This window comes from Spiroplasma endosymbiont of Polydrusus cervinus, from assembly GCF_964019755.1.
Taxonomy (GTDB): domain Bacteria; phylum Bacillota_I; class Bacilli_A; order Mycoplasmatales; family Mycoplasmataceae; genus Spiroplasma.
Window position 1 is genome coordinate 749730 of record NZ_OZ026469.1, and the last position, 115343, is coordinate 865072.

Sequence of the window (115343 nt, forward strand, 5' to 3'; positions counted from 1 at the left end):
AAACTAAATCATAAAAAGTTAATAAAATTATAACAAATTAAAAATAAAAAAACAATAATCACAAAAAATATTAAATTAAAAATATTGTTTTTAATATTTATTTTTAAAATTGTATCATGTACGATGAAGCGGAAAAAAACAACTCTTGTTAAATAAAAGGGTTGTTTTTTTATTTATAAAACAATAATTGCTAATTAATTTATTGATTCAGAGAAAGGACAGCATCTTAAATTCTTAAAATAGAAATTTTTTTACAACTTTTTGATACCCTCTTTAAGTTGTATTACACATTTATTAAATATCTTATAAATCTTTACAAAGTGTACCTTTTTTTCTCCAATTTTAAGATGCTGTCCTTTCTCTGCTTTAGTTAATTAATTTGCTAATAAATAAAAAACTTAATATTAAAGGAAGGAGTAAGTAATGGAAAATAATACGCAACAAACAATATGTGATGTTGATAATTGCTATAAATCAATATCATTCATTACCGAAGAATTTGTATCAAATAGAGTTTTATGAACTTGTGAAAAACATAAAGATTTATTAAATCGAACAAAAGATAAAAAACAAAAGCGATTTTATCAAAAACTAGAAAATTCAAAAATTATCTTTGATGATAAAACTGGTTCTTTTAAACTTTGATTTTATAAAACAACTTAATACATAGTGGGACGGTTATTTTAAATAACTAAGTGCTTCCATAAGAACATGAGTTTAAGCTCATTCCCACAGCCAGCCGAAGCAAGTACTGAAATAGTGTATGAGGAAACATGTAAATCGGCGCTGGTTATATTTAAACTACGCGATAGTCGTGATAAGTGCAAGGTCAACATCAAACGACAATAAATATAGAGATGGTCACTTTATAAATAAATTTGCGATAGATATTGTGTCCCATCGAGGATGACAGCGGTTTAAAAACCACAAAGTCAGCACTAGGCTCTTCAAGGTGCTAGTGAATTTATTTTAAAAACTGAACGTTTTGACCTGAAATGGTGCGGATGAAGAGAGAATTCTCTGGCGTAAACAATAAAAAACAACTGTCTATTATCTAATAATAAATAAATATTAAATATATTATCGCCACCGCTCAACCGCTCACCCTCAGTGAAGCGGATGGCGTAGTAAATAAATAGATAAATACTTATATAACTAATTCTCGCTTTGGTACTTTCACTTGGGAGTGGGTGCCAGCGAATTAAAAATAGGAGGAAAAACAATGGAATATAAAAGTTTGTATATTAATAAAACTTGAAATGAAATAACAATATTATTTGATTGAGTGAATTGTCAACCTGTTAATTGTCGTATTTCTCATCATAAAAATCATTATGATTTACAGTGTTTAGAATGAGCAAAAATGTACTTAAATTTATTTGAAGATAAATGAGATGTTATTGCTTCTTATATGCAACATTACAAAATTAACGATATTTTAGATTTAGCATCAGATGGTTGAAAAATATTACAAATTGAGAAAAAAATAAAACAAATAAATTAATGGAGGTAATTATAAAAAAGTTAAATAAAAAAATAACAACAAAATTAAATGAATTAATTTTAAGATTATATCCAGTTTCAACGGATGATATTACTGATGAATATTGAGCATTAAACAATAAAAAGAATTAGGAGGAATAAGAAAATGTCATATTGTATTAGTGATTACTTAAATGAAAAATGAATTAATAATAAAGCATTAAAAATTAGTAATAAAGATATTATTTATGCACAAATTGATAGTGATTATGATATGAGTTGAGAATTAAATTTATATCTTAAATTTGGTAATGAAGAAAGGCATGTAGGTAATGTTTTATTGTCAACGGATTTTGACTTAAATTTAAAATGATATGAAATTGATGAAGTTAAAGGTTTAATAACTGATTATTTAGAAGATGAAGAAGCAGATTACGAGGTGATAAATTATGAATAATATGTGAAAATATAAAGATGGCAAAGCTTATACCGAAGAAGATTTATTTAATATAGCATTAGAAGAATGTTATTCAGAAGAAAGTGCTTATGAATATATTGATAATTTAATTATGGATATGAATTTGGAGGAAATTTAATAATGGCAGATTTAACATTAAATAATCAAATTAAAAATATTACTTATCCATTTTATTTAAAAGGAAATGATTTTAAAGAATTAAGTTTAAAAGCATTACCAATTAAAGAATGATTTGATAATAACGGTCAAGATTTAGCAGAATTTATTCTTCGCCATCGAAATCATTGAGTAGCCACGAATTATGAAGATGTACGCTTAAAAGATATACCAAGTGTTATTAGTAAAATTGATTTTGTTTTTAGAGAACCATTGGAATTAATAAAAGCTTTCAAAGATGATTTAAATCGAATTCGTACTAATATTATTAATTTTGAAAAATCAATTGAAAATCATAAAATTGAAATTAAAAATAACATTAATCAAGTGCGAATACAAAAACAAAATGAATTATTTAAAGAACAAGAACTAAAAAAACAAGAACTAATAGAACAAGCAAATAATTTAAGTGAAGATATGGGTCTGGATATTGATCAAATTGAAGATGAGCAAGTTCGTGTAATGAAAGAAATTGAACAAATTGATAAATCACTTGACCCAAAACAATTAAAAAAAGTTGGAATTAATTTTATTAAAGAAAAATTATTAATTAAAGATATTGAAATATTAGGTATTAATGATGATTTTTTACAAAATTCCGATAAATTAGAACTTATTAATCTTATTAAAAAATATTTAATTGTTGATGAACAAGTTGTTAAAAATGAAATCAAAGAACAATGAGATAGCAATAAAGATATTAATACTATTGGTGTTAATGGAATTAAATTCAAAATAAATAAAGGAGAGAAATAATTATGAATAATCAAATGGGAATAAAAGAATTAGTAGCGACAGCAATTAAAGCATATGAATTAAATATTAATGCTAAATATTTACAAGATAATTTAATTGCTTTACAAGAACTAAAATTAAAAAATAATCAAAGTTATATTAATTTGATTGGTACTGCTGATAATGGAAAAATTACAGCCTTAGGAATTATTAATTTAAGTAATAAAGGTTTAATTTTTGGAAAAGATTTTAATATTATTCCATTCAAAAATAAATTAACAACCATTATTGATAGTAGTGTGTTTCAAAAAAGAATGGAACAAGAAAATTGAATGTTAAAAAGAGGAATTATTTATAAAAGTGAAAAATTTGTATGAGATACCGATTTACAAAAACCAAAATTACACGAAATAGATTTTATGACAAATACAAGTCAATATGAAAATATTATTGGCGCTTATGCTTTTGGAATTAATCGTTTAACTGGCGAAACAAAAGGTATTTTATTAAGAAAAGCAGACATTGACCGTTTAAAAAATAGTAGTCCAAGTGGAAATAGTGAATATTCGCCTTGAAATAAATGACCAAAAGAAATGGTTGAAGCAAAATTATATCGTAAATTAGCACAAGAATTAGGTATAGATATTACTGACATTGATTTAGATGAAAAAGAAATTAAAGAAGATGGTAATTTTGATTATATACCCTTTAATGATATTACTGTCGCCAAAAATCAGGGTCAGATAAGTGACGAACCCTTATCAAATAATATAAATACCCCATTTTATAGAGAAATAGCAGACACAAACAATAATATAGTTAAAGAAGATGATATTTCTAATGTAGTACCAGTAGTTAACAATGATGAGCAATGAACCACTTGATAAAAATAGGTATTGACCCATCAGGAACCGGTACCAGTGCTATTATTGTTTATGAAGACAATAAATTAATAGATAAAATGGAATATATACATTATGATTGAATTAAACAAACTGATAATATTTTATATAAATTAATACAAGATGCAATTATTAATATTGAGGATTGTTTATATACATCTGCTAATCCAAGTAAAGATAGGGATGATTTATTAAAAGTAATTGGAACAGTTAAATACAATACAGAAAAAGTACGCAACATTATTAATTGAGCATCACCAAAACATACTAAATCAATTGTTAAAAATATGGAAAATTTAAGTAAATATAATGACAGTTGTATATGAAAATTTGATAAAGATAATAATTTAACTTATCAATATGGTAAAGGTTGATTTTATAATAATGAGAAAATATCTCATCATTTAAGAGATGCAATTATTATTGCTAATTATAAAGGTTAATATTATGAAAGAATCATATAATCAAAAAACAGGAAAATATTATTCTTGTAAAATTCGAAATGTTAATATTTACTTAAATAAAAATGAAGAAAAAGTTTGAAATCAATTATCTAACTTTGATACCTATTCTCAACGAATAGAATATCTTATTAATTTTTATATAAGTCACAACAAAGAAAAATAAAAAATAACCTTAATTGGTTATTTTTTTTAAATACTATCTGTTAATTTTCTAATAGAATCTTTTTGTGCTTGTTTTTTGTCGTTTACTTTAACTTGTTTTTTAACGTTTTTAATTTGACCTGTTTTAAGGGCTAATTCTGTTGCATAATCGGGCCCTCGTAAATGTTTTTCGTGGGCAATAACAGCAGTTCTTAATTCTCTAATTTCTGCTTTATATTTTTTAACTTTTTTAGCAGATAAGCCTAGAATCCCAAGACTACCCATTCCACCAGCACCAGCTAATACAAGTAAAGTAATTACTAATTCATTACTAATTTCCATTTTTATATTTCCTTTCTTATTCTTACTCAAACAGTGGCCATCTATTCTTTCGGAACAAAATAATTTATAAATTAAGCTATATATAACCACCCAAAAATATCTACCACCCCTATATATAGTCTATTTTAATAAAATTTAATTATTGGTTTCATAATTATTATTTATATTTAATTTTTTATTATTTTCTTGCTTTTGTTTTTTAATATTTTCATCTTGTATATTTTTAAATATTTCTTCTGTTATACCATCTAAATTATTTCACTGTTTTGCTATTCGTGGTTGAATAACACGCGGATTAATCCGACAATCTAAACAATATCTTAAATGGTCTTTTTTTCATTTTGATTTATCAATTCAAATAATAATTAAAGAAATTATTAAAGTAATTAAAGGTAAAATTGTAAATACTAATCCCATTTTAGATATTTTTAATCGTGGAATATCAATTTTCATATCTACTTTTGGTTTACTACTAGCAACAAATATTCCTTGAATTCCATGGGTAAATAAAGGTGTTAATAAAATAGCGATTCCATTACCTCAATATTGACCATAATTATATCAATAAATTTTACCTTTAATTGCATCAATCATTCCATATTCTAATCAACAATTTAATGCTAAAAATATTAAAGTATAAAAACTAACTACTCAGCTACGAATTTTATATTTTCTTTCTCATTCTCTAATATCTTTATGAGTTCAATTATAAGTTGGAATAGGGTCTTTTTTAAATCAATTTCAAGGTAATGCACCCTTTAATCAAGTTGTTTTATCTTGTTTCATTAATTAAAATCCTTTCTAATTTATTTTTTTTCTTTTAATTGTTAAATCTTTAATAACAATATTATTTGTGTCATTTGAAATTGAACCATTTTGGTTAATTGTTATTCTTTTATAAGAATTATCTGCTAAAAATGTAAATATTGATTTTTGTGATATTGTTTCAAAATAATATGTTACAAATTTATTAGCAGATGCATAATCTGTTATTGAAATTGATATTTTATAATAATATTTTGTTAAATAATAATCTGGAATTTTAAATGTTAATTTTTCGTTTGCTTTTGTATAATTAATTAATTCTCAATCATTACCATTAATAGAAATATCACCACTATCTAGTAGTGAATTACCATTAATAGTTTTAATATTTGCTCCGCTTATTAATTTATCTTGTTTAAAATCTGAAACTACAATTTCATCATTATCATTTTTAATGATAGTTTTATTATCAATCTTAATATCAGAACTTTTTTGGGATTTTCAAACCCCGTTATCATAATAAATAGTATCTTTATCAAACGGAACAATAAGATTAATATATTCGTTATAATCAATTTTGCTATAATCAATAATTTCTGGATGAGTAATATTAATAGTATTATCGGTTTGTACTCGTTCTTTTAAATAAAATAATAAAGTTTCATAAAATGTTTTTTTCGTAATATATTTATATTCTTCTTCTCAAGGATGAGCATAATTCCCTAAATGATAATTATATGGTCTATCAACCGTTTTACTAGATATAATATCAATTATTTCACCAGCTAATTTTAAAGCATTTTTAACATCTCTAGTAATATTTTCATTTGCTTCGGGGTCATTATTTTGTGAATAAGCAACTCCACCTTGCGAAAATGAAGCACTACCCGTTAAATCATTAACTCCTTTTGGTAAATATCAATTCATAACTGCTAATAAACAAGCAGATTGAATATAGCTTAATCATTTATCATATTCAATTAAACCAGTATTATCTTTTTTCACTCAGGGAAATAAATCTTTTTTATTAATCTTATCTGAAATTGTGCCACCTGATAATCTATCCATTCATAAACTAGTTTTTAAAATAGCATTATAAATTAAATTATCATTATAAGCAGATTGCTTACGATCATTAATAGGTTGTCAAAGTTTACTTGCTTTAACACCTTCAACTGTTATAAATAACAAATTACTTAAATTATTTTCCATATAAAACACCCCTTAATTGATTTCGATATTTATTTCTTAAATTAGATAGTTTATAACTATTAACTTTTCTTTGTACTTTTTTAATTTTTTTAATAGTTTGATTAGTTTTATAAAACATACTTTTAACTGGTGTTTTATATAAATTCTTAATATTTTTAACATCGCTTTTTCGCTCTCGATACCATTTTTTATTATTAATTTCACCAGCAAAATTGAAATTAAAGTGTCCAATCTTTAAATTATTAATAAACCTTTTAATTTGTTGTAATTTTTGAATATGTGGTAATGTTAATTTGATATTTTCTTTTGGATATTTTTCTTTTAATTCTTGTGGTAATCGTTTTTTAATATAATCTCTTAAATGACTAGGTAATCATTTTCTTAATCAATAACGCCAAAATAAAGTTCCAGCATTAGATGCTGCATTACTTAATAATTTTCAAATTTCAACTGGAACACTAGGATAAACATATGGACCATAAAAATTCGGGTATTTTGCTGTTTTTGTATATATTAAAATAGTTAAATTGCCTGTTAAAGTTAACTTATTTGTTATATTAAACATACCACTATTAAGCCAACTACTATTTAAAGGTTGTCAATTAGTGTTTAGATAATTTTCTTTTTTAAATTGTTCTCTATTTTTAATATTGTTATCTTTTTCTAATTTACTTAATATTTGTTGAATTTCTTTTTTATGACCTTTTTTAATTAAATTTAAATAAGTAAACGGATTTAATCATTGATAAATATCTTCAACTTTATTTGTAATCTTTTGAAAAGAATTAGCATAATATGAAGCAAACTTATTAACCTTATTAATTAAATTAACAAACTTATTTATTAAATATTTATTTCCTAAATTTTCTGCTAATAAAGTTAAAACTCGTAATATTAATAAATTCATAATTACATATTACTTATTTTGAATAAGTTAAATTAACGGTTTCACTATATTTATTAGGGTTAGCGGTTGCTAATGCACCAGTAGCTGTTATATTAGTAAATGTTGCATCACCATTTTGATAATTAGTGTTTTTTGCTTTAATTGCTGTTTCTAATTCAGAAACATTAGGAGTTTCTCCTGACATTATAATTTTTCCTAAATTAGGTTGTGTAATTATTGTTCTAATATAATCAATAGGAACACGATAAGTTTTATTTAAGTTATTAATTGCTTGATTAATTTCTTCTTGTGTAGGTGTTTTTTCTAAAATAATTTTACATGTTTTTGGATATAAAATAGTTGGTGTTGCATATTGTACTTTACCAATTCATTTAGGGTTAGCAGTATCATTATCTAAAACTTGTTGAATAGTATCCATATTAATTGGATATGCTCATACTTGTTTATTAATAAGTAAACCATTTATATTAGTAAAATTATAACCTTTATCTCGGTTAACTTGTCCTTTTGTATATTTTTTTTCTAAATGAAAATTTTTTGATACCGGAATACCCATTGCGGTATTTTCATATAATTCACCATTAACCATTGCTTTTAATTGAGCTTGTGAACCAATTACTTTTAAATAAGCCGGTGTTAATCCTAAATAGGCTCTTCGTCCTAAAACCATAAACATTTTATCGGTTGGCAAACCAAAATATAGATTACTAATTTGATTAGTTAATTCAATTAAAGTTTCATTTAATGTAAAGAATGCTTTATTTGCGTCATCTGCTTTTTCTGCTGTATAACTACGAAATGGAATTACTTCATATTGATCATCTGCTAAACAATAATCATAAATAGCCTGAATTAATTCATATTCTAAATTAACAAATTTATTCTGGACAACACTAGAAATAGCGTTAGCAATAACACCATTTTTAATATTTTGTTCTATTAATGCTAAATCAAAAGCCTCATTCATTAATTTTAAATTAAATCTTTTATCAATCGGAACTGGAATTCTTGTTAATCCCATAGTTTGAGTTGCTCCACCATTTGGTAATGCATAATCATCTTGTCATACCACACGATGAGTTAAATTATATAATGCTTGTCCTGCATTAGGCAGTCAAGCAACTTGTTCGGCTGTTGCTGTTGCATATTGCATAATGCTTGCATATTCATTATATAAAGGTCCGCGCAATAAAGCATTAACCATATCAACATACGCTTTTTGGCCTGTTGTATTACCTTGTAATGTAAAAGGTACTTGTGGCAAATTAATTGTTGCCATAATATTCACTCCTTATTATCTAAGGTTTTTAAGTGTATAATCAGTTAATTTTTTAATTTCTTCCGGAGTATATGCTCCTTTTTCTTTAATAGTTTCAATTTCATCATTCTTATTTTCAACCGAATTTTCAATCATTTCTTTAATAAAATTAGTTGGTGAAACTGATGGTTGTTCTTGCACAAACAAATCAGGTTTTAATTCTTTTAAAGTTTGCATTTTTTCAGATAAAGAATTACCACTAACTTTATCTAAATTAGTTTTAATATCTTCAATTTTAGTAGATGGAACATCTTTAAAAGCCTTTAATTCATCTAATTCATTAGATAATTTAATAAAGTCTTCTTTTGAAATAACATCTTCGCGTTTTTGCACACTTTCTCTAATTTGCTTTGCTTCATTATTAAACTGATTTAAGATATTTTCTGCAATCTCTTCACTTAAACCTTGTTCGATTAATTGTTCTTTTGTAAGTGCCATTTTTATAAACTCCTCTTTTTTTATCCTTGTCAGATTAACAATTCAGCGTAACTCTTTTTTACGGAAAAAGATTAAACCTATAAATTAATTATATATCAATAGTTTATAAATACAATACTTTTTATAAACTAATACTAAACTTAATATATTTTATTATTAATTTAGCGGTTAAAAAACGTAATAGGAATTATTTGGAAAGATAAATTTATTAAAATAAGTGATAATTTTGCTTGTATATATATATATATATATAATGAAATTAAATCTTGATAAAAAGTTTAGAGATTAAGAAACGGAGAAAAACAAGTATGAAAAAATTACTTAGTTTATTAAGTGTATTAACTATTAGTGGACCTGCTGTACCAACAATAATTGCTGCTAGTCCTTATCAAAAAGAAGAAAAAATTAATCTAGAAAATAGTAAAATTAATTCTTTACAAAAAAATAATTTAGGAAATTTAAAAAGAAGCAAAAAAAGTATTGACGATGATTTTTATATTGAAAAAATAGAAAAATTATTGGGTTATAATATTTATTTTGTATGTTTTAATGAAAAAAATTATGATGAACTTTATTTAGGAACTGTAAATGCCGGGGCATTTGTTTATAATTTAAAAGAAAATAATATAACAAAAATTGATGGAATACCAAATACAAATGTTTGGTCAATTACTTTTAATAAAATTAATAATGATATGTATTTTGCTACAGATAAAGGATTTTATTTATTAAAATCAAATGAACAAAATGCAACAAAAATTGATGGAACAGAAGGAAGTGTTCGTTGAATTGTTACAGATATCAACAACGTTTGTTATTTTTCTATTTATTCAAGAGGGTTATTTAAATGGGAAAATAATGTATTAACAAGATATAATAATGTTAATATTGATATTGTTGCCCTAGCAATTGATAGAGATGATAATTTGTATTTAGGTTTTTTAAGTGCTAATAAAGTGTTTATTATTAAAAAGGGTGAAACAATTGCTCTGTCGCTTGATATTCCTGCGCAAGGTGTATGATTTATATGATTTAATAATAAAGATAATTCTGTTTATATCGGTGGAACCAATAATATTTATATATTAAAAGATTTAAAAATTATTAAACATATTAGTTGTAATGGAAGTGTTATTTCAATTTCAGTTAATTCAAATAATAAAATTTATTTTTCAGTTTGAGGAGAAAATAACGATAATAAAGCAGGTGGTTTTATATTTAATCAAGAAAAAAATAATATAACAAAAATAACTAAAATACCTGTGTCAAGATCAATAACTGTAGATGATAATGATAATGTGTATTTTGGAACAAGTCTTGTAAGTTCAGGAGTTTATATATATAAAGATTTAAGATCTATAATAAATAAAAATAAAATTCAAATTAATAAACTTAAGACAGCACTAGAGATTTGTAGAAAGGAATTTAAAAAAATTCCTGTTAAATATGTTTCATTAGACCAAGATCAATTTTTAAAAAGTATAAATAAAACAATAGAAAATACTGAAAAAAAACAAAATTCATATGAAACACAAATTAATATTGATATTAGAAATAATTAATTTAATAGTAATAAGTAAATTAAAACAATTATTAAACATAAATAAATGAAAATAAGCAAATTTTATTTTCATTTTTAATTAAATTATCAAACACAACTATATAAAAAAGAAAGGATAAATATGAAAAAAATATTAAGTATTTTAGCAGCAATCACTTTAATTGGAACAAGCACAACAAGTTTAGTTTCTTGTGATAAAGTTACTAACGGAGAAAATAAAAAAGATAGCAAAAAAGAACCTAATTTTAAACCAGAACTACCACCAGAGAATGGTAATTGAAAATTAATTGATAAAAATAATTCAATTAATAATGATAAATTTGATAATGAATTTAGTGAAGAAAATGATAAATGATATCTATTTAATAATAAAAATGATTTATATCTTAATTATTTAGTAAAAAATAACGGTAATATAAAAAGGTTCAAAAATAATATTTGAACTCTTAATACATATAATAATGATTATGCATATTTTAACACAGCAAATATAAAATCAATTTATCGATGAGATAGTAACGGTAAGCCTGAAAAACCAACAATAAACAAAGATACTGGTGAAGTTATTGATTGAAAATAAACAAAAAAAATAATTTTCTTATTACTAAAATTTATAATATAATTCAATAAAATCAATTAATAATTTTTTTATATTCTATTTTTGTATTATACAAGAATATTTTTAATTTTTAAATTATTAATTAATAATTATACTATTTTAAATTAGAAAATTAATTTATATAAGATTATTTTAATTTTGTATAAAATATTTGCTGACATTAAAAATCTAATAAAATCAATTTTTTTATAAAAATTATAAATAAAAATAAATAAATAAATTAAAAAAAATTATTAAAAAACCTAATTAATTAGATTTTTTTTGCGTTATTAAGTAAAGTAAAAGAAACCAAATTGGTTTCTTTTGTTTATTTTCAATCAATAACTTCACCAGCATCTTTGTTTATTGTTGGTTTTTCAGGCTTACCGTTACTATCTCATCGATAAATTGATTTTATATTTGCTGTGTTAAAATATGCATAATCATTATTATATGTATTAAGAGTTCAAATATTATTTTTGAACCTTTTTATATTACCGTTATTTTTTACTAAATAATTAAGATATAAATCATTTTTATTATTAAATAGATATCATTTATCATTTTCTTCACTAAATTCATTATCAAATTTATCATTATTAATTGAATTATTTTTATCAATTAATTTTCAATTACTTTGATTTGATGGTTTTGGTGGCAAAACATATTGTGGATAATTAAAGGTTGGTATTTCATAATCATGTGGTAATAAGAAACTAGTTTTATAATTAGTTGTCATATCGCGTAAATAATTATTTAAGGTACTTTTTGTTTTACCTCTGAAACTCCATACTGATAATCGTAAATAATCTTCTTCATTATTTGTATATGGGTTATCAGCATAAAAGATAATTTCAAAATTTCCTTTATATAATGCTTGTATTGAAAACATATCAATAATATAACTACAATTTGTTCCATCAGGTGTTTGTAAGAATTCACAATCATTATCTTCTTCACTACCACTAACTGGTGTTTGAGCATCTACTGCTCTTGTACATTCATTAATTAAATAAACTCGATTAGTTTTTTGATTTAATTGTTTTAAATTATATGTTGAATATACTAATTAACTTGTTGGTGAACCATCTTTAGTTAAAATAGTACCTTGTATTTTATCTGTTAATAAAGTATTAAAACCAAAACTAGTAGCATTTGCACCAAAAATAGCACCAGCTTTATCATTCCCTTGTTCTCTAAATATTTTAAATGGTAAATAACCATTACCTTTTGCCTCACCACTTCAAAAAGCATCATTATAAAAACTATAAACATTAGCACTCATAAAACCATTAAGTCATTGAAAATTAGGTCATGATTTTTCATTTTGATTAATTACTCAACCCCAGGGAATACCAAAAGAAATAAAGTTTAAAAATTTACCAATCCCACCAAGTATCGTAAAAGGATTAAAAACTAATTTTTGTGTATAGTTTAAAGGTAATATTGTAAATTTGACGATTAATAAAATTATTCATATTTAAAATATCTCAAACATTACATGCACCCATTTTATTATATTCAATTTGAACACTACCAACAGTATTACCAAATTCATCTTTTCTTCTAAAATATGATGATGCTTGGGTACTAATTATATTATCAACTGTACCACCGTTTGTTTTTATTTTGTTTGGTGGTGTTATTTTTCAATATTTAGACCAGTAAAATTCAGAATTATTATATTCTTCATTAACATATCTACCAACAGTAGGATTAGTTACTGATGTAGTAGCGGGGTCTGTTATAACAATACCCTCACTATTTTTTTGTTTTCAAAAGTCATACCTACTTTCCATATCTTTTTTTCAACTTTCATAACCAGTTATCATTGTTGGTTGAATACTTTGAATGTTATATCAACTTACTTCTGGTGAAGCATAAGTGTTTATTTTATCGGGTGGACAAGGATACATGTTATACATTAATAAATCGCGTGAATTCATTACTTTTTGATTAAATTGACTAACAGATAAACCACTATTACTAATTTTGTCATTAATACTTGAAAATGTAATTTCTTGTCATAAAAAACTACCATCATAAGGCGAATAATAATTAATAACATTTGAGGGATATAATCACTGTCTATCTTGAGGTGCAGAATTAATATTACCACCACCAATATTTAATCCACGGTCATTAAATACAGTATAAAAATTATAATAATCATTAATATTTAATTTATTTACATCTTCATCTAAAATTAATAAAGTATATTGTCTTTCAGTTGATTGTTGAGTAAATACTTGTTCAAACTTTGCTTCACCAAATTGAATTGAACTTCTATCATCAATCATATAAGCATCTCAATATTTACCAACTTTAACCTCTTTTGTATAAAAGTTATCGGCTTTATTATCATTATTAATAAAATAACTTAATTTATATTGCTTTAAGTATTCTAACATTCTATTAATATCATAAATGTTTTCACCATCAATTAATTTTCAATAAACATTGCTATTTTCATCTTTTAATTTTATTGCAAAAGGTGTTTCGTTATTGGCTCATATTGTTGAATTAATTGGTTGTTTACTAAAATCATCAATCGTTAAGATATTAATTTCTTCACCTTTATCTTTTTGAACTATTTTTAAACTATCTTGTCATTGAGCAATAGTGCTTTCCATATTATCAAATATTCTTGAATAACTACCATAATCACTTGGCTTTTCATTATTAGGTTTTCAACCTGTTTCAGTATCAGGTATATATGAACTATAAACATTAAATGGAAATACCATTCAATGTCTGTTATCTTTTATGTTTTCTCTGATATCTATTAAAGTATCGTGGGCTTGTCTTCTTAATTCTTCTATAATCCCTGGGTTAATTCTACTCATTTGTTAATTCTCCTTTATTTCTGTTCTACCTTGTAAGGCATTTTGATTATTACCAGTTTCATCATATTCCATTAATTTATTATTATGTTCGATTTCTTTTGTGTCTATTTTTTCTCAGTATTTTTCAATTTTTTCATAATATTTAGTTGCTTCTAATTCATCAACATTATCATATTCAGTTATTGCTCTTATTGGCTCCATTGTGCGATTATCTAATCTAGTAGTAATTAATTCATTTTGTCGCATTTGGTCTACTAAACTAGCACTAACAAAATCAAACCCATAAGGGCGTTCACCATTCCCATCTCATAAACCGTAATATTTTAAAACAACATCAAACATTTTTGTATAATATTGTTTACGATATGCCTGTAAATATGCTTGTTTTTCTAAATCTTTTGTTTTAGTTAATAATGATTGTGTTTTATTTTGGTCATTATCTGATTTATCCCCAAATGGACTAGAAAAATGACAGGCTAAATATACTTGTTCAATAATTGATTTTTGGTCTTCTGTATATGTTTCTAAGGTTGGTGTCCCTTGTACTACTTGTAAAGATTGTGATAATTGACCATCTACTGTTGATGAACTTGATTGAACAAAAATATCATCAAATACATCTTGTAATGCTTTTTTATTACCGTTGTTATAGGCATTCATTAAACTTTCATCTAATTGACCATATCAATGGGTACGATTTGCTCATCTTTCTTTTGATTTAATATTAAAACTATCTTCTAAATAAAATTGTAATTTATAACAATTTGTCATAGTAGGTCAAGGATTTAAAGTAGTTGATGTTGATAAGAATAATGGATTGGGCTCATTAATCATTTCTCAAAAAGGTACAATACCTAATTTGTTTTTAAATTCTTGTATTAATACAGGTCTAACATTATCTTCAATTTGTGTTTTGCTTTGTCCAACAACTATTTCGTTATTTTTTGGCCAACCTTTAATAACTATTTTATCTTTGGTACAAATTAAATTTAAAATAAATTCACTGTCTGATTGGTGATAATTTAATCAAATATCAGCACCTTGTTCAATTTCGTTTATTTTACTTACACGAGATGTAAAGTTAAAAGGGTTAATTCATAAATCAATATTTCCATCACTAGTTTCTAATAAACCAAAAATAGTTTTACCCATTAAACTTGCTGTTAATTCATTTTTATCTAATTTTTCTTTTATTTTATAAGTTTCATATCATCAGTTTAATTTTTCTAAAATGTCTTTACGATGCGATTTAAATAAAATATCTTTACCATTTATTAATCGCATTTGATGGCGAGCAATAATATTTGCTAAATTAATTGTTCAATCATAGTTATAAAATTTTAAAACACTATTAATATCATTTAAGTTTGGTAAACTGGGGAAAGTATTATTCATGATTATTTTGCTCCTTTAATTTTAAGATAAGTGCATAATTAATAATATTTACTGTTAATAAATTTGGCTCATTTGCTAAAACTTGTACACATACTTTAATTTTTTGATATTTTTTAATATATTCGTTATATAAACTTAATTTACATATTGCGATATTATCTTTTTTTAATTCTTGACAAAGTCTTTTTTTAACTTGTCCACAAACAGACATATAAGGTCTTTTTGCATTTAATACACGCTCATCATGTATTACATAAATATCTTTTTTCATTAAGTCATTCACTCCCTTTGTTGTCATAATTTATAATCTGCTGAACTATTATGTTTAACCATTGGTATTAATTCAAAGTGTAAAGCATAAAAATCACTATCAAATGTATCATCATATAAATCTAACATTCTTTCTTCTCTGGCATCTGACTTATCTTCTCATTGAATTAATTCATATTGTGTTTTACTTACAGGACATTTTTCTCATAATCATTTTAATTGGTTTGTATTTATTAACATTGTAAATGCCTCAATACGATGTCGTATTTTAAATTTTTTTGTGCTGCTTTAAATGTCATATATTGACCAAAAGAATAATTATATTTTTCTCGATTTAAACTTTATAATGTTGAATAAGCACTATCATCAACATTTATTGATATACCTTGTTGTATTAAATTAAAATATTGATTTAATTGATTATTATAAAACTCTAAAATATCTTTTACCTGTTCTAATTCAGTTTTAAATTGCTGTGTAGCATTTGAATGAGTATATTCTGTGACTTTATATGCTTTTTTATCAAATGAATTATATAGTCAAAAAATAGCGGCAGTAGTGTGTCCTTTTAGACTAGTAGCATTAGCAATATCAACACCACCTAATAATTTCGTTGGTTGAATAATATCTGTTGCTTGCATAATATCAATATATCTTGCAAAAATTGAACCACTAGTATTACCGGGCAATCCTCAACTCCATACTCTTGCTCTTTCAATATCTAATTGTTCTAATCTTAATTGTTCATTAACTTTATCTTGTGGTAATTTATAATTAAGTCTTCAACTAGAATAATGAATAATAATTTTCATACTTCATTTTTCAATATATTTAATTTGTTCATATTTACTACGCATTATTTCTTCATTAAAAGCTAATAATTCATTACAATAGCCAACAATATATCTTTTTAAACTTTCAGGATTACACGTATTAATTGTTATTTTATTTTTATAACCACGAATAGCAAATTCTAAATCACTTAAATCTTTTTGTTGAAATTGGTCACATTCTTCTCTTCAATCAATTACTAATTTATACTTATCCAAATCAGCAAATGCTTTTAATTTTTCTTTCCGGCTTGGCGAATGTAAACCTTTGCAATATATTTTGCTACCATTTGATAAAGTAAAAGTAAAATTTGATAAATTAATAGTATAAGGTATATTATTTTTATCTAACATATTTCATATATTTTGAAAGACACTATCTTTTAAATCTTTACTCCAATACATACTAGCAATTATACAAATTGGTTCTCTAATTAATAAACTAATTTTTAATAATTCACCAAACATTTTAATATTTGATATAGTCTTACCACTATATCGTGTCCCAATTTGATTAATTTCATTTACTAATTCAAACTTTTTAGCAAAGGGATATTTATTACCAATACTACTATTTTGTAATAATCAATAAGACGTTTCTAATAAATAAGTAAAATGATTAAGCATTATTATCACTTTCTTTTTTAATATCTCTAATATCCGTTTGTAAATTAACAATTATTGGTTGTTGATTATTTAAGTTTAATTCTTTTTCAAGTTCTTTTTCTTGTAAGGAATATTTATAATTAAATGCTCGTTGTCAATATGTTTTTACCCCATCAGGCGTTTTAACCATTTGTTTAATAAGTTCACTTTCAATTTTATCAACTTGTCGTTCAATCAAAGGAACTATCTTGTTGCTCGCATAAGTATCATATCTTCACTTGCGAGAAAGGTTGAATTCATTGAATAAATCATTTAAAGTATATGGTTTATTAGGTTATTTATTTTCTCAAAATTGCTCTATTTTACGATAAAAAGTTGCCAAACTTGCTGTTTTTGGATTAAATTCTTTCATTTTTTACTCCTTTTTGCATATTAAAATTGCTATTATTTAATGAATATGATTAAATAAAAGAGTAAATAGAAATGTATAAAAGAACCGAGTTGGTTCTTTTTTATTATTTATATTTTATATCAAAATAAAAAAAAGTAAACTTAATTACTTTATTTTTTATAAACAGCTTTAAGAGACAGAATTTACTTACTGTTTATTGTTTAGATTATATACCTATAAAAATATTTGTCAATATAATAATTTCATTTTTTTAATTTAATGTTATAAATAAATTAAAAGATTGGAGACAGAAAAATGCAATACTATACACATGTAAAATTTGATGAGCAATATTTGTTTAAAGATTTATTTTTATCTGATACTTGTAAAAAGAAAAATGGAACACTTAATTTATCTGAAATATCAAGACAAGCGGGTCGTGCAGTTAATACTGTTAAAAGAGAAATTAATAGATTTAAAAATATAGAAGATTATAATCCATATGAAGCGCAAAAAGATTATAAACAAAAGCGTAAAAAATCTATTAAAAAACTACCTACATTTACAGAAAAACAACAAGAATTTTTAAATTTACGATTTAATATTTTTTGTGATTCACCAGCAGAAATTATTCAGCGATTTTTAATAAAGTTTAGTGTCAAATTTCCTTCCTGCCTTAAAACATTTTATAAATGAATTTATTTAGGTCTTTTGGGTTTGTTAAAGAAAAATTTATTAAATGGTGGCAGAAGAAATAGAACAAAGAAAAGACCTGATAATCGTGGTAAATTAAATGAAAGATTTAGGTCAATATGAGATATTGAAAATAAAGAGACTGATGTTGGTTGATTTGAAATGGATACGGTAGTTGGTAAAGACCATCAATCTAGTTGTTTAGTATTAGTTGAACAAAATAGTAAAAATTATTTTGCAATGAAATTAGAAGAAAATACTGCTAATGAAGTTTTAGAAAAACTTGAAGAATTAGTTAGAATTAATGGTTTAGTTGGAAAAATTAAAGGAATTATAACTGATAGAGGAAAAGAATTTAATAAGTTTGAAGAAATGGAAAAGATTACTGGTTCTAATGTTTATTATTGTGACCCAGGTTCACCAAAACAAAAACCCTTAATTGAAAGAATGAACCGTGAATTTAGGAAACGATACCTTAAGGGAACGGATTTTAATAATGTTACTCAACAAGAAATAGATTGAGTAATTAATGTTATAAATGAAAAATTAAGGCCTTGTTTAAATTGAAGAACATCTAAAGAAGTATTTTTAAATAATTTTAGATAATTTTATTTTAAAAATTTAATAAATTATTTTTCAGTGTGCTTAAATATGCTTAAAATAGACTAAATTTACAAATATTTTAATTTTTTTAAAAAATAGTTGCATTTATTTTAAATGATGTTATTATCATACTAACAAGAGACAGAATTTGCTGCTTGAATTTACATAATACAAATTATAAAATTAAACACAACAAAAAATAAATTTTACTATTCTTAACAAACACTAATTTAATTTAAAAAAATTTTTTTAAAATATTTTCTTGATGTAAAATTTTCCAAGCAAGGTCTAATTGTGGTATTTAATATATCTAAAATAGATTTTAATCTACTACGAATATTAATTAATGGCTCATTTTAACCCAAATAATCAACGCCTTATATCTCTATTTATTCTTTCTACTAATGCTTTCTGACGAGATTTACCAGAATCACAAAAATAAACTCTTATTTTAAAGTGTTTTTCTATTGTTTTTCATCTATAAAATTCTTTTCCTCTATCGGTTAAAATACAACTAAATTTACTAATACCAATTTGTTTAATCATTTTCATTAAAATTGTTAATACAATACTTGCCTTTTTACTAAATAAAATATGATAAAAAAGTATTTTTGATTTACGATTTACTAAAACTAACAAATAAAAATTACCACAATCAAGAGTATCCATTTCTCAAATTCCACTAAAAATTAAATTATTTCCATAATCATTTAAAAATTGCTTATAATCTCTAATATTAAGTAATTTTCCACGATTATCATTTTGTTCCCCATTTTTTGTTTTTCTTTTTTTATTTTTAAAATATAGCATTTCTTTTTTTAAATTAAAATAACCTAATTTAATATATTTATACATTTTTTTAAAATATACACCAAATTTTACATTATATTGTAATTCATACGAAGTAATAATATTTTGTGGCGAACGACCAAAATTATTATATTCATTAGAAAAATGGCTTAATTCTTGTGAATTTAACATTGAATATTTACGACATTATTTTTTATTTTTATCATTTATTTTTTGTGCTTTTGCAGCATTATAATCATTAATATTATCAAACATATTTAACTCTCTTGCCAAATAGTTCTATAATCTCTATTCATTTGCTTAGCAATTTTTCGAATATTAATTGTTCCATTTTTCTTTTTAAATAATTCATTATCTTTCAATTTTTCCAAATTTACTCTTTCATTAAAATCTAATCTTTCATATTTTTTCACACTTTACCTCCTAAAATATTTAAAATGTTATAATTTATGTGCAATAATTATAACATTTTAAATATTTTAGGAGGTATCGGATTAACAGCAACAAATACAACATCATTAATTAGTTGCGAAAAACCAAATAATAGTGAAAACGGCGAGTAATAAACCAGAACCCAAACCAGAAAAACCACCAGAAAATAGTAATTGAAAGTTAATTGAAGATTGTAAATTACGCGGGATAATTTATTCTTTACTTTTTAATTTCAATATCATTTGTAATCTTATTGACAGTATTAATAACAATATCTTTACCATACTTTTTCACTAAGACCGCAAAATTAAATATTGCTTTATTTGCATAATTTCAACCTTCTATAATTAACTTAAAAATTAACTTAAAAAAGTTAACTAAATTAATAGTTAACTTTTTATGATTTGGTATTTACAATTTACATATCAAATAAAAAAATAAAAACTGCCGGTTGTTACCATTAGTTTTTGGGTTAGACTAATTCAATAATCACCATTGGAGCATTATCTCCTTTGCGATTATCTAATTTTAAAATGCGGGTATAACCACCATTCCGTGTTTTATATTTTTTGGCAATGCCATTAAATAATTTTTGTAAAGCAGTTTCTTTTTCATTCGCATCAATATCACGTAAAAAACTAGCAGCACGACGACGAGCATGTAAATCTTGTCGTTTCCCTAAGGTTACTAATTTATCAACATGTCGACGTAACTCTTTAGCTCGTGTTTCTGTTACTTCTAAGCGTTCATTAATAATTAGCTCGGTTACTAAATTACGCATTAAGCCATTTCTTCACGCCGTATTTTTTCCTCTTTTTTGTTGGTATGACATCCTCTTTCACCTCTCTTAATCACGTCGAAAGTGTAACCCTAATTGAGCCACTTTTTCTTTAATTTCTGTTAATGATTTTTTCCCTAAATTTTTAATATCTTGAATTTCATCTTCTGATTTGGAAACTAAATCCCGTAAGGTGTCAATTTTTTCTCTTTTTAAGCAATTTTGTGAACGTTGCGTAAACTCTAACTCATCAATACTACGATCTAATTCATCTTCTTCCACCTCTGCTTCAGATGAAATAATTTGTGTTACTTTAATTGCTTCGTTTAAGTTAACAAAGAATTCTAAATGCTCAGTAATAACTTTTGCGGCCATTGCCACGGCATTAACCGGCGTAATTGAACTATCTGTTTGAATTTCTAATTCTAATTTTTCTAAATCAGCGTTTTTTCCAACTTTAGTTGGTTCAACATTATATGCAGCACGTTGAATTGGACAATAATTTGAATCAATCACAATTAAGTCCGCATATTTTTTCTCTTTTTTATTATCCGTAAATGATTTATAACCGCGGGAATTACGTGCATGCAGTTCTAATTCTAATTCCCCACCCTTAGCAATAGTTGCTAATAATAAATCACCGTTAATAACTTCTACCCCTGTTGGCACAACTAAATCTTTAGCGTAAATTTCGCCTTCTTTAGTCGAAACAACTTTTAAAATTACTGATTCACCATCAGGAATAATATCTTGATTAATTTTTAATACTAAGTTTTTAATATTTAAAATTATTTTTGTAACATGCTCAATAACACCGGGAATAGCAGTAAATTCATGCGAGGCACCTTTAATTCGAATAGCAAAAACAGCGGCTCCTGGTGTTGCTGATAACAATGTGCGTCGTAACGCATTTCCTAACGTCACACCAAATCCTCGTTCTAACGGTTCAACTAAAAATTTTCCGTAATTATTTGCTTTATCTTCTGCCTGTAATTTAAATTCTGGTCTAATAAATTGTTTCATCGCCTAATCTTTCTCCTATCCTCTTGGTCTTTTTGGCGAACGCGCCCCATTATGAGGAATTGGTGTTACATCTTTAATTGAAGTTATTTCTAATCCAATTGCTTGAATACTACGCACGGCAGCATCACGGCCTGGTCCTGGTCCTTTTACTTCAACTTGAACACTACTCATGCCATGTTCTTGACTTGCTTTACCGGCTGCTTCAGCAACCATTTGGGCAGCATAAGGAGTTGATTTCTTGCTCCCTTTAAAGCCCATTGCCCCAGCTGATGATCAAGAAATAACATTTCCTGCTTCATCAGATAAGGTAACAATGGTATTATTAAAAGTTGAATGAATATGTGCAATCCCTTTTAGGACATTCTTTTTAACTTTTTTCTTATTCGTTTTTTTTCTAACAACCATAATTCTTCTCCTTATCTACTATTTTTTCTTATTAGCAACTGTTTTTCGTGGTCCCTTAACTGTTCGCGCATTTTGCTTTGACGATTGTCCGCGTGCTGGTAAACTTTTACGATGACGTATCCCACGATAACTACCAATTTCCATTAATCGTTTAATATTTAAGGCAACTTCACGTCGTAAGTCTCCTTCGGTTTTTAATTTGGCAATTTCATTCCTAATAGTTGTTAATTCATCTTCTGATAAATCTTTAACACGAATATCTTCTGATATTTTTGCTTCTTTTAAAATTCGTTGTGATTGTGGCTTTCCAATTCCATAAATATATGTCAACGCAATTACCACGCGCTTATCATTTGGAATATCTACTCCGCCAATACGTGCCATGTTCTGTTTCTCCCTTTCTTAACCTTGTCGTTGTTTATGTTTTGGCTGTAGACAAATTATCAATACACGCCCTTTTCTTCTAATTACACGACATTTGTCGCAGTTTTTTTTAACTGATGATCTTACTTTCATCGTGTATTCTCCTTTACCAACATTTTTTGTTATTTTATTTCTTAATTAATAGATTGTTTTTATTTATGTCTAAAAATAATCCGCCCACGTTCTAAATCATAAGGTGACATTTCAACAACTATTGTGTCTCCGGGTAAAATGCGAATGTAATTCATCCGGATTTTACCCGAAACGTGCGCTAAAATAGTTACACCATTTTCTAATTGCACCTTAAACTTCGTATTTGGTAATACTTCTAAAATTACTCCTTGTACTTCAATTAAATCAGTTTTGGCCATTTTATCTATTACCTCCAATCTCCGTTATTTTAAAACTTCCATAATCTGGTCTCAAACAGCAGGTCCCTCCATATCAGCATCAATAACAGTTAATACTTGTTGATGTAAATAGTATTCAATTAACGGTGCTGTATCAGCATGATAGGCCGCTAATCGAATTTTAATTTTCTCTTCGCTATCATCTTTGCGTTGAACTAATGGGGTTTGATCATCATCACAAACGCCAGCTACTTTTGGTGGCACCGCCGTTTTATGATATGTTTGTCCACAAGTCGGACAAGTTAAACGGCCCGTAATTCGCGCCACTAATTTTGTCTCATCAATTTCAAAATATAAAGTATGATCAACCTTACTATTTAACTTGTGTAATAATTGATCTAATTTTTCCGCCTGGACAATTGTCCGCGGAAAACCATCTCAAATTAAATCCCCAGTTACTGTTTGTAAATGATTTTTAACCATTTGAATCATAATGTCATCAGGAACTAATTTCCCTTGTTCCGAATATTGCTGACACAAAATTCCCAAGGGGGTTTTCTGCAGAATATTATCCCGAATAATATCTCCTGTTGAAATGTGGGTAAAACCAAACGCTTTAACCAAATGATCTGATTGGGTTCCTTTCCCACTCCCAGGAGCTCCTAACAAAATAAAATTTCGCATCAATTTTCCTCTGGCTTTCTATCATAAATATGAATTATTCGTATCATCTGATAATTGTTGCAATTTTTTATCAATAAATGCTTGTTGCGTAATTCGTCCTTTAACTTGACACATTGTCTCTAAAGCTACTGACACCATAATAATTAACCCTGTTCCGCCAATTGCTAGCGCACTTGGTAAGGCCGTTAATTTACTAATAACATATGGTAAAATCGCGATTGCTGCTAAGAAGATTGACCCTAAAATACTTAAACGGTTAATTGTCCCCTTAATGTATTTTTCGGTTTCTTTCCCGGGTCGAACCCTTGGAATAAAGGTTCCAGATTTTTGGAAATTCTCAGCAATTTTTTCTGGATTCATTTGAACTTGTGAATACAAGAATGTAAATAAAATTGTTAAAATAGCATAAATAATAATTCCTGGTCATGTCCCAAATGATAAATAATTATTTGTAAACTGGACAAAACCATTGTTTGGATTACTTACTCCAATAATCTGCGCCACTGTAATTGGCGCTGAAATTAACGCCGAGGCAAAAATTACCGGAATAACTCCAGCGGAATTAATTTTTAATGGTAAGAACGGACGACTCTCTTCATCCCCAGATGCTAAACCACTTCCTGTTTGCTGAATTGGTAATTTACGTTCTGATTCATTTAACATTACTACAAATAAGACAACTAATAAGAACATAACCACATAAACTAAGAATTTTAAAATTCCATCAAATAATAAGTTAATATCTTCTTGTCCTGAAATTCAGAATTTAAAAGTTGTTTGTAAATTATTTGGTAATTGCGCTACGATTCCAGCAAAAATAATTAATGAAACCCCATTGCCAATTCCTCTAATTGTCATTTGATCAGCTAATCAAAGCATTAACATTGTTCCAGCAATTAATGCTGTTGGAATTAAAATGTAATAAAAAATGGAGCTTCCTGTTCCAAAGTCCAATGAATCTCATTTTGGTGAAATAATTCCTTGGTTTGCCATTGTAAAAATTGTGGCAATACCTTGCATAATTGCAAACGGAATTGTTAATCATTTTGTTAAACGATCTAATTTTTTGCGCCCACGTTCACCACTTTTGGTTCAACGTGATAAGGGCGGAAGTACATCGGTTGATAATAACTGTACAATAATTGAAGCAGTAATATAAGGTGATACTCCTAAAGCTAAAATTGAAAACTTCCCAAGGGTTCCTCCCCCTAACATCGAAATCAAACTAAAGAATTGATCATTGTTTGATAAATCTTGAAAATCAGGTGAAATTCTGATCCCTGGCACTGTTAAATAACTTCCTAAACGAATTAAGACTAAAATCAATAAAGTAAAAAAAATTCGTTTAATCAAATCTTTATTTTTAACAAAGAAATTTGATGATTTAACAATATTAACCTCGCTATTATGGCAAGATGCTTTTCTCTTTTTTGCTTTAGTTTTCACTATATTACCTCCACTTTTCCTCCAGCTTTTTCAATTGCTGTTTTTGCAGTTTGTGAAACTTTGTTAACTTTAATATTAACACTCTTAGATATTATACCATTACCTAAGATTTTAATTAATTGTTTTTCGTTTTTTAGCACTTTTTTGGCAACTAATGTTTGATGGTTAATTTCATTTAAGCCTAATTTTTCTAAATTACTTAAGTTTAACAAGACATATGTTTTAGTTATTAAGTTAGTAAAACCAACTTTTGGTAAACGACGGAAGATAGGGGTTTGTCCCCCTTCAAAACCGGGGCGAACACCGCCACCAGTACGAGCATTTTGTCCTTTATGTCCTTTTCCCGATGTTTTTCCTAACCCTGATGAAGTTCCTCGTCCTAAGCGTTTTTTGCTATGACGCGCTCCATCGCTATACTGTAACTCGTTTAATTTCATTGTTTTGTCCTCTTATCCTTGTAACTCTTCTAGTGACTTACCACGTAATTTTGCAATTTGGTTAATTGTTCGTAAATTACGTAAACCATCTAACGTTGCACGAATCATATTAATTGGGGTATTTGATCCTAAAGATTTTGTATAAACATCTGCTAATCCCGCTAATTCAATTACAGCTCGTGCTGGACCACCAGCAATAACTCCTGTCCCTTTGCGTGCTGGTTTAATTAGCACTTTGCCAGCGCCAAAATGACCAATAACTTCATGGGGAACAGTTGTTCCAACTAGGGGCACTTTAACTAACTGTTTCTTTGCCTCTTTAATTGCCTTTTTAATTGCATCAGGAACTTCGTTTGCTTTCCCAGTTCCAAAACCAACACGACCTTTTTTATCACCAATTACCACAACTGCCGCAAAACGGAAGTGACGTCCTCCCTTTGTTACTTTAGTAACACGACGAATTGTGACAACTTTCTCTTCAAACATATTATTATCACCACGACGATCATTATTACGTTCAAAGCGTTGATTTCCTTGGCGAGGATTATTGCCTGCAAAATTTCCTTTTACCGGTGGTTTATCGGCTGGACTTCCTGACTTTTGTTTTAAATCTGTTTTATTTTCTGCCATATTTCCTTATTGCTCCTTTTAAAATTTCAATCCCGCTTCACGGGCAGCTTCTGCAAATGCTTTTACTTTTCCATGGTATAAATATCCACCACGATCAAATACTACGGTTGTAACTTTTTTTTCAAGTGCTTTTTTCGCAATTTCAGCTCCAACTTTTTCCGCTGCAGCGATATTGCTTGTTGATTTTAAACCGGCCATTTTTAATGTTGAAGCCGCAACAATTGTTTTTTGCTTCACATCATCAATTAATTGGGCGTAGAAATGCCCATTCGATTTAAACACATTTAAACGAGGAATTGCGGTTGTACCATTAATTTTGGCACGAACACGAAAATGTCTTCTTTTTCGTTTCGCACTACGACTTTGACTTTCTAAATTTGCCATTATTGTGATTCCTTTCTTCTGCTATTTACCAGCAGATTTTCCTTCTTTACGGATAATGTATTCGTTTTTGTATTTAACTCCTTTACCTTTATAAGGCTCTGGTTTACGATAATTTCTGATGTTTGCTGCTACTTGCCCAACTAATTGTTTTGAAATTCCTTCAACAATAATTAGTATTGGTTTTGGAAGAGTAATGGTAATTCCAGCTGGAATTTTATATTTAATTGGATGTGAATATCCTAAACTTAACGTTAGCTTATCGCCAACCAATGCTGCCCGATATCCAACTCCGTTAATTTCTAATTCTTTTTTGAAACCTTTGTTGACACCTTCTAACATTCCTTGAATTAAAGAATTGATTGTGCCATGTAATTGCTTACTATGTTTCACATCATTTGCTCTGGTTGTTGTCACAACGCCTTCTTCTGCTTTAACTGTAATAACGCTTGGAATTGTTTGCTCTAATTGTCCTTTTGTGCCTTTGACAATAACATTATTTGGTTGAATTGTTACTTCAACACCACCTGGAATTTTTAACTCTCTATTACCAATTCGAGACATTTTCTTGCTCTCCTTTAAATATTCTATCAAACATAAGCAATAACTTCCCCACCTAAGTGAGCTTGTTTTGCTGCTTTGTCTGTCATAATTCCTTGGTTGGTTGAAATAATTGCAATTCCCATCCCATTTAAAACTTGAGGTACTTTTTCAACGGTTACATAAACTCTTAATCCTGGTTTTGAGATTCGTTTTAATCCTGAAATAACTTTTGTTTTTCCTTTATATTTTAAAGTTAACGTTAAGTCTTTTTTAATATCCCCTGATACTTTAAAGTCTTCGACATAGCCTTCTTCTTTCAAAATCTCAGCAATTCTTACTTTCATTTTACTTGACGGCATTTTTACACTTTTGTGTAAACGTTGATTGGCATTGCGAATTCTTGTTAACATATCAGCGATTGTATCAATCATCATAATTAATTAGTCTCTCTTTCTATCATGAAGCTTTTCTAACCCCAGGAATTTGTCCATTATATGCTAATTCTTTAAAGCATACACGACATAAATCGAATTTACGTATCACAGCATGAGAACGTCCACATCTTCCACAACGAGTATAACCTCTTACCTTGAATTTTGGATGGCATTGTTGTTTAACTTTTAATGATTTTTTGGCCATATCTTTCCTCCTATTTTTTAAATGGCATTCCCATTTTACCTAATAATGCGCGAGCATCGGCATCATTAGTGGCACTTGTGACAATTGTAATATCCATTCCCCGTACTCTTTTAACTTTATCATAGTCAATTTCAGGGAAAATAATTTGTTCTTTAATTCCTAAGGTATAATTCCCACGCCCATCAAAAGCGTTATTATTAAGTCCTCGGAAATCTCTTACCCGTGGCAAAGCAATGTTAATTAGTTTATCTAAAAAATGATACATTTTTTTCCCACGTAAGGTAACTTTTGCGCCAATTGGCATTCCTTCACGTAATTTGAAAGAAGCAATTGAACCTTTTGCTTTTGTAATAACTGGATGTAATCCAGTTATTAATGCTAATTCATTAGTAATATCTTCGATTACTTTACTATTTTGTGTTGCATCACCAGCTCCCATGTTCACAACAATTTTTTGAACGACAGGAACTTGCATAATTGATTGAAAACCTTGCTCTTTGAATAATTCTTTAATAATGGTATTTTTATATTTTTTTTCTAAATTAACAGTCATTATTTAAACATTATTCCTTTCTTTACGCTAAATGCGCTTTTGATTTCCGAGCAATTCGAACTTTTTTTCCGTTATCAGCAATTTGATAACTGATTTTTGTAATTTCTTTTTTGTTTTTTGGATCAATTAATGCAACATTTGAAATATGAACTGAGGCCAGAACTTGTTGAATTCCTCCTTCAATATTATCTTGAGAAGGTTTTACATGTTTAACATTTGTAATTCCTTCAATTACCACACGACTTTTTTCGCGTAAGACACGAATGATTGGACCTTCTGTCCCCTTATGTTTTCCAGCTACGACTTTTACTAAGTCACCTTTTTTAAATTTAACTTTATTCATCTCGTAGCCTCCTATAATACTTCTGGTGCTAGGGAAGCAATTTTTGCAAAACCAGTATCCTTAATTTCACGGGCAATTGGCCCAAAAATTCGTGTTCCTCGTGGGTTTTTATCATCTTTAATTAATACTACAGCATTTTCTGAAAATTTAATTTGTGTTCCATCGTTTCGTTTTAATCCGCGTTTAGTGCGAACAATAACCGCTTTAACAACTTGTCCTTTTTTGACAATTCCACCAGGAATTGCTTTTTTAATTGTACATACAACAATATCCCCAATATTAGTAAACTTTCGTCATGAACCACCCAAATTTTTAATTACTAACACTTCTTTTGCACCAGAGTTATCAGCAACTTTTAATCTTGATTCTTGTTGAATCATTTTTTATTATCTTCTTCTTAACCAATTGCTTTTTCGATAATTTCGATTAAACGAAAGTGTTTAGTTTTTGATAAAGGGCGCGTTTCCATAATGCTTACTTTATCTCCAATATGTGCTTGGTTTTGTTCATCATGGGCTAAATATTTTTTTGAATATTTAACACGTTTTTTATATAACGGGTGATTTTTGTATGTCTCAACTAAAACAGTAATTGTTTTTTCAGTTTTGTCTGAAATAACACGTCCTTGTAGGACTTTACGACTATTTCTTTCCATTATTTTTTTCCTATACCTTTCTTAGATGTTTTGTCAGCGGTTTTTTTTGTTGCTTTATCAGCGGTTAAAATCTTATCACGATTTTCTTTTCAATTTGCTCCGTATGTATATTCTTTGACGTTTGGATCTTTTGTTTTTAAATCTAAATCAATTTTAACATTTGACCCACGCCCTTTGGCAGTGTCACCCATTCGAACAACTGAACTTTTGATTGCTGCTAATTTTTCTTTTGCATTAAGTTCGGTTGCTTTTTTAACAGTCTTTGTTGACCCTGCTTTTTTTTCACCATGGAGTACTTCAATTTCTGCTTTAGCAAAAGTAACTGACTTAACTGTTACAGTTGCTTTCCCACTTGTTGGTGTTTTTTTACTTTTAGCAGCTGATTTTTCAGCAGGATCACTTTCTTTAATTAAAGTTTTTAATGCGGCATCTTTATCAGCGGCTTTTTTAAATTCTATAATTTTTTTTGGCGCTGATGGCGTTGCTTTTGCTGTTTCTGGTTTTTTCTCCACAACAACTTTTTTCTCAGGAGCAGTTTTAACTGCTGCTGGTTTCTTGTCCACCACAGGAGCTGGTTGCTCTGTCGTTAAACTTGGTTCGTCGACTGCCACTGACGCTGTTATATCCATTGCGTCAGTTAATGATAAGTCTATTAAATTTGGCATTTGTCCGTCAGCGGCTTGTTGTTCAACCATCATTTGTTCAATTTTTTCTTTGCGTTGTTTTGCAAAAGCTTGTGATTCTTTTTCAATTTTCGCATATGTTTCACTTAAATTAATTTTGACATTAATTTCAGTATTTTCACCAGCATTTTTACGAGTAGATAAGATTGTTAAAATTCAAGCAATTTGTTTCTTTAATTCTCCAATGCGATGGGGTTTTTCTAAATTCCCCATTGCTGATTGAAATCTTAATGCAAATAATTCAGCTCGTGACTCTTCTTCAAGTTTTTTCAACTCTTCAACTGATTTTTTATTTAAATCATTCATCTTAGTCTTCTCCTTTTGTAACAATCTTACATTTCACTGGTAATTTATGCATTGCTAATCGTAATGCTTCACGGGCAATTTCTTCCGAGACTCCTGCTACTTCAAACATTACTGTTCCCATTTTAACTACTGCTACTCATTCTTCAGGTGAACCTTTTCCTGAGCCCATCCGTACTTCTAATGGTTTTTTTGTTTTTGCCATATGGGGGAAAATTCTAATTCATACGTTCCCTCAGCGTTTCATATAACGAGTCATAGCAATCCGTGCCGCTTCAATTTGGCGGTTGGTAATTCAAAATCCCTCTAGTGATTTTAATCCAAATTCTCCAAAATCTACTTTCGTATTTCCTTTTGCTTTTCCTTCGTACTTAATACGATGCGGACGACGATACTTTGTTCTTTTTGGTAATAACATTATTTTGCCTCCTTAACAGCACGATGTGATTTTGGTCCTTGATCACGACGATTATTGTTTGAACGATTAAAATCTCTTCTTTCAAACTTTGGTTTTTCATCACTAGTGGATACTAATTCTTTGCTCAAGATTTCTCCTTTACAAATTCAAACTTTAACTCCGATTTGACCATAGGTTGTTAAAGCTTCTACTAATGCATAATCAATATCACTACGTAAAGTTGCCAATGGCACTGTTCCTTCGGTATATCCCTCCGTTCGCGCCATATCGACCCCTCCTAAACGTCCTGATACTGAAGTTTTAATTCCTTGTGCTCCAGCTTTCATTGCCTTTTTAATGGCTAGCTTTTGCACACTTCTAAATGATGCACGATTAACAATTTGTTCCGCAATTATATTTGCGACTAATTGGGCATCAGTATCTGGGTTTTTAATTTCAACAACATTAATTTTTACTTCCATTTTACGATCGCCAATTGTAACATGTGCTAATTTTACTAATTTAGCGATTTTTTTTCCTTCTTGTCCTAAGACAATACCAACAGAAGCAGTTCTGATAAAGATAACAATTTCTTTTTTTGTGCGCTCAATTTCAATTTTAGAAACACTTGCTCCTTTTAATTCTTTCATTAGAGCTTTTCTAATATTGATATCTTGATGCAATCATTTAACATATTCTTGCTTTTCGGCGTATCATCTTGAATCTCATGTTTTAATAACTCCAACTCGTAATCCTGTTGGACTAACTTTTTGACCCATCTCTTGTTATCTTCCTTTCTTATTATTGTCCATCACTAACCGTAACGGTGATGTGACTTGTTCTCTTCAATATTTCATATGCTCGTCCATGTGCGCGCGGACGGAAACGTTTTAATGTTGGTCCTTCGTTAACGAAGATTTCTTTAATAAATAAGCGATCAGCATCTAGACCATTATTATTAACAGCATTAGCTATTGCTGATTTAACTAATTTCTGTACTGGTACTGATGATTTTTTGTTTGTGTTCTTAAGAATAACTATTGCATCTCCCACTTTTTTATTCCGAATTAAATCGGTTATTAATCTTACTTTTCGTGGCGATATTCGAATACTTCTTAAGTTTGCTCTTACATCCATTTTCTTACATCCATTTATATAATACTCACTTTCTGAATTTGATTATTTTTTCTTTTTCTTATCATCGCCATGCCCACCAAATTTTCTTGTTGGTGAGAATTCTCCCAGTTTATGACCAACCATATCTTCGGTAACATAAACTGGAATATGTTCTTTCCCATTGTGGACAGCAAAAGTATGACCAATAAAATCAGGATAGATAACGCTTCTTCTTGATCAGGTTTTAACAACTTCTTTTTTATTCGTAGCATTTAATACTTCAACTTTTTTCTGTAAATGTTTATTAACAAATGGCCCTTTTTTAAGACTTCGTGACATTTTTTACCTCCTATATATAATCTCTCTAATTTTAATTTTTACTTTCAACTATTATTTGTCTGATTTGACCCTAATTAGCAAGATTATTTAGTACGTCTTCTAACGATTAGTTTAGTTGAAGCTTTTTTCTTATTACGAGTTTTCAATCCTAATGCTTTTTTCCCTCATGGAGTCATTGGCGCTTTTCGTCCAACTGGAGTTTTACCTTCTCCCCCTCCATGTGGGTGATCATTCGGGTTCATAACTGATCCCCGAACAGTTGGACGAATTCCGCGTCAACGATTTCGTCCAGCTTTTCCTCAATTTACTAAGGCATAATCTTCGTTTCCAACTTCACCAATTGTGGCACGACATTCAGCTAAGATCTTACGAACTTCACCAGATGTTAAACGAATTGTGACATATTTGCCATCTTCATCTTTCCCTAGTAATTGCACTGATGACCCCGCTGAACGCGCTAATTGGCCACCTTTACATGGGCGTAATTCTAAATTATGTAGAACTGTCCCTTCTGGAATGTTTTTTAATTTCATACAGTTTCCAACTTTAATATCAGCTTTATCACTGCTAATAATTTGCATTCCAACTTTAATTGTTTTTGGTGCTAAAATATATCTTTTTTCACCATCAACATAATTAACTAAACTAATAAAGGCGTTACGATTTGGATCATATTCAATGGTTGCAATTTTTCCAATAATATCATCCTTATTACGTTTAAAGTCAATAATACGATATTTAACTTTATGGCCGCCACCTTTATGTCTTATTGTAATAACCCCTTGGTTATTACGACCAGCATGTTTTTTCCGAGTTTCAATTAATGATTTTTCCGGGCGGTCAGTTGTTAGCACGGAAAAATCTAATGTCGTCATATTACGACGACTCGGTGTAACTGGTTTAAAACTCTTAATTGGCATTTTTATTTATCCTCCTGTTGCGCCAATAAACAGTCCCAGATAGTGTATCCTGGAATTATTTATCTTCTCCTAATAAATCTAATTTCTCTCCTGGTTTTAATTTAATAACTGCACGTTTTGTATATGTTGTCTTTCCAACAAATTTTCCCATTTTCTTTTCTTTTGGGTCATAATTAATAACATTAACTTTTTTAACTTTTACTTCAAATATTTTTTCAAAAGATTTTTTAATTTGAACTTTGTTCGCTGTTTGCGCAACTTCAAAAGTATATACACCATTAGCCATATTACGATATGTTTTTTCTGACAAAATTGGTTTTTTAATAATATTTGTAATATGCATTATGCGTACACCTCCTCAATTGCTTTTATTGCTTCTTCTGTTACTAATAATTTGTTTGCATTTAATAAATCATAAATATTAATTCCAGTTGATGTAATTATATTTACTTTCTCAATATTACGTGATGATTTAAAGTTAATTTCATCACCTTCAATCGTAATAATTAATAATTTTTCATTATTAACTTTTAAATTATTTAAGACTTCAACCATTGCTTTTGTTGAAGGCTTGTTAATTCCAAATTGGTTAATTACCATCATATTTTTATCTTGAACTTTCAATGATAATGCTGATTTAATTGCCAATTTTCTTACTTTTTTATTAACATGTTTTAAGTATTTTTTTTCCGGAGTTGGACCAAAAACAATCCCTCCGCCTTTTCATTGCGGTGCTCTAATTGAACCTTGGCGAGCACGACCAGTTCCTTTTTGTCTTCAAGGTTTTCTTCCCCCACCAGATACTTCTGTTCTTGTCTTAGTTTTGTGTGTGCCTTGACGCATTGCGGCTTGTTGCGCAACCACAGCATCAAACATTGCTTGTTGATGTGGAGCAATCCCTCAAATGGCATCATTTACACTAATTTCTTTAACGCTAGTTCCCTTCGCATCAAGTACTTGTAATTTCATTTTATTTAAAATTCCTTTCTACAAAACTATTCTATCTTTGATACTGGTGCATCAGTGACTGCTGCTGGTGTTGTTTCAACGCTTGAATCAACAACTCCTTCAACTGGTTTTTCTTCTTTTATTGTGGGTTCTGATTTTTTTGCGTCAACAGTTCTTTTAATTAGTTCTATTGGTGCATTAGGTGTTAAACCTTTAATTGTTTCTTTAATAACTACAAATTGTTTTTTCGGACCTGGAATTGAGCCTTTTACTAATAAAGCATTTTTTTCAGTATCAATTGCAATAACTTCTAAATTTTGAATTGTTACTTTTTCGGTTCCCATATGTCCAGGCATTTTTTTAGATTTTAAAATTCGATTTGGTGCAATTGGCCCCATTGATCCAACCCCACGGTGGTAACCTGACCCATGGCCCATGGGTCCCCGTGAATAGTTATGTCTTTTAATCGAACCGGTAAATCCTTTCCCTTTTGAAGTTCCTGTAACATCAACGAATTCCCCAGCAGTAAAGATATCAACTTTAATAATATCGCCAGAATTATAACCATCCATATTTCTGATTTCTTTAACGAAGCGCTTAGGTGTTGTGTTCGCTTTTTTAAATTGCCCTTGGTCTGGTTTTGAAACCAAGTTAACTCTTTTATCTTCGACAGCTAATTGAAGTGCTTGGTAACCATTTTTTTCTTTTGTTAACATTTGCAAAACAACATTAGGTTGTACTTCAACTACTGTAACTGGTATTAATCTACCGTCGGTAGCAAAAATTTGTGTCATACCAATTTTGCGTCCTAAGATTCCTTTCATTTCTTTCCTCCTTGAAAATACGTCATATATATTTTGTCTCTAAATTAAATTTAAGAATGGTTATTTATTTCATTTCAATTTCCACACCACTTGGTAGTTGAACCCTTTTTAGAGTATCAATTACCTTTGGACCATCAGGATTAATAATATCAATAATTCTTTTATGCGTTCTCATTTCAAATTGTTCTCTTGAATCTTTGTATTTATGAGTTGCTCGTAAAATAGTGATAATATTACGTTCAGTTGGTAAAGGGATTGGTCCCTTTACCTGTATTCCTGCGGCTTGAGCTGCTTCAATGATTTTTTTAATTGATTGATCAACCACACGGTGATCAAAACCTTTTAATTTAATTCTCATTTTAGTTTGAGCCATTACTTTTCCTCCTAATTTGTTCATATTTTTTGTGTAAACATTTACAACCCTTATCAGTGTATCAAAGATAAACCAAAAAAGATGTTCCCACAAAATATACATGCTCATTTATTTTATTGGATAATAGTTAATAATGCAAGTCTTTTTTTGTGTAAATTGTAAATACCAAATCACAAAAAGCTAACTAAATTAATAGTTAGCTTTTTGTGATTTGGTATTTACAATTTACAGTCTTATTTATATTGATTAGTAATCGAATCAACATTAATTTTTCATTTTAAAGCTGGGAAAGTATAATCTGATGTTTGCGTTAGAAATTGGCCATTTTTACCAACCTCTTTATCTTCATCTGCTGTTAAGGTTCCTTTTTCATCCCCTTTTTTAACAAATCCTAAGGCTACTTGAATATCGGGATTAATTTTAACATCATTTGGAATATCACTTAAATTATAACGGTGATAATAATCATCCTTTAAATCATCAAAGTCATAGAAATCATAACTAAGGAAGAATCATTGATGACCATAAGTTGCTTCATCATTCTTACTATTTGGATTAAGATAAACTAAGTAATTAGCATAAACGACTAATTTATCAATCGTTGCAGTAAAGGTAAACCGATGATGTTCCCCTTGGAATTCTAAACGAATTGCAACATTTGGAATAACAATTGCAACATAACGGGTTGATTGATAACCACGATTTTGTTCAATTTTGTCATAACCTTCATTATATCCATTTTTAGGATTATTTAATCATTTAATAATTGATGCTACTGGTGAAAATGTTTTTAATGATGGTGGAGTAAAAAAACCTTTTTTACTAATAGTAGGTCAAGTATGCTCTTTAACTCAATCTTTTTCATTTGTTTTTTCTGGATTTCCAGTTGTTGTCACTAAATTTTTATTTGTTGAATCCTGAATTGCTTGATTTTCATTGGCAAGTAAGGCTACTTGCACATAAGTTGAATCATAACTAGTTGAATAATCATTATAAAAAGCTTCTCATATTTTTTTTTGATTAATTTTCTTACTACTATCAAGAGGATCTGCCGTATCACTTTTCGCCTTGGCAATTAAGTTATCTTTTTGCCCTTGTAACCCAGTGGCAACTTGTTCATCACTTCATTTTGTCCCTTTCCCAGTTGTTACACTATTATCTTTTGTTAAATTTATTCCATGTAAAAAAGGATTAAGGACATTATTAACTAAGCCCATTCGGCCTCCTTGTAAACTATACTCAAAAGGAGCATCAGTTTCATCTTTTCCTGACTTAGTGGCATCGTCTATTCCATTTGTTGATTTATTAGTTGCTGTTGGAGCATGACTAAATTTTTGATTCCCATTATATATAAAAACAGAAACTGGACTCCCTTCTGGGGTTTTACTACATGCAACAAGCGATGAAACTGATGTTAAACATAACACTGATGCTGTAAAAATTGATAGTAACTTACGCATTATAAAACTCTTTTCTAAAACACTAATTTAATAATTATTCTTTTCACTGAATAATATATTATCTTAAATTTATGTATTTTTCAAACCAAAATCAGCAAACGATCCATGTTTTTTTACAAATAATAATTCAACCTTACCAGTTGGTCCATTTCGATGCTTTGATAAAATTAATTGTGCTTTTTCAGTTTCTGGCCCTGCTAATTCTAACTTATCTGAATCATGGACAGTATAATATTCTTCTCGAAATAAAAACATAATAATATCGGCATCTTGTTCAATTGCCCCTGAATCACGTAAATCAGACATAATTGGTCTTTTATCTTCTCGTTTTTCAACTAACCGTGATAATTGTGATAAACAAATAATTGGTACTTCTAACTCACGTGCTAAAGCTTTAAGTTGCCGTGAAATTGTGGAAACTTCTTGTTGCCGTGAATCACCAAAATGCGTTCCGGTACTTAATAATTGTAAGTAATCAATCACAACTAAGCCAACTTCATTTTCCCGGCATAATTTTCGTAATTTTGATTGCAACTCAATAACTTTTAAACCAGGTGTATCATCAATAAATAACTTTGTCTGTTTTAAAAAATCTGCCGCCTTGGTAATATTTTCCCAATCCCGACTTTGTAAACCTTTTCCTGTTCGAACTTTAACCGAATCTACCGTTGAATAACTCCCTAACATTCTTTGAATTAATTGTTCCGCTGGCATTTCAACAGAAAAAATTGTAACAGCTTTCTTTGATTCAGCAGCTGATTTAACAGCAAAATTTAATGCTAAAGCAGTTTTCCCCATTGATGGTCGCGCTGCTAAAATAATAAAATCCCCTTTTTGAAATCCCGAAGTCATCCGGTCTAAATCACGAAAACCACTTGGACTTCCTGTTAACATTTCCCCAGAATTTTCCAATAATTCAATTTTGTGTAATACTTTGTCCACTTCATCATAAGATGTTTTAAATAAATTACCTTTTCGTTCTTTTTTAACATCTAAAATTTCTTTTTCGGCCTGACTAACAACTTCATCAATTGGTTGATGAGCATCAATGTACCGGTTAATCTTATTAACAACTGCTTTTAAACGCCGTGATGTTGTATTTTTAATAATAATATCTAAATACTCTGATAAATTAGCATCCGTTGTATATGACTGAAATAAATCCGTTAAAAATTCAATTCCGCCAATTTTATTTAAAATATTATTTTTTAACATATAATTACTCAATGTTGCAACATTAATCGCATCCTTTGCTAAAAATTGTTCTTGTAAAGTTTTAAAAATCACTTTATAATTCATCACAGTAAAATCATCTTCGTTTAAAATCGAAAAGACTTCTTCAGCAGCATTAATTGAATGGGCAATAATTGCTAAAACATTTTTTTCGGCATCATTAATAACATTAATTTTATTTATCTCAGTTTTACTTATTTCTATTTTATTTAAAGTTTCCATCAATTAAGTCTCCTTTTTTTCAATCATTACTTTTAATTTTGCGATAATATTTGGAGCTAATTTAATTTTTAAATAATGCAGACCAAAACTTCTCAAATTATTATTATCAATAAATTTCTTTTTATCAACTTTTAAATTAAATTCTTTTGCTAAACGATCTTCAATTACTGTTAAAGAAACGCTTCCAAATATTTTGTTATCATGTACTTTTAATTTAAAATTTAATGTTAATTGTTCTAAGGCAGTTTTTAATTCCTCTAAAGTTGCTTTTGTCGCTGCTGCTTGAGCTGCTTGTTGCGATAACACGACATTTAACTTCGCCAAATTAGCCGGAGTTGTTGGAATGGCAAATCCCTCTTTAATTAAGTAATTTTTAGCATAGCCATCAGAAACTTCAATCATGTCATTGACTTTGCCTTTACCTTTAACATCTTTCACTAAAATAACTTTCATCCTAATCACCTACTACAAATTATAACGGAAAAAGTTCGCAAAATATTTACAATTTACATATTTTATTTAGTGTAAATTGTAAATACCAAATCATAAAAAGTTAACTAAATTAATAGTTAACTTTTTTTAAGTTACTTATATGAGGTTGAAATTATGCAAATAAAGCAATATTTAATTTTGCGGTCGTTAGTAAAAAGTATGGTAAAGATATTGTTATTAATATTGTCAATAAAATTGCAAATGATATTAAAATTAAAAAGTAAAGAATAAATTATCCCGCGTAATTTACAATCTTCAATTAACTTTCAATTACTTCCAACTGGTGGTTGTTGTGGTTTGGGTTCTGGTTTATTACTCCCCGTTTTCACTATTATTTGGTTTTTCGCAACTAATTAATGATGTTGTACTTGTTGCTGTTAATCCGATTACCTCCTAAAATATTTAAAATGTTATAATTATTGCACATAAATTATAACATTTTAAATATTTTAGGAGGTAAAGTATGAAAATATGAAAGATTAGATTTTAATGAAAGAGTAAATTTGGAAAAATTAAAAGATAATGAATTATTTAAAAAGAAAAATGGAACAATTAATATTCGAAAAATTGCTAAGCAAATGAATAGAGATTATAGAACTATTTGACAAGAGTTAAATATGTTTGATAATATTAATGATTATAATGCTGCAAAAGCACAAAAAATACATGATAAAAATAAAAAACAATGTCGTAAATATTCAATGTTAAATTCACAAGAATTAAGTCATTTTTCTAATGAATATAATAATTTTGGTCGTTCGCCACAAAATATTATTACTTCGTATGAATTACAATATAATGTAAAATTTGGTGTATGTTTTAAAACAATGTATAAATATATTAAATTAGGTTATTTTAATTTAAAAAAAGAAATGTTATATTTTAAAAATAAAAAAAGAAAAACAAAAAATGGGGAACAAAATGATAATCGTGGAAAATTAATTAATATTAGAGATTATAAGCAATTTTTAAATGATTATGGAAATGATTTAAGTTTTAGTGTAATTTGAGAAATGGATACTCTTGATTGTGGTAATTTTTATTTGTTAGTTTTAGTAAATCGTAAATCAAAAATACTTTTTTTATCATATTTTATTTAGTAAAAAGGCAAGTATTATATTAACAATTTTAATGAAAATGATTAAACAAATTGGTATTAGTAAATTTAGTTGTATTTTAACCGATAGAGGAAAAGAATTTTATAGATGAAAATCAATAGAAAAACATTTTAAAATAAGAGTTTATTTTTGTGATCCTGGTAAACCTCGCCAGAAAGCATTAGTAGAAAGAATAAATAGAGATATAAGGCGTTTATTGGCTCAAAATGAGCCATTAATTAATATTCGTAGTAGATTAAAATCTATTTTAGATATATTAAATACCACAATTATACCTTGCTTGGAAAATTTTACATCAAGACAATAATTTAAAAAAATTTTTTTAAATTAAATTAGTGTTTGTTAAGATTAGTAAAATTTATTTTTTGTTGTGTTTAATTTTATAATTTTAAAAATAAATATTAAAAACAATATTTTTAATTTACTATTCTTTGTGATTATTGTTTTTTATTTTTAATTTGCTATAATTTTATTAACTTTTTATGATTTAGTTTTACAATATACAAAGATTTTAAATTTATGGTTGTTTTTTGAACAAATTTAATGTTATAATTATTTAGGTTTTCGGGCTATAGCTCAGTTGGTTAGAGCGCACCCCTGATAAGGGTGAGGTCGATGGTTCAAGTCCATTTAGCCCGACCATTTTTTATACTATTTTTGGGCCCGTAGCTCAGCTGGGAGAGCACCTGCCTTGCACGCAGGGGGTCGACGGTTCGATCCCGTTCGGGTCCACCATCTATAAAAGAAATATGTATATTGTAAAACTAAATCATAAAAAGTTAATAAAATTATAGCAAATTAAAAATAAAAAACAATAATCACAAAAAATAGTAAATTAAAAATATTGTTTTTAATATTTATTTTTAATTTGCTATAATTTTATTAACTTTTTATGATTTAGTTTTACAATATACATATTTTATTCCACAATTGGGTCTAAATCCTCAATATCAAGAGCTCCTCTGAGTTTTTCTTTTTTAATATTTTTTTTCTCTAATTTTGCTTGCATTTTTGCTGCTTTTAATTCTTCTTTCATTAACCGCTTGGTTTCTTTTTTCGAAGTTTTAGCATTACGGTTAAAATCATTATCATTAACAAAATTAAAGAATTCATCATCATCAGCTACATTAATTGAGTTTGCCGCTTGTTGTGGTTGCTCCGTTTGTTGTTTTTGCTGATTAAGAAAAACGGGATCTGTAACAAAAACTTGTTCATAATATGATTGATTATTTGGTGGTTGTTCCTGATTTCCTTGTTCATAACTTGAATAACTTGATCTTATCGGTTCCTCTGAACTCACCACTGAATTATTATTATATTGTTGTTCAACCATTGGTTCATCAAAAGGTACATTCCCTTGATTTTGGTTCATACCTGACCCATAATTATATTCTTCCGTTGGGAACTGATTTATTTGTTCTTCATCCCTACGTTCTAAAAACCCATTATTTGCTTCTGGTGAAATGCTTGGTTCTTTTCTTAAGTCATTATTTTTTTTGGTATGCAAATCACTATTTGATTGAAAATTGTTATTAAAATGATCATGATAATTTGAATTATTATGGCCACAAGGACAAGCGCCACCACAATTATTATTTTGTGGTTCGTAGTAATTTGGATACATCCCTGGATACATCCCGCCTTGGCACATTCCATTTCCCATTGATGGATATGGTGGCATCATTGAATAAAATGGATATGGTGGCATCATTGGATAAAATGGATACGGTTTTGGCACTACTTGCTGAGCTGGAGCTGGTTGTTGAATAAAAAAGACTTGTGGTGAAGCACCATTAGTTGTCGGATGCGGGGTAATAATCTGTTGCGGATTGGTTGCATATTGAGGTGCCGAAGCCCCTGTTAAATAACTATTTGGATAAGACGGAATCGGCGATAATGTTAAAGTGCTGATGAATACTTCTGCATCACGACGACTTCTAAAAAGTGCAACTTCACTATTAGTATCATGTGACTTTACTAAATATCCTTCTTCATTTGGTAAGATATAAAAGCCATTATTATTCATTTTTGCACCTCATTTGCCCGATTCTCTATCTAATTCTACTTGATACTATATATTTTATCATAAAAAAAACAAAAAATATATAATATCATATTTATTTTTTAAAGGGAAGAAGTACACTTTAAAATTAATATTTAATTTAAATTACTGTTTAATTTTTAATTAAATTGAATCTAACGTTTCTAATCGTTCTAAAAATCTATTGATAGCTTTATTTTGATCCTGTTTTCATCATTGCAACGACGATATTCATTCAAATTTTCAACCATTACTTTCTAAAATTGATTGTCGTCAAATATCACAAGTCCGGTCTGCTGGTTTTGAATGATAAGTAGGACCATCACATTCAATTGCTAAAATAAAATTATTGGTTGTTTTATCTTTAATTCATAAGTCAATTGAAAAATCGGATTGCTTTACTTGTGGAATAATATCATATTTTTTATCATTTAAATGTAATTTTAATTTATCATAAATTTCTCGTTCTAAAATACTATCCATTTGTTGATAATGATTATTATCTGTAAATTGTAAATACTAAATCATAAAAAGTTAACTAAACTAATAGTTAACTTTTTATGATTTAGTATTTACAATTTACAGATAATCTTTTTTTAATATTTAATTTTTTTAAACATAAACCATATGGTTTTGCACAGTATTTTGTTGTTCCCCCCGCTGGTGGATGTTTTAAAACCATTTTTAATTCCATTAAACTAACTTGTCCTCAATAACATGCCAAAATATTTTGTGTTAACATCCTAATTTGATAACGAATAAAACTTGGTCCCACAAAATGAATTTCTATTTTTTTGGCTCTATTTCGTTTAACTCAAATTTTTTTAATTGTTCGTTGCGTTGCAATATTTTCGTCCGCTTTAACACTGGTAAAAAAAGAAAAATTATGAGTCCCAACAAAAACTTGACTAATTTTATGCAATTTTTTCACATCTAGCAAACGATCAACTTTTAATTCATAACGATGATTAAAAAGATCATATGTTCGATCATTAATCGTATAAACATATTCTTTGACTTTGGCTGTCCGAACACTAAAATTCTCGGAAACAACTTGGTATTTTTTAATATTAATATTTGGTGGTAAACTTTTACCAACTATCTTAATAAAAAAACCTAAATGACGTGGTTGAAACGGTAGCTTCACTAATACCTTTTGATCACAAGCATGAACCCCTGCGTCGGTTTTACTAGCTCCTAAGGTTCAAATTTTTTGCTGACAAATGCCAAAAAATGCTTTCTCTAATTCAAATTGAATTGTTCGAGCATTTTTTTGTTTAACTCAACCGCTATAATCATAACCATCATATTCAATACTTAATAATAAATATAACATTATCATCCTAAAACAAATTCATCAATATGAAGAATCCGAATACGTAAAAATCCTGTTGAAATTTTGCCAAATGTTCAACCACTTGGTCCTCAATGTCAAACTTCATAAAAGGTTTCATATTGACCCATTGTTACTGATTGCGCAATAATAACACTGGCAATCCCAACCCCAAAAATAAATAATAAGATATCCGTAAAATGAATGCGATAATGACGATACCGTGTTCGTTTCGCCTGGGGGTCATATCCTCGAGCATCCATTGCATAAGCTAAATCTTCTGCTTTTTGAAAGGCTGATACTAATAATGGAATAATCAAAGCTGTTGTTGATTTAATTTTGTCTTTAAAGTGTCCATTCTTAAAATCAACTCCTCGTGAAGCTTGGGCCTTCATAATTCGTCCTGCTTCTTCAATTAATGTTGGGATCATACGTAAAGCAATTGAAATAATTGTTGATAAAATATGAACTGGGAAGCGCACTAATTTTAACGGACTTAATAAATCTTCTAAGGCTAATGTTAAATCCAATGGGCGGGTTGTAGCAGTTAAAATTGTCGTAATTAAAATCATTAAATAAATCCGACACGCCATATAAAGGGCATTAAAAAAGGCTTTTTCGGAAAAAGCAAATCAACTTTTCCCCCCAGCGGCAACTGGGCCAGTTGCCGCTGCTTTGCCCCCTCAATGTCAACCAATAAAACCATCCGTGACTAAAAAACAATTAATTAATAATAAAATAATAAACATAAATAAAATTGGTTTTAACAATGCTCGTAATAATCTTGGTCGTAATTTCGCTAAAAAGAACAAAATAAAAATCGTTACCCCTAAAATAGCATAACCAGTAAAACCAGTTGAAAAAAAGATTGATACCATTAATGATAACAACATAAATAATTTTACCCGTGGATCCATTCTATGAATTGGGGAATTATAAGCAATATAACGTCCAAATGATAAGCGCATCTTTTTATCCCTTTCTTTTTTGTTTTTTATGGTGAATAATTTCTTTTGCTAATTGATCAATATTTCGAATATTAACATCCGTTAAATCAAGCCCTTTTTCTTGTAATTGATAAATTAAATTATAAATCTTCGGTGGTTCAATTAAAAGGGTTTGTAATAAATCTTTATCTTTGAAAATTTCAAAAGACGTTCCGACTTTTAAAACACGGCCTTCTTTTAAGGCAATAACCTCATCAGCAATTTCTAAGACATGATCCATATTATGCGTTACTAAAATAATTCGTTTATTTTGTTCTTTATTAATTTGGGAAAACAAATTAATAAAGTCTTCTTCCCCCTCGGGATCTAGCCCCGCTGTTGGTTCATCTAAAATTAAAGTATTACCCTCCATTGCTAAAATCCCAGCAATAGCAACGCGGCGCTTTTGTCCTCCCGATAAGTCAAACGGTGAGCGTTCTAAATAACTTAATGGTAAGCCAACCATTGTTATATATTTTTTGGCGTTTTCTCGAGCCACTTCTTTACTTTCACCCAAATGAACTGGACCAAACATAATATCTTTTTCAATTGTTTCTTCAAATAATTGATATTCCGGAAACTGAAACACTAGTCCAATTGATTTTCGTAATTGTTTAATATTCTTAATCCGTTTTTGCTTTGCGGTAATAATAAAACCATTCGCATCAACAACGCCTGTTGTGGGAATTAATAATCCATTAATATGTTGAATTAATGTTGATTTACCACTTCCCGTTGACCCAATGATAGCGGTAATTTTCCCTGGTTTAATAACCACATTAATGTCTTGTAACGAGACATATTCGTATGGCGTTTTGGGCGCATAAACATAAGAGACATCAGTGAAAGTAATATCAACATTTTGTAACGCTTCAATTTTAGGTTTATTTTTTACTTTTGACATATTTCATCCACCAATTCTCTAAGATCTAGTGTATTTTTTACTTCTAATCCATTTGTTCGTAAACTATCAACGACACGTGAGACAAAGGGAACATCTAAATGAATTGATTTTAAAAACTCTTCATCATATAAAATTTCATGTGGTTTACCACATTTGACGATTTGTCCTTTGTTCATCACAATGACCTTATCAGCATTTAAAATTTCATCCATATCATGGGTAATTGAAATAATTGTTTTTTCCCGCGATTCTTTTAAATCAACCATAATTTGTTTAATTTCTTTGCGTCCCTTTGGATCTAACATACTTGTTGCTTCATCAAAAATAATAATATCTGGGGCTAAAGCTAATGCCGAAGCAATTGCTACCCGTTGTTTTTGTCCTCCCGACAGCATTAAGGGTTCATGGTCAAGAAAATTACTCATATCAACTTTGGCGGCCGCTTTATCAATAATTGCTTGCATATCTTTTTGGGGAATTTGACGATTTTCCAAACCAAAAGCAATATCATCCCGAACTGTTGACCCAATAAACTGATTATCCGGATTTTGAAAGACAATTCCTAAAAATTTACGAATTCCAGTAATTGTTGATGAATGAACTTCATTACCAAAAACTTCAATCTTCCCTTTTTGTGGTCGTAAAACCCCAATAATAATTTTACTAATCGTTGATTTTCCACTCCCATTATGACCAATGATTGTAACATACTCCCCACATTTAATTTCAAAACTAACTCCGTCAACCGCATTAGGGTGATTTTCACGGTAGCGAAATTCAACATCAGTTAATTTTAATGAAATATCATTTAGTTTTTTTAACTTTACAGTAGTTTTCTTTGCCATCTTTTCTCATCCTTAATGTTTTTACATAATAGTTTAATTATATACTTAATATTTAAAAAATATTAATTGAAATTTTATCTTTCCAATCTATCTTTAATTATATATAAAAATTATAAATACACAAATAATTAATTGGTTTTTTCCAAATTATCTGAGCTTTATCAATAGCCCCCATCACTATACGGATTATCATCTAAATCAATATTTTGAACATAAACATCCCGTAGTTTTGCACCATTTTGGGGACCAATAATCCCGTTTTCTTCTAACGCATCAATTAAACGACTAGCTCGATTATAACCAATTGAAAATTTTCTTTGAATCAACGATGTTGAAGCCTTCTGATTTAAAATAACAAATCGTTTCACTTCTGGATACAAACTGTCAATATTATCGCTTTCATTGTTGCTACCACCATCACTATTGATTTCAATATTTAAAAACTCTTCATCATAATCAGGTTCTTGTTGCTCCCGTCAGAAATTAACTAACCGTTGAATTTCATCAGCGGAAATAAATGCCCCTTGTGCCCGAGTTGGAATATTTTGTCCCGCTAGTGCATATAACATATCACCATAACCAATTAGTTTTTCAGCGCCCCCTTGGTCTAAAATTGTCCGTGAATCAATCGCTGAAGTAACCAAAAAGGAAATTCGCGAAGGAATATTTGTTTTAATTACCCCAGTAATAACATCCGTTGATGGTCGTTGCGTTGCAATCACCATGTGAATTCCAGCTGCACGCGCTGCTAATTGGGTAATTCGCATAATTGAGTCTTCAATATCTTTCCCCGCTGTCATCATTAAATCAGCTAATTCATAAATCACTACCACAACATATGGTAACCGATCTTTCTCTGAAACTTTTTTATTAAATGTTTCAATATTTCGAACACCGTGTTCAGATAGCATACTATAACGACGTTCCATTTCCGCAATGATTCTTTTTAAAGCTGAATTTGCTAAATTGGTATCAGTAATAACAGAAGCTAATAAATGCGGTAAATTATTATAAACTGCTAACTCAACTTGTTTTGGGTCAATTAATAATAATTTCACTTCTGATGGTTTTGTTCTTAAGATTAATGACGATAAAATGGTATTAATGCAAACTGACTTTCCACTTCCAGTTGAACCAGCAACTAATAAATGGGGCATTTTATCTAATTCAACAAAAATAATTTCACCATTGACACTGCTACCAATTCCAACTAATAATTTACATTCTTGTTTTTCTAATGGTAAGCATTCCATAATTTCGCGTAAAGTTACCTTATTACTAATTTCATTAGCGATTTCAATTCCAACGGCTGATTTCCCTTGAATTGGAGCTTCAATCCGCACATTTTGTGTGGCTAAAGCATATTTTAGATCATTCTCTAAATTCATAATTTTATTAACTTTTACCCCTGGTTGCATTTGTACTTCAAACTTGGTAATTGTTGGACCAATATTAATTCCTTGCACACTAGCAGCAATATTAAATTTTTGAAAAACTTGATTAAGTTTAACGGCTTTCTTTTGCGCAGCAAGTTTATTTCGTTCATTATTTCGCCGATTATCTTCCTTCGGATTTAATAAACCTAAATTAGGTAATTTATAATGTGGATTATTAAAAGAACTACGGCGTGGCCCGGGCTGACTAAATTTCTTATTAACTTCAATTGATTTTGGCTTCGCAACACGGTGCGGTGGTTGATACGGCATTTCAAAATGTTGTTGATTCATTACTAGTGGTTCATAACTAGGGTAATACTCCTCTTGATTACTCTGGCGATGATAAATTCCCGCATTAGGTTCAATTGGTTCATATTGTTCTAATGGCGGTGAATCATATTCTTCGGTGGGAAAATGTTCATCATAAAATGATATTTGTTTTAAAGGACCTGGATTATCATTACGGTTAATTTTCCCAAAAGGTGTAATATCAGTTGCCGAATTTAACTTATTACGAGCAGCATAAATATTAACATTTTTGCCATACGGCGACCCATAAACTGGTAAATCATCAATATTTTTATTAAGATAAGCATTATTATTGCTCCGACGATTACGTGGCTGAATGTATTGATCTGGTATTAATTGCATTTTTACGCAATGCGGCGGTTGAGAAGGCTGCGGTGCTTGTGGAGGAAGGGGTGGATAATCATTAAAAGGTTCTTTGTGCCCTATTGGTCCTGGATCAGGGGGGGTTTTATTATCAAAACGAACATAATTTTGTTTTGTTTTTTTCTTCCCAACGAAATCATCCGCGATTAAATCATCAATTAAATGTTGATCATGTAACGCGGTATATGATGGCATTTGAATTGTAATATCAGAGGATTCTGTTGTATGCATTACTTGGCGCACGAAAAACAATTCTTCATCGGGAATATTATAAGCTTGGTAGATATTTTGTTTTTGACGACGATTCGCTGACAAATGTAACACACAAATCCCTTGTTGTTGTCGTTCATTTTTTGCTAAAAACATCCCAATCGCTGTTCCTGTTATTACTCAACTTCCTCATAATAGAAAAACTGATAAACACAAAATTAACGATCCAAAAATAGTTGTATAACTAGCAATTCCGGCTAAAAAGTTTCCAATCATTCCGCCACCAGCGTATAAAGTAATTCAAGCGCCATTAAAGCCAACAAAAATAATCAGATGGGTTGGATTAGAAGTAAAAATGGAAGCATCTTGTCAACGTTCAAGATAGTTATTCATAACATTTAAAAAAACACCGAGATGAAAATACGCCATTTGGCCAATAGCATATTGATAAATCAGTAACACACTGCTAACTAATCAGCACGATAAAATAATAAAAGTTATGACCATACAAATGACACGGGCTTTTAAGCAAATACGAACGCCAATAAAAATCGTAATTCCTAAGATTAAGCATACTAAATACATCAAATACTTAAATCAACCAAAAGCAAAAGTAAATAAAACATCGTCAATAAATTGCCCAATTAAAGTAATGCGCCCTACTGCAAGAATAGTAAAAAACATCACTAATAATGCCCCAATTACTGACCCGATGGAATCATTACGACGCTGCTTTTTTTTGACTTTTAAGATTGCAGTTTTCTCATTCTGATCATTTATCAACTGATCATTCTTTTCCATAGTGCATGCAGCCCTCCTAAAATTCTAAATATTTAGAAATTACTTTAAATATTACCATACATTTAAAAGTTTCAAATATTTATCTACTATAAATATATCATAAAATTAAATTTCATTCACAATTGCTAAAATAATTGGTGTTTTCCCAGTTTCCGTTTTAACAAATGAACTAATTGTTGATCTAATTTCATTTTTAGCTTCATTAACATCATACATTTCCCCAACAACGGCAACTTTTTTATAGTGTTTTTCAATAATATCAATGATAACTTTTTGCATTTTACGGAAAATATCATTATTTTCTTGAATATAGATTACTCCTCGCATTTGCGTATCAATCAAGGAAACTAACTCTTTTGTTTTGCTATCAATTGAAACACCAATAATAACAACACCATCAGTTGCTAATTGTTTACGTTCATTTAAAACAACGGCCCCAATATCACCAACACCAATTCCATCAACATATAAATCAGCAGTTTTAACCTTATTAGATGTTTTCTTATATTCACCATCAATAAATTCAAGTCCTTCTCCATTATCAACAATAAAAATATGTTCTGGATTAATCCCAGCTTCAATTGCAGACATTTTTGCTTGCACAAAGTCTTTATATAACCCTTTTACTGGAACAAAATATTTTGGTTTAATAATTGAACTCATTAATTTAACATCTTCATAACTTGCTGTCATTGTCCAAACTTTTTTGTCTGATAAAGCAATGGTTTTAGCAACAGTTCGTGCTAATTCATCTAAAACATTAGCATGGTTTAATTCACTGCCTGGATTTGGTGGTGTTGCTAAAATAATTGTGTCACTTTCTTTAATATCTAAAATATCATCATTTCCTGACGCAATTTTAATTAAACGACTATATAATCGCTCACCACTTCCAGTTACAATAATTAATGATTTCTCTTCTTTAACGGCTTCTTGTAATCCTTTTAAATTAATCCCATTAAAGTTTAGTTTTTTACTATCCGATAATACTTTCAATGATTCTAATAATGTTTGACCATAAATTCCAACGGAAATATTATTTTCCCGTACTAAATCAAATAATTCACTAATTTTGTGCAAATCTTGATCAAAACAAGCTAAAATAATCCGTCCCTCTGTTTCTTTCACGGCACGTTCAATATAATTTTTAATTTTATGGTTTGGAGCTGTATAATCCCGACGTGAAACTGATGAAGCCTCTGATAAAAATAATAACACGTTATTTTTGGCAATAATTTGGTTTAAATGTTGCAAATCAGTTGCAAAGTTAGGATCAGCTTTTGCATCAAAAATATAATCACCAGTATAAATAATTGTCCCATCTGGCGTATGTAAGGCAAACCCAAAACTATTTGGCATATTTGTTGTTGTTGAAAAAATTTCAACTTTACATGACCCAAAATCAAGGATATCCTTTGCATTAATAAGATGAAAACACTCTTCTTTTCCTCGCACTTTAAAGCGTTGCAAATGGAATTTTAAAATATTACACGCTAAATCACTTCCATAAACTGGCAATGCTAATTCTTTTAAAATATAAGTAATTGCTTCAGAACATTCATCCGAAGGTTTTGTAATAAAAACTCCCTTAATGCGAACACGGTTCTCCTTTAAATAATCAAAATTTGGAATTACTACATCAATTCCTAAAATTCCTCGTTCCGGGTTTTTTGTTCCTGCATCAAAAATAAAAATATCTTGTTCTACTTCAATACAATATAAATTTTTACCTCGCTCATCTAATCCACCAAGAGCGAAAAAATTAATTTTTGCCATAATTAAAATCGTCTACTTTCTATTCCTTTTTTATTAATTAATACTTTGTATACTGTAAAACTAAATCATAAAAAGTTAATGAAATTATAACAAATTAAAAATAAAAAACAATAATCACAAAAAATATTAAATTAAAAATATTGTTTTTAATATTTATTTTTAAAATTATAAAATTAAACACAACAAAAAATAAATTTTACTAATCTTAACAAACACTAATTTAATTTAAAAAAATTTTTTTAAAATATTGTCTTGATGTAAAATTTTCCAAGCAAGGTCTAATTGTGGTATTTAATATATCTAAAATAGATTTTAATCTACTACGAATATTAATTAATGGCTCATTTTAACCCAAATCAACGCCTTATATCTCTATTTATTCTTTCTACTAATGCTTTCTGGCAAAGTTTACCAAGATCACAAAAATAAACTCTTATTTTAAAGTGTTTTTCTATTGTTTTTCATCTATAAAATTCTTTTCCTCTATCGGTTAAAATACAACTAAATTTATTAATACTTACTAAACAGGGTGCAGTCTATATAACACTTGCCTTTTTACTAAATAAAATATGATAAAAAAGTATTTTTGATTTACGATTTACTAAAACTAACAAATAAAAATTACCACAATCAAGAGTATCCATTTCTCAAATTCCACTAAAACTTAAATCATTTCCATAATCATTTAAAAATTGCTTATAATCTCTAATATTAAGTAATTTTCCACGATTATCATTTTGTTCCCCATTTTTTGTTTTTCTTTTTTTATTTTTAAAATATAACATTTCTTTTTTTAAATTAAAATAACCTAATTTAATATACTTATACATTGTTTTAAAACATACACCAAATTTTACATTATATTGTAATTCATATGAAGTAATAATATTTTGTGGCGAACGACCAAAATTATTATATTCATTAGAAAACTGACTTAATTCTTGTGAATTTAACATTAAATATTTACGACATTTTTTTATTTTTATCATGTATTTTTTGTGCTTTTGCAGCATTATAATCATTAATATTATCAAACATATTTAACTCTTGCCAAATAGTTCTATAATCTCTATTCATTTGCTTAGCAATTTTTCGAATATTAATTGTTCCATTTTTCTTTTTAAATAATTCATTATCTTTTAATTTTTCCAAATTTACTCTTTCATTAAAATCTAATCTTTCATATTTTCATACTTTACCTCCTAAAATATTTAAAATGTTATAATTTATGTGCAATAATTATAACATTTTAAATATTTTAGGAGCAATCGGATTAAAAGCAACAAGTACAACATCATTAATTAGTTGCGAAGAACCAAATAATAGTAAAAACGGCGAGTAATAAACCAGAACCCAAACCACAACAACCACCAGTTGGAAGTAATTGAAAGTTAATTGAAAATTGTAAATTACGCGGGATAATTTATTCTTTACTTTTTAATTTCAATATCATTTGCAATCTTATTGACAGTATTAATAATAATATCTTTACCATACTTTTTCACTAAGACCGCAAAATTAAATATTGCTTTATTTGCATAATTTCAACCTCCTATAATTAACTTAAAAAGTTAACTAAATTAATAGTTAACTTTTTATGATTTAGTATTTACAATTTACACTTATTTACATTTTATTTCTTAAATGAATTTATACATTTTTTCCTTAATAAATCTAATCTCTCTAAAAAATGTAATCTTAATTATTATACATTACTATTAAAAAAATATCCAAATAATCGGAAAAATATCATATTACTATTATAGTAATACACTTTTTAAGTTAAAATAATAATATTTAAAAGGATGTGAAAAAAGATTGAAAGCAATTTTTCCCGGTAGTTTTGACCCAATCCATGAAGGTCATCTTAACAGTATTAAAAAAGCAGGGGCTTTATTTTCTAAGTTATATGTTGTTATTACTAATAACTTAGAAAAGCAACAACAAACAGATATTAATATTCGTGCTAAGCAAGTTGCTCTTGCTTGCCAAAATCTTAACTTAAATGTGGAAATTTTAATTAATGATCAAATGTTAACTAGTGATTTTGCCAAACAATTAGGCGCTAAATACATTATTCGGGGGTTACGGAATAATAATGATTTAAAATATGAAATGGAACTAGCTTTTGCAAATAAACAATTAAATCAAAATCTTGAGACAATTTTTTTTATTGCTGACTATGGCCTAAATGAAATTTCCTCAACCTTTTTAAATCAAATTAAGCGGTTAAAAAAATAAAAAGAAATATTGAGCTTCAATATTTCTTTTTATTTTATATTTTATTTTTGTATACTGTAAAACTAAATCATAAAAAGTTAATAAAATTATAACAAATTAAAAATAAAAAAACAATAATCACAAAAAATAGTAAATTAAAAAAATTTTTTTAAAATATTGTCTTGATGTAAAATTTTCCAAGCAAGGTCTAATTGTGGTATTTAATATATCTAAAATAGATTTTAATCTACTACGAATATTAATTAATGGCTCATTTTAACCCAAATCAACGCCTTATATCTCTATTTATTCTTTCTACTAATGCTTTCTGGCAAAGTTTACCAAGATCACAAAAATAAACTATTATTTTAAAGTGTTTTTCTATTGTTTTTCATCTATAAAATTCTTTTCCTCTATCGGTTAAAATACAACTAAATTTATTAATACCAATTTGTTTAATCATTTTCATTAAAATTGTTAATACATTTCTTCCCTTTTTACTAAATAAAATATGTAAATTGTAAATACCAAATCATAAAAAGTTAACTATTAATTTAGTTAACTTTTTATGATTTGGTATTTACAATTTACATTTAATGAATTATTTGGGATTCAACATTTCATTAAACCCCCAAGTCGTTATTCGGAAGCTAAATTAATTAAAACGTTAGAAGAAATAGGGGTTGGACGACCATCAACTTATACGCCAATTATGCGAACATTAAAAGATCGTGGTTATATTATTGTAGAAAATAAAGCAATTAAAGCAGCAATGGAATTAATGGAAGAAATTCCCGTTGAAAAAGGTGGGATTGAATGTCTTGAATATGGAAATGATTTAGTTTATCGTTATGGAAAATATGGGAAATTTATTGCTTGCTCAGGATTTCCAAAATGTCGTTATATTCATCAAACTGGACCTAAGTTTGGACCTTGTCCTGAATGTGGGGTTGGGGAGATTATTTTAAAATTTAATAAAAGACGTCAGTGCTTTAAATCTTGTACTAACTATCCAAATTGTCATTATACCGATTCATATAAAGAAGAGAAAACAGAACAAGAAGAAAATAACAGTGAAAATAACGGATTGTATCGAATTAATTTGGCCGTATAAAAAAGATTGGATTATAAAAATATTGATATAAATTAATATAATAATAATTTAACTATTTTATCAAATATTATGTGATATTAATTAAAACCCCAAAATAATTTATCCAACCAAAAAGTTTCTATTTTAAGAATTTAAGGAGTTGTCCTTTCTCTGAATCAATTAATAATTTTGGTTTTACAAATAAAAAAAACCATTTACTAAAATGGTTTAATTATTATTTTTATTCAATTTCCGATTTTTTCCAAAACCCCAATATTTTTTATGCGACCTAACTTTTTATGATTTGGTATTTACAATTTACACTTTATTCACAATTTGGTCATTAATTAAAATAATAAATTGATCAAAACTAGTTGTAATTTGTTCTTCTTGACCATAAACTCGGTAAGTAATCATTTTTTTATCATTTTCTTGATCACCAATAACAATTTGATATGGGATTTTGGCAACTTGTGCTTCGCGAATTTTATAACTTAAACGCTCATCACGATCATCAATCATTGTTCGTAGTTTTAACTTTTTAAATTGTTGCTGCAATTTATTAACATAAGCTAAATGACGCTCATTATTAACTGGCATTAAGACAATTTGTTTTGGGGCTAATCAAAATGGTAAAACCCCTTTTGTTTGCTCTAATAAAATGGCAATAAATCGTTCATAAGTTCCAATTAAGCCACGGTGAAGCATCACTGGTCTTGCTTTGACCCCTGTTACTTCAATATAACTTAAATTAAATTTTTTTGGTAAGAGAAAATCAAATTGTAATGTTGATACCGTAATTTCATGGTTTAATACTGTTTTAATTTGAATATCTAACTTTGGACCATAGAAAGCAGCTTCCCCAATCATTGGCACATATTTAATTTTTAAATCATCTAACGCTTCTTGTAACATTTGTTCAGCATGATTTCACATTTCATTATCATCATAATAATATTTTTCCTTATTTGCCGAATCACGAAGTGATAATGAATAGTAATCCACCGTAATTTTTAAATCAGTTAAAACTTCATTAATTAACTTAAAACAACGTTTAAATTCTTCTTTTAACTGATCATGGCGTAAAAAGATATGCGAATCAGTTAATTGCATCATTCGTACTCGTTCTAAACCAGTTAAACTACCTGATGTTTCATAGCGATGTAAAATTGCATGCTCAGCAATCCGCAAGGGTAACTCACGATAACTTCGTTGTTTATAATTGTAAACAGCAATATGATGCGGACAAGCCATTGGGCGTAAAACGCTAATTTCATTATCTTGGGCCATTGGGGTAAACATATTTTCTTGATAATGATCTCAATGCCCTGAAATTTTATACATTTCACTAGTTCCAATTACGGGTGTATCAACTTCAATAAAATCATATTCTCATTCTTTATCGCGAATATATTCTTGCAAGACTTTTTTTAAGGCCATTCCATTTGGTAATCAAATTGGTAACCCTGGCCCAACAAGTTTATCAAAGGTAAAGATTTCTAAATCTTTACCAATTTTACGATGATCACGGTCTTTGCGTTCTTCATAAGCTAATAATACTTGTTCAAATAATTCTTGTGAAAAATAAGAACTACCAGTTAACCGTTGCAACATTTTATTTTTCACATTGTCTTGTCAGTATGCGCCAGCTAAACTTCACAGTTTTAAGACTTTAATTTGTTTTAAAGGGGCAACTGGATAAGTATTTGGTAAATATAAGGTATTATTAAGGCAATATCCCGCTTGTTCGGGGCCTTGTTCCGCACTAATGGCTAATAAATATGGATTATCCTTATATCATTTTTTTACTATCGCTAAGGGCCCTAAAACAGGTTTAATAGCAAGATTACTATTAATTAATTTTATAATTTCTTGTTCGACAACGGCAAGGTCGGTTTCTTTCAAATGTGGCTCAACATCAAAATCCACAAAAAAGGCATCATCTTGCACCGCAATTTTAGCAATTTTGGCGGATAGATATAAATTAGTAATTGCTTTCGCCGCGACTAAAGCTGTTGTATAATGAATGATTGATAAGGCTAATGGTGATTTGTTAGTAATAATTTCTAATGTCCCGTCTGTTGTGACTAAATAATCTAACCCTTGCACTTGCCCGGCAAAAACACCACCAAGGGCAACCTTCCCTAAGCTTGGGGCAATGCTAGTTACAATCGCCTGAATTGTTTGGGCAGTTTTAAATTCACGAACTTGACCATTAGATAATGTAATTTTAATCATTTGTGATCTTCCTTTCTTAAAAGTAAAAACTCGTTCCCAATATTATCAAAATAATAATAGGAACGAGTTCTACGCGGTACCATCCTAATTAAATTAGGTTTTAACCTAATTTATCTTTCACACTTAATAATGAAAAATGCTTAAGCGTAAACTTAGTTGTTACTAGTAATCTAATCGCTCTTTTATTAAGCTTTCATCATTCTTAACTTGCTGCGAAAAGAGAAGAGATTAAACCTTGGGTAACTAGTTTAATTATTTATTATTTAATTGTAATTTCTTTAATTTCTTCGTTGCGAGCAAATAAGATTGTTGAACCAATTTTTGCTCCTCATTTTTTAGCAATTTCACAAATTTCTTTTTCGTCAGTTTTAAATTCCTCATAATTTTCAACTTTATTCATAAAAATTGAATGTCATGATCCAAATGCCGTATATAATTCTGGCAACAGACTAACTCCTAAAATAATTACATTTGGTCGGAATTTTGAAATTGTTTTTAATAATTCCCCAGTGTTTGAAACAACCACGGCATATTCATATTTCCCATCTTTACATTTATTTGCTAATTTTTTGGCAATATCAGCACGGGGTCCCGTTGTTGAATTCATAGCATCTTCTAATTGTTTTTCGTAGTATAATTTTGAATAAAATTCATGTTCAGCTCGTTTATTAATCATTGCCATCGTTTGCACCGTAATAAACGGATAGTCTCCATTAGCTGATTCTCCCGATAACATTGTTGCATCAGAACCTAATTCTGATGCAAAGTAAACATCAGTTACTTCTGCTCTTGTTGGTGATGGATTTTCAGTCATTGTTTCTAACATTTGCGTTGCGACAATAACAATTTTCCCTGCTTCGCGACATTTACGAATAATAATTTTTTCTCAATATGGGACATCATAATATGGGATTTCTAATCCTAAATCACCACGCGCAACCATAATTCCATCTGCTGCGGCAATAATTTCATCAATATTATTAATTCCAATTTGTGATTCAATTTTAGCAATAATTTGAACATGTTCCGCTTTACATTCTTTTAATAATTTGCGAATTTGTTTAATATTATCCACAGTATTAACAAATGATGCAGCAATATAATCGATCCCTTGTTCAACCCCAAATTTAATATCCTCAACATCTTTTTCCGCTAAAAATGGTAATGTAAAATCAACTCCTGGTAAATTAATCCGTTTATTTGTTTTAACAATGTGATGGTTAAAAGCTTTTGTTTCAATAATGCCAGGTTTAATTACCGTAACATTTAATTGTAACTTCCCATCATCAACTAACACAACATCACCCGCTTTTAAATCTTGTGACATATCATATGAAACAGTCATTTCTGTTCCTGTTCCTTGACGGTTTTGATATTCTGCTGGTAATGAATAAATTGTAACTGTTGCCCCAGCGATAATTTCTTGTTTCCCATCTTTCATTTTCCCAACACGAATTTCTGGTCCCTTCGTATCTAATAAAACTGAAATTGGTTTTCCAATTTTAGCACTAACTTCGCGGGCTCATACAATTCGTGCTCCTTGCTCAGCATGATCTCCATGCGAAAAATTTAATCGAATTGTTGTCATTCCCGCTTTAAACAATTCTTCAATGGCCCCCGCTGAATGCGTACTTGGCCCAATCGTTGTAATAATTTTCGTTCTCTTCATTTTTTCATTAATATTAAAGTTATCCATTCTTTTGACAATCTCCTTCTAAAAATATCTTACAACCTTATTTTATCGCAAAATTATGATTTTTGATAAATATTCTGATTTAATTCATCAAATTTAGCTAAAATTTCTTTCCGTGATGTCCGTGAAATACTTAACGCTTCCATAATTGGTCGCGCTACAATTTGATCACCTTGGTTACCAATTGCTAAACCACCATTCCCGGAAATAATTTGTTCAACAGCAAATTGGGCCATTTGAAAAGCACGATAACGTTCCATTGCCGTTGGATTGCCACCGCGTTGGATGTGCCCTAAGATTGTCGCACGCGTCACATAGCCACTTTTACTTTCGACTAATTTTGCTAATTTGTCGACATCAGGATAAATCATTTCGCTAACAACAACAATGACACTTCGTTTTTGGGCTTGATGTAAAGCCGCCACGCGCTCCGCAATTTCTGCTTCCGATAAAGCAGCTTCATTAATTGAAATAATATCTGCTCCTCCAGCAATACCCGCATATAAAGCAATATCACCACAAGCATGACCCATAACTTCGACAATTGCACAACGGTTATGTGACTGAATTGTATCACGTAAACGATCAATGGCTTCCAAAACAATATTAATGGCTGTATCAAAACCAATTGTATAATCCGATGAAGTAATATCATTATCAATTGTTCCTGGTAAAGCAACACAATTAATTCCCATTTCAGTTAACCGTTGAGCTCCTTTATAACTACCATCCCCACCAATAACAACTAATACTTCAATTCCTTGCTTTTTCAAATTAGCAACTGCTTTTTCACGAACCTTTGGTTCTTTAAATTCAGGTAAACGTACGCTCCCAATTACTGTCCCGCCTAAGCGCATAATACTATCCGCAAAGTTATTATCAACAACTTCCATTCAATTATTAATTAAACCTAAATAACCATCACGAATAATATATGTCTCTAATCCTTTGGCATGAGCTGTTTTAATAACGCCAGCAATCGCTGCATTCATTCCTTGTGAATCACCACCAGATGTTAAAATTCCAATTTTTTTAAGCATGCTTTTTCTCCTTCTCTTTTGTTTTGTTTCATCTTGTTTATATTAATTTTAGTTGATATTCTAAGATTATAAAGATTTTTTTTGCCCGAAAAAAAATAAAAATAAAAAAAACACTAATAAGTGTTTTTTTTATTTTAATTTAAATCTGGCATAAATAAGAAATAATAATCTTTAACTATTTTTTATTACTTAATTTCAGCTGTTACTTTTGCTGTAAAGGTAAATTTGCCAGTAATGTTTACTGAACTTTCTTTTGCTTCAACAGTTACATTAACGTCTTTTGCTGCTGTATAGTTGCCTTCGGTACCATCATTAGTAATTGTATATTCGTCAGCAGTTACACCGGCAACTTTTTCTCGCAATGCATTTAAAACTGCATTTGCAAGTCCTGTATCAATATTAACTGCTTCTAATTTTCTTTTTGTAACACTAGTGGGTGTTTCAACTTTAATTTTTACTTCTTGCGCAGCGACTATTACATCTCTAATGTTTGCTTTTGTTACTGTGCCAGCTTTTGGTAAAGTTACTTTAATGTATCCTGATTTACCAATTACAACTGTTTTATCTTTAGCTGAAGTAATTTGAACAAAAACAGGTTGTGCTGCAGTTTTTAAGTTAACTGGTTCATATTTTGTCCCATTGCTATCTTTGTAAACATCAAAATCAAAATCAGTACTTGTTGTAGTTTTAACAACACCTTGAACAGCTTTTAAAACATTGTCCTTTAATGCTGCTTTAACTTTTTCAACTGTAACTTGCTCTTCATTTGATGCTGTTACACTCGCAGGTGCTGCAATTGTTTTAACTCTTGATAAGTTGTTACTTTCAGTTTTTTTACATGCTACTAAAGGTGTTGTCGCAAATGCTGACATTCCAAAAGCTCCTAAGAATGCTAAAAGTTTCTTCATTTCTTATATTTCCTTTCTGATAAGTAGTGTTTTGATAAAGCAAATGTAATTAAAAATTACATTAAATATATAAGAGAAAAATAACATTAATAATTATTTGCTTCTAATCCTACTTTTATATAATTTATATTTTGAAATTTTCTTTCTCTTATAGAAACAAGTGTACAATATTTCTTTCCAAAAAACAATAAATATTTCTCAAAAAAAATATTTTCCAAACGAAATTGCTTAATCTTTTTTTTCTGGTGCATTTTTTTCAACTGCTTCTGGTGCTGTTCGATCAACAGTTTCTACTGTTGGATCCGGTTGATTTGGAACAAACATCATAATTTCTTGATTTAATAAATCAACATTATTAACCATAAATTGCCCTGCTTGACTTGCCAATGAAAAACGAGTTTTTTTCTTACTACGGCTTCCTTCGGTATAATAAATTACTAATTGATTTGTTTTATCATTGCGTTCAACACGAGTAATTTTACGAATTAAAATTCGTTCTCCTAAAAAGGTAATTTCTTTTTTGTCAATTCCAATTGCAATTAATTGTAAGAATAAGAAAATATAAATTCCAACTCCAACAGTTAAAGCAAAAGCAAGCACAATCACGATAATTAACGGTACATCTGATGATACCTTAATTCCAAATTGTAAAAAAAAACCAATAATAACAACTGGTAAATTAGCCCCTAAAATAGGAAATAAAATAATTAAAATCTTTTTATTAATAAAGCGAACTTTAAATTCTCGTTTTGTAAAGCTAATTAAATAACCAATAATTGATAAACCAACAGCAGCAAATAAAAAGGTTGCCATTGAAAGGGCAATTATTATCCCTCTTTCAGCATTATCCATTATTATGCCCTCCTTTCCATCATTATCATTCTTACTTACGAACTTGGGCCATTACTTCAGAAGCAAAATCAATTTCTGCTTTTTCAATCCCTTCGCCAACTTCATATCGGATCATATCAACAACAGTAACATTATTTGTTTTGATAACATCCCCAATTTTTTGATCAGGATTAACAACAAAAACTTGGTCTAAAAACGATATTTCAGCTAATTGTTTGTTTAACCGTCCTTCGACCATTTTTTCTAAAATATTATCTGGTTTCCCCGCATTTTTGGGATCATTTTTCGCCTCAGCGGTTAAAATTGCTTTTTCACTATTTAAAAAATCAGCAGAAATATCATCGCGAGAAATAAATTGTGGTCGCATTGCCGAAACATGCATTGCCAATTGTTTACCAATTGTTTCATCAATTTTTCCATTAAAAATTAACACCGTTGCATTGCGATTATTTGAATGTAAATAAACGCCCATTGATTGATCGGCTTTTAAATGCCGTTTTTTAAATCGACTAAGCGTAATCTTTTCGCCAATTGTGGCAATAGCATGCACAATAACTGTTTCTAATGGTTCGCCATCAACAACTATTTTTAATGCTTCTTCAACCGTTTTTGGTTCATGTGTAATTAATGCTTCCCCTACAGTAGCCATTAAATCTAAAAATTGTTTATTTTTGGCAACAAAATCAGTTTCTGAATTAACTTCAAAAATAACTGTTTTATCTCCTTTGGTTATTAAACCAACTAATCCTTCAGCAGCAATCCGATCATATTTTTTCGCTGCTTTGGTAATTCCTTTCTCACGTAACCATGTAATAGCTTCTTCGATATTACCTTCAGTAGCTTCTAATGCTTTTTTACAATCTAGCATTCCGGCTCCTGTTCGATCTCTTAATTCTTTTACTAATTGTGCAGTAACTGTCATACTGATTCTCCTTTCAAATTTAAGGGTGCTTGTATTGAAACTAACCAGTTAATACAATTTGCTTTGTCGGTTATTTTTTTACAATCTTGTTATCAATAATTGCTAAATGTTTACTTAATTCACTAATCATTTCTGCTTTTTTGGCCTTTGGTAAAGCAAAATTTTCACCAAGGGTTTCTAATTCATCAACTTTTAATTTTGCTAAAGTCTTTTCTAAATCATTATCCACAACACTAATTGTTTCTAAATTAAAAGTTGTTGGGGAAATTGGGGCCGCTTTTGGGGCTACAGTTGCTTTTTTGGCTGGATAACTTTGGCGATGTGTAGAGCTATATTGTTGGTCTTTTCCGCGTTCATATTTTCCACCCATTCTGCGATTATCATATTGACCACCACGGGCACGGGGAGAATGACGATTTTCTTCGCCATCATGACACATAAATTCATTTGGTTTAAATTGCGATTCTGGAATTTTAATTCCCATAGCATCACCATATAAGTCAACAATATGATGGGTAATAATCGCAATTGAACGAGAAGTATCATCATTTGCGGGAATGATATAGTCAATTGGATCGGGATCCACATTTGTATCACAAATCGCAATAACTGGGATTCGTAATTTACGGGCTTCACGAACAGCAATATGTTCCTCTTTTGGATCAACCACAAACAATGCTTGTGGTAATTCTTTCATTCCTTTAATTCCACCTAAGAATTTTTGTAATTTTTCTTTTTCTTTTTTAATTAACATTTGCTCTTTTTTTGGTAATAATTTTAATTCACCATTTTTTTCTTGGCGTTCAATATTTCATAAATGTTTAACACGTAAATGAATTGTTTTTAAATTTGTTAGGGTTCCTCCTAATCAACGTTGATTAACATAAAAACATTCAGAATGTTCTGCTGCATCTTTAATAATTCATTTTGCTTGTTTTTTTGTTCCAACAAATAAAATTTTTCCTTTACGAGCAGCAATATTTGCCATTAATTTTTTAACATCTTCTAATCTTCATAATGTTTGTTGTAAATCAATAATATGAATCTTATTCTTTTCCCCATAAATATATGGTTTCATTTTGGGATTTCATCTTTTTGTTTGATGCCCAAATTGAGCACCAGCTTCTCATAACATTTCTCTTGTTAATTCTTTTGCCATCTTTTTATTTAATTCTCCTTTTCGTTAAACATCCACTTATTTCTAACATTTACCACTATCTTATTAAAATAAATAGCACTGGGCAAATGAATCCATAAATGTGTATTGTATACCATTAATTTTATTGAGTACAAGCATCAAGCATCAAAATTATAACATACTTTGTTTTAAACAAGTGTATAATGTAAAACTAAATCATAAAAAGTTAATAAAATTAAATACTTAATTACAATTTAAAAAATGGCGCCCACGAAGAGATTCGAACTCCCGACCCTACGCTTAGAAGGCGCATGCTCTCTCCTACTGAGCTACGTGGGCATACCATAAGAATAATAACACAAATTAAAGTCTATTTTCAAGAAAATAAGTTTGCTTTTTTAAAAATAAATTTCATCAATAATATTGTAATCATGTAATTCTTCTTTTGTTTTTTTTGTTGATCTTATAATAACAAATTGATTTTGAAGATGGATTACTGCCCGATAAATTGAAATAAAAACAGCACTATTAAAACTAAATTTCAATAAATTAAAAGGAATAACTACTGGAACTAAAATACTTTTAAATCATTGCACTGTCTCACTTGGAAAATGCAAGAAATGAGCATACATATCATAAATAAATAATCAATTAAATAAAGTCATTAAAAATGACACCACAATTGTTGCGATAGTAACATTAATTGTTGTAATTAAATAATCAATTTTCTTTGAAGCACCATCTTTAATCAAACGATTAATCCCCCTGCGAACAAAGATATCTCCTAATAAAAAAATAAATAAAAAAATTAAATCTGCTAACATTAGAGCAAATGCATCAATTGGACTATCCCCCAAATAAAGCATTCGTAATCAACTCACACTAATTGTTAAAAAAGAAGCATAAATAATATCAAACAAACGAACAGCTAATAACATTAAAAAATCAGTTAATTCAATTTTTAAAAATGGCGCAACTGGAAAAACTGCTAAATTTAATACTTTACTTAGTCATGACAATAACACATACAAAGCAACAACAATTGCCATTGCTGCAACTCTTTTTGTATCTAAGTACAATAAATTTTTTAATTTTGTTTGCATATTATCACCTTATTTAATTATAAATTATTTTTAAAATATAGCAAAGTGTATACTGTAAAAATAAATCATAAAAAGTTATTATTAAAACGAATGGTTAAATTGCTTCTTCTGGTGTAGTTTTCAACAATAAATTATATTTTGGTTCAGGAGATAATAATGTTTATGAATATGATCCAATAACAAAACAACAAAAAGTTGTTATTAAAACAAAAAAGCGGAATTTTTTTGATCTTCAGGGGTGGTTTTAAATAATAAACTTTATTTTGGTTCACGAGATTGTAATGTATATGAATATGATCCTAATTATTATAATTTAGGACAAATTAATAATAATTTTGATAGTGTAATTTTAAATGAATTAAATTATTTAAATCCTGAATTAGAGATATTTCACAATTAGAAATTATTAACAAAACAAATAATTCAGCTATAGTAAAAGAAAAAAATAATAATAATAAATATTTTTCTAAAAATAATAAAATATATTATATAATTAATCAACAAAATAAAATTGTTAATTTAAATAAATTAATTAAAAAAGCATTATTAGACTGCACCCTGTTTAGTAAGTATTAATAAAAAGGTTTACAAACTTTCATTTATTATATATTTTTCTTTTTGGTTTGAATATCATTTATTTCATTTTTTAACATCATTAATATATTCATTATAAGATTTATAATTTTTATTATGGATTGTTCCTTTTTTAAGTAATGAATGAAAACTATCAATAATAATGTTGTCTGCACAATGATAATTTTTACCCATTGAAATTATAATTTTGTTATCTAAACACGTACTATTGTAATCTTTAGATGTATATTGATATCCGTGATCTGAATGAATTATTATTTTATTTAAATCTTTTTTTATTTTTTTAATTTTATTAATTGCATCATTTAAATTATCAATTACAAGTTTGTTATTATTAAATTTTGATCATTTTACATCAATAATTTCTTTAGTATATCCATCAAGTATTGTTGATTGATAATGTTTTTTACCATTTCAAATTAAATAAGTTACATCAGTAAATAAAATTGAAAATCTTTCTTTAATATCATTAAAATTACGATTTACTAAATCAGGATATTTAATTATATTTTTATTTCTATTTTGTTTTATTAATATTTTTCTACGCATACGCTTTACATATTCAGCTTGAATATTATTTTCTTTCATAATTCGCAATACTTTCTTAGCATTATAAATAATGCCATAATCTTCTTTTAAATATTTGGTAATTCGACGATAACCAAATTGTTTTAAATTTTCTTCATAGACTTTTACAATATTTTTTAATGATTCGCTATCCTTACCATTACTTGAATAATTTTTATATTTATCTCAATAACTACGCTTTAAATCTGTTATATCAAGTAATAAATTTAGTGGATATTTATTAATGTTTTCTTTGATAAAAGATACAATTTTTCTTTTATTTAATTGTAAAAGTCATGAAGCTTTTTTAGTAATTCATACCTAACTTTGTAATAGTTTAAATCTCTTTTTTCAAATGATTCTTTTGGACCTTTATTGGTGTTTAAAATTCCTTTCTTAAAATTTTCATACCATGAAGCAACAGTTTTTTTATTAATTTGATATTTTTTTGCAATAAAACTTATACTATTATTTTTAACCTCTTGTACTATCATTTTTCGAAAATATGCTGTATATTTATTAAATTTTTGTCCTTTTCTTGCCATATAAAAATGCACCTCCTTTAAAGTTTAGCAAAGACTTTTTTTCTTTACTTACTTTTTTGGGTGCAGTCTAAAGTTTAGCAAAGACTTTTTTTCTTTACTTACTTTTTTGGGTGCAGTCTATATTTTTAAATTTCGAGATGAGAATCCCAATTTAAAATTTAAGAAAATAAATTATATTAATACTAATAATTTAAATTTTGGAAATATTGAAGCAAAAAGAAACGAAGATTTAAATTGGGGTGTTAATTATAAAAGTGTTTGTTTTACTATAAAAGAACGCAAAAACAATTCTTCAATTAAAAAAATACTTTTAATACCTAAATGTGAATATAATCAGAAATCAAAATTTATGTTTCAAGTTACAAAAGGAATAAATAAAAATGGGCAAGATAATACAAAAAATAGCTGAATTTTAAATATGGATGATGAAAATAAATTAGTAGACTTTGTAAATATTAATTATCGAGATGAAATAAAAACACATACTTTATCAAATAATTTTGATTTATCAAACACAAATAAACAAGAACAAGAAATTATTTTATATCCATTTAATGATCCAGAAGCTGAAATAGAGCTTGCTCCCCATGAAAAATCAACAATTGTTTATTCAGTCAGAGAAAGAAAATATGAATCTATATTAAATTTAAAACAAAAAATTACCGGAACTATTACTGCCAAAATAATTAATGATAATAATGAAGAGCAAATAGTTACATTATCAATTAAAGAAGCAATGCAAATATTACAAAAATATAATTTATTGCCAAATAAAATTATTATCAATGAAGATAATAACATAACTTTTAATGGAAAAGCATTTATTTCATTAATAAGAGATGATAAACCAAAGTTAATTTTAAATACGTGTAAATTGTAAATACCAAATGTTTTTTATTTTATGTCTACTTTTTGGGTATCGTTCCATCACACAAGAATTGTTTTTTGCCGGTTCATCGCACAGGACGCCAAAATGATTAAACAAATTGGTATTAGTAAATTTAGTTGTATTTTAACCGATAGAGAAAAAGAATTTTATAGATGAAAAACAATAGAAAAACATTTTAAAATAAGAGTTTATTTTTGTGATCCTGGTAAACTTCGCCAGAAAGCATTAGTAGAAAGAATAAATAGAGATATAAGGCGTTGATTGGGTCAAAATGAGCCATTAATTAATATTCGTAGTAGATTAAAATCTATTTTAGATATATTAAATACCACAATTAGACCTTGCTTGGAAAATTTTACATCAAGACAATATTTTAAAAAAATTTTTTTAAATTAAATTAGTATTTGTTAAGATTAGTAAAATTTATTTTTTGTTGTGTTTAATTTTAATTTTAAAAATAAATATTAAAAACAATATTTTTAATTTAATATTTTTTGTAATTATTGTTTTTTATTTTTAATTTGTTATAATTTTATTAACTTTTTATGATTTAGTTTTACAATTTACAGGGGTTAATATTAAGTCTCCTTTTTGCATACATCATAACGTAATACTATGACGAGCGGTAATTAATTTGTATAAAATAGTAAAACTAGAAATTATCATTGGTAAATAAATTACCATTTGAATTGGAAACTTAATTGCTTTGGCAATAAAAGTTGCCCCTAAAATAACTTGGTTTCAACCAATTGAATATAATCATAACACATTCAGACCAAATGAAATTACGACAAAAGCAATTATATATAAAATAATTGTTTTCATAATTCATAATTTTTCACTTTTGAAAAGAAACACCATACTTCCCAGAAAACCATAAAAAGCAAGATTAAAAGCAAAACCGCCATGATACATTCCAGAAATATTAACTAAAGCTCCTAAAGTATCAGTAGCAATCCCACTTAAAACCCCAAAAAAAGGTCCAAGTAACATTCCAGTTACAAAAATTAAGAAGTTACCTAAGGCTAACTTAATCTCTCCGATAATTGGAATTGTATAACCAATTAAATTCGTTAAAATAACTGATAAAGCAATTAATAAACTAGTAATAGTAATTGTTAAAATATTAATTTTTTTTAAATTTTTATAATCTAATAAAAACCCAATTCCAAATAAAATTGCAGCTCCTATTCAAGCTCCAATATTTGTTAATAAATATAACATTTCCTACACCCTTTCTAAATAAAACTGATAAACTAACGGAATAAAATACAGCGACCCACAAACTAAAATATTCTTTGTTTTATTTTGTAATAATAATTTTTTCCAATTTTTAACCTTATTCCCCATCTTAATATTATTAATCTTTCATGTCATTGGATGATGAAATTCAGTAATATATAAATTATTTCCAAAATGTTCTTTTAATAATGTTAAATTCTGCATATAATCTTTTTTTTGGGATGAAGCATATAACACTAGCACTTCATTGGGGTTCAAATTATGTAACATTTCAAAAGTATGAATACAAGCCCCAATTCCTTCAGGATTATGCGCTCCATCAATAATGAAATATGGATTTTTACTTAATTGTGTAAAGCGTCCTAAAACAGGGTTTACTTTAAAAAGCTCATAATTAATTTTCAAATTAAAGATCTTTAAAAATTTAATCACTAGACCAACATTAAACTCTTGATAATAGTTGATTGCTTGCGGGTAAACTTCGCTTGTAATAATTCTATCCGAATCAAGATATTTTGCAATTAATGGAAAATTCTTTTTACAACTTGCACTAATAAAAAGGTTGCAATTATTTTTCATAATCCCAACTTTATTTTGAATAATACTTTCCAAATTATTTCCTAATACTTCGGTATGTTCATAACCAATTGAGGTTAATAAAACAGCTAGTTGGTTATTAAAAACATTAGTCGCATCTAAGGCCCCACCAATTCCCGCTTCAATAACGGCAATCTCAATTTTTTGTTCTAAAAAATACTTAATGCAAATTAAAACCCAAATTTCAAAAAAGGTTAATTGATATTTCTTAATTTCGGGTTTAATTGCTTTGATAATTCGTTTTAAATCCTTATCACTAATAATTTTGTTATTAATTTTAATCCGCTCATTATGACTTAAAAAAGCGGGGGAAGTAAAAAGACCAACGCGGTGATAATTTAACATTAATTGCCGCTGTAAGTAATTTGAAACTGATCCTTTCCCATTTGTCCCAATAACAGTAATAACTTTAATGTTATTTTGGGCATTAGCATATTTTTCTGTTAATAATATTGCTAAATTATATTTTTTTTGAAATAACGTTGCTTTAAAAATTTTCTTTTTAACATCCATTGCAGAACCTTATTTTAATAATGGTTTTAAATATTGGGCCGTATAACTGATATCACTTTTTAAAACAATTTCTTCTGGTGCCCCAGTTGCAACAACAGTTCCACCGCCAATACCACCTTCTGGTCCTAAATCAATAATATAATCCGCCATCTTAATAACATCTAAGTTATGCTCAATTGTAATAACAGTATCACCATTATCAACAATTTTATTTAAAACAACTAATAGTCTTTTAACATCATCAACATGTAACCCTGTTGTTGGTTCATCCAATAAAAATAACGTTTTTCCTGTTGTTCGTTTAAGTAAGAAAGTTGATAATTTAACCCGTTGCGCTTCTCCACCAGATAGTTCGGTTGCTGATTGTCCCAATTTAATATAGCCCAAACCAACTTCTTGCATTGTTGCTAACTTCTGATTAATTTTTGGTTGCGCTGCAAAAAATTCACAAGCCTGGTCAACGGTCATTTCTAACACATCGTAAATATTTTTCTCTTTAAATTTAACTAATAATGTTTCATCATTATAGCGTTTCCCCTCACAAACTTCACAAGCAACATAAACGGTTGGTAAAAAATGCATTGAAATTTTAATAATTCCATCACCCTGACAGTTCTCACAACGCCCCCCCGGAACATTAAAAGAAAAGCGTCCTTTTAAATAACCCCGTGCTTTGGCTTCGTTAGTATTAGCAAATAAATCTCGAATATCATCAAACACTGAAGTATAAGTGGCAGGATTACTGCGTGGGGTTTTCCCAATTGGATCTTGGGAAATATTAATTACTTTATCAATATTATCAATTCCAACAATTTTATCATGTGCACCTGGGCGTTCGGTTGCTAAACCTAAATTTTTCTTAATACCCTTTCATAAGATTTCATTCATTAAAGTTGACTTACCACTTCCAGAGACTCCTGTTAAACAAACAAATTTATTTAAAGGAATTGTGACATTAATATTTTTTAAATTATTTTCCCGTGCACCTTTAAGTTCTAAGACTAAACCATTACCACCACGACGTTTATTTGGAACATCAATTGTTAATTCTCCTGTTAAATATTTCCCCGTAATTGAATTAGGATTTTGTTTAATATCTTCAATATTCCCCGCGGCAACAACTTCACCACCATTAATTCCTGCTCGTGGGCCAATATCAATCACATAGTCACTAGCCCGAATTGTATCTTCATCATGTTCAACAACAATTAAGGTGTTCCCTAAATCACGCAAACTTTTTAAGGTTTCAATTAGTTTGTCATTATCACGTTGATGTAAACCAATTGAGGGTTCATCTAAGACATACAGAACGCCAGTTAACTGACTCCCAATTTGGGTTGCCAATCTAATCCGTTGCGCTTCTCCCCCGGATAATGTTGACGCATTTCGTGACAATGTTAAATAACCTAAACCAACCCGGCTTAAAAAATCTAAACGATTAACTAATTCATTAATAATTAAGCGGGCAATTTCTTGTTGGGAATCGGTTAAACTTAAATTTAACACTTCTTTTAATTCGTCTTCAACTGACAAATCAGTAAATTCCGAAATACTAATATTATTAATCTTAACCGACAACGGGATTTCATTTAACCGTTTCCCTAAACAAGCTGCACATTTTTTATCAGTCATAAATTGCTTATAATATTCCCGCGCTGATTCACTTGTTGTTTCCGTATAACGCCGTTCAATTAACTGGCCAATTCCTTCAATATAATCATAACCCCGCATAATATTACCACTCACTGTTTTTAAATTATATTCAATTGGTTCATCACTACCCCGAATTAAATATTCTAACTGTTCCTTTGTTAAATCACTAACTGACTCTTCTAACATAATATGATAATGATTAGCTAAAACCTTAAATTTTTGTCATTCAATATTTGTGGTATTAACAATATTTTTTAAATAAATAATGGCTCCTTGTAAAATTGACAATGACCGATTAGGAATTAATAAATCCTCATCAACTTCTAATTTTACACCTAATCCTTTACATTCATTACAAGCCCCCGCGGGTGAGTTAAACGAAAATAAACGTGGTTCTAATTCCGGAATTACAAAACCACAAATACTACATGAATAATTAGTTGAAAAAAGCATTTCTTTCTTTTGATCAATAAAATCAATTTTGACTAAAGCATTACCATATTTTAAAGCGACTTCAATTGCATCGTGAATTCGACTCAATAAATCTTCGGTATCTTTATAAACCAAACGGTCAATAATAATATCAATATTTTGGCGTTTATTTTTATCTAACTCATTTTCCTCGTCTAAAGTTCTTATCTTATCATTAACTTTTACCCGAATAAAACTTTCTTGTTTTAAACGAGCAAATAAATCTTTAAAACTTCCTTTTTTATCACGCACAACAGGTGATAAAATCATAAACTTTTCCCCTTCGTTTAAAAGTTGTTTTAAATTATTTATTATTTCTTTAATTGTTACTGACTTAATAACCCCATGACCGTTAATACAATATGGCGTCCCAACACGAGCATATAATAATCGCAAGTAATCATAAATTTCGGTAACTGTTCCAACGGTACTACGAGGATTATGACTAGTTGTCTTTTGATCAATCGAAATCGCTGGGGATAGTCCTTCAATTGCATCAACATCTGGTTTTTCATTACCCCCCAAAAATTGACGAGCATAACTTGATAAACTTTCAATATAACGACGACGACCTTCCGCATAAATCGTACTAAAAGCTAATGATGATTTCCCACTTCCTGATAAACCAGTAAAAACAACTAACTTATCTTTTGGAATTTCAACATCAATATTTTTTAAATTATTTTCCCGTGCACCTTTAACAACTATTCAATCTTTTCCCATTCTTTCACCCTCTTAATTATTTCTTTAGTAAATTAACATCATAAAATAATATTATCCTTAAAAAAAAATATACATCAAAACTATGCAAATTTATGTCTTATTATCTTTTAATTTGTTATTTCAAATTAAATTACTTACTAACCATAATTTATTAGTCTACTGCCATAAGCATTAACAATAAATAACTTTAAATTTAAAAAAAATCTAACAATAACTGTCAGATTAGTTAAATTAGTTAAGTTCTGTCACAAATTGACTTACTTTGCTTTCAACAAAATAAGCATACTCCTTAATTAATTCTTTTTGTCCTTCTAAAAAGAATAAAATCTTCATGATCTTTTCTTTTAATTCTGAAATTTCTTCATCATTACTATAATTTTCAATAAAATAAATTTCAACCAATTGCTCAGCAATTTCCTCATCCGCAACTGATTGTTCATAATAATTATTGTAATTAGCTTCATTGATGATTTCGCCAATAAAATCACGAAAAAGTTTATCATCATTAATTTTAGTTTTAATTTCTAATAATAATTCCTTTAATTCTGGTTTCATAACTTCCTCCCTTGTCTCATCTACTTATATTGTACTATATAAATTAATTATTTACAATTTACAAACTTTCAATTACTTCCAACTGGTGGTTGTTGTGGTTCGGGTTCTGGTTTATTACCCCCCGTTTTCAATATTATTTGGTTTTTTGCAGCTAATTAATGATGTTGTACTTGTTGCTGTTAATCCGATTGTGTATACTGTAAAACTAAATCACAAAAAATATTAAATTAAAAATATTGTTTTTAATATTTTTTGTGATTATTGTTTTTTATTTTTAATTTGTTATACTTTTATTAACTTTTTATGATTTAGTTTTACAGTATACAAAATTAGAAGAAAGTTAATTAGGGTAACAAGTTACGCGTATTTAAACACCTACTTCCTAATGACAATAACTATAAAAATTAAATATATTTCTTTCGTTCGCTATGATTAAAAAAATATTTTGTAAATAATAAATAGTGTATTTTATAAATTTACTATTTAAATATTCTAGTTAAAAAGGCAAAATCTAACTTAGAACTATATAATGTTTTATTAAATAATAATCAATTAATTAAACGTCATTAGTAAATAAGAAAAAGGAGATAAAAATATGAAATGAGAATTCACATGTCCCAATTGTGGATATATTATTACAGAAGAAGATTTTAGTAAAAATGAAAAAATTTTAGCTAATTTAAAATCTATTTTTGATAAGCATAAAGATATTTATATTCAAAATTTAAGAGAAAAATTAATTATTGATTTACAAGAACAGCAAAAAGAAGAATTATCAAGAATTATAGCTGAAAAAGAGAATCAATTTAATAAGATAAAGCAAGAAGAGCTTGATAAACTTAATCAAATTATTACTAATCAAAGTATTGAATTAAGTAATAATAAAATTAATTTAGAAAAATTATTGGTTGAAAAAGAAAATTCAATTAATTTGGCAAAACAAAAAGAAATTGATGATCTAAAAGAACATATTGCTAAGTTAAGTACTCTTATAGAAAATAATAAACTTGAATTAGATAAAACATTGGCTGAGAAAGAGAATCAATTTAATAAGATAAAGCAAGAAGAGCTTGATAAACTTAATCAAATTATTACTAATCAAAGTATTGAATTAAGTAATAATAAAGTTAATTTAGAAAAATTATTGATTGAAAAAGAAAATTCAATTAATTTGGCAAAACAAAAAGAAATTGATGATCTAAAAGAACATATTGCTAAGTTAAGTACTCTTATAGAAAATAATAAACTTGAATTAGATAAAACATTGGCTGAGAAAGAGAATCAATTTAATAAGATAAAGCAAGAAGAGCTTGATAAACTTAATCAAATTATTACTAATCAAAGTATTGAATTAAGTAATAATAAAGTTAATTTAGAAAAATTATTGGTTGAAAAAGAAAATCAATTAATGAACAAACAACAAGAAATAATTTTAAATTATGAAAAAGAATTAAAAATTCTTAATTTTCAAGTTGAGGAATTAAAGATTGCCAATGCTACTAATAAAGTTATCCAGAATAAAACAAAAGGAGAAAACTTTGAGCATGAAGTATATGGTGAATTATTAAAAGTATTTGAAGATGATAAAGTTACTAAAATTACTTCACAAGATAAAAAAGCAGATTATTTACAAAAAATTATAACTGATAATAAAAAAATAGGCAAAATAGTTTATGAAGTAAAAAATGCAGAATGAAGTAATGCATGAGAAAAAAAATTAGTCGAAGATATGGCTAAACAAGATTCAAAATATGGAATTCTTGTTGCAACATCATTCAATAAAAAATATCCAGGGATTCCATTTAAAAAATCTGATGAAAATCCAAATATTTATCTATGCGATGCAGATAGTTTTATTTTTGTAGGGCAAATTCTTAGAAGTATGATTAAAATTGAAAATAAATTAGATTCTCAAAAACAAATAACAAATTATGATGAAAAAATAAAAGCATTTACTTCTTGAAAAGAAGTCCATTTACCAAAATTAATTAAAATGTTTGAAGATAGTTTTATGAGAATTAAAGAAGCAGAGGCAAGCATTACTAAAAAAGTGGATGAAATTAGAATTGCAAGAGAAAAGATGCATAATAATGCATTACACAATATTAGAGAATTTCTTGAAGAATTTAATTTTTAAATTAAAGCAGTGTATACTGTAAAAATAAATCATAAAAAGTTAATAAAATTATAACAAATTAAAAATAAAAAACAATAATCACAAAAAATATTAAATTAAAAATATTATTTTTAATATTTATTTTTAAAATTATAAAATTAAACACAGCAAAAAATAAATTTTACTAATCTTAACAAACACTAATTTAATTTAAAAAAATTTTTTTAAAATATTGTCTTGATATAAAATTTTCCAAGCAAGGTCTAATTGTGGTATTTAATATATTTAAAATAGATTTTAATCTACTACGAATATTAATTAATGGCTCATTTTGACCCAATCAACGCCTTATCTCTATTTATTCTTTCTACTAATGCTTTCTGACGAGGTTTAACAGGATCACAAAAATAAACTCTTATTTTAAAATGTTTTTCTATTGTTTTTCATCTATAAAATTCTTTTCCTCTATCGGTTAAAATACAACTAAATTTACTAATACCAATTTGTTTAATCATTTTCATTAAAATTGTTAATACAATACTTGCCTTTTTACTAAATAAAATATGATAAAAAAGTATTTTTGATTTACGATTTACTAAAACTAACAAATAAAAATTACCACAATCAAGAGTATCCATTTCTCAAATTCCACTAAAACTTAAATCATTTCCATAATCATTTAAAAATTGCTTATAATCTCTAATATTAAGCAATTTTCCACGATTATCATTTTGTTCCCCATTTTTTTCTTTTTTTATTTTTAAAATATAACATTTCTTTTTTTAAATTAAAATAACCTAATTTAATTTAAAAAAAGAAATGTTATATTTTAAAAATAAAAAAAGCTACTTCTCTTGTAGTTAAAAATGGGGCGGCTGATGGGACTTGAACCCACGAATGCCGGAGCCACAATCCGGAGCGTTAACCTCTTCGCCACAACCGCCATAGTTGATTATATAAATAACCTTATTTATTATAACTTAAAACAAAAAAATGTAAATTAAATAGAATCATCGGCACATCTCAAAAAAATTATTTTAAAAAACTGTAAATTGTAAATACCAAATCATAAAAATGATAGAAATATCATTTTTATGTTATAACTTTATTAACGGTATGAGCTAAATTTTTAAATGTGTGCGGTTTTCACAAAAAATGGTCTTTTCCACTTGTTTAAAATGATATCTTTTGTATAATATATAGGGTATCATTACGGAACAGTACTCAAGTTGGTGAAGAGGGCACCCTGCTAAGGTGTTAGGCCGGGTAACCGGCGCGAGAGTTCGAGTCTCTCCTGTTCCGCCATTACATTACATTAGACGATAAAAGACAAAAAAGTTATAATAATTTTATAACTTTTTTTAAATTATTGGTATAATAAAGATATTAATAATTGTGCCATAAAGGGGAAACATAGTGAAAAATTGATTAAAAATTATTTTATCAATGATTTTTTTATTTGGAATGGCAATTATGGGATTAATCGTTGTCGTTGTTATTTTTAATGTTAAGTTCTTATATATTTTTTTAGGAATTGTTATTCTTGATTTAGTCTTCTCACTCTTTTTCTTTTTTTCGAAACGACGTTATGAAGTTAAATTTTCATGAATTATTTTTATTAACTTTGTTCCGTTTATTGGGTTATGTTCATATGTTTTTTTTGGAAGAAAATACCATTATTCAAATAAAAAATCATTATTATATAACCATTTAAATAAATTAGAATATGATACTTATTTGAAAAAAAATAAGGCCGCTTTAGGCAAATATACTGCACCAATGCAAAAATTTGGGAATGTTATTGAGTTACTAATGCGGCATGCTAATAAACCATTATATCAAAATAATCAAATTAAAATTATTACCAATGGAACGAATGTTTTCAAATCATTATTAACCGATTTACAGCAAGCACAAGAATATATTTTATTAACTTATTTTATTGTTGCGGATGGAGAGTTATTTGAGTCTTTTTTAGCAGTTTTAAAAGAACGGATTGCCAATGGGGTTCGTGTTTACATGATTTATGACCATGTTGGAAGTTATTTTAAAATTAGTAAAAAAAGCATTAAAAAACTAATTAAAGTTGGGGTCCGAGTTCATAAGTATTTACCAATTATTACACCTTTTATTAGTGGGAATGCAAACTATCGTAATCACCGCAAGGATGTTATTATTGATGGTTTAATCGGTTATACGGGGGGAATTAATTTAGCAGATTTATATGCTGATCGTTCATGAAAGTTTGGGATTTTTCATGATACGCAAGTACGAATTGAAGGCGAAGCAGTTCGCGGGTTAGAAGTTATTTTTGCTGATGATTGATATTTTGCCACAAAACGGCATGAAAAAATTACTGACTTAGAGCCGACGGTGTTAGAACCAAAGCAATATAATGTTACGGGTAAATCACATTTACAAATTGTTAATCATAGTCCTAGTATTGATCATTCAATTACAAAGGATTTATATATTTCATTAATTAGTAAAGCACGAAAACGGGTTTGATTATCAACACCATACTTTATTCCACCAGATGACCTTATTCAAACCTTAATTTTGGCTGCTCGGGCTGGCGTTGATGTTCGGTTAATAATTCCCGGTTTAACCGATAAAATTTTTGTGTTAGATATTACCAAAAGTTATTGTAAAAATTTAATTGCTAGTGGTGTTAAAATTTATGAAATGAATAATACCTTTAGTCATAATAAAATTGCTATTTTCGATGATGATGTTGCCGTTATTGGAACTTGTAATTTAGATTATCGTAGTTTCTTTTCTGATCATCAAACAACAGCTGTGATATACGATACAGCAGTAGTGAAAAGTTTTCTTCCGCGGTGAGAATGAGATTATGAACATGCCATTTTATGATGTGAGTGACCGATTAAATATAAACCATTAAGTTATCGTTTATTATTAACATGTTTAAAATTGGTCGCCCCAATTTTATAAGTTAACAACAGGAATAATTTTTTGTATAATTATTATGAGGAAAGGAGGGTTAATAATGTTATTTAATAAATTAAAAGAGCAGGATGACCAGACAAAAGATAATAAAAAAGAGAAAAAGCGGAACAACTTATTACAAAAATTATCATCAGATAATTTAGAAACTAGTTTGTTTGAGGATGATAATGATAATATTAAGATTAAGACTGGCTTTAGTTTTAAACGCCATAAAACGCATAAAATTATTAAGGAATTTAATCGACAACGAGTTAAATTATTATTATTTTATACTGACATTAGTAATGTCTTACGCCAATTAGAATTTGGTTTACAACCAATTAAAAATATTCAATTGGCAAAAGAAAGTGAATATATTGTTTGAACATATTTAGAAAAACCAGATCATTTAGAATTTGAATTAGATAATTCAACACGGCACTATTTTTGAAGTTGAGTTGCAGAGCAGAAAGTTGATCCAACTCAAATTGCGGTAATTGCAATTGATATTAAAAGTTTATTTGATTTAACAAAAAAAGATTGAGAATATGATGATGTTACGCGCCGCGTCAAAGTTTTTGAAGATGTTAAACCAGCGGCAATTCGATGAATATTAATAAAAAATAATCAGTATTTAAATCGAATTCAAACATATGTTAAAAGTAATCATTTAAAACTTAAAATTTTTCAAGGCGAAAAAGGGAATATTTCCAGTGTTTTAAGAGAAGATAGAAAGAAGTAAATAATTAATGAAGAGAAAGTTAGAGAAAATTACTCCTCGTGAAGTTGATTTTGCCCAGTGATATACTGATATTGTTTTAAATGCTGATTTAATTACCTATGGGCCAGTTAAAGGAACAACGATTTTTAAACCCTATGGGTATGCAATTTGAGAAAATATTCAAAAAATTTGTGATGTGGAGTTTAAAAAAGTTGGTGTCAAAAATGTTTATTTTCCAGTACTAATTCCAAAGACCCTTTTTAATAAAGAGAAAGAACATATTGCTGGATTTTCCCCCGAAATTGCAACGGTAACAAAAGTTGGTGATAAGGTGCTTGATGAAGAATTATACATTCGTCCAACATCGGAAGTTTTGTTTGGGACTTTCTTTAGTAAAGAAATTCAAGGGTATAGTGATTTACCATTGTTATATAATCAATGAGTTAATGTCTTACGATGAGAAAAAACAACCCGTCCTTTTTTACGAACTAGTGAATTTTTGTGGCAAGAAGGGCACACGATTCATGCTACAAAAAAAGAAGCGCAGCAGCTTACTCTAAAAATTTTAGATATTTATGCTAACTTTGCTGAAAAAACTTTATTATTACCAGTTATTAAAGGGCAAAAAACTGAACGGGAAAAATTTGCTGGGGCCGAAGAAACTTATACAATTGAATCATTAATGTATGATGGTCAAGCGTTGCAATGTGGGACAAGTCATTATTTTGGTCAAAATTTTGCGAAAGCTTTTGATATAAAATTTGCTAATCAAAAAAATGAATTAAAATACGCCTATTCAACATCGTGAGGGGTTTCTACGCGCTTGATAGGGGGGATTATTATGACACATAGTGATGATAATGGGTTAGTTTTACCACCCGAAATTGCCCCCACACAAATTATGATTTTACCAATTAGTACTGATAGTGATGAGCAATTATCTGCCGCTTGCCAATTACAAAAAAAATTAAAGTCATATCGTTGTGAAATTGATCAATCTGATAAAGGTTTTGGTTTTCGAGCAGCGAATGCCGAAATTAAAGGGATTCCGTTGCGAATTGAAATTGGGCCGCGTGATTTAGCCCAAGAGCAAGTTACCATTGCTCGTCGCGATACTTTTGAAAAGATGACCGTTACATTATCAGAAGTTGAAAAGACAGTTGCTTATTTATTACAACAAATTGCGACAAATCTATATCAAAAGGCGTTAAAAAATCGTCAACAACGAACAAAAGAAATTGATAATTATTCTGAGTATAAAAAAACTTTAGCGAAAATGAATGGCTTATTTTTAGTTCCTTTTTGTGAACGTATTGAATGTGAAGATACCATTAAGGCCGAGACCCAAACAACATCACGTTGTATTCTCTTTGATGTGCCACCTAAAAAAACAAAGTGCTTTCATTGCGGGGAACCAGCAACTAATTTAGTTTATTTTGCCCGTGCTTATTAATAACACGGAAACCTTCTTTATTTTTGTAAATTGAAATACCAAATCATAAAAAGTTAACTAAATTAATAGTTAACTTTTTATGATTTGGTATTTCAATTTACAAAAACCATCAGCATTTTATAATTCTTTCCAATTTGCTCCGAATAATAAAATTAACTTAGCATTAGATGTCACAATGCTGTTATTTTCTTTTAATAATGGGGATAATAGTACGGATTATGCTTTTTATATTCGCCCTAATATTGGGGCAATTTAAAACCATGGTTTATATACCATATGGATAGTTAACAACGGCATATATCGAAGACCATAGGACCCCGGCGGAGCTTGTTAAAATTTTGTAAAAGCGATTTCGCTCTTTTGAATTTAATTTTTCCATGTTAAAGATTGCTTGAAATATTAATAATAAAAAACAATGTCAAACAACAACACAATTACAAGCAACCTATCATCAAACATTATTAAGAATTTTACAAAAAGAAGTACAATATTCAAATTCAGGGAAAGTCATTATTCCGGGCAGTGTCTTGATACCACAAAAAAAATAAAATTAGTTTAGTTATTCGTGCTCCACATCTTCGTGATAATGATTTAGTTTTACAGTATACACAGTAATGAGCAAATTGATTATTCAAAAGTAATTATCATTTATCATTATCATAACCAGCAACAATTATATCGGACATGAAAAATTACTTTATAAAGGTTGGACCCTTGGGTGCTATTATTTTGTTCTTAAACTTGTTATAATTACATTAATTATAACAAGAGAAGGCGAGGGACTTTAAATGAATGTGTTAGATGAAATTAAAAAAGTTTTAAAAGAACGGGGAATTTCAAAACCTATTGACTTAAATACGGAATTTAAATCATTAGGATTAGATTCATTAGATTTAATGGATTTAGTCATTGAAGCGGAGAAAAAATGTGGTATTCAAATTCCCGATGATAAATTAATGGATATTAAAACAGTAGCAGACTTAGTTGATATTATTAATGAAATTAAAAAATAAAGGAGCTGGCATCAATGGCATTATCATATAACGGTATTGTACAGTTATTAAAAAGTAAAAATTATCGAATTACTGAAATTAGGTTAGCAATTATTAAAATTTTAACTGAGAAACAACATTTGACTTTAACCGAAATTGTTAAATTACTAGAGAAAGAATTTAAAAATGTTAATTTAATGTCAGTTTATAATACAATTGATTTATTAATTAGTGAGCATATTGTTTTTACTAATTCTTTTGATGGGAAGCAAATTTGATATGATTTAGCAGAGAACCCATCCTTTCATATGGTTTGTGATATTTGTAAAAATGTTATCCATATTAAAGATAACAATATTTTAGAAGAAATTAAATTATCTAATTTAAAAGAGATAATGACAAATATTAATTGAGAGCCAGTTCATTTTAAAATTGAAGGACATGGGATTTGTCAACAATGCCGTTGTAAATTGTAAATACCAAATCATAAAAAGTTAACTATTAATTTAGTTAACTTTTTATGATTTGGTATTTACAATTTACAACAATCGGCATCTTTTCCTTTAGTTCTTGCATTTTTCACCCTCCTATTTTTAGGATAATTATTTTATCTTTTTTTGATATAATTATTCTACAAAAAACTAAAATTAATAGATTACTATAATAAAGGTAATAGGAGAAAATGACAATGTGAATAAAGTATGCAGTTGGTTGAGAAGAGTTTTTTGATAATGAAATTAAAAAACCGTATTTTAAGAAATTGCTAAAAAATATTGATCGAGAGTACGAAAGTAAAATTTGTTATCCAACAAAAACAGATATTTTTCGTTTATTTACCTTAATTGAACCAAAAAATATTAAGGTTGTCATTATTGGTCAAGATCCTTATCATGGCCCGGGTCAAGCAAATGGATTGGCATTCAGTGTTAATGATGGAATAAAAAACCCACCAAGTTTAGTTAATATTTTTCATGAATTAAAAAAAGACTTGGAGATTGACCACTATGCTAGTGGCAATTTAGACCATTGAGCTAAAAAAGGTGTTTTTTTATATAATACAATTGGGAGTGTTGTTACCAAAGCGCCATTAAGCCATAAAGATATTGGCTGAACTACTTTTAGTCAAAATTTAATTATTTATTTAAATAAGATTAGCTATGATATTATTTATGTTTTATGAGGAAATTATGCTAAACAATATAGTAAATATATTTTGAATAAGGATAATATTATTAAGGGAGCGCATCCGTCGCCGTTTAGTTATAACTTATTTAAAGATCAGCAATTTTTTTTAAAAATTAATGATTTACTTTTAAAAAATAAAAAAAACATAATTGATTGGAAAATGTAATGTATAATTGTTATATGTAAAATATTGACTATACAAAAGGAATTATTTTATCAAAATAGATTGTGGGGATATTATGGGTCTACTAACAACATTTAGTGATATATCGAAAATCTTATATAGTAATAAAATGGCATATGTTGCTAGTGGTGTTATCGGTGCACTTTTTATTATTTATTGTGTTTATAATGGTTTATATTATTTAATTAATCCTAGCCGCTACAATGGGATTCGTTTTACAACTAAAAACATTGCTTATATTACAATGCTATCAGCAGTTTCAGCAACAGTTACAATTATTATTTCAATAACAGTTCCAATTATTGTTTTTCCACCCGTCCGGATTGCTTTTGAAGGTTTAATGGTTAAAATTAGTGGTTTTATCTTTGGACCAATTGTTGGCCTCTTATCGGGGGTTGTTACTGACTTAATTGTAATGTTGTTTGTTCCGTCTTATGTTCATGTTGCATATATTATTGTAATTGCTTCATATGGTTTTTTATCGGGTTGTGCTTCTTCAATTAATCGTGCCGTTGGTAAGCATAAATGAATTTTATTTATGTTAACAAATATTTTTATTTTAATTTTTGGAACTTTTGCTGGGGTAATGACTTGATATTCACCATTAGAAACAATTACTTTGTTCGCAGGTTTAGAAGTTAGCAAAATTGTATTACTTTATATTATTGGTTTTGGAGCAGGGGGAACAATTGTTATTATTTGAATTATAATGTTTGTTTATCGTCATTTTGACAAAACAAAAAAACGTTATTGAGATTTAGTGGCAATTATTATGCTTGCTGTTGTTAATGAGTATTGAGTCACCACGCTGATATCTGCCTGGGGGGATATTGCTTTCCTAACCGTTTCGCAGAATAAGAATGTTTGAACTGATGGTTATGGAGTAACGATGATTACAAGGTTAGCAATGGCCCCAATAAAAGTATTATTTAATTCAGCGATTATTTACATTACATATTGAGCTGTTTCACCATTAATTCATAAAGATACCAATGCCAATTTACAATATTAAAAAGGCGCTGTGTAGATACAAACGGGAAATTTATATCTTGCTAGATTAATAATAAAATATTTTTAATAAATTGCAACCATTTTTTTGTATACTGTATACTGTAAAACTAAATCAGCAAAGGCTTTTAATTTTTCTTTGCAACTTGGTGAATGTAAAACTTTACAATATATATTGCTATCATTTGATAAAGTAAAATTTGATAAATTAATATTATAAGGAATATCATTTTCATCTAACATATTTCATATATTTTGAAAGACACGATCTTTTAAATCTTTACTCCAATACATACTAGCAATTATACAAATTGGTTCTTTAATTAATAAACTAATTTTTAATAATTCACCAAACATTTTAATATTTGATATAGTCTTACCACTATATCGTGTTCCAATTTGATTAATTTCATTAACTAATTCATATTTCTTAGCAAATGGATATTTATTACCAATACTACTATTTTGTAATAACCAATAAGGAATTTCTAACAAATAAGTAAAATTATTAAGCATTATTATCACTTTTTTAACATCTCTAATATCAGTTTGTAAATTAACTATTATTGGTTGTTGATTATTTAAGTTTAATTCTTTTTCAAGTTTTTTCTTGTAGTGAGTATTTATAATTAAATGCACGCTGTCAATATGTTTTAGCACCATCAGGTGATTTCATCATAAACTCTATTATTTCCATTTCTATTTTTTGAATATTTCTTTCAATTAATGGAATTATATTTTTGCTCCGGTAATTTTCTTCTCTTCAATGCTTAGAAAAATTAAGTTTATTGGGTTTGTAAATTGTAAATACCAAATCATAAAAAGTTAACTATTAATTTAGTTAACTTTTTTAAGTTAACTTTTAAGTTAATTATAGGAGGTTGAAATTATGCAAATAAAGCAATATTTAATTTTGCGGTCGTTAGTAAAAAAGTATGGTAAAGATATTGTTATTAATACTGTCAATAAGATTGCAAATGATATTGAAATTAAAAAGCAAAGAATAAATTATCCCGCGTAATTTACAATTTTCAATTAACTTTCAATTACTTCCAACTGGTGATTGTTGTGATTTGGGCTCTGGTTTATTACTCCCCGTTTTCACTATTATTTGGTTTTTCGCAACTAATTAATGATGTTGTACTTGTTGCTGTTAATTCGATTGCTCCTAAAATATTTAAAATGTTATAATTTATGTACAATAATTATAACATTTTAAATATTTTAGGAGGTAAAGTATGAAAAAATATGAAAGATTAGATTTTAATGAAAGAGTAAATTTGGAAAAATTAAAAGATAATGAATTATTTAAAAAGGAAAATGGAACAATTAATATTCGAAAAATTGCTAAGCAAGTGAATAGACATTATAGAACTATTTGGCAAGAGTTAAATATGTTTTGATAATATTAATAATTATAATGCTGCAAAAGCACAAAAAATACATGATAAAAATAAAAAACAATGTCGTAAATATTCAATGTTAAATTCACAAGAATTAAGTCATTTTTCTAATGAATATAATAATTTTGGTCGTTCGCCACAAAATATTTTTACAGTATACATATTTTATTTGAAAGTCCACATAAATATGGTCCAACTTATTGTAATCTATCCATATACATCTATATAATGATATTAGAAATTATAGAGTGGAGATGAAGATAATGAAAGTGAATTCACAAATTAAAGAATTAATTAATTTGGAATTAAAACGTCAGCAAGATCATGTTGAATTAATCGCTTCAGAAAATTATGTTAGTGAAGCAATTTTAGCTATTACCGGATCAATTTTGACAAATAAATATGCTGAAGGGTATCCGTTTCACCGTTATTATGGGGGGTGTGAATATATTGACCAACTTGAACAATTGGCAATTGATAAGGTAAAAGAATTATTTCAAGCAGAGCATGCTAACGTTCAGCCTCATTCAGGTAGTCAAGCTAATGCAGCGGCTTATTATGCTTTATTACAACCACGTGATACGATTTTAGCGATGGATTTAGCAGCTGGTGGGCACTTAACCCATGGACATAATGTTAATTTTTCTGGGCGGTTATATGATTTTCATAGTTACCAAGTTGATCCAAAAACCGAAATGTTAGATTATGACGCAATTGAAAAAATTGCAATGGAAGTGAAACCAAAATTAATAGTGGCGGGGGCCAGTGCTTATTCACGTGAGATTCATTTTAAAAAGTTCCGAGAAATTGCTGATAAAGTTGGTGCCTTATTAATGGTTGATATGGCACATATTGCTGGACTAGTTGCTGCTGGACTACATCAGTCACCAATTCCATATGCTGATGTAGTTACTTCAACAACACATAAAACACTACGAGGACCTCGTGGGGGGTTAATTTTATCAAAACAAAAATGGGCTAAAAAAATTAATAGTGCTATTTTTCCGGGCAATCAAGGGGGATCATTAGAACATGTTATTGCTGCTAAAGCTCAATGTTTCTTAGAAGCACTCCAACCGGAATTTAATAAATATCAAGCAGAAATTATTAGTAATGCCAAAGTATTAGCAGCAACATTAAAGGACAAAAATCTACGCTTAGTAGCTAATGGAACCGATAATCATTTATTAATGGTTGATGTTAAAAGTAGTTTAGGAATTTCAGGACAAATGGCGGAAGAAATTTTACAAAAAATTGGTATTATTTGTAATAAAAATATGATTCCGTTTGATAAAGAATCATCGGTCGTTACTAGTGGAATCCGTCTAGGAACAGCAGCAATGACAACCCGTTGTTTTAGTAATAAACAATTCCAAAAAATTGGGAAAATAATTTATCATGTTTTAAAAGAACCAACTAATGATAATATTACAAAATATCAAAAAGAAGTCCAAAAATTACTAAAAGATTTTCCAATTTATACAAATTGAACATTACAAGAATAATTAAATTTCAAAATATCAGATTAAAAGATTGATTATCCTGTTATTTTTAGTTATAATATTATTGCTTTATACATTAGACCCTGGTACGGAATGATGTGAGGAGGCAGTGACATGAGACAAACTACTATCTTAAATTCAGCTAAAGTTGATAAAAAATGATATGTTATTGATGCTCAAGGTCTAGTTTTAGGGCGTTTAGGAAGTAAAGTTGCAATGATCTTAAGAGGAAAAAATAAACCAGCGTATACTCCGCATGTTGATTGTGGCGATAATGTTATTATTCTAAATGCTGATAAAGTTATCTTATCAGGGAACAAATTAAAGGGTAAAATATATTATCATCATTCACAATATCCAGGGGGATTAAAACGAACAACAGCAAAGGATATGTTAGTTAAAAAACCAATTTATCCAGTTGAACACGCAATTAAAGGAATGTTACCAAAAAATATCTTAGGAAGTAAATTATTCCGTAATTTATTTGTTTATCCAGGTAATGAACATCCACATGAAGCACAACAACCCATTAAATTAGAATTAACTAATAAATAAAAGGAGAAAATATGGCAAAAAAACAAGAAGTTATATATCGTGGTACCGGAAGAAGAAAATCTTCTATTGCCCAAGTTGTATTGACTCCTGGTAAAGGGAATGTGGTTGTTAATAGGAAGCCAGCGTTAGAGTTTTTCCCATATGCAACATTAGTGCAAGATTTGGAACAACCTTTGGATATTACTAGTTCAAAATCAGAATTTGATATCCGTGTTAAAGTGTCTGGTGGTGGTTTTACCGGACAAGCTGGTGCAACAAGACTAGGAATTGCGAGAGCCCTAGTTGAAGCATCACAAGATTATAAAACTTTATTGAGACATGCTGGCATGCTAACTCGTGATGCTCGTATTAAAGAACGTAAAAAATATGGGCTACACGGAGCTAGAAGAGCACCGCAATATTCAAAAAGATAGATTTCGAAAAAAAGAACATTTTGCTTTGCAAAATGTTCTTTTTTTAATTTATTGAGTTTAATTTGTCATCTACCATAAGTTTAGTATAATTATTATGTAGATAAGAGGGTTAAGTAATGACACTGCTGGAATTTACAATTCAGGGAGAAAAATATCGGGGTAATAACTTATTATTAAATTTTTATTTTTTAACAAATGCAAAAAGTAAATTTACTGATGAAGATGTTAAGAACCTTCACATAAAGAACATTACAACAGTGCAAGCCTTAGATACTTTTTTCAAAACTAATATATGTATTGCTGATTTTTTTTGTTGCTTTAATTAATGATCAAGCAAAAATAAAAAAAGGACAAAAGGGCGAAGAAAAGAAACTTTATGATATTTTGATTTGCTTCAAATCGATTACTTTATTAGATGAAATGTTAGATTCAAATTTATCATTAACAATCCTCGGAGATATTGATCCTAAAATTGGGATTGTAAATGTTAAAAATATTTTTTTAACAACGATGAAAAAAGAAAAACAAGAATTTTAAACATTGGCAACCGGAGTCGTTCTTGAGATTTCGGATAATTTTCGAATTGAAGAGGCAAAAGTGCGAACTATTTTTGACTCAAATGCAATAGCGAATATGAAATTTTTAACTTCATTTTTTGCGGATAAAAAAGAACGATGATTACAATATTTACAATTTCAAGCGCAAAATTTAGAATATAAACGGAATAATTCTTGTTTATATTTAAAACGAAAATTAACAGAGTATATTAAAATTCCGAAAACCGTTGCAATGGGAGAAAAGTTTCATGATGCTTTATTTTTAGCGCATAATTTTTGATATGTTGATAAAAAGCATTTTATTAAAAAAATTTAACAACTAATCATTTATTTGAAGAAATAATTATCGTTGAATTAAAACTATTATTAGACAATTTGAATAAATATTTAGTTTTAAAACAATTAACTAATCTAAGTATTGCTAGTTTGGATATTAATCGAACATATCAAAAAAAACACCATTATCATTGTTTACTTTTAATTTTAGTGATAGTTATGTCCAAGAGGGAACAAATATTTATGATTTAGGGGTTAATATTGCAGAAACAAAAGAACAACAAGCAAAAGGGAACTATGATTTTAAAAAAGAACTAATGAAAATTTATATGCTTGAAAATAATATTAATCAAGAAGACGATATTGATCAAGAAAAAATTAAATTAATTATTAAATAATTAGATCAGTATCAAATTGTTAATTGCTTTTATGAAATAAAGAATGATGATGAAATATCGTTTAGTGAATTAAAAAAATAATTGCACCATATGGTTATTTAACTTATATTGGTACGGGTGATTCAACGCTAATTCGGCGTAGTAATATTATTTTAGATAAGATTAGTAAAAACGATGTTGCTAATCCATATTTAATTAATTATATTTTTAATATTGTCGATATTAAATTAAAATCACAATTTGATTTAATTATGTTAGAACAATTAACATTTGCTTCTAATAACTTAAATTTAAATCAAAAAAAGCAATAGCAAAAGCTTTAAATTCTCAAGATATTTTTTTATTACAAGGACCAACCTGGGCACGGGTAAGACCGAATTTATTGCTGAATTAGTTTATCAATATGCCAAGCTAGGGAAAAAGGTTTTAATTTCATCGCAAAATCATACCGTAATTGATAATGTTTTGACAAGATTGTATAAAACGCCATTGCTAGTTCCATTGCGTTTAACAGGAGAAGAAGTTCGGAAAAAATCGCTTTAATGATTTTAATTCGGATAAGTTAATTTTTAATAGTTATCGCTTTATTTATTCACATTTGTTAAGACAATATTTAAAAAAATGAAATGGAATTGAGCATGATTATGAGAATCAAAAATATGAATTACAAAAGTTAAAAGCAAATGCGAAAATGTTAGAGAAAGAAATTAATTATTATAATAAATATATGCAAAAACTAAATACCTTAATTGCTGAACGAGAAACAGTAATTAATCAGAAATTGCAATATCAAACTGATAATCATAAATTAGCTGTTGATGTTAACAATATTCAGAATGTATTAGCCTTCTTAGATGATTTGAATTGAAAAGGAATGATTATATCAACGCCAGCTCTTGTTCAATTATTTAATAATCATTTTGATAAGTTATTACAAGAAAAACTTGGTTTTCAATTTGATGAATCATATTCATTAACTGAAACATATAAAAGATTATTATCAATTCCAACTGATAATAAGTTATTAAAAGAGAAAGAATTAGAATTAGAAAGATTAAAACAAGTTAGCAAAGAATTGCGAGATAATGATTGAATTGAAAAATTATATGCAATGCAAAATGAAATTTTAGAATTAAAAAATCAACTTGTATTAAAACAGGAAAATATTGTTGTGCAAAAAGAACAAGCAGCATTTAAAAGTGGTATTTTGCAATTATTAAAACAATATGAAGAACAAATTACGGTTAATCAACAAAAGATTAACGCCAGTGATGAAAATAAATATGAGCAAGAAATTTCTGCCTTAGAACTTGAAACAGGAACGTTAAATCAGAAAATTAGTACTTTAAAGATTGAAGTGGTAAATATTGTTGATAGTATTAATGCGATTTTTAATTTAAATTTAGTCATAAAAGATATTAGGGGTACAATTAATGAAATTGATAAAGTAATTAATAACATTGAATAGACTGCACCCTAAAAAGTAAGTAAAATAAAAAAAGATTTTGCTAAACTTTAAAGGAGGTGCATTTTTATATGGCAAGAAAAGGACAAAAATTTAATAAATATACAGCATATTTTCGAAAAATGATAGTACAAGAGGTTAAAAATAATAGTATAAGTTTTATTGCAAAAAAATATCAAATTAATAAAAAAACTGTTGCTTCATGGTATGAAAATTTTAAGAAAGGAATTTTAAACACCAATAAAGGTCCAAAAGAATCATTTGAAAAAAGAGATTTAAACTATTACAAAGTTAGGTATGAATTACTAAAAAAGCTTCATGACTTTTACAATTAAATAAAAGAAAAATTGTATCTTTTATCAAAGAAAACATTAATAAATATCCACTAAATTTATTACTTGATATAACAGATTTAAAGCGTAGTTATTGAGATAAATATAAAAATTATTCAAGTAATGGTAAGGATAGCGAATCATTAAAAAATATTGTAAAAGTCTATGAAGAAAATTTAAAACAATTTGGTTATCGTCGAATTATCAAATATTTAAAAGAAGATTATGGCATTGTTTATAATGCTAAGAAAGTATTGCAAATTATGAAAGAAAATAATATTCAAGCTGAATATGTAAAGCGTATGCGTAGAAAAATATTAATAAAACAAAATAGAAATAAAAATATAATTAAATATCCTGATTTAGTAAATCGTAATTTTAATGATATTAAAGAAAGATTTTCAATTTTATTTACTGATGTAACTTATTTAATTTGAAATGGTAAAAAACATTATCAATCAACAATACTTGATGGATATACTAAAGAAATTATTGATGTAAAATGATCAAAATTTAATAATAACAAACTTGTAATTGATAATTTAAATGATGCAATTAATAAAATTAAAAAAATAAAAAAAGATTTAAATAAAATAATAATTTATTCAGATCACGGATATCAATATACATCTAAAGATTACAATAGTAAATGTTTAGATAACAAAATTATAATTTCAATGGGTAAAAATTATCATTGTGCAGACAACATTATTATTGAAAGTTTTCATTCATTACTTAAAAAAGGAACAATCCATAATAAAAATTATAAATCTCATAATGAATATATTAATGATGTTAAAAAATGAAATAAATTATATTCAAACCAAAAAGAAAAATATATAATAAATGAAAGTTTGTAAACCTTTTTATTAATACTTACTAAACAGGGTGCAGTCTATATACAACACTTGCCTTTTTACTAAATAAAATATGATAAAAAAGTATTTTTGATTTACGATTTACTAAAACTAACAAATGAAAATTACCACAATCAAGAGTATCCATTTCTCAAATTCCACTAAAACTTAAATCATTTCCATAATCATTTAAAAATTGCTTATAATCTCTAATATTAAGTAATTTTCCACGATTATTATTTTGTTCCCTATTTTTTGTTTTTCTTTTTTTATTTTTAATATATAACATTTCTTTTTTTAAATTAAAATAACCTAATTTAATATATTTATACATTGTTTTAAAACATACACCAAATTTTACATTATATTGTAATTCATACGAAGTAATAATATTTTGTGGCGAACGACCAAAATTATTATATTCATTAGAAGGGTGACTTAATTCTTGTGAATTTAACATTGAATATTTACGACATTGTTTTTTATTTTTATCATGTATTTTTTGTGCTTTTGCAGCATTATAATCATTAATATTATCAAAACATATTTAACTCTTGCCAAATAGTTCTATAATGTCTATTCACTTGCTTAGCAATTTTTCGAATATTAATTGTTCCATTTTCCTTTTTAAATAATTCATTATCTTTTAATTTTTCCAAATTTACTCTTTCATTAAAATCTAATCTTTCATATTTTTTCACACTTTACCTCCTAAAATATTTAAAATGTTATAATTTATGTGCAATAATTATAACATTTTAAATATTTTAGGAGCAATCGGATTAAAAGCAACAAGTACAACATCATTAATTAGTTACGAAAAACCAAATAATAGTAAAAACGGCGAGTAATAAACCAGAACCCAAACCACAACAACCACCAGTTGGAAGTAATTGAAAATTAATTGAAGATTGTAAATTATGCGGGATAATTTATTCTTTACTTTTTAATTTCAATATCATTTGTAATCTTATTGACAGTATTAATAACAATATCTTTACCATACTTTTTACTAACGACCGCAAAATTAAATAGTGCTTTATTTGCATAATTTCAACCTCCTATAATTAACTTAAAAAAGTTAACTAAATTAATAGTTAACTTTTTATGATTTAGTTTTACAGTATACACTAAGAAATAACATTAACTTCATCGGCAAGAATTTTAACAAATTCCTGTTCAACTTGTAAAATTCCACCAGCAATACTTAACTTATATTCCTTATTATTAATTTTATATACCATTTCCGATGGAACAATTGTTGATACAAATGGAATATGACCATACAAAATTCCCATATATCCCGTAATTGTTTTTACTGTTACAATATCAACCAAACAATTAACAATAACACCCTGGGGGGTAATAATTTTTAAACTAATTTGATTTGCCATTTTAACTATGTTTTAAAGCTGCCGCAGCTTTAACAACCTCATCCATTGTTCCAACGTATAAGAATGCTTGCTCTGGTAAGTCATCATATTTTCCGGCTAAAATTTCTTTAAAAGCGCGAATTGTTTCCACGACGGGAACATATTTTCCAGATTTTCCCGAAAACTTTTCACCAACAAAGAATGGCTGCGATAAAAAGTTTCGAATTTTCCGTGCTCTAGCAACGGCAATTTTATCTTCATCTGATAATTCATCCATTCCTAAAATTGCAATAATTGATTGTAATTCTTTAAACTTTTGTAAGATTTCTTGCACTCCCCGGGCAACTTCGTAATGTTCTTCACCAACCACTAAAGGATCTAATAGCCGCGATGAACTTCCTAAGGGGTCAACCGCAGGATAAATTCCTAATGCAGAAATTTCCCGGTCTAGAACAACTTTCGCATCTAAATGGGCAAAGGTTGTTGCTGGAGCGGGATCAGTTAAATCATCCGCCGGAACGTAAACTGCTTGAACCGAAGTAATACTTCCCTTTTTCGTTGACGTAATCCGTTCTTGTAAGGCCCCCATTTCAGTTGCTAAGGTTGGTTGATAACCAACCGCAGATGGCATTCGCCCTAATAAGGCGGATACTTCAGAACCAGCTTGAGTAAAACGGAAAATATTATCAATAAATAATAAAACATCTTGATTTTTATCATCCCGGAAGTATTCAGCAATCGTTAAACCAGTTAAAGCAACTCGCATACGAGCTCCTGGTGTTTCATTCATTTGACCAAAAACTAATGCAGTTTTATCAATAACCCCAGCTTCAATCATTTCATAATACAAATCATTACCTTCCCGAGTTCGTTCGCCAACGCCGGCAAAAACAGAAATTCCCTCATGCGCTTTTGCCACATTATTAATTAGTTCTTGAACTAGAACTGTTTTTCCAATACCAGCTCCCCCAAATAAACCAATTTTTCCTCCCTTTACAAAGGGAACCAATAAATCAACAACTTTAATTCCTGTTTCCAAAATTTCCGATGTTGTTTGTTGCTCTTCATATGATGGTGCTTCACGGTGGATTGGTCGCATTATTTTTGTTTTAGGTTGTGGTTTTTCATCAATTGCTTCTCCAAGAACATTAAACATTCTTCCTAAAACCTCTTCCCCAACCGGAACTGTAATTGGTGCTTTTGTATCAATGACCATCATTCCCCGGGCCATTCCTTCAGTTGGACCTAGCGCGATTGCTCGCACTGTGTCATCACCAATATGTTGAACAACTTCTAATACTAAATTTACCCCATTATTATCAAGCGTAATTGCATTATATAATTCTGGTAAATATTCTTCGGCAAATCGTACATCAACAACAGGCCCTAAGACCTGTACTACTTTTCCATTTTTCTCCATTTTCTTAACTACCTCTTAATTTTCTTGTGCGCCAGCTCCGGCAACAATTTCTGTAATTTCTTGGGTAATCGCTGCTTGACGCTTACGGTTATATAATAACGATAATTTTTCTAACATCACATGCGCATTTTCCATTGCATTTTCCATTGCTAGGCGTCGTGATGCTTGTTCAGAAACTTGTGATTCAATAATTGTTGAAAATAAAATTGTATTTAAATACATCGGCACGGCATTTTCCAAAATTGTTGCTGGATCTGGTTCAAATTCTGTAATAATATTAATATGTTTTGGTTCTTGATTCTGGTTCGCTTTAACAATTGGCAACAATTGTAAAATTGTTGGCTTAAAAGTAACATTGTTAATAAACTTAGTATAGGCAATTTTAATTTCATCGTAAGTATTCCCATTAAACCCAGATAAAATTTCTTGCGCAAATTCACGAGCATCATCATAAGAAAAATCAATATCAATGTCTTTTCTTACATGCATAATTTTGCAACCTTTATTGGCATAAAATAATTCTGCTTTAGAACCAATGACAATGATACAATCATTTTTTCGTAATTGACGTAACACTAGTTTATTAATATTAATATTATAACCACCACATAAGCCTAAATTTGAATTAATAACAATTCAACAAGTACGCTCACTAGCTTTTGTCCCATCTTTTTTTTGGTAAATTGAATCATCCGCTTTACTAATAATGTCATTAAAAACAGTATAAACTTCGGAAAAATATGGTTTTGAATTTGAAATTTGTTTTCCAATTTTTTTTAATTTTGCCGTCGCTACTAATTTCATTGCTTGTGTTATTTTAGAAGTTGAATTAATTGAAGTAATTTGTTTTTTTAAACCTGTTCCAACTGCCATTTGTTTATTTCAACCTTATTGTCCTAAACGGTTTCATTTTTCAACTTGACCAAACAATTCTGGTTTATAATCCGCAATTTTATTTGTAACTTTTTTAACAACTTGAATAATTTCATTATCAATATTAGCCATTAATATTTCACTATAGGTTTTTGTTTTTCCTAATTCAGTGTAATATTTTTTTGCTTTTGTTTTAAAATGTTCAATTAATTCCTCTTTAAACTCTTGAATTTTATTAACTGGAATTCAACGAGTTCTTTTTTTATTAACTGCTAATAAAATAATTACCTGATCAATTTGGGAAAGTGGTGAATATTGCTTTTGTTTTAAAATTTCAATTACTCGTTTCCCTTGTTCTAAAACTTCTTTTGTTGCTTCATCTAAATCAGACCCAAATTGTGCAAAAGCTTGCAATTCCCGATATTGAGCTAATTCTAATTTTAATGAACCAGCAACTTGTTTCATTGCCTTAATTTGCGCCGCTGATCCTACCCGTGATACTGATAACCCTGCATCAACCGCTGGCCGAATCCCAGCATTAAATTGGTCATTATTTAAGAAAATTTGTCCATCCGTAATTGAAATAACATTCGTTGGAATATATGCTGAAATATCACCGGCTTGAGTTTCAATAATTGGCAAGGCTGTAATACTTCCGCCACCATATTCTTTTGTTACACGGGCGGCACGTTCTAATAAACGACTATGTAAATAGAAAACATCTCCAGGATATGCTTCACGTCCCGGTGGCCGGTGTAATAACAACGCCATTGTTCGATAAGCAACAGCATGTTTTGAAAGGTCATCATAAATGATGATTACATTTTCACCAGCTTCCATTCATTCTTCACCAATTGTAACACCCGTATATGGGGCTAAATATTGCAATGGGGCTAATTCACTTGCTGTCGCTGAGACAACTGTCGTATATTCTAGGGCTCCTGCCGCACGTAATTTCTCAACGATTTGGGCAACAGTTGACGCTTTTTGCCCAATGGCAACATAAATACATTTAACGCCTTTCCCTTTTTGGTTTAAGATTGTATCAATCCCAATCGCTGTTTTTCCTGTTTGCCGATCACCAATAATTAGTTCCCGTTGTCCTTTCCCAATTGGAATCATCGCATCAATTGTCATAATTCCCGTTTCCATTGGTTCATCAACTGATTTTCTTGTCATAACTCCAGGGGCAATTCTTTCAACTGGGCGCGTTTTTTTTGCTTTCAAAGGACCTTTCCCATCAATGGGTTGCCCTAAAGCATTAACAACTCGTCCTAATAAGGCATCACCAACTGGTGTTTCAACAATTTTTCCTGATCGTCGAACTTGGTCTCCTTCCCGAACTGTCATATCATCACCCATTAGAACGGCTCCAACGGCCCCTTCTTCTAAATTTAATACCATTCCATAAATTTCATTTGGAAAAATTAATAATTCACTCATCATTGCATTATCCAGACCATCAATTAAAGCAATCCCATCACCAACCGTGACAACAGTTCCTTCTTCATGAATTTCAATTTTCTTACCATATTCTTTAATTTGTTTTTTAATTATTTCTGAAATTTCATTTATATTTAAAGCCACTTTTTCACCTCGTCTTCTATTTATTATGTATTGCTTTTTGACGCATTGTTTCTAATTGTCCCGCAATTGATCCATCAATAATTTCGTGTTTAATTTTAACGCGAACACCGCCTAATAACGAGGGATCAATTTTATTAACTAATTCAATATGATAACCAAATTTTTTACTTAATTTTATTTCAATTGTTGTAATTTGTTTTTTTGTTAACGGCTGTGTTGAATAAATATTTCCATATTGAACATCATAACTAATATTAATTAATTTTCTTAAGCATTTAAAGATTCTTCTAACATAACAAAAAGCTTCCCAATCAATTAATAAGAAAAGGGCATTTAAAATTAATGGATCAATAACTTTTTGAAATGGTTTTTCCAAAATCTTCTTACGTTCTATTTTTGTAATGTCTCCATTCATCATTAATTTAATATAATCTGGTTCTTGCTTAAATAATTCAACAATGATATTACTAACTTCTAAAAAATGATCAATTCTTTTTGTTTCAAGTGCTAAATCCATGAGCGCAGCTGCATAATTATCAATAAATTTTTCACTAACTAACATAACCTGCTACTCTAATTCTTTAATGAATTCTTCTACTAATTTTTCATTTTTTTCTTTGCTAATTTCTTTATCTAATAATTGCTCAGCTGCATTAAATGCAACATTAATAATTGATTTTCGAATATCATCATAATATTGCTCTTTTTCCTTTTGAGTTTCTTTATGAGCTTGTTCATTCAACTTCATAACTTCTACTTTCGCTCTCTCTAAAATTTGACGACGTTTCGCTTCTGCTTCAGTGCGGGCAGAAGCAACAATATTATTTGCTTCTACTTTTGCCGTTGTTAATAATTTTGATGCTTCTTTTTGATCAATTGTTGCTTCTGTTTGTTTTTCTGCTGCATCTTGAATTAATTCTCGAATTTTATTCCGACGAGCACGCATTGCCTTACGAAATGGATTATAAACTCATTTTGATAATAAAATTAATAGGATAATTGTTGCAATAACATGGGCAATAAAAATCCATAAATTAGGAAATAATTGATTAATAATTTGTGATGGTTCAATTGGTTTTGACATTAATCACATTGTCATTGACTTCCAAGCCTTCCTTCTTTAAATTTCTTTCCTTTTAACCAGTAACAAATGCTAAAATAATCGCAATAACTAATGCATAAATTGACCCTGATTCAGTAATTGCAGCAGCAATAATATATTGTGTACGAACTTTACTTTCAACTTCTGGATTACGAGCAATCGCTTCAACTGCTTTTCCTCCCGTATATCCTTGTCCAATTCCTGAACCACAACATCCAATCGCCGCTAATCCTGCTCCTAACAATGACATTCCTTTTGTAAAGCCATCATTAATTCCAGCCATTAATCATATTCCCATCATATTTGACATCAAATCTATCGTCATAAAATCTATCATATTATAGTTCTCCTCTTCCTTAACAAATATATAATTTCATTTTAATCCTTTTTTAGCCATTTAAAGCAACATTTTTAACTTTTTGTTCTTTTTTAACTTAATTGTCTTTTCTTCTTTCTCTTTATTTTCTGTTTTCATTTCCATTGCCCAATAAGCAATTGTTAAAATTGAAAAAATATAAGCTTGAATTAAGCCATCAAAAACGTCAAAATAAATGCTTAAAAAAGGTAAAAAGATACCCGCCAATAAATCAACAGGACCAATATAAGGAATTTGACCTCAAATAAATCCCATTAAAGCGGTAAATAAAGTAATAATAACTGTTCCTCCCAAAATGTTTCCAAATAGCCGGAATGAAATTGAGATTAACGGAACAAATTGCGTTAATAATTCTAATGGATTTATAAAAAACTTTTTAAAATATACTATTTTTTGATATTTAATCCCAAAATAATATATCCCAATAAATGTTACCAATCCCATTGATAATGGGACAGTATAAGCTGTTGCCAACGATTCAAAACCAACGACACTCATTAAATTTCCAATCCCAATATACAATAATAAGTACATAACATAAACAGTCAAAAATTTATATTTTGGCCCCATTAAATCAACAACTTGTTTTTCAACTCACTTAATTGCAATTTCTGCAAATAACACTAAACCAGTTGGAACATCAGTTGGGCCAAGTTTTTTTAGACGTTTATAATAGCCAATTGATAAAAGCATAATAATAAAGGTAGTAATAACTATCGTTATTAATTGCGGTAATAAAATCGCATAACTTCATGCATTCATTCCACTTTTATTTGGATTAGGAATTAAATCCATGGCAAGAAATTGAACAAAATTACTTTTAGTCACCATTTTTCTCTTCCTTTCTGTGCTTACGAATTGGAAATTTAACATTTGCAAATAGCGATGAAAGCGGGCATAAACTAATCCCAACAATTATTGTATAGATACTAAAAAAACTAGTATTCTCAGCATAAATAACTATTGGTATAGCATAAATAACTAAGCGAACTAGGTACAATAAGATAAAAAAGTACTTATTTAAACTTATACTTAACAATCATCCAGAAAAGCAAATGATTAAGAAACCTATAAGAGAAAACAAATACCCCAAAACTAATCCTGAGTATAAAGTTCAATCTCGTTTTAATGTCAAATATATGATCGTCAATACTACTAGTATTTCCAAAAACATAATTAAACTTATTATTGACAGTTTACATTGTACACCTTTAAAGGGTTTTTTTCAATTTAATTTACTTTTTTTATTTAGTTCCAAAAATACGGTCTCCTGCATCACCTAGACCAGGAATAATATAAGCATGTTCATCTAAACGTTGGTCTAAAGCAGCAACATACATATCAACATCAGGGTGATGTTCTTCAATGCATTTTTTCCCTTCTGGCGCAGCTACTAAACATACTAATTTAATATTAGTAGCCCCTCACTCTTTAACTTTTTGAATCGCAAGATTAGCACTGCCTCCGGTTGCTAACATTGGATCTAAAACCAAAACACTTGCTTTGCTAATATTTTCTGGTTTTTTAGCAAAATATTCATGTGGTTGTAGTGTTTTTTCATCACGGTATAGGCCAATATGCCCAATTTTAGCATTTGGAACTAAATTAATAATTCCATCAACCATTCCCAAGCCGGCTCTTAAAATTGGAAATAAAACAATATCATTTGCAATTTTATATCCCTTTGTTTTTGCTACTGGTGTCTCAATTTCAAATTCATTTAATTCAATATTGCGAAATATTTCATACGCCATTAATTTCGCAATTTCATCCAAATTTTCCTTAAAAACCTTTGAGTTGCTTTCCTTTTTACGCATTCTTGTTAATTTATCTAAGATTAGTGGGTGTTTTATTACAGTAAATGACATTAATTACTTTTCCTCCTTAATTTACTAGATTTTAACATAATTATAAAAATAATACCAAGTTGTTTTAGGCTGTAATTAGTTACATTTTTATTAAAAAGGCATCATGTACGATGAAGCTCCAAAAAACTCTTTTTATTTAACAAGATTTTTTTTATTTTTTGTGATTATTGTTTTTTATTTTTAATTTGTTATAATTTTATTAACTTTTTATGATTTAGTTTTACAGTATACAATACAATATTACTTTATCATAGTTTTTAGAATATTTTAAAGGAGTTTCAAAAAGATGTTTTTAATATATGGCGAAGATGCTTTTTTAATTAAAATGCAAAAAAATAAGATTTTAACAAAAATTAATTCTGATAATGAATATGATTTACAAGAATATAACTATTTAGAAGATGCTTTACCATCAATTTTAAATGATGCAAACACTATTCCGTTATTTTCAGAAAAAAGAATTATTATCGTAAATGATAGTTATTTTATTACGGAAAAAAAAATTAAAACAAAAGTAGATAATAAGAGTCATTTACCACAGTTAATGGAATATTTAATAGCACCAAATCCTAGTACTTTTATTATTTTTATTTGCCCAGTCAATAAGATTAGTAATCGTTTAAAAATAACGAAACAAATGTTGGCATTAACTAGTGTTTTAAAGGCAACAAATTTATCATATAATGAATTAACAAAATTTATTAATGATTATATTGTAAAAAATAATGGAGCGATTAAACAGAATCTAATTCCCAAGATTGTGGAATATTTACCAAATAATTTGTATATTATCCGAAATGAATTAAAAAAATTATTATTAATTAATTCTGATATTACCGATGACTTAATTGAAAATAATATGACAAAATATTTGGATACTGACATTTTTAAATTAGTTGATGACTTATTAAAAAATGATTTAAATAGTTTTTTAATAAATTATCATTATTTGCAAGAACGAGGATTAAGTAGTATTGCTTTATTAGCATTGATTACGAGTAGTGTTATTTTTACGAGAAATATTATTGTTTTATCGGCTTTAAAGAAAACACCATCTCAAATTGTCGAAATTTTACAAATCCATCCATTTTGAGTAAAGAAAATTTCAGAACATATGCATAATTTTAGTATTAAAAAAGCAAATAATATTATTCAAGAATTATTTTGAATTGATTATAATATAAAAAAAGGTATAATAAGAAGAGAAATTAGCAGTGATTTGTATTTAATTAAATTATTTGATATAAATTAAATTATCACAAAGAGAGATGAGGGAAAGAAATCAATGAAAGAAAATAAATTATATGCCCATATAGTTTATACATTATATAATGTCTTCAAGGATGATAATATAAAGGCACAGGTAATAGTTAATGCTGAATTTAAACAATTAGTAATTCAACAAATTTGTAATTTATTAACATTAGAAAAAGAATTTAATGCAAATTTAAATGATAATAAGTTTACCTTTTCATTTGCTCAAGTTTTAGCGGATATTACTAATGAATCAGAAACTATTGAGAAAGTTGATGGTGTTACTTTCAGCACCTTAGATGAAGAATATGTTACTTTTGTGCAATATATTCTTCAAAATTTTGAAGTTGAAAAAAGTTATATTACTAGAGAAAATCACATTACAAATGAATTAATTGATGCAACAGTTGATTTTACGGATGAAAAAGCAATTGATAATGCTAAAGATAAATTGAAAATTAAAACTAATAAACAAGAAGCAGTTGAGTCGTTATCTCATCCAGGACCTACAATTGGGATTGGTGGAATGGGACCCCTAATGGGAAGCATTGGTCCGGATTTTAATGATTCTGGTAAATTTGATATGTCACAAATGGCAAATATGCCTATTCATCCTCGCTTAGATCCACGTTTTTATTTTTATACTTCAAAACCAAAATATATGCCAATTTTAAAGAAAATTGTTGCTGGTTTTGTGATTTTAGCTTCTACTTTGTTAGTTTTATTATGATTTTTAAATTCATATTTAAATATTCATTTAGACACAAAAGTAATTGTTTATACAATTCCAGGGACTGGCCAAACAATTATTGTTGGTCTTGGCGCTGATAGTGAGTTACATAATAGTAATAATAATTTTAGTGAAACTTTTGTTTTTGGCTCAAAGTATAAGTTTTTATTAATGCAGTCCGCAGGTTTACAAACCTTTTCGGGAATTTTATCAATTTTACCAGGAATTTTCTTGGGTTATGAATTATTGGGAAAGAAACGTTTTAAACGGGATAACTATGCTGTTAGATTTTGACCAGTTGTATTGTCAATTATTATTTTGCTTTATTCTTCATTATCATTAATCCAAGTATTATTACCAAATGCTGTTGATAAATATTTTAATAATATCTCAGTGCCAAATGGTGGGTATATTTTTAAAAACGATCCAAATTTAGAAATAACAGGGGGGATCTTATTACCTGATTCAGATTTAGCTATCACAATTAAAAGTTTAGTAAATGAAGTTAATAATAGTATAACTTACCAAGTATTACGAGTTTTCACAATTATTTCAATGATTTCTGGGGTTATTGCTGGGGTTATGGTTTTTGTTTTAGCGGTTTTAGCTCCTAAAACAGACAGTAATAAATTAATTTGTGCTAATACAGAATATCAAAAAGCTGTAACAGCAATTATAAATGGACAAAAATATGAAATTGATCCAACATTATTTGATGATGAGTTTAAAGATGATAATGTTTTTGAAAAAGATGATTCTAAGAAATCAAAAGATAAATAAAATTGTATACTTGTAAAAAGAAAAATGGCACGATTAATTTATCTGAAATAGCAAGACAAATGGGTCGCGGGATTAATACTGTTAAAAGAGAAATTAAGCGATTTAAAAATATACAAGATTATAATCCATCAGATACTCACAAAGATTATAAACAAAAGCGTAAAAAATGTATTAAAAAATACCTGAATTTACATATTATTAGTTTTAATCTTCTGAATCTAATTAGTAATATTATTATTTATAGTTATGAAACAAAAGTTAGTGATTTTCTTTTTGCTAATGCCACTAAACGCAAACGTTTTTTAATTAATTTAGGAATTTGAAAATGAAAAACATTTGATTTTGTTATTATTGCAATGTTTGTTGTTTTAACCTTGATATTAGCCTATTTAGAAATATTATTAATTAATTTATCCTCTGGTGGTGGTGTCGGACTAAAATATATTCCCCTTGTAATTATTGCTTTTTGGCATTCAGCTTTAGTCGGTTTTTTTATTGAGAGTATTAGTGCTTTAATGTCCCTATTATTTATTTCCTCGCATTTTTATGTTTCAGCATGATCATATTTACTGGATTATTTTGTCCCGATGATTATTCCAACTATTGCTGGCTTTATGCGCTTTAAGGTTAATAATGATAAAAAATATATTACATATGTTAATTATATTATTCTTTGTTTCAGTATTATTAGTTTAATTTATTTATCACAAGTATTATCTGGAGTCCTAATTTGAACAACGTTATTTCCTGGCTCAGTTTGACCAGGCTATACAAATTGATTATATGCAATTGTTTATAACTTTATTCATAGTTTTCTTTTTACCTATCCAATTATGCAACTTGTCATTCCGTTAGTTCTGCGGAGTTTAACTCCCGTTTTCTGACAACGTTATCTAAAATATACCGATTAAAAAGGGAAATTAAAGCTTAATTTGATACAAGACATCCTTTGCTAAAATGTGTTTCGGTGAAATTATTGGCATTTACAATTTACCTCCGTTTTCACTATTATTTGGTTTTTAGCAACTAATTAACGATGTTGTACTTGTTGCTTTTAATCCGATTGCTCCTAAAATACTTAAAATGTTATAATTATTGCGCAATAATTATAACATTTTAAGTATTTTAGGAGGTAAAGTATGAAAAAATATGAAAGATTAGATTTTAATGAAAGAGTAAATTTGGAAAAATTAAAAGATAATGAATTATTTAAAAAGAAAAATAAAACAATTAATATTCGAAAAATTGCTAAGCAAATGAATAGAGATTATAGAACTATTTGGCAAGAGTTAAATATGTTTTTGATAATATTAATGATTATAATGCTGCAAAAGCACAAAAAATACATGATAAAAATAAAAAACAATGTCGTAAATATTCAACGTTAAATTCACAAGAATTAAGTCATTTTTCTAATGAATATAATAATTTTGGTTGTTCGCCACAAAATATTATTACTTCGTATGAATTACAATATAATGTAAAATTTGGTGTATGTTTTAAAACAATGTATAAATATATTAAATTAAGTTATTTTAATTTAAAAAAAGAAATGTTATATTTTAAAAATAAAAAAAGAAAAACAAAAAATGGGGAACAAAATCATAATCGTGGAAAATTACTTAATATTAGAGATTATAAGCAATTTTTAAATGATTATGGAAATGATTTAAGTTTTAGTGGAATTTGAGAAATGGATACTCTTGATTGTGGTAATTTTTATTTGTTAGTTTTAGTAAATCGTAAATCAAAAATACTTTTTTATCATATTTTATTTAGTAAAAAGGTAAGTATTGTATTAACAATTTTAATGAAAATGATTAAACAAATTTGTATTAGTAAATTTAGTTGTATTTTAACCGATAGAGGAAAAGAATTTTATAGATGAAAAACAATAGAAAAACACTTTAAAATAAGAGTTTATTTTTGTGATCCTGGTAAACCTCGTCAGAAAGCATTAGTAGAAAGAATAAATAGAGATATAAGGCGTTGATTGGGTCAAAATGAGCCATTAATTAATACTCGTAGTAGATTAAAATCTATTTTAGATATATTAAATACCACAATTAGACCTTGCTTGGAAAATTTTACATCAAGACAATATTTTAAAAAAGTTTTTTTAAATTAAATTAGTGTTTGTTAAGATTAGTAAAATTTATTTTTTGTTGTGTTTAATTTTATAATTTTTAAAATAAATATTAAGAACAATATTTTTAATTTAATATTTTTTGTGATTATTGTTTTTTATTTTTAATTTGTTATAATTTTATTAGCTTTTTATGATCTACTTTTACAGTAGACTGCACCCAAAAAAGTAAGTAAAGAAAAAAAGTCTTTGCTAAACTTTAAAGGAGGTGCATTTTTATATGGCAAGAAAAGGACAAAAATTTAATAAATATACAGCATATTTTCGAAAAATGATAGTACAAGAGGTTAAAAATAATAGTATAAGTTTTATTGCAAAAAAATATCAAATTAATAAAAAAACTATTGCTTCATGGTATGAAAATTTTAAGAAAGGAATTTTAAACACCAATAAAGGTCCAAAAGAATCATTTGAAAAAAGAGATTTAAACTATTACAAAGTTAGGTATGAATTACTAAAAAATCTTCATGACTTTTACAATTAAATAAAAGAAAAATTGTATCTTTTATCAAAGAAAACATTAATAAATATCCACTAAATTTATTACTTGATATAACAGATTTAAAGCATAGTTATTGAGATAAATATAAAAATTATTCAAGTAATGGTAAGGATAGCGAATCATTAAAAAATATTGTAAAAGTCTATGAAGAAAATTTAAAACAATTTGGTTATCGTCGAATTACCAAATATTTAAAAGAAGATTATGGCATTGTTTATAATGCTAAGAAAGTATTGCGAATTATGAAAGAAAATAATATTCAAGCTGAATATGTAAAGCATATGCGTAGAAAAATATTAATAAAACAAAATAGAAATAAAAATATAATTAAATATCCTGATTTAGTAAATCGTAATTTTAATGATATTAAAGAAAGATTTTCAACTTTATTTACTGATGTAACTTATTTAATTTGAAATGGTAAAAAACATTATCAATCAACAATACTTGATGGATATACTAAAGAAATTATTGATGTAAAATGATCAAAATTTAATAATAACAAACTTGTAATTGATAATTTAAATGATGCAATTAATAAAATTAAAAAAATAAAAAAATATTTAAATAAAACAATAATTCATTCAGATCACGGATATCAATATACATCTAAAGATTACAATAGTAAATATTTAGATAACAAAATTATAATTTCAATGGGTAAAAATTATCATTGTGCAGACAACATTATTATTGAAAGTTTTCATTCATTACTTAAAAAAGGAACAATCCATAATAAAAATTATAAATCTCATAATGAATATATTAATGATGTTAAAAAATGAAATAAATGATATTCAAACCAAAAAGAAAAATATATAATAAATGAAAGTTTGTAAACCTTTTTATTATATACTTACTAAACAGGGTGCAGTCTTCTACAGTATACATAATTACGGAAACTGTTCATTAATAATCCTAAATTTGTTATAATTATATTGTCTATTTTAAGGTAAAATTTTATCTTTTTCTTAAAATATTACAATTATCTTAAATACTAAATTCAATTTGGGATAAAAATTATTTAATGTAAAAAGCTAATGATTAAGATTATTTAACACTAGCAACATTGATTTGATTTCATTATGAAAGGAGATTACGTATGCCAGTAAGCTCAAAAGCTAAAAACAAAAAAGTGCCCCCGGCTAAAAAACCAACATCAAAAAATGCGACAGAAGAAAAATGATTATTCATTAAATCACAAGCAGTTATTGATTCAACGCCAGCAATGAAAAGATCAATTGATCGCTCGGTAGGACATGTTTATACAAAAACCGCAGCAGATTATCGTACAAAAGATGGAACGGCTATTACTACTGCTATTACAGCAGAAAGATTAATTGCGGAACGATTAGGCAAAACAGCAAATCAGCGTAAAGCAATTGAAACAAAAAATAGCAAAAAATATATGAAAAAGATAGCGGTTGGTGAAGCGAAAGCACCCGCTAAAAAAACAACAGGGAATAAAACTTTATCAAAAAAGTAATAACAAAAAATAAGTAATGTTAACAATAACTAGATTTTATAGTTATTTTTTTATTTAAAATTTTTATTAATATGTTTGCTATTTTTTTGTATACTGTAAATACTAAATCATAAAAAGTTAACTAAATTAATAGTTAACTTTTTTAAGTTAATTATAGGGGGTTGAAATTATGCAAATAAAGCAATATTTAATTTTGCGGTCGTTAGTGAAAAAGTGTGGTAAAGATATTTTTATTAATACTGTCAATAAGATTACAAATGATATTGAAATTAAAAAGTAAAGAATAAATCATCCCGCGTAATTTACAATCTTCAATTAACTTTCAATTACTTCCAACTGGTGGTTGCTGTGGTTTGGGTTTTGGTTTATTATTCGCCGTTTTCACTATTATTTGGTTTTTCGCAACTAATTAATAGTGAAAACGGCGGTAAATTGTAAATGCCAATAATTTCAACCGAAACACATTTTAGCAAAGGATGTCTTGTATCAAATTAAGCTTTAATTTCCCTTTTTAATCGGTATATTTTAGATAACGTTGTCAGAAAACGGGAGTTAAACTCCGCAGAACTAACGGAATGACAAGTTGCATAATTGGATAGGTAAAAAGAAAACTATGAATAAAGTTATAAACAATTGCATATAATCAATTTGTATAGCCTGGTCAAACTGAGCCAGGAAATAACGTTGTTCAAATTAGGACTCCAGATAATACTTGTGATAAATAAATTAAACTAATAATACTGAAACAAAGAATAATATAATTAACATATGTAATATATTTTTTATCATTATTAACCTTAAAGCGCATAAAGCCAGCAATAGTTGGAATAATCATCGGGACAAAATAATCCAGTAAATATGATCATGCTGAAACATAAAAATGCGAGGAAATAAATAATAGGGACATTAAAGCACTAATACTCGCAATAAAAAAACCGACTAAAGCTGAATGCCAAAAAGCAATAATTACAAGGGGAATATATTTTAGTCCGACACCACCACCAGAGGGTAAATTAATTAATAATATTTCTAAATAGGCTAATATCAAGGTTAAAACAACAAACATTGCAATAATAACAAAATCAAATGTTTTTCATTTTCAAATTCCTAAATTAATTAAAAAACGTTTGCGTTTAGTGACATTAGCAAAAAGAAAATCACTAACTTTTGTTTCATAACTATAAATAATAATATTACTAATTAGATTCAGAAGATTAAAACTAATAATATTTAAAATAATAAACTGAAATTTATAATTAATATATTCTTCATAACTTGCTAATCAAATACTTATCGCATATAAAATGCTAAAAATTAATCCAAAAGCACAAATAGTTAGACAAAAAATTCATATTTCTTTAAAATTTTCATCATTATTTAAAAGCAATAAGGTACTTAAAGTTGATAAGGGTAAAATACTAAGAGTTATTAAAAAACTAAGATATAAACTAATTACAACAAAAATAGTTATTTTATTGTATCATAAAATAATTTTTTGTTGTTTAAAATTAAATTTAATCGTTGAGGTTAAATCCATATGAAAATCTCCTTACACAAATAACTTTGTAATTAACGTCTGTGAAAATGAGGATCAAATTAAATTTATTAAATTAAATCAATAACGAATTTGAACTCCCTACGCCAGTCTTAACTAGATCAGGTTCTAAGAGTATTTCTCAAACTTATGAAGCATAAGTTACCTCTGTCAATTACACTATCATTTTAACATTGTTGTAAAAAACTGCAAGAAATTTTAATAATTTATTATAATATGTAAATTGTAAATTTATTTTGTTTTAATAATTTCTTTAATCCGTGCGTTTTTACCAACACGATTACGCATATAGTAAATTCTAGCACGACGAACACGACCATATTTTACAATTTCAATCGTATCGATTAATGGCGAATGCAAGGGGAAGTTTCTTTCAACACCAGCACCATTACTAATTTTACGAATTGTAACTGATTTAGTAATTCCACTACCTTGTAATTTAATTACTACTCCTTCGAAAACCTGAATTCTAAACTTAATTCCTTCTTGAATTTTAAAATGAACTTTAATTGTATCTCCTGAAGAAAATTCTGGTAAATCACTACGAAGTTGATCTTTTGTAATTTCGTCTGTTAAACGCATATTCATAATTGTTTTTTTTCCTTTCTACGGTAATTAAACCTATTTCTTTTTTTTAATTTTTGCTAATAAGATTTGTTGTTCTGTAGTTAACATCTTTTTTTGTAAAAGATCGGGGCGTTTTAATCAAGTTTTTTTTAATGCTTCATATTCACGCCATTGGGTAATCTTCTGATGATGCCCACTTAATAAAACTTCTGGAACAGAATGACCATCATATGCAACTGGTTTTGTATAAACAGGATAATCTAATAAATTATTAGTGAAAGAATCATTCAGATGTGATTGCGTATTAATTACATTCTCGCATAAACGCGTAATACTATCAATTACAATCATACTAGCTAATTCACCACCAGTTAAGATATAATCACCAATTGATAATTCATAGTCAATATAATATAAAATTCTTTCATCAAAACCTTCATAATGCCCACAAATTAAAATTAAATCATTATCCGCTGTGGCAAAATGTTGTGCTTGTTGTTGATCATATTGTTTACCTTGTGGTGCTAATAAAATTGTAATACTGTTTTTGGTTTGATGCGCTTTAATCGCGGCAACTAATGGTTCAATCATTAAAACCATTCCTTCACCACCACCATATTGATAATCATCAACCTGATGATGTTTGCCAATACTATAATCACGAATATCAACAATTTTAATTACAATTAGTTTTTCCCGAAGAGCTTTTTTAATAATTGATGTTGTCATAAAATCATCAAACATTTCTGGAAATAAAGTTAATATGGTAAACTTTTTCATCTTAAATCACCTTTTTCAAAATAATTTTTTGGTGTTGAAGATCGATTTGTTGAATATACTCTTCAACATTTGGAATCATAATTAATGTTTCATCAGTCTTTTTAATTTCAAAAACAAGATGGGCTTTTGTTGCAAATTGATTTACTAAAAGACCAATTTGATGTTGATTATAAAATACAGAAAAATTAATTAAATTTTCTTGACTAACAACTTCGGTATAATCTAAGTCTGCTTTTTGAGCAAACAAATAACATTCTTTAAAAGATAATACTTCATTAATATTAGTAAATTCTTTAAACTTTAGAATATAATCTTGCTTAAAAGCATTAATTTTGCTTAATGTTACTGGCTTATAAACCATCTGTAACTGAATAAACGTTAATTTATTAAGTAATTTATCGATATTTTTAATGTTTACTAATAAAGTAGCCTTAACTTCGCCTTTAATGGCATGGGTTTTTTTAATCTTAAAAATTTTTAATAAAGCTTCCATCTATAAAACCTCAAACTTAATATTAACTTTATTTTGATCTAATTGTGCTCTAATATTTAGTAAAGTTCGTAAACTATTAGCAATTAAACCGGCTTTTCCAACAACATACCCAAAAACTTCTTCGCTGCACATTACTAACAAATTAATTTCTCCCAGCTTTGTCATTGGCATCTGACGAATTTCATAATACAATTCGTTATTATCCTGACAAATTAACGGATTAATTAAATGCTTAAGTTCGGTAATATACATTAATTAACACCACATTCTTAATTACAACTATTTCTTTGCAGGCTTTGTTGTTTTAGCTTTGGTACTCTTTGTTGGCTTTGCCACATGTTTTTCATTATGCAATTTAGTCATTAAGCCTTCTTTGCTTAACAAATTACGAACAGTATCAGTGGGTTTTGCCCCTGTTGATAATCATTTATAAGCAAGGTCTTGATCAATTTTAATATCACCATTGATTGGATTATATGTTCCAATTAATTCAATATATTCGCCATCACGTTTCATACGAGCATCTGTTGCAACAATTCGATAAAACGCTACTTTCTTTTTACCTATTCTTTTTAAACGTAATTTTACCATTAATAATTTCCTTTCTAATTCTGCGTTCATGTTAAACTATAAAACTTAACATCTTTTATATAATACCCTAAATTAAAAAAGCGTCAAGTTTTTTAACTTAACACTTTTATTTTTTGGTAATCTTATTTTTCCAATTCTATTGAATTATTATTGTAAATTGTGTATGCTGTAAAACTAAATCATAAAAAGTTAATAAAATTATAATAAATTGTATCATGTACGATGAAGCGGCAAAAAACAACTCTTGTTAAATAAAAAGGGTTGTTTTTTTATTTGTAAACCCATAATTATTAATTAATTCAGAGAAAGGGCAGCATCTTAAATTCTTAAAATAAAAACTTTTTATCACAACTTTTTCGTTAACTTAAAGTTGTGTTACACATTTATTAAATATCTTAGAAATCTTTACAAAGTGTACCTGTTTTTTCTCCAATTTTAAGGTGTTGTCCTTTCTCTGTTTTAGTTAATTAATTTGGCTAATAAATGAAAAAACTTAATATCAAGAAAAGGAGTAGGTAATGGAAATTAATAAACAACAAAAAATATGTGATATTGATAATTGTTATAAATCAATATCATTCATTACCGAAGAATTTTTATCAAATAAAGCTTTATGAACTTGTGAAAAACATAAAGATTTATTAAATCGTACAAAAGATAAAAAACAAAAGCGGTTTTATAAACGCTTAGAAAATTCAAAAATTATCTTTGATGATAAAACTGGTTCTTTTAAACTTTGATTTTATAAAACAACTTAATGCAGCGTGGGACCGTTATTTTAAATAACTAAGTGCTTTTCTCCATAAGAACATGAGTTTAAACTCATTCCCACAGCCAGCCAAGGCAAGTACTGAAATAGTGTATGAGGAAAAAAGTAAATCGGCGCTGGTTATTATATTTAACTAAGCGATAGTCGTGATAAGTGCAAGGTCAACATCAAACGACAATAAACATAGAGATGAATACTTTATAAATAAATTTGCGATAGATTTACTTCTTAGAAGTGGCAGCGGTTTAAAAACCACAAAGCCAGCACCAGGCTCTTCAAAGTGAAAGTAAATTTATTTTAAAAACTGAACGTTTTGACTTGAAATGGTGCGGATGAAGAGAGAGAATTCTCTGGCTTTACCTCATAAAAACAACTGTCGATTATTTAATAATAAATAAATATTAAATATATTATCGCCACCGCTCACCCCAGTGAAGCGGATGGCGTAGTAAATAAATAGATAAATACTTATATAACTAATTCTCGCTTTGGCACTTTCACTCGAGAGTGAGTGCCAGCGAATTAAAAATAGGAGGAAATATAATGACAGAATATAAAAGTAAATATATTAATAAAAATTGAAATGAAATAACAACATCATTTGATTGAGTGAATTGTCAACCTGTTAATTGTCGTATTTCTCATCATAAAAATCATTATGATTTGCAATGTTTAGAATGAGCAAAAATGTACTTAAATTTATTTGAAGATAAATGAGATGTTATTGCTTCTTATATGCAACATTACAAAATTAACGATATTTTAGATTTAGCATCAGATGGTTGAAAAATATTACAAATTGAGAAAAAAATCAATCAAATAATTTAGAAGGTTTATATGAAAAAGTTAAATAAAATTTATCTTAAACAAAGATATTGAGGTTATTATTTTCATAAAGAATGCAATAAAGAAAATAAATTACAAGAACTAATGTTTAGAAGTTATCCAGCATCATTCGAAGATATGACTGATGAACAATGAACATTAGGTAAAAATAATTAGGAGGAATAAAAATGTCATATTGTATTAGTGATTACTTAAATGAAAAATGAATTAATAATAAAGCATTAAAAATTAGTAATAAAGATATTATTTATGCACAAATTGATAGTGATTATGATATGAGTTGAGAATTAAATTTATATCTTAAATTTTGTAATGAGGAAAGACGTATAGGTGGTGTTTCACTGCTAACAGATTTTGACTTAAATTTAAAATGATATGAAATTGATGAAGTTAAAGATTTAATTAGTGGTTATTTAGAATATGAAGAAGCAGAATATGAGGTGATAAATTATGAATAATATGTGAAAAGATGAAGATGGTTATGTTTATACAGAAGAAGATTTATTTAATATAGCATTAGAAGAATGTCATTCAGAAGATAGTGCTTATGAATATATTAATAATTTAATTGAAGAAATGGAATTAGAGGAAATTTAATAATGGAAGATTTAATTAAAAATATTACTTATCCATTTTATTTGAAAGGTAATGATTTTAAAGAATTAAGTTTAAAAGCATTACCAATTAAAAATTTAATTAATGAAAATGGGCAAGAATTAGCAGAATTTATATATCGACAACAAGCTTGATTAATAAATGGAGAATATAAATCACAATCACTAAAAGATTTAAAACTAGTAGTTTCAAAAATTGATTATGTTTTTAGAGAACCATTAGAATTAATAAAAAATTTTAAAGATGAATTAAATTTTATTAGAAAAGATATTTTGAATTTAGAAAATAATATTAAGAATAATCATGATTCTTTAAAAAATAATGTTATTGATATTCAATTTCAAAAACAAAATGAAATTATTGAAACTCATAAAAAAGAGCAATTTTTAGAAATTAAAAGTGTAGCAAAACAAGAGCAAGAATTAAAAATTATTACTAGTAATTTTCGTAAAGATAAATTATTAATTAAAGATATTGAGGTTATTGGTATTAATCATGATTTTTTACAAAATGCTGATAAATTAGAACTTATTAATCTTATTAAAAATTATTTAATTGTTGATGAGCAAATTGTAAAAAATGAAATTAAAAAACAATGAGATAGTAATAAAGATATTAATACTATCGGAGTTAATGGAATTAAATTCAAAATAAATAAAGGAGAGAAATAATTATGAATAATCAAATAGGAATAAAATAATTAGTAGCAACAGCAGTTAAAGCATATGAATTAAATGTTAATGCTAAATATTTACAAGAAAATTTAATTGCTTTACAAGAACTAAAATTAAAAAATAATCAAAGTTATATGAATTTAGTGGGTAATGCTGATAATGGAAAAATTACAGCCTTAGGAATTATTAATTTAAGTAATAAAGGTTTAATTTTTGGCAAAGATTTTAATATTATTCCATTCAAAAATAAATTAACAACTATTATTGATAGTGGTGTTTTTCAAAAAATAATGGAACAAGAAAATTGAATGTTAAAAAGAGGAGTTATTTATAAAAGTGAAAAATTTCAATGAGATACTGATTTACAAAAACCAAAACTACACGAAATAGATTTTATGACAAATATAAGTCGATATGAAAATATTATTGATGCTTATGCTTTTGGTATTAATCGTTTGACTGGTGAAACAAAAGGAATTTTATTAAGAAAAGCCGATATTGACCGTTTAAAAAATAGTAGTCCAAGTGGAAATAGTGAATATTCACCTTAAAATAAATGACCAAAAGAAATGGTTGAAGCAAAATTATATCGTAAATTAGCCCAAGAATTAGGTGTAGATATTACTGATATTGATTTAGATGAAAAAGAAATTAAAGAAGATGGTAATTTTGATTACATACCTTTTAATGATATTACTGTAGCCAAAAATCAGGGGCAAATGAGCAATGAACCCGTATCAAATAATATAATAAATACCCCATCTTATACAGAAATAGCGGACACAAACAATAATATAGTTAAAGAAGATGATATATCAAATTTAGTGCCAACAGTTAATAATAACGATGAGGAATGAGCAAGATGGGAATAAAAATAGGTATTGACCCATCTGGAGCCGGTACTACTGCTATTGCTGTTTTTGAAAATAATATCTTATTAGATAAACAAGAGTTTAAAAATAAAGATTGAAAAAATCATTCTAAATTTATTATAAATTATTTAAAAAATGAAAAACCATTTGAGGAAATATTATCAAATAATCATAAACTAGAATATTCAATTTTTATAGAAAATTATTTATATACAAAGGCCAGCGGTTCAAAAGATAGAGATAATTTATTAAGACTATTAGGTTCATTAGAAACACAAGGATATATTGCTACTATTTCTCCAAAACACACTAAATCCGTTGTTAAAAATATGGAAAATTTAAGTAAATATAATGATAGTTGTTTATGAGAATTTGATAAAGATAGTAATTTAATTTATCAATATGGTAAAGGTTGAAAATATAATAATGAGAAAATAAGTAATCATTTACGAGATGCCATTATTATTGTTAATTATGAGGGTTAATATTATGAAAGAGTCATATAATCAAAAAACAGAAAAATATTATTCTTGTAAAATTCGAAATGTTAATATTTACTTAAATAAAAATGAAGAAAAAGTTTGAAATCAATTATCTAACTTTGATACTTATTCACAACGAATAGAATAACTTATTAATTTTTATATTAGTCACAATAAAGGTGACAAAAAACATGAATAAATATATTTTATGTTATCGTACCGAAGGAGGTAATGTTCCTTGTAAAAATCTTCTTGGTGAATATATTACTGGTTCAGATATTGAAGGTGTAAACATTAATTCAACTTGAAATTGGGAATATTTAATTAAGGCATATGGTGAAGAAAATTTAGTTATCTTAAAAACAAATAAAAAATAACCTTAATTGGTTATTTTTTTAAATACTATTTGTTAGTTTTCTAATAGCATCTTTTTGTGCTTGTTTTTTATCGTTTACTTTAACTTGTTTTTTAACGTTTTTAATTTGACCTGTTTTAAGGGCTAATTCTGTTGCATAATCAGGTCCTCGTAAATGTTTTTCGTGGGCAATAACAGCAGTTCTTAATTCTCTAATTTCTGCTTTAT

General features: G+C 27.8%; 142 protein-coding genes, 5 tRNA genes, 11 pseudogenes and 1 riboswitch (1 of these 159 only partly in view). Of the genes and pseudogenes, 62 read left to right on the top strand and 96 right to left on the bottom strand.

Going from position 1 to position 115343, the window contains the following annotated elements; translation table 4 throughout:
* Positions 1 to 423 precede the first annotated feature (423 nt).
* The 9 genes from AACK78_RS04720 (at position 424) to AACK78_RS04760 (ending at position 4380) form a co-directional block, all read left to right on the top strand.
* Positions 424 to 663 carry a hypothetical protein gene (locus AACK78_RS04720; RefSeq protein WP_338954768.1) on the top strand — a complete coding sequence of 80 codons (240 nt, stop codon included), beginning with the start codon at positions 424 to 426 and terminating at the stop codon, positions 661 to 663.
* Positions 664 to 1186: 523 nt separating this feature from the next.
* Positions 1187 to 1504 (top strand): hypothetical protein, encoded by a 318-nt coding sequence (locus AACK78_RS04725; protein WP_338954770.1) that lies wholly within the window; start codon positions 1187 to 1189, stop codon positions 1502 to 1504.
* On the top strand, positions 1504 to 1635 hold the full coding sequence (locus AACK78_RS04730; protein WP_338954408.1) for a hypothetical protein: 132 nt from the start codon (positions 1504 to 1506) through the stop codon (positions 1633 to 1635). Before AACK78_RS04725 ends, AACK78_RS04730 begins: the two co-directional genes overlap by 1 nt.
* Positions 1636 to 1648: 13 nt before the next feature.
* Positions 1649 to 1939, top strand: coding sequence for a hypothetical protein (locus tag AACK78_RS04735; protein WP_338954406.1), 291 nt, complete (start codon positions 1649 to 1651; stop codon positions 1937 to 1939).
* Positions 1932 to 2078 (top strand): hypothetical protein, encoded by a 147-nt coding sequence (locus tag AACK78_RS04740; RefSeq protein WP_338954772.1) that lies wholly within the window; start codon positions 1932 to 1934, stop codon positions 2076 to 2078. The genes AACK78_RS04735 and AACK78_RS04740 overlap by 8 nt, the downstream gene beginning before the upstream one ends.
* Before the next feature lie 2 nt (positions 2079 to 2080).
* Positions 2081 to 2872, top strand: a complete 792-nt coding sequence (locus AACK78_RS04745; protein ID WP_338954774.1) for a hypothetical protein — start codon at positions 2081 to 2083, stop codon at positions 2870 to 2872.
* Positions 2873 to 2874: 2 nt separating this feature from the next.
* A complete protein-coding gene (locus tag AACK78_RS04750; RefSeq protein ID WP_338954776.1) occupies positions 2875 to 3738 on the top strand; it encodes a recombinase RecT in 864 nt (287 codons plus the stop codon).
* On the top strand, positions 3723 to 4196 hold the full coding sequence (locus AACK78_RS04755) for a hypothetical protein (RefSeq protein WP_338954778.1): 474 nt from the start codon (positions 3723 to 3725) through the stop codon (positions 4194 to 4196). The genes AACK78_RS04750 and AACK78_RS04755 overlap by 16 nt, the downstream gene beginning before the upstream one ends.
* 4 nt (positions 4197 to 4200) lie before the next feature.
* Entirely contained in the window at positions 4201 to 4380 is a 180-nt protein-coding gene (locus tag AACK78_RS04760; RefSeq protein ID WP_338954394.1) for a hypothetical protein, read from the top strand.
* Positions 4381 to 4406: 26 nt separating this feature from the next.
* On the opposite strand, the gene AACK78_RS04765 is transcribed toward AACK78_RS04760, so the two are convergent.
* The 6 genes from AACK78_RS04765 to AACK78_RS04790 are packed head-to-tail and all read right to left on the bottom strand — an operon-like array spanning position 4407 to position 9340.
* Positions 4407 to 4790, bottom strand: a complete 384-nt coding sequence (locus tag AACK78_RS04765) for a hypothetical protein (protein ID WP_338954780.1) — start codon at positions 4788 to 4790, stop codon at positions 4407 to 4409.
* 45 nt (positions 4791 to 4835) lie between these two features.
* The gene (locus AACK78_RS04770) at positions 4836 to 5486 is read right to left on the bottom strand and encodes a hypothetical protein (RefSeq protein WP_338954782.1); all 651 of its coding nucleotides are present in this window, start codon (positions 5484 to 5486) and stop codon (positions 4836 to 4838) included.
* 15 nt (positions 5487 to 5501) lie between these two features.
* Complete coding sequence (locus AACK78_RS04775; RefSeq protein WP_338954784.1) at positions 5502 to 6677, bottom strand: hypothetical protein; 1176 nt, start codon at positions 6675 to 6677, stop codon at positions 5502 to 5504.
* Positions 6667 to 7584 (bottom strand): hypothetical protein, encoded by a 918-nt coding sequence (locus AACK78_RS04780; protein ID WP_338954785.1) that lies wholly within the window; start codon positions 7582 to 7584, stop codon positions 6667 to 6669. Before AACK78_RS04780 ends, AACK78_RS04775 begins: the two co-directional genes overlap by 11 nt.
* A 13-nt stretch (positions 7585 to 7597) precedes the next feature.
* A complete protein-coding gene (locus AACK78_RS04785) occupies positions 7598 to 8863 on the bottom strand; it encodes a hypothetical protein (protein WP_338954787.1) in 1266 nt (421 codons plus the stop codon).
* Between the two features lie 15 nt (positions 8864 to 8878).
* On the bottom strand, positions 8879 to 9340 hold the full coding sequence (locus AACK78_RS04790; protein WP_338954789.1) for a hypothetical protein: 462 nt from the start codon (positions 9338 to 9340) through the stop codon (positions 8879 to 8881).
* Between the two features lie 308 nt (positions 9341 to 9648).
* Here AACK78_RS04790 and AACK78_RS04795 point away from each other — a divergent pair, with 308 nt between their 5' ends.
* Both AACK78_RS04795 and AACK78_RS04800 read left to right on the top strand, forming a co-directional pair.
* Positions 9649 to 10902, top strand: coding sequence for a hypothetical protein (locus AACK78_RS04795; RefSeq protein WP_338954791.1), 1254 nt, complete (start codon positions 9649 to 9651; stop codon positions 10900 to 10902).
* 120 nt (positions 10903 to 11022) lie between these two features.
* On the top strand, positions 11023 to 11481 hold the full coding sequence (locus AACK78_RS04800; protein WP_338954793.1) for a lipoprotein: 459 nt from the start codon (positions 11023 to 11025) through the stop codon (positions 11479 to 11481).
* 346 nt (positions 11482 to 11827) lie between these two features.
* On the opposite strand, the gene AACK78_RS04805 is transcribed toward AACK78_RS04800, so the two are convergent.
* The 8 genes from AACK78_RS04805 to AACK78_RS04840 form a co-directional block, all read right to left on the bottom strand.
* Positions 11828 to 12391 carry a hypothetical protein gene (locus AACK78_RS04805; RefSeq protein WP_338954794.1) on the bottom strand — a complete coding sequence of 188 codons (564 nt, stop codon included), beginning with the start codon at positions 12389 to 12391 and terminating at the stop codon, positions 11828 to 11830.
* A 177-nt stretch (positions 12392 to 12568) separates the two neighbouring features.
* A complete protein-coding gene (locus AACK78_RS04810) occupies positions 12569 to 12784 on the bottom strand; it encodes a hypothetical protein (protein ID WP_338954796.1) in 216 nt (71 codons plus the stop codon).
* Positions 12785 to 12908: 124 nt separating this feature from the next.
* Positions 12909 to 14345 (bottom strand): hypothetical protein, encoded by a 1437-nt coding sequence (locus AACK78_RS04815; protein WP_338954798.1) that lies wholly within the window; start codon positions 14343 to 14345, stop codon positions 12909 to 12911.
* 3 nt (positions 14346 to 14348) lie between these two features.
* On the bottom strand, positions 14349 to 15740 hold the full coding sequence (locus AACK78_RS04820; protein WP_338954800.1) for a hypothetical protein: 1392 nt from the start codon (positions 15738 to 15740) through the stop codon (positions 14349 to 14351).
* The gene (locus AACK78_RS04825; RefSeq protein WP_338954802.1) at positions 15733 to 16011 is read right to left on the bottom strand and encodes a hypothetical protein; all 279 of its coding nucleotides are present in this window, start codon (positions 16009 to 16011) and stop codon (positions 15733 to 15735) included. Before AACK78_RS04825 ends, AACK78_RS04820 begins: the two co-directional genes overlap by 8 nt.
* A complete protein-coding gene (locus AACK78_RS04830) occupies positions 16011 to 16250 on the bottom strand; it encodes a hypothetical protein (protein ID WP_338954803.1) in 240 nt (79 codons plus the stop codon). Before AACK78_RS04830 ends, AACK78_RS04825 begins: the two co-directional genes overlap by 1 nt.
* Positions 16251 to 16351: 101 nt before the next feature.
* Complete coding sequence (locus AACK78_RS04835) at positions 16352 to 17467, bottom strand: PBSX family phage terminase large subunit (protein WP_338954804.1); 1116 nt, start codon at positions 17465 to 17467, stop codon at positions 16352 to 16354.
* Positions 17460 to 17684 carry a hypothetical protein gene (locus tag AACK78_RS04840; RefSeq protein WP_338954365.1) on the bottom strand — a complete coding sequence of 75 codons (225 nt, stop codon included), beginning with the start codon at positions 17682 to 17684 and terminating at the stop codon, positions 17460 to 17462. The genes AACK78_RS04835 and AACK78_RS04840 overlap by 8 nt, the downstream gene beginning before the upstream one ends.
* Before the next feature lie 468 nt (positions 17685 to 18152).
* Here AACK78_RS04840 and AACK78_RS04845 point away from each other — a divergent pair, with 468 nt between their 5' ends.
* Entirely contained in the window at positions 18153 to 19136 is a 984-nt protein-coding gene (locus AACK78_RS04845; RefSeq protein ID WP_338954806.1) for an IS30 family transposase, read from the top strand.
* A gap of 227 nt (positions 19137 to 19363) precedes the next feature.
* On the opposite strand, the pseudogene AACK78_RS07625 reads toward AACK78_RS04845, so the two are convergent.
* The 32 genes and pseudogenes from AACK78_RS07625 to rplI all read right to left on the bottom strand — a co-directional run bounded on the left by AACK78_RS07625 (position 19364) and on the right by rplI (position 38936).
* Positions 19364 to 20356, bottom strand: a pseudogene (locus tag AACK78_RS07625) (IS30 family transposase).
* Between the two features lie 491 nt (positions 20357 to 20847).
* Positions 20848 to 21207, bottom strand: a complete 360-nt coding sequence (rplQ, locus tag AACK78_RS04860) for a 50S ribosomal protein L17 (protein WP_338954812.1) — start codon at positions 21205 to 21207, stop codon at positions 20848 to 20850.
* Positions 21208 to 21222: 15 nt separating this feature from the next.
* Entirely contained in the window at positions 21223 to 22176 is a 954-nt protein-coding gene (locus tag AACK78_RS04865; protein ID WP_338954814.1) for a DNA-directed RNA polymerase subunit alpha, read from the bottom strand.
* A 15-nt stretch (positions 22177 to 22191) separates the two neighbouring features.
* Positions 22192 to 22581, bottom strand: a complete 390-nt coding sequence (rpsK, locus tag AACK78_RS04870) for a 30S ribosomal protein S11 (RefSeq protein WP_338954816.1) — start codon at positions 22579 to 22581, stop codon at positions 22192 to 22194.
* An 18-nt stretch (positions 22582 to 22599) separates the two neighbouring features.
* A complete protein-coding gene (gene rpsM, locus AACK78_RS04875) occupies positions 22600 to 22965 on the bottom strand; it encodes a 30S ribosomal protein S13 (RefSeq protein WP_338954818.1) in 366 nt (121 codons plus the stop codon).
* Positions 22966 to 22983: 18 nt separating this feature from the next.
* Positions 22984 to 23097 carry a 50S ribosomal protein L36 gene (gene rpmJ / locus AACK78_RS04880; RefSeq protein WP_338954820.1) on the bottom strand — a complete coding sequence of 38 codons (114 nt, stop codon included), beginning with the start codon at positions 23095 to 23097 and terminating at the stop codon, positions 22984 to 22986.
* Between the two features lie 59 nt (positions 23098 to 23156).
* On the bottom strand, positions 23157 to 23375 hold the full coding sequence (gene infA / locus AACK78_RS04885; protein ID WP_338954821.1) for a translation initiation factor IF-1: 219 nt from the start codon (positions 23373 to 23375) through the stop codon (positions 23157 to 23159).
* Between the two features lie 24 nt (positions 23376 to 23399).
* Positions 23400 to 24038, bottom strand: coding sequence for an adenylate kinase (locus AACK78_RS04890; protein ID WP_338956496.1), 639 nt, complete (start codon positions 24036 to 24038; stop codon positions 23400 to 23402).
* 18 nt (positions 24039 to 24056) lie between these two features.
* Entirely contained in the window at positions 24057 to 25484 is a 1428-nt protein-coding gene (gene secY, locus AACK78_RS04895) for a preprotein translocase subunit SecY (RefSeq protein ID WP_338954822.1), read from the bottom strand.
* A complete protein-coding gene (rplO, locus tag AACK78_RS04900; protein WP_338954823.1) occupies positions 25484 to 25921 on the bottom strand; it encodes a 50S ribosomal protein L15 in 438 nt (145 codons plus the stop codon). The genes secY and rplO overlap by 1 nt, the downstream gene beginning before the upstream one ends.
* A gap of 12 nt (positions 25922 to 25933) precedes the next feature.
* Positions 25934 to 26407, bottom strand: a complete 474-nt coding sequence (gene rpsE / locus AACK78_RS04905) for a 30S ribosomal protein S5 (protein WP_338956498.1) — start codon at positions 26405 to 26407, stop codon at positions 25934 to 25936.
* Positions 26408 to 26569: 162 nt separating this feature from the next.
* Positions 26570 to 26935, bottom strand: coding sequence for a 50S ribosomal protein L18 (rplR, locus tag AACK78_RS04910; RefSeq protein ID WP_338954824.1), 366 nt, complete (start codon positions 26933 to 26935; stop codon positions 26570 to 26572).
* Positions 26936 to 26956: 21 nt separating this feature from the next.
* Complete coding sequence (rplF, locus tag AACK78_RS04915) at positions 26957 to 27496, bottom strand: 50S ribosomal protein L6 (RefSeq protein WP_338954825.1); 540 nt, start codon at positions 27494 to 27496, stop codon at positions 26957 to 26959.
* A gap of 23 nt (positions 27497 to 27519) precedes the next feature.
* Positions 27520 to 27909 (bottom strand): 30S ribosomal protein S8, encoded by a 390-nt coding sequence (rpsH, locus tag AACK78_RS04920; protein ID WP_422396861.1) that lies wholly within the window; start codon positions 27907 to 27909, stop codon positions 27520 to 27522.
* 19 nt (positions 27910 to 27928) lie between these two features.
* Positions 27929 to 28114, bottom strand: a complete 186-nt coding sequence (locus tag AACK78_RS04925) for a type Z 30S ribosomal protein S14 (protein ID WP_338954826.1) — start codon at positions 28112 to 28114, stop codon at positions 27929 to 27931.
* 10 nt (positions 28115 to 28124) lie between these two features.
* On the bottom strand, positions 28125 to 28667 hold the full coding sequence (gene rplE / locus AACK78_RS04930) for a 50S ribosomal protein L5 (RefSeq protein ID WP_338954827.1): 543 nt from the start codon (positions 28665 to 28667) through the stop codon (positions 28125 to 28127).
* A 22-nt stretch (positions 28668 to 28689) separates the two neighbouring features.
* On the bottom strand, positions 28690 to 29010 hold the full coding sequence (gene rplX / locus AACK78_RS04935) for a 50S ribosomal protein L24 (protein ID WP_338954828.1): 321 nt from the start codon (positions 29008 to 29010) through the stop codon (positions 28690 to 28692).
* 11 nt (positions 29011 to 29021) lie between these two features.
* Entirely contained in the window at positions 29022 to 29390 is a 369-nt protein-coding gene (rplN, locus tag AACK78_RS04940) for a 50S ribosomal protein L14 (RefSeq protein WP_338954829.1), read from the bottom strand.
* A gap of 17 nt (positions 29391 to 29407) precedes the next feature.
* Positions 29408 to 29668, bottom strand: coding sequence for a 30S ribosomal protein S17 (rpsQ, locus tag AACK78_RS04945; RefSeq protein ID WP_338956504.1), 261 nt, complete (start codon positions 29666 to 29668; stop codon positions 29408 to 29410).
* On the bottom strand, positions 29665 to 30654 hold the full coding sequence (gene rpmC, locus AACK78_RS04950; protein WP_338954830.1) for a 50S ribosomal protein L29: 990 nt from the start codon (positions 30652 to 30654) through the stop codon (positions 29665 to 29667). Before rpmC ends, rpsQ begins: the two co-directional genes overlap by 4 nt.
* A gap of 1 nt (position 30655) precedes the next feature.
* Complete coding sequence (gene rplP, locus AACK78_RS04955) at positions 30656 to 31069, bottom strand: 50S ribosomal protein L16 (RefSeq protein WP_338954831.1); 414 nt, start codon at positions 31067 to 31069, stop codon at positions 30656 to 30658.
* Positions 31069 to 31827, bottom strand: coding sequence for a 30S ribosomal protein S3 (gene rpsC / locus AACK78_RS04960; RefSeq protein WP_338954832.1), 759 nt, complete (start codon positions 31825 to 31827; stop codon positions 31069 to 31071). Before rpsC ends, rplP begins: the two co-directional genes overlap by 1 nt.
* Positions 31828 to 31849: 22 nt before the next feature.
* A complete protein-coding gene (gene rplV / locus AACK78_RS04965; protein WP_338954834.1) occupies positions 31850 to 32185 on the bottom strand; it encodes a 50S ribosomal protein L22 in 336 nt (111 codons plus the stop codon).
* Between the two features lie 42 nt (positions 32186 to 32227).
* On the bottom strand, positions 32228 to 32503 hold the full coding sequence (gene rpsS / locus AACK78_RS04970; RefSeq protein WP_338954835.1) for a 30S ribosomal protein S19: 276 nt from the start codon (positions 32501 to 32503) through the stop codon (positions 32228 to 32230).
* Positions 32504 to 32586: 83 nt separating this feature from the next.
* Positions 32587 to 33423, bottom strand: coding sequence for a 50S ribosomal protein L2 (gene rplB / locus AACK78_RS04975; protein ID WP_338954836.1), 837 nt, complete (start codon positions 33421 to 33423; stop codon positions 32587 to 32589).
* A gap of 55 nt (positions 33424 to 33478) precedes the next feature.
* On the bottom strand, positions 33479 to 33766 hold the full coding sequence (gene rplW / locus AACK78_RS04980; protein WP_338954837.1) for a 50S ribosomal protein L23: 288 nt from the start codon (positions 33764 to 33766) through the stop codon (positions 33479 to 33481).
* Positions 33766 to 34392 carry a 50S ribosomal protein L4 gene (gene rplD / locus AACK78_RS04985; protein WP_338954838.1) on the bottom strand — a complete coding sequence of 209 codons (627 nt, stop codon included), beginning with the start codon at positions 34390 to 34392 and terminating at the stop codon, positions 33766 to 33768. Before rplD ends, rplW begins: the two co-directional genes overlap by 1 nt.
* Positions 34393 to 34418: 26 nt before the next feature.
* A complete protein-coding gene (gene rplC / locus AACK78_RS04990; RefSeq protein WP_338954839.1) occupies positions 34419 to 35195 on the bottom strand; it encodes a 50S ribosomal protein L3 in 777 nt (258 codons plus the stop codon).
* Positions 35196 to 35259: 64 nt separating this feature from the next.
* Entirely contained in the window at positions 35260 to 35568 is a 309-nt protein-coding gene (gene rpsJ, locus AACK78_RS04995) for a 30S ribosomal protein S10 (protein WP_338954840.1), read from the bottom strand.
* Positions 35569 to 35801: 233 nt separating this feature from the next.
* Positions 35802 to 37028, bottom strand: coding sequence for a hypothetical protein (locus AACK78_RS05000; RefSeq protein ID WP_338954841.1), 1227 nt, complete (start codon positions 37026 to 37028; stop codon positions 35802 to 35804).
* A 69-nt stretch (positions 37029 to 37097) separates the two neighbouring features.
* Positions 37098 to 38483, bottom strand: a complete 1386-nt coding sequence (gene dnaB, locus AACK78_RS05005; protein WP_338954842.1) for a replicative DNA helicase — start codon at positions 38481 to 38483, stop codon at positions 37098 to 37100.
* 3 nt (positions 38484 to 38486) lie between these two features.
* Complete coding sequence (gene rplI, locus AACK78_RS05010; RefSeq protein ID WP_338954843.1) at positions 38487 to 38936, bottom strand: 50S ribosomal protein L9; 450 nt, start codon at positions 38934 to 38936, stop codon at positions 38487 to 38489.
* A 488-nt stretch (positions 38937 to 39424) separates the two neighbouring features.
* Between rplI and AACK78_RS05015 the strand changes: the two are divergent.
* The 3 genes and pseudogenes from AACK78_RS05015 (at position 39425) to AACK78_RS05030 (ending at position 40828) form a co-directional block, all read left to right on the top strand.
* A pseudogene (locus AACK78_RS05015) lies at positions 39425 to 40400 on the top strand (IS30 family transposase).
* A gap of 258 nt (positions 40401 to 40658) precedes the next feature.
* Positions 40659 to 40735, top strand: a tRNA-Ile gene (locus AACK78_RS05025).
* Positions 40736 to 40752: 17 nt separating this feature from the next.
* Positions 40753 to 40828 (top strand) — tRNA-Ala (locus AACK78_RS05030).
* Positions 40829 to 41012: 184 nt separating this feature from the next.
* Here the strand turns inward: AACK78_RS05030 and AACK78_RS05035 are convergent.
* From AACK78_RS05035 to AACK78_RS07630, 9 genes and pseudogenes are all read right to left on the bottom strand, one after another.
* Positions 41013 to 42119: a hypothetical protein gene (locus AACK78_RS05035; protein ID WP_338954846.1), complete on the bottom strand. Its 1107-nt coding sequence runs from the start codon at positions 42117 to 42119 to the stop codon at positions 41013 to 41015.
* Between the two features lie 159 nt (positions 42120 to 42278).
* Complete coding sequence (locus AACK78_RS05040; protein WP_338954847.1) at positions 42279 to 42617, bottom strand: hypothetical protein; 339 nt, start codon at positions 42615 to 42617, stop codon at positions 42279 to 42281.
* Between the two features lie 82 nt (positions 42618 to 42699).
* Positions 42700 to 43470, bottom strand: coding sequence for a tRNA pseudouridine synthase A (locus AACK78_RS05045; RefSeq protein WP_338954848.1), 771 nt, complete (start codon positions 43468 to 43470; stop codon positions 42700 to 42702).
* Positions 43470 to 44435: an energy-coupling factor transporter transmembrane component T gene (locus tag AACK78_RS05050; protein WP_338954849.1), complete on the bottom strand. Its 966-nt coding sequence runs from the start codon at positions 44433 to 44435 to the stop codon at positions 43470 to 43472. The genes AACK78_RS05045 and AACK78_RS05050 overlap by 1 nt, the downstream gene beginning before the upstream one ends.
* A 4-nt stretch (positions 44436 to 44439) precedes the next feature.
* Positions 44440 to 45357, bottom strand: a complete 918-nt coding sequence (locus AACK78_RS05055) for an energy-coupling factor transporter ATPase (protein ID WP_338954850.1) — start codon at positions 45355 to 45357, stop codon at positions 44440 to 44442.
* Complete coding sequence (locus AACK78_RS05060) at positions 45345 to 46202, bottom strand: energy-coupling factor transporter ATPase (protein WP_338954851.1); 858 nt, start codon at positions 46200 to 46202, stop codon at positions 45345 to 45347. The genes AACK78_RS05055 and AACK78_RS05060 overlap by 13 nt, the downstream gene beginning before the upstream one ends.
* Before the next feature lie 158 nt (positions 46203 to 46360).
* Positions 46361 to 49321 carry a DNA translocase FtsK gene (locus AACK78_RS05065; RefSeq protein ID WP_338954852.1) on the bottom strand — a complete coding sequence of 987 codons (2961 nt, stop codon included), beginning with the start codon at positions 49319 to 49321 and terminating at the stop codon, positions 46361 to 46363.
* 105 nt (positions 49322 to 49426) lie between these two features.
* Positions 49427 to 51097: a ribonuclease J gene (locus tag AACK78_RS05070; RefSeq protein ID WP_338954853.1), complete on the bottom strand. Its 1671-nt coding sequence runs from the start codon at positions 51095 to 51097 to the stop codon at positions 49427 to 49429.
* 220 nt (positions 51098 to 51317) lie between these two features.
* Positions 51318 to 52303, bottom strand: a pseudogene (locus AACK78_RS07630) (IS30 family transposase).
* Between the two features lie 22 nt (positions 52304 to 52325).
* On the opposite strand from AACK78_RS07630, the gene AACK78_RS05085 reads away from it, so the two are divergent.
* Complete coding sequence (locus AACK78_RS05085) at positions 52326 to 52439, top strand: lipoprotein (protein WP_338954856.1); 114 nt, start codon at positions 52326 to 52328, stop codon at positions 52437 to 52439.
* 476 nt (positions 52440 to 52915) lie between these two features.
* Positions 52916 to 53338 carry a pantetheine-phosphate adenylyltransferase gene (gene coaD / locus AACK78_RS05090; protein WP_338954857.1) on the top strand — a complete coding sequence of 141 codons (423 nt, stop codon included), beginning with the start codon at positions 52916 to 52918 and terminating at the stop codon, positions 53336 to 53338.
* A gap of 238 nt (positions 53339 to 53576) precedes the next feature.
* Here the strand turns inward: coaD and AACK78_RS05095 are convergent, their stop codons facing one another.
* Entirely contained in the window at positions 53577 to 53786 is a 210-nt protein-coding gene (locus AACK78_RS05095) for a hypothetical protein (protein WP_338954858.1), read from the bottom strand.
* A 99-nt stretch (positions 53787 to 53885) separates the two neighbouring features.
* Here AACK78_RS05095 and AACK78_RS05100 point away from each other — a divergent pair, with 99 nt between their 5' ends.
* Positions 53886 to 54431 (top strand): topoisomerase DNA-binding C4 zinc finger domain-containing protein, encoded by a 546-nt coding sequence (locus AACK78_RS05100; RefSeq protein WP_338954859.1) that lies wholly within the window; start codon positions 53886 to 53888, stop codon positions 54429 to 54431.
* A 297-nt stretch (positions 54432 to 54728) separates the two neighbouring features.
* On the opposite strand, the gene thrS is transcribed toward AACK78_RS05100, so the two are convergent.
* The 9 genes from thrS to AACK78_RS05145 all read right to left on the bottom strand — a co-directional run bounded on the left by thrS (position 54729) and on the right by AACK78_RS05145 (position 64304).
* Complete coding sequence (thrS, locus tag AACK78_RS05105) at positions 54729 to 56648, bottom strand: threonine--tRNA ligase (RefSeq protein ID WP_338954860.1); 1920 nt, start codon at positions 56646 to 56648, stop codon at positions 54729 to 54731.
* Positions 56649 to 56907: 259 nt separating this feature from the next.
* Positions 56908 to 58344, bottom strand: coding sequence for a pyruvate kinase (gene pyk / locus AACK78_RS05110; protein ID WP_338954861.1), 1437 nt, complete (start codon positions 58342 to 58344; stop codon positions 56908 to 56910).
* Positions 58345 to 58397: 53 nt separating this feature from the next.
* Positions 58398 to 59381, bottom strand: coding sequence for a 6-phosphofructokinase (gene pfkA, locus AACK78_RS05115; RefSeq protein ID WP_338954862.1), 984 nt, complete (start codon positions 59379 to 59381; stop codon positions 58398 to 58400).
* Between the two features lie 185 nt (positions 59382 to 59566).
* Entirely contained in the window at positions 59567 to 60289 is a 723-nt protein-coding gene (locus tag AACK78_RS05120; protein WP_338954864.1) for a spiralin lipoprotein, read from the bottom strand.
* A 228-nt stretch (positions 60290 to 60517) separates the two neighbouring features.
* Entirely contained in the window at positions 60518 to 61141 is a 624-nt protein-coding gene (locus tag AACK78_RS05125) for a hypothetical protein (RefSeq protein WP_338954865.1), read from the bottom strand.
* A gap of 31 nt (positions 61142 to 61172) precedes the next feature.
* A complete protein-coding gene (tsf, locus tag AACK78_RS05130) occupies positions 61173 to 62063 on the bottom strand; it encodes a translation elongation factor Ts (protein ID WP_338954866.1) in 891 nt (296 codons plus the stop codon).
* Between the two features lie 70 nt (positions 62064 to 62133).
* The gene (gene rpsB, locus AACK78_RS05135; RefSeq protein ID WP_338954867.1) at positions 62134 to 63222 is read right to left on the bottom strand and encodes a 30S ribosomal protein S2; all 1089 of its coding nucleotides are present in this window, start codon (positions 63220 to 63222) and stop codon (positions 62134 to 62136) included.
* Positions 63223 to 63463: 241 nt separating this feature from the next.
* Positions 63464 to 63540, bottom strand: a tRNA-Arg gene (locus tag AACK78_RS05140).
* 59 nt (positions 63541 to 63599) lie between these two features.
* The gene (locus AACK78_RS05145; RefSeq protein WP_338954869.1) at positions 63600 to 64304 is read right to left on the bottom strand and encodes an ECF transporter S component; all 705 of its coding nucleotides are present in this window, start codon (positions 64302 to 64304) and stop codon (positions 63600 to 63602) included.
* Between the two features lie 238 nt (positions 64305 to 64542).
* Here AACK78_RS05145 and AACK78_RS05150 point away from each other — a divergent pair, with 238 nt between their 5' ends.
* Positions 64543 to 64704, top strand: a complete 162-nt coding sequence (locus AACK78_RS05150) for a hypothetical protein (RefSeq protein WP_338954870.1) — start codon at positions 64543 to 64545, stop codon at positions 64702 to 64704.
* A gap of 185 nt (positions 64705 to 64889) precedes the next feature.
* Here the strand turns inward: AACK78_RS05150 and AACK78_RS05155 are convergent, their stop codons facing one another.
* From AACK78_RS05155 to AACK78_RS05160, 3 genes and pseudogenes are all read right to left on the bottom strand, one after another.
* Entirely contained in the window at positions 64890 to 65486 is a 597-nt protein-coding gene (locus AACK78_RS05155; protein ID WP_338954872.1) for a DDE-type integrase/transposase/recombinase, read from the bottom strand.
* Positions 65487 to 65507: 21 nt separating this feature from the next.
* Positions 65508 to 65780: pseudogene (locus AACK78_RS07635) on the bottom strand (hypothetical protein); the annotation flags it as partial.
* The gene (locus AACK78_RS05160) at positions 65747 to 66010 is read right to left on the bottom strand and encodes a transposase family protein (RefSeq protein WP_338954390.1); all 264 of its coding nucleotides are present in this window, start codon (positions 66008 to 66010) and stop codon (positions 65747 to 65749) included. The pseudogene AACK78_RS07635 and the gene AACK78_RS05160, both read right to left, overlap by 34 nt.
* Before the next feature lie 106 nt (positions 66011 to 66116).
* Between AACK78_RS05160 and AACK78_RS05165 the strand changes: the two genes are divergently transcribed.
* Together AACK78_RS05165 and AACK78_RS05170 are read left to right on the top strand one after the other, a co-directional pair.
* On the top strand, positions 66117 to 66890 hold the full coding sequence (locus tag AACK78_RS05165) for a hypothetical protein (RefSeq protein ID WP_338954873.1): 774 nt from the start codon (positions 66117 to 66119) through the stop codon (positions 66888 to 66890).
* Positions 66891 to 66980: 90 nt separating this feature from the next.
* Positions 66981 to 67295, top strand: a pseudogene (locus tag AACK78_RS05170) (IS30 family transposase); the annotation flags it as partial.
* A 147-nt stretch (positions 67296 to 67442) separates the two neighbouring features.
* On the opposite strand, the gene AACK78_RS05175 reads toward AACK78_RS05170, so the two are convergent.
* From AACK78_RS05175 to AACK78_RS05190, 4 genes are all read right to left on the bottom strand, one after another.
* Positions 67443 to 68123, bottom strand: coding sequence for a folate family ECF transporter S component (locus AACK78_RS05175; protein ID WP_338954875.1), 681 nt, complete (start codon positions 68121 to 68123; stop codon positions 67443 to 67445).
* 3 nt (positions 68124 to 68126) lie between these two features.
* Complete coding sequence (locus tag AACK78_RS05180; RefSeq protein WP_338954876.1) at positions 68127 to 69251, bottom strand: bifunctional folylpolyglutamate synthase/dihydrofolate synthase; 1125 nt, start codon at positions 69249 to 69251, stop codon at positions 68127 to 68129.
* Positions 69252 to 69260: 9 nt separating this feature from the next.
* On the bottom strand, positions 69261 to 72098 hold the full coding sequence (gene uvrA, locus AACK78_RS05185; RefSeq protein WP_338954877.1) for an excinuclease ABC subunit UvrA: 2838 nt from the start codon (positions 72096 to 72098) through the stop codon (positions 69261 to 69263).
* A gap of 231 nt (positions 72099 to 72329) precedes the next feature.
* Complete coding sequence (locus AACK78_RS05190; protein WP_338954878.1) at positions 72330 to 72653, bottom strand: hypothetical protein; 324 nt, start codon at positions 72651 to 72653, stop codon at positions 72330 to 72332.
* Positions 72654 to 73248: 595 nt separating this feature from the next.
* On the opposite strand from AACK78_RS05190, the gene AACK78_RS05195 reads away from it, so the two are divergent.
* Positions 73249 to 74790 carry a DUF2130 domain-containing protein gene (locus tag AACK78_RS05195; protein WP_338954879.1) on the top strand — a complete coding sequence of 514 codons (1542 nt, stop codon included), beginning with the start codon at positions 73249 to 73251 and terminating at the stop codon, positions 74788 to 74790.
* A gap of 184 nt (positions 74791 to 74974) precedes the next feature.
* Here AACK78_RS05195 and AACK78_RS05205 read toward each other — a convergent pair.
* Positions 74975 to 75576, bottom strand: a pseudogene (locus AACK78_RS05205) (IS30 family transposase); the annotation flags it as partial.
* Positions 75577 to 75636: 60 nt separating this feature from the next.
* Positions 75637 to 75712: transfer RNA gene (locus tag AACK78_RS05210), tRNA-His, on the bottom strand.
* 271 nt (positions 75713 to 75983) lie between these two features.
* Between AACK78_RS05210 and AACK78_RS05215 the strand changes: the two genes are divergently transcribed.
* The 10 genes from AACK78_RS05215 to AACK78_RS05260 all read left to right on the top strand — a co-directional run bounded on the left by AACK78_RS05215 (position 75984) and on the right by AACK78_RS05260 (position 83265).
* A tRNA-Ser gene (locus tag AACK78_RS05215) sits at positions 75984 to 76074 on the top strand.
* Between the two features lie 111 nt (positions 76075 to 76185).
* Positions 76186 to 77724, top strand: a complete 1539-nt coding sequence (cls, locus tag AACK78_RS05220) for a cardiolipin synthase (protein WP_338954882.1) — start codon at positions 76186 to 76188, stop codon at positions 77722 to 77724.
* A gap of 55 nt (positions 77725 to 77779) precedes the next feature.
* Entirely contained in the window at positions 77780 to 78460 is a 681-nt protein-coding gene (locus AACK78_RS05225) for an acetyltransferase (RefSeq protein ID WP_338954883.1), read from the top strand.
* 7 nt (positions 78461 to 78467) lie between these two features.
* Positions 78468 to 79892 carry a proline--tRNA ligase gene (proS, locus tag AACK78_RS05230; protein ID WP_338954884.1) on the top strand — a complete coding sequence of 475 codons (1425 nt, stop codon included), beginning with the start codon at positions 78468 to 78470 and terminating at the stop codon, positions 79890 to 79892.
* Between the two features lie 79 nt (positions 79893 to 79971).
* Positions 79972 to 80148 (top strand): hypothetical protein, encoded by a 177-nt coding sequence (locus tag AACK78_RS05235; protein ID WP_338954885.1) that lies wholly within the window; start codon positions 79972 to 79974, stop codon positions 80146 to 80148.
* A gap of 121 nt (positions 80149 to 80269) precedes the next feature.
* A complete protein-coding gene (locus AACK78_RS05240) occupies positions 80270 to 80440 on the top strand; it encodes a hypothetical protein (RefSeq protein ID WP_338954886.1) in 171 nt (56 codons plus the stop codon).
* A 240-nt stretch (positions 80441 to 80680) separates the two neighbouring features.
* Positions 80681 to 80905, top strand: coding sequence for an acyl carrier protein (locus tag AACK78_RS05245; RefSeq protein WP_338954887.1), 225 nt, complete (start codon positions 80681 to 80683; stop codon positions 80903 to 80905).
* A gap of 14 nt (positions 80906 to 80919) precedes the next feature.
* Positions 80920 to 81360 carry a Fur family transcriptional regulator gene (locus AACK78_RS05250; protein WP_338954888.1) on the top strand — a complete coding sequence of 147 codons (441 nt, stop codon included), beginning with the start codon at positions 80920 to 80922 and terminating at the stop codon, positions 81358 to 81360.
* Positions 81361 to 81572: 212 nt separating this feature from the next.
* Positions 81573 to 82235 (top strand): uracil-DNA glycosylase, encoded by a 663-nt coding sequence (locus AACK78_RS05255; protein WP_338954889.1) that lies wholly within the window; start codon positions 81573 to 81575, stop codon positions 82233 to 82235.
* A 73-nt stretch (positions 82236 to 82308) separates the two neighbouring features.
* The gene (locus tag AACK78_RS05260; RefSeq protein WP_338954890.1) at positions 82309 to 83265 is read left to right on the top strand and encodes a hypothetical protein; all 957 of its coding nucleotides are present in this window, start codon (positions 82309 to 82311) and stop codon (positions 83263 to 83265) included.
* Positions 83266 to 83327: 62 nt separating this feature from the next.
* Here AACK78_RS05260 and AACK78_RS05265 read toward each other — a convergent pair whose 3' ends face one another.
* Positions 83328 to 83924 carry a hypothetical protein gene (locus AACK78_RS05265; protein ID WP_338954891.1) on the bottom strand — a complete coding sequence of 199 codons (597 nt, stop codon included), beginning with the start codon at positions 83922 to 83924 and terminating at the stop codon, positions 83328 to 83330.
* Positions 83925 to 84150: 226 nt separating this feature from the next.
* Between AACK78_RS05265 and AACK78_RS05270 the strand changes: the two genes are divergently transcribed.
* The gene (locus tag AACK78_RS05270; RefSeq protein ID WP_338954893.1) at positions 84151 to 84282 is read left to right on the top strand and encodes a hypothetical protein; all 132 of its coding nucleotides are present in this window, start codon (positions 84151 to 84153) and stop codon (positions 84280 to 84282) included.
* 67 nt (positions 84283 to 84349) lie between these two features.
* Here the strand turns inward: AACK78_RS05270 and AACK78_RS05275 are convergent, their stop codons facing one another.
* Positions 84350 to 84463 carry a lipoprotein gene (locus AACK78_RS05275; RefSeq protein ID WP_338954894.1) on the bottom strand — a complete coding sequence of 38 codons (114 nt, stop codon included), beginning with the start codon at positions 84461 to 84463 and terminating at the stop codon, positions 84350 to 84352.
* Between the two features lie 36 nt (positions 84464 to 84499).
* Here AACK78_RS05275 and AACK78_RS07640 point away from each other — a divergent pair.
* The 10 genes and pseudogenes from AACK78_RS07640 to AACK78_RS05325 form a co-directional block, all read left to right on the top strand.
* Positions 84500 to 84824, top strand: a pseudogene (locus AACK78_RS07640) (IS30 family transposase); the annotation flags it as partial.
* Positions 84825 to 84927: 103 nt separating this feature from the next.
* Positions 84928 to 86169, top strand: coding sequence for a serine hydroxymethyltransferase (glyA, locus tag AACK78_RS05290; RefSeq protein WP_338954897.1), 1242 nt, complete (start codon positions 84928 to 84930; stop codon positions 86167 to 86169).
* A 111-nt stretch (positions 86170 to 86280) separates the two neighbouring features.
* Positions 86281 to 86721, top strand: coding sequence for a 50S ribosomal protein L13 (rplM, locus tag AACK78_RS05295; RefSeq protein WP_338954898.1), 441 nt, complete (start codon positions 86281 to 86283; stop codon positions 86719 to 86721).
* 11 nt (positions 86722 to 86732) lie between these two features.
* Entirely contained in the window at positions 86733 to 87134 is a 402-nt protein-coding gene (gene rpsI / locus AACK78_RS05300; RefSeq protein WP_338954899.1) for a 30S ribosomal protein S9, read from the top strand.
* Between the two features lie 540 nt (positions 87135 to 87674).
* Positions 87675 to 88007 carry a hypothetical protein gene (locus AACK78_RS05305; protein WP_338954900.1) on the top strand — a complete coding sequence of 111 codons (333 nt, stop codon included), beginning with the start codon at positions 87675 to 87677 and terminating at the stop codon, positions 88005 to 88007.
* Positions 88008 to 88158: 151 nt separating this feature from the next.
* Positions 88159 to 88365, top strand: a complete 207-nt coding sequence (locus AACK78_RS05310; protein WP_338954901.1) for a hypothetical protein — start codon at positions 88159 to 88161, stop codon at positions 88363 to 88365.
* Between the two features lie 598 nt (positions 88366 to 88963).
* Complete coding sequence (locus AACK78_RS05315; RefSeq protein ID WP_338954902.1) at positions 88964 to 89833, top strand: hypothetical protein; 870 nt, start codon at positions 88964 to 88966, stop codon at positions 89831 to 89833.
* Between the two features lie 68 nt (positions 89834 to 89901).
* Complete coding sequence (locus AACK78_RS05320) at positions 89902 to 90165, top strand: transposase family protein (RefSeq protein ID WP_338954390.1); 264 nt, start codon at positions 89902 to 89904, stop codon at positions 90163 to 90165.
* Positions 90166 to 90338: 173 nt separating this feature from the next.
* Positions 90339 to 90404 (top strand): annotated as a pseudogene (locus tag AACK78_RS07645) (hypothetical protein); the annotation flags it as partial.
* A 21-nt stretch (positions 90405 to 90425) separates the two neighbouring features.
* Positions 90426 to 91022, top strand: a complete 597-nt coding sequence (locus tag AACK78_RS05325; protein ID WP_338954904.1) for a DDE-type integrase/transposase/recombinase — start codon at positions 90426 to 90428, stop codon at positions 91020 to 91022.
* 40 nt (positions 91023 to 91062) lie between these two features.
* On the opposite strand, the pseudogene AACK78_RS07650 reads toward AACK78_RS05325, so the two are convergent.
* The 12 genes and pseudogenes from AACK78_RS07650 to upp form a co-directional block, all read right to left on the bottom strand.
* Positions 91063 to 91720: pseudogene (locus AACK78_RS07650) on the bottom strand (IS30 family transposase); the annotation flags it as partial.
* 238 nt (positions 91721 to 91958) lie between these two features.
* Positions 91959 to 92150, bottom strand: coding sequence for a hypothetical protein (locus AACK78_RS05340; RefSeq protein WP_338956510.1), 192 nt, complete (start codon positions 92148 to 92150; stop codon positions 91959 to 91961).
* Positions 92150 to 92413, bottom strand: a complete 264-nt coding sequence (locus tag AACK78_RS05345) for a F0F1 ATP synthase subunit epsilon (RefSeq protein WP_338954906.1) — start codon at positions 92411 to 92413, stop codon at positions 92150 to 92152. Before AACK78_RS05345 ends, AACK78_RS05340 begins: the two co-directional genes overlap by 1 nt.
* A gap of 1 nt (position 92414) precedes the next feature.
* Positions 92415 to 93812 carry a F0F1 ATP synthase subunit beta gene (atpD, locus tag AACK78_RS05350; RefSeq protein WP_338954907.1) on the bottom strand — a complete coding sequence of 466 codons (1398 nt, stop codon included), beginning with the start codon at positions 93810 to 93812 and terminating at the stop codon, positions 92415 to 92417.
* A 15-nt stretch (positions 93813 to 93827) separates the two neighbouring features.
* On the bottom strand, positions 93828 to 94685 hold the full coding sequence (gene atpG / locus AACK78_RS05355; protein ID WP_338954908.1) for an ATP synthase F1 subunit gamma: 858 nt from the start codon (positions 94683 to 94685) through the stop codon (positions 93828 to 93830).
* Between the two features lie 15 nt (positions 94686 to 94700).
* Positions 94701 to 96272 (bottom strand): F0F1 ATP synthase subunit alpha, encoded by a 1572-nt coding sequence (atpA, locus tag AACK78_RS05360; protein ID WP_338954909.1) that lies wholly within the window; start codon positions 96270 to 96272, stop codon positions 94701 to 94703.
* A gap of 16 nt (positions 96273 to 96288) precedes the next feature.
* Positions 96289 to 96834 carry a F0F1 ATP synthase subunit delta gene (locus AACK78_RS05365; RefSeq protein ID WP_338954910.1) on the bottom strand — a complete coding sequence of 182 codons (546 nt, stop codon included), beginning with the start codon at positions 96832 to 96834 and terminating at the stop codon, positions 96289 to 96291.
* A gap of 6 nt (positions 96835 to 96840) precedes the next feature.
* Complete coding sequence (atpF, locus tag AACK78_RS05370) at positions 96841 to 97365, bottom strand: F0F1 ATP synthase subunit B (protein ID WP_338954911.1); 525 nt, start codon at positions 97363 to 97365, stop codon at positions 96841 to 96843.
* Positions 97366 to 97408: 43 nt separating this feature from the next.
* Positions 97409 to 97711, bottom strand: a complete 303-nt coding sequence (gene atpE / locus AACK78_RS05375; RefSeq protein WP_338954912.1) for an ATP synthase F0 subunit C — start codon at positions 97709 to 97711, stop codon at positions 97409 to 97411.
* Between the two features lie 60 nt (positions 97712 to 97771).
* Positions 97772 to 98581: a F0F1 ATP synthase subunit A gene (locus tag AACK78_RS05380; RefSeq protein ID WP_338954913.1), complete on the bottom strand. Its 810-nt coding sequence runs from the start codon at positions 98579 to 98581 to the stop codon at positions 97772 to 97774.
* The gene (locus tag AACK78_RS07655; protein WP_422396888.1) at positions 98571 to 99026 is read right to left on the bottom strand and encodes an MG406 family protein; all 456 of its coding nucleotides are present in this window, start codon (positions 99024 to 99026) and stop codon (positions 98571 to 98573) included. Before AACK78_RS07655 ends, AACK78_RS05380 begins: the two co-directional genes overlap by 11 nt.
* Positions 98995 to 99618: a uracil phosphoribosyltransferase gene (gene upp, locus AACK78_RS05385; RefSeq protein ID WP_338954914.1), complete on the bottom strand. Its 624-nt coding sequence runs from the start codon at positions 99616 to 99618 to the stop codon at positions 98995 to 98997. Before upp ends, AACK78_RS07655 begins: the two co-directional genes overlap by 32 nt.
* A 286-nt stretch (positions 99619 to 99904) precedes the next feature.
* On the opposite strand from upp, the gene holA reads away from it, so the two are divergent.
* The 3 genes from holA to AACK78_RS05400 are packed head-to-tail and all read left to right on the top strand — an operon-like array spanning position 99905 to position 103293.
* Positions 99905 to 100870, top strand: a complete 966-nt coding sequence (gene holA / locus AACK78_RS05390) for a DNA polymerase III subunit delta (RefSeq protein WP_338954915.1) — start codon at positions 99905 to 99907, stop codon at positions 100868 to 100870.
* 33 nt (positions 100871 to 100903) lie between these two features.
* Positions 100904 to 102382: a hypothetical protein gene (locus AACK78_RS05395; protein ID WP_338954916.1), complete on the top strand. Its 1479-nt coding sequence runs from the start codon at positions 100904 to 100906 to the stop codon at positions 102380 to 102382.
* Between the two features lie 2 nt (positions 102383 to 102384).
* Positions 102385 to 103293, top strand: a complete 909-nt coding sequence (locus AACK78_RS05400) for an energy-coupled thiamine transporter ThiT (RefSeq protein ID WP_338954917.1) — start codon at positions 102385 to 102387, stop codon at positions 103291 to 103293.
* Between the two features lie 108 nt (positions 103294 to 103401).
* Here AACK78_RS05400 and AACK78_RS07660 read toward each other — a convergent pair whose 3' ends face one another.
* The gene (locus tag AACK78_RS07660; protein ID WP_422396889.1) at positions 103402 to 103485 is read right to left on the bottom strand and encodes a lipoprotein; all 84 of its coding nucleotides are present in this window, start codon (positions 103483 to 103485) and stop codon (positions 103402 to 103404) included.
* A gap of 36 nt (positions 103486 to 103521) precedes the next feature.
* On the opposite strand from AACK78_RS07660, the pseudogene AACK78_RS05410 reads away from it, so the two are divergent.
* From AACK78_RS05410 to AACK78_RS05425, 5 genes and pseudogenes are all read left to right on the top strand, one after another.
* Positions 103522 to 104510 (top strand): annotated as a pseudogene (locus AACK78_RS05410) (IS30 family transposase).
* Positions 104511 to 104748: 238 nt separating this feature from the next.
* Entirely contained in the window at positions 104749 to 105012 is a 264-nt protein-coding gene (locus AACK78_RS05415; protein ID WP_338954920.1) for a transposase family protein, read from the top strand.
* Between the two features lie 173 nt (positions 105013 to 105185).
* Positions 105186 to 105248 (top strand): annotated as a pseudogene (locus tag AACK78_RS07665) (hypothetical protein); the annotation flags it as partial.
* A 24-nt stretch (positions 105249 to 105272) separates the two neighbouring features.
* Positions 105273 to 105869 (top strand): DDE-type integrase/transposase/recombinase, encoded by a 597-nt coding sequence (locus tag AACK78_RS05420; protein ID WP_338954922.1) that lies wholly within the window; start codon positions 105273 to 105275, stop codon positions 105867 to 105869.
* Between the two features lie 263 nt (positions 105870 to 106132).
* A complete protein-coding gene (locus tag AACK78_RS05425) occupies positions 106133 to 106516 on the top strand; it encodes a hypothetical protein (protein ID WP_338954923.1) in 384 nt (127 codons plus the stop codon).
* 511 nt (positions 106517 to 107027) lie between these two features.
* On the opposite strand, the gene AACK78_RS05430 is transcribed toward AACK78_RS05425, so the two are convergent.
* From AACK78_RS05430 to rpsP, 6 genes are all read right to left on the bottom strand, one after another.
* Positions 107028 to 108053 carry an energy-coupled thiamine transporter ThiT gene (locus AACK78_RS05430; RefSeq protein ID WP_338954924.1) on the bottom strand — a complete coding sequence of 342 codons (1026 nt, stop codon included), beginning with the start codon at positions 108051 to 108053 and terminating at the stop codon, positions 107028 to 107030.
* 79 nt (positions 108054 to 108132) lie between these two features.
* Positions 108133 to 108230, bottom strand: a riboswitch (TPP riboswitch).
* Positions 108231 to 108302: 72 nt separating this feature from the next.
* Positions 108303 to 108659: a 50S ribosomal protein L19 gene (gene rplS, locus AACK78_RS05435; RefSeq protein ID WP_422396863.1), complete on the bottom strand. Its 357-nt coding sequence runs from the start codon at positions 108657 to 108659 to the stop codon at positions 108303 to 108305.
* A 33-nt stretch (positions 108660 to 108692) separates the two neighbouring features.
* On the bottom strand, positions 108693 to 109418 hold the full coding sequence (gene trmD / locus AACK78_RS05440; RefSeq protein WP_338954925.1) for a tRNA (guanosine(37)-N1)-methyltransferase TrmD: 726 nt from the start codon (positions 109416 to 109418) through the stop codon (positions 108693 to 108695).
* 1 nt (position 109419) lies between these two features.
* Positions 109420 to 109911, bottom strand: a complete 492-nt coding sequence (gene rimM, locus AACK78_RS05445) for a ribosome maturation factor RimM (protein WP_338954926.1) — start codon at positions 109909 to 109911, stop codon at positions 109420 to 109422.
* Positions 109912 to 110163 carry a hypothetical protein gene (locus AACK78_RS05450; protein ID WP_338954927.1) on the bottom strand — a complete coding sequence of 84 codons (252 nt, stop codon included), beginning with the start codon at positions 110161 to 110163 and terminating at the stop codon, positions 109912 to 109914.
* 27 nt (positions 110164 to 110190) lie between these two features.
* The gene (rpsP, locus tag AACK78_RS05455; protein ID WP_422396890.1) at positions 110191 to 110505 is read right to left on the bottom strand and encodes a 30S ribosomal protein S16; all 315 of its coding nucleotides are present in this window, start codon (positions 110503 to 110505) and stop codon (positions 110191 to 110193) included.
* Between the two features lie 515 nt (positions 110506 to 111020).
* On the opposite strand from rpsP, the gene AACK78_RS05460 reads away from it, so the two are divergent.
* The 11 genes from AACK78_RS05460 to AACK78_RS05510 all read left to right on the top strand — a co-directional run bounded on the left by AACK78_RS05460 (position 111021) and on the right by AACK78_RS05510 (position 115137).
* Entirely contained in the window at positions 111021 to 111260 is a 240-nt protein-coding gene (locus tag AACK78_RS05460; protein WP_338954929.1) for a hypothetical protein, read from the top strand.
* A gap of 554 nt (positions 111261 to 111814) precedes the next feature.
* Positions 111815 to 112099: a hypothetical protein gene (locus AACK78_RS05465; RefSeq protein ID WP_338954931.1), complete on the top strand. Its 285-nt coding sequence runs from the start codon at positions 111815 to 111817 to the stop codon at positions 112097 to 112099.
* Between the two features lie 9 nt (positions 112100 to 112108).
* The gene (locus AACK78_RS05470; protein ID WP_338954932.1) at positions 112109 to 112273 is read left to right on the top strand and encodes a hypothetical protein; all 165 of its coding nucleotides are present in this window, start codon (positions 112109 to 112111) and stop codon (positions 112271 to 112273) included.
* 11 nt (positions 112274 to 112284) lie between these two features.
* A complete protein-coding gene (locus AACK78_RS05475; RefSeq protein WP_338954934.1) occupies positions 112285 to 112575 on the top strand; it encodes a hypothetical protein in 291 nt (96 codons plus the stop codon).
* On the top strand, positions 112568 to 112714 hold the full coding sequence (locus tag AACK78_RS05480) for a hypothetical protein (RefSeq protein WP_338954936.1): 147 nt from the start codon (positions 112568 to 112570) through the stop codon (positions 112712 to 112714). Before AACK78_RS05475 ends, AACK78_RS05480 begins: the two co-directional genes overlap by 8 nt.
* Positions 112715 to 112716: 2 nt before the next feature.
* Positions 112717 to 113403 (top strand): hypothetical protein, encoded by a 687-nt coding sequence (locus AACK78_RS05485; protein ID WP_338954937.1) that lies wholly within the window; start codon positions 112717 to 112719, stop codon positions 113401 to 113403.
* A gap of 137 nt (positions 113404 to 113540) precedes the next feature.
* A complete protein-coding gene (locus tag AACK78_RS05490) occupies positions 113541 to 113957 on the top strand; it encodes a hypothetical protein (protein ID WP_338954938.1) in 417 nt (138 codons plus the stop codon).
* A gap of 18 nt (positions 113958 to 113975) precedes the next feature.
* Positions 113976 to 114278, top strand: a complete 303-nt coding sequence (locus AACK78_RS05495; protein ID WP_338954939.1) for a hypothetical protein — start codon at positions 113976 to 113978, stop codon at positions 114276 to 114278.
* Complete coding sequence (locus AACK78_RS05500) at positions 114260 to 114763, top strand: hypothetical protein (RefSeq protein ID WP_338954940.1); 504 nt, start codon at positions 114260 to 114262, stop codon at positions 114761 to 114763. Before AACK78_RS05495 ends, AACK78_RS05500 begins: the two co-directional genes overlap by 19 nt.
* 4 nt (positions 114764 to 114767) lie before the next feature.
* Complete coding sequence (locus AACK78_RS05505; RefSeq protein ID WP_338954942.1) at positions 114768 to 114908, top strand: hypothetical protein; 141 nt, start codon at positions 114768 to 114770, stop codon at positions 114906 to 114908.
* Positions 114909 to 114951: 43 nt separating this feature from the next.
* Positions 114952 to 115137 carry a hypothetical protein gene (locus AACK78_RS05510; RefSeq protein ID WP_338954944.1) on the top strand — a complete coding sequence of 62 codons (186 nt, stop codon included), beginning with the start codon at positions 114952 to 114954 and terminating at the stop codon, positions 115135 to 115137.
* An 18-nt stretch (positions 115138 to 115155) separates the two neighbouring features.
* On the opposite strand, the gene AACK78_RS05515 is transcribed toward AACK78_RS05510, so the two are convergent.
* Positions 115156 to 115343 carry the 3' portion of a hypothetical protein gene (locus AACK78_RS05515; RefSeq protein WP_338954946.1) on the bottom strand. It continues 49 nt past the right edge of the window, so the window shows 188 of its 237 coding nt (coding positions 50-237); the start codon falls outside the window, past its right edge — the gene reads right to left on this strand; its stop codon occupies positions 115156 to 115158.